The sequence below is a fragment of the Legionella lytica genome (genome assembly GCF_044626755.1).
In the GTDB taxonomy this organism is placed as follows: Bacteria; Pseudomonadota; Gammaproteobacteria; order Legionellales; family Legionellaceae; genus Legionella; species Legionella lytica_A.
The window spans coordinates 57,672-173,014 of record NZ_JBGORX010000004.1 but is presented as its reverse complement, the minus strand read 5'-3'; the positions used below and the strand labels follow the sequence as shown (position 1 = coordinate 173,014).

The window sequence follows — 115,343 nt, the reverse complement described above, 5'->3', positions numbered from 1 at the left end:
TGACAATAGTATTATTAAGAGCCAGATCTTTATCTAAGTGTATCTTTAAAGGCTAGATCCGTCCGTTTTTTTGCATTAGTTGATGTAAATTATGAGGTAGTGGAGTCGTCATTCAGTGACCTGAGTGAATTTTGCACGACAATTTAATATTGGCAAACACATTGTACCTTCATTGTCAGGTCAGACTATTTTTTTGTACAGCAAAATCGACTATTGGACTCTTCTAACAACTCTATTGACACAGAGAATGTTTTAAAAGAAGTTGAGGAAAATTGCAAAGATAGTTATTCCCACAAATTTGCTTAGACCAGGCAAGGGTAATATCTATTTAAATTCGATCACTGAATTGACCTTACCCTTGCCCTAATTGTGGTGCCTTTCCAAGAGAGAAATCGAGAAATAAGCAATAGATGAGGTACTTTAATTACTTGCCGTCCTCAGTTTTCTATACTCCTGAAAGCACAACAAAAGAGGCCATAAGCTCAAAAATAAAACAGGGGGTTGGCATACTTAAAACGAGAACATGCGACATTAGCAGAAGAACATTCTTTTCTAAAAAAGACTGTGTACTCAAGGGAATGACATCAGTAAGGGCATGTTTAAATCCTCTTCAATAAGGAAAATCAGTCATTGCTTCTCAAAGATATTAAAAAAATTATATTTACAAAACGTTAAGCTAAACTCCAAATCGTTGTCAATTTCTTTTAATTTTCCCTTAATAATAAACTGATACAATGTCGTACCTTACAGTCCTTTCTTTCTTTTAATTTTGAAACAATTTATTTACCAAAAAAGTTCTAACTCGCTAAATTTCTTAAAATTACCGGACCAAGAGTTTTTAAAATATATGTCTGGGAATAATATTCAGGTCAATGATTTGTGGGCCGAAGAAAATCCTTTACCCCATGTCATATTAGCTAATGAGTATTTCGACTGTTTTGAGCGCCTATTACGAGAATGCTCTGAACAACTTAATCCCAACTTATGTGATGGAAATAAATTTGGTAATAAATCTTTATTGATCCTCCTAACGTTGTTAGTTTCCAATCAATCATTAATACATGAGTTTCTTGATATTTATAAAGAGTTAATTGATTTGGATTATCAAGATGATGAAGGTAAGACGGCTCTGCACTATGCCATCATTCTTGGTCGTCCTGATTTGGTATCTCGGCTTGTAACTGCTGGTGCATCAAGAATAATTCTGGATAAAAATGATAAATGTGCAGAGGATTATATTTTTTGTGATATATCTACTATTAAACGTATTTTGAAAAAAATAGACATTGAACCTTATCGTGATAGCCATGCATTAAGAAATTCTCTTCGAGATCATCAAGAGCGCCCGCTAATGTTGCAAGGAGAGCAAATGGTGCAAAATCAAATGGTATTAATGCGTATTTTCAGAGCTTCATGCACTCTGTACCTTTACATAAAAGGTCAGGATGGGTTATCTCCCTATATTGGGGATAATACATGGGTTACAGATGAAGAAATGAGGGCTTATGCTCGACGTTGTTCTAAAGACCTGCAGATCCCCGTGTCGGATATATTTATTAAACAAAAATTGGGAATAGAGGAACACCAGCAGTTTCAGGATAAATTGCACACGCTTATTAACAGCTTTTCAGGCGTTACTGTATTAGATCGTTGTTTAGAGGGTCATAAGACTACTCGTCAATATTTATTATCAGATTTATTGTCTAAGCCGAGCAGTAGCTTATCTCCTTAAGGAGTAACAATAGGTTTAGCCAAAAATATGGGGAGGTTGATGCTGTTGAAGCTTCCACCAATAGTATTCTTGGTTTAGGTTAGCTCCTCAACAACTACTAGAAACACAGCGCCTCCTGAACAGATGTTAATGAATCGGGTTATATCTATCTTCCTTATGCTGGAAGAATTTTTTGCGTCCGGAAAAACCGTGCAACAAATAGCGCAGAACATTACAAAATTTTCCAATAAAAGATAAATATATTATTTATAGCGCTAATGAAAGCAGCAATAACTCAATATATATGAGGAGTCGATTCCGATAATAATGGGGTTCAGCAAAAAAGAGAACAGAAGATATACTGACAAAGGATCCGAAGTCTATTTATCAATGGTCAAGTCGGATTATACAGATTGAGATCTGTGCAAAGTTTTGGCTTTTATAAAAAGCATCGTTTTGTAAGTGAATTTACACAGGTTTAGAACCAAATTAAATAATATTTTAATATATCGACAAGGAAACTAGGTAGTTGCTAAATTATAATTTAGAGCAAAATGAAAACTACTGCCTAGGATTACTAAAAGATGGAAGACCTCATGATATCCAAATACGGTAGGAAAAGGATCGGGCCATTTAAATGCATAGATTAGAGCACCAATGGTGTACGTTACGCCACCTAATACTAATAATTGGGTGTCTATTAGGTCTAAAGAAGATTTAATTTCGGGAAAATAGAACACTCCAATCCAACCCATAAAGAGATAAAGAAGAGCTCTAGTCCATTTTGGGGCATGGGTCCATATAGTCGTCATGCATATTCCAGCGAGAGCAACGAGCCAAAAAATGGATAAGAGCTGCAATCCTACGGGGTTTTTTAACTTAAGGAGACATATTGGAGTAGCTGAGCCAGCGATTAATACAAAAATAGAAGCATGATCCAAACGTCTTAATAATAAATATTTCTCCCTGCTCCAGGTTTTAGTATGATAGAAACCACTCACGCCGTACTGCATCATCAGACTACCCGTATATATTAGACTCGCAACAAGTGCGCGAGGCCCATTACTGTCAATTAAGAGTAGTATAGAGGGGTAGAGAATAATAAAAAACGCGGCCAGATGTGTGTATCCACGAGCGATGGGTCTCATTTTAAATACTCTATATTTTCATAAAAAGTTAATGGTCTATTTAGATAGTTTAAATAAACGCTGTTATTTAATATTATCATTCTCCGGTGAAAAAAACTTCATTTATGTGACACGATAATTCAAACTCTAAGGAATTATCCGAACCAATTAACTCGCTTTTTAAATACGCATGTTGCTTCGGAGAAGTAGGGTGCATGAAGTTCAAGTGGTTACAGGTTAGACCATTAGTCCTAGGTGACTTACGGGGACAAGCTTCGCTTTTTGTTTCTGATAGTGACTTTTTAGAAAAAAGAGGAAATCCACTGGGTAGGCCCAATTACTATCAGCCTTTCTCACCCTTTAATAAATGTTCACAATCATTTACAGATAAGGGAGGACTAAAATAATAGCCTTGCACGGCGTCAACGTGCTGGATGCGTAATAAATTCACTTGGGAAATCTCTTCAACTCCCTCTGCAATCACTTTTAGCTGTAGGCGGTGTGCTAATCCAATAATGGCTTCTAAAATAATCTTATCTTGCTCTTTTAACTGATTTTTATTAATAAAAGATCGGTCAATTTTTAATTTACTAAGTGACAAACGTGTCAAATAGGCCAAGCAGGAATATCCTTTACCAAAGTCATCAATGATTAAATTAATGCCTAAATTTTTTAACGCCTCCATTTCTCCTATAATGCTGGCTGATTCGATAAGAATGGATTCAGTTAACTCAAGCTCTAAAAAGACTGGTTCTAGCTGAGTTTCCGTTAGAACGTTGGCAATTAATTGGCTAATAGATTGATTTTCCAATTGTAAGGGGGAAATATTAACCGCTATAGGCACTGTTGGTACGTTTTGATTTTGCCAGCTCTTAACTTGCTGGCAGGCTGTACGCAGTACCCATTCGCCTACGGGCAACATGAATGGCGTTTTTTCGAGCAATTGAATAAACTGATTGGCTTCTAATAATCCCTTTGTTGGATGATGCCAGCGCAGTAATACTTCAAGACTTATAATACGCTCGCTTACTAAATCAAAGATTGGCTGATAAAATAAACAAAATTCCTGATTCGCTAAGGCATTTTCGAATTCAGTTTCAAGATGATGGTTTTGCTGAATGTATTGGGTTAAAGCCACTGAATAAAACTGATACTGGTTTTTCCCCAGTTCTTTAGCTCGATATAGAGCTGTATCCGCTTGCTTTAAAAGGCCTTGAATATCCGTAGCATCTTTTGGAAATAAACTGATGCCAGCACTGGTTGAAATATGGATCATATGGCCTTGTATCATAACTGGAGCAGCTAGCTTCTGATAAATTTTATCGATGATGCCTTTTACCTGCACGCTTTCATCAAAGCTATCCAATAAAATCACAAACTCATCACCTCCAAGGCGTACAGGTAAATCACCAGCTCGCAGACATGATTTAATTTGCTCTGAAAAATAGATAAGTAACTTATCACCGACTTCATGACCCATAGTATCGTTAATCTTTTTAAAATAATCTAAATCCAGGAAAATTATGGCTAATTGTTTGGCTTCACGTGATAAACGCGAGGCGCTTTGCTGAAAAATTTGAAAGAGCAGATTTCGATTGGCAAAACCCGTCAATGGATCATGGGTTGCTTGATAATAAAGGTACGCATTTTCTAATGAAATGGCGGCTTGAGACACTACGATAGTAAGGTCTTGTAAGTGCTGAGCGGTAAAGGAATGCTTAAGCATATTATTTTCAAGATAGAGAATGCGTCGTAGTTGGCCTTGATAGAAGAGAGGAATTATTAATATCGATTTAGATTTAGATTGCTGCAAATAAGGGTCTAAAAATTGGATGTCGTTAGCGACATCCTGTATTAGTACAGCTTCTTCGGTCCGTTGGACGTAGTTAAGAACCGTTAGCGGTAAATCTGAGCGTGTCTCGACGCTTTTTGCATCCACTAACCAAATGCGTTGTTGTTCTAAAGTACCTTCAGCTTCGATAAGCCAGGAGTTATCCTTCTTTATGACCAGTACACTGCGTTGTGCGCCCGCATTTTCAAGCACAATTTTCAGTAGTTTTTTTAATAATTTGTCGAACTGTATTTCACTGGCAATCGTTTGGGTCAATTTGAGAATTGCCATAAAATCTATAGAAAGATCATTGCTTGATGTTGAAGTTTGGGGGTTGGCCATAATCTTTTGCTGTAAGGATGTCTTAGGACTGTCATACTCATAAAAAGATTGGGGATGTTGTTGTTTTAGACGCTGGCAAAGGGCCAGGGCTCCCCAACGCTCATACCCATAATGTGCTTCGCGAAAATAGTGTTTTGCTAGGTGTGGCTTGTTTTCCTGTGAGTAAAATCGAGCAGCACACTCATTAATAACGCCAGTAAGTTGAGGGTGATTATTATCCAATGCAAGTTGAGCTGCCTGGTCATACAAATCACTGGCCTTGCGATAATTTTCCTGAATAGCGAAGATTTCGGCACTAAGCACTAAATAATACGGTTCAAAATTGGTAGGACACCATCCGGTCCAACGTTTAAAGGACTTTTGAATAGCGAGGAGCTTCTTTTTGTAACCGGATTGCTCAGCGAGGGTGGCTGTTTTGTAGCTCGCAGCTAAGCTCAGACCATAATATATTTGTCCTTCGACATAGGTGATGGTTCCTATAGCTGAATCTGCAAATATCTCGGCATCTAACCCCATTTTTACTGCTAAAGAAAATTTACCGGTCACATAGGCGAGTTTTATCGCACAAAAGTAAAAGCAAGCCTGTTCATGCTGCGTTTTGCATTCAACAATAGATTTGAAGGAACGCGCTATTTCTTGATCAAAGTTCTTATTTATTACGGAATGCTGCAAGTTGATTATTGAATATTCCACCAAAATCCAAACCGGATAGAAATAGTCATTGGGGTTGCGTTTTTTTAGCACTTCTCTGAGGATATTTGCAAGGTCAGATAATGGGTAACTTAAAGCATATTGATTTAAAAAATGACTTATAAAACTATAATCAGCGGTTGTTAAATCCCCTGTTTGTTGGGCTAATTGATAACTGTGTAAGGTGTAATTCAAAGATTGAGAGAGTGGATATTTCCAAAAATGGAGAAAATGTCCCATACAAAATTCCACTTTAGCTAACACAGAAGGATCGGGGTAATATTCAGCGAGCCGATAAGCAAGTGCAACGTGCTTAAAACTTGCGTTATAGCGCTTAAATACATGGATTAATACAAATGCATAAGCTGCAAAACAATATGAACTTTCAGGTGTGTATCCGTAGCGTAATGATAGTTTAACAGCATGAAATATGAGTAGAACAAATAATTCTTTGTTCGATGTAATATAGGTAGAGGCATATAACTGGTTTAATATTTTTTGCAGCAAACTGTATTCATTACTCGCTTGTTGAGTTAAATCCAAATTAGTAAATTTTTTACCATACAATCTCCATTCTATAGACAGGTATGCGGTTAAAATATGATAAGATTTAGGGTAGAGAGGGAGATCAAGTCCAAAAAGTCGTAATACTGCTAATCCCTGCCGCAGTGCGTCATTATAGCGATTCGCAAGGCTAAGCCGTATAATATCAAGTTGGTAGACCAGCATTTTATCAAGCGTGGTTTGAGCCTGCTGGAAGAGTATCGCCAAGTGTTGCTGTGCAAGCTGATGATCATCAGTTAATAGTTCACTTTCAGCCAGCCCACAATATAAAGCAAAAGTTAACTCATAATGATGCTTCCAGGCATCTTCTGGTAATAGGGGCATAGCAATACGGAAATAATTTTTTGCAGCTTGGTAGGCGGCAACCGTTTTTGCTTTTTTGCCTGCTTGTAAATTAAATTCGGCCAGCTCCAACCTTTCTGTAGATTGAGTAATTAACGACGAAGCTTCATTTAAATGGTGTACAACTTGGCTAAGATAGGTTTCATCACCCAAATCCTTATTCGCATTGGTTAACAATAAACGACCAATGTTTAAATGCAATTCACGTCTAAGATTGGGTACTATAAGTTGATATGTTGCTTGCAAAATACGGTCGTGTTTAAACTGAAAGATCATCAAGCCTTCTGAACGTTGCGCATCAGTGAGGTTGTCCTCCATCAAGTCGATGGATTTGTAATTGCCTTGAACTAATTGGATGAGGTTGGCGTGTAACGCTTCTTGCAACAAGCTCAGGGTGAGTGATACAGATTGTTGACTGATAACCGATAAGGTGTGCAAATCAAACTGGATACCAATACAGGCGGCTAATTTCAGATTCTCTTGTGCTGGCTGTGATAGCTGCTGGATGTTGTTAATAAGCAGGTCGACTACATTTTCGGTCATCTGTTGCTGCTCGATTTGTATCATATCCCAGTGCCATTGGCCTTTTTTATAATCGAAAGTTAACAGATGGGTATTATGTAGGCTTTTGAGAAACGTGTGGATAAAAAAAGGATTACCCTCGGTTTTTATTTGCAGGATTTCAGCCAAAGGTTTTGCCCGCGCAAGTCCACAGCCCAACGTATCGGCAAGTAGTTGTTGCAGATGAAAATGGGTCAATGGTGGTAATTTAATAGTATTGAGGGCTACGAAGTTGGCCATTAGCTTTTTTTGAAATTCCATTAATGGATGGCCAAAATCCACCTCATTATCTCGATAAGTACCTATCAACATAAAATAACTATTCGCTGTATCCTTTAATAAACGTTGTAGCAGTTGTAACGATGCATTATCTGCCCATTGCAAATCATCCAAAAAGATAACTAACGGATGATTGGCCTGGCAGAAGACTTTTATAAATTGCTGGAATGCAAATGTCAGTTGGTTTTGAGCTTCACCAATAGTATTTTCCAAAAGTAATTGCGGGCCAAGCAGTTGTTTCATCGAAGGAATCAAAGCCAGCAACGCATGCCCTTGATTGCCAATAGACTGTTGTAAGGCCTGTTTTAAGTGTTTTAGTTTTTGCTCAGGCTCTGCCAATACTTGTCTAACCAGGTTTTGCAACGCATCAATGAGCGCACTATAAGGCTTATTCTGCTGTAATTGCTCGTATTTACCTTGAATAAAATATCCTTTACGGCAGGTCAGTGGTTTATAGATTTCCTTAACCAGGGAGGTTTTACCGATCCCGGAGTAACCAGACACTAGAACTACTTCATTTTGTCCTTGACTAACTCGCTCAAAAGCAGAGAGTAGCTCTGCAATGGGCTCTTCACGTCCATACAATTTTTGTGTTTGCTGGAGTTGATCACTGATATCAATAGCGCCCAAGGTAAACTCAGCAATCGTTTTTTTTGATTGCCATTGTTTAGCGCATTCGGCCAAGTCCGCTGCTAAGCCTCTTGCGCTTACGTAACGCTCTTCTGGCATTTTAGCCATTAGTTTGATAATAATCTGGCTAAGCATTGTCGGGATATTTAGAGGAAGTGATGATAAAGGGGCCGGAACTTTTGCAAGATGACAATGCACCAGCTCAAGAATATCCGTTGCATCAAAAGGTAAGTGGCCTGCTAACATTTCATAAAAAGTGACTCCCAGAGCATAAAAGTCGGTGCGATAGTCAATACTTCGGTTCATTCGCCCCGTTTGCTCGGGCGATATGTATGCCAGTGAACCTTCTAAAAGATGAAGATTATTATAGCTTTGTGTTTCTTCCAGTAGCTGTGAAGAAATACTAAAATCTGTCAGTTTGATTAACAGCGTTTGAGGTTCAATAATGATATTTGCAGGTTTAATGTCTTTATGAATAATATGCTGTTGATGTAACTCAGCTAAAGCGTAGACCAACTGTAAGGCGATTGTGAAGAAAACATCCAGTTCTAATGGCTTTTCTTGTAAAAAACTCTTTAAAGTCTGGCCATTGATATCTTCTAAAACTAAAACAGTAAGGTGACCTTGTTGAATGAGTGCATAGGACTTAATAACACCTGGAATATTGAGTTGCTTGAGTAAAAAATATTCGTGGTGCAAGTCTGCGAGAATTTTAAGAGAGGGGTGCTCTGAGTAGGGACATTTGAGCATAACGGGAACATTATCAAGAAGCCGTAACCCGCGGTAAAGTATCGTGTTAGGGGTTTGATAAAGCGTACCCAATATTTTATAGCCTTTAATAATGCCCATATTAAGCGGATATCCAAAACAGGTTTTATCATATAGTTCTTACAAGCCTTGGTGAGCTATGGACTGGGCAGCTCAATGAAGTGAACCAATATGAATAAACTAGTTATATAATTATAATGTTGTTATCAATAAATTATAGTACCCCGTAGTGTCACTTTCATATTAGGTATTTCAAATGCTCTCATTACACTAACCCTTTAAGGGCTTGTTACACTACAGGATGTTGATCACAAAGCAATTTCCTAATGAGCTATATCCCTATCCTACTTAAGATGTTTATCCAACCACTTCTCAAATTGTTCTAAGACGCCCAGCATCGCGTGCATAATCGAAAATGCTCATCAGCCCACGCGTAGAAAAGAAAAGTCTCTTATTCAATTGCAGGCTCAGAATGTCATTGCATTGATGGGTACTATCAGGAATCTCTTTTTTCATTTGATCCTTTGTCATTCCAAGTGTTCATAGCGCATGACAACCATTCATGCCGGCTTAAAGTTTTCTTCAGTATAGGAAAAGTATACTCGCTGAACAACTAACACGATGTAGAGGATCATTATTATGTCATTTACGCTGACTCTATTAGGAACTGATACGCAATTTTCTCCCAATAAAGTAGAAAATTCTTATGATCGAGCTGAGACTTTAAGTTATATTTCCACGATGATTGAAAATAAATCAACTGGTTTTGAGGATGATACAGTTCGGTTTAAGAACAACCAAGTTGCGGTAATTGATGGCCCAACAACCCTTGGAAGTGAGGTCGGGGATCGAATTGCCCGTGGTGTTGCTGCTGCTCTCGAAGCAATAAGCCGTGGGGAAACACACATTAACGTTATTGCTCATAGCCGTGGAGCCGTTGAAGCCATTTTAGTTGCCCATGAGTTAGAGCGAATTCAAACATTGATGGAACAACAATCAGATGATTTTAATGATGAAGTATTAAAGAGCCCATGTCCTCTAACCCAAGGGGCAATGAATACACACCAACAAACATTTGCGAATTTAAACTGGGAACAACTCAAGAATAATATAGCATGTGTTAAATTATCTATATTAAACGTTGATCCAGTGCCTGGTGGGGATTATGTGGGTATCACTCATTTCTCTTCCCTTGCATGGAACGATCCTCGTTTTTACCAACTTCCTAAAATTGTTAAAGAATATGAACAGTATATTTATGAAAATGAGCGCACTCGCTGTTTTAAACCGATTGTCCCTAAACCGGTATCAGCAGAGACACAATTTAAACTAATAAGTTTACCGGGGCATCATGGCACTGGTTCAGGAAATCTTCTTGACCAACAACGTAGAGCCAATGCCTTGGGCGCAAACACCACACATGTTCAGGAACTTACTATTGTAAAATTGATTGAGTTCTTGAGTCGTAATGGGGTTAAGATGACCCCTCGACGCGGTGAAGATGATCCCTTTTGTCATTTAACTAAAAAATTATTTGATGAGCACGGGGAGCCACAAAAAGAACATTTTAAACCTATTTATTTTGCATTATATAATGAAATTCTCGCTAATAAAGACGCTTATAAACAGTACAATAACACCGCTTATGCCTTTCTTGGCCAAGAGCAGAGCATTCTCAAACTCTTCTGGAACATTACTGACCAACGGATAGTGCATTACCATGCACATAACGACACGTACCTTGAAACGATTATACCTCCAGTTCCCGGTGGTCGCTTTCTCAATTATGAACATGCTCATTTGTCTTTAAATCGTGATTTAGGTTTAAGTGGTGATAACATTCCATTAAATCAAACGATAGACAAAGCCGTAACGCGCTTACTTGAGATTGCAAGACATCACCGCAGCCTACGCGCGCTGGATGAGAACAAGGAGTCTCTTTTGATAATGGATTCTTTCATTGAGGATGATCTCGCTTGTGCTCTATACACAACAGAAGGTTTTGAGCTCCTTTTAGACGGAGTGAGTACGATTATTGAGGAAGTAAGACAAACCTATTTACAAGGTAAATTGACTGACACCCAGGAGCGAGCAGATGTATATCATGCAGTTCAGAATACATTTAAACAGTTTGCAGAGTATACGAGTGCAGACCAAGACAATGAAATTGCTCGAACCATTTACGAGACATTCAGATCTAATTTACGCGATATGTTAACGAAAAAGCACGAGGGCTTACAAAAGCATTATCAGGATTTAGTCCATAGGATGCAGCAGAAACAATTTGTTAGCGATTTAAATGAGGCAATGCAGCAACTTAATGAACAACTCGCTGACAACAAGTTAACTACCTATTTTACTCAGTTTATTATGCAGCTTAATGAACTCAATTCAATAAATCCTAACGTGAGTGAAATTAATGAATTTTTACAAAGCAAATTTACACAACTTCAGCAAATAGAATTTGAAGAAACAGAGGATGTATCCAATAGGGATTGTGCTGGTTTACTCATTGTGGAGGCTATTGCAAAGAATCAGCGTTACACCACAGACACTATTATTCGTGAAGTAATTAGTACCTCTAACGAGTTAGATGCCTTTAAAAAAGCGCTTCCAGATTTTCAAAATATCGATAGTACCGTTATTAATTACGAACAGCATGAAGCGCTTTTAGCGGGGCGACATAAACAAGTGGTAGACGCAACAGCTCAGTTTATAGCGGCTCACAATATAGCATTAGAGACACTTAAAGGTTACTTTGACAAAGAAAATGAGGCTCTTTATAAAGAAATTTCAAGTGCAGCAATTTGTTTGGGTGTGGATGATCCATTAGTGCTGGCGAATCAAGAGCAATGTAAACAAATTCAGGAATTAGATGCGAAACAAGAACAACAAAAGAATGAAATCGGAACTCTAACTGCAGAGAAAGAAACGTTAACTCAGGAAGTCAGGGAGCTAACAACTATAATCACTCAACTGAATTCCGAGCAATCAGCGTACAAAAGCACCATCGAAGATGAACACCACAGCCTGACCGAACAGGTGACCCAATTAACAGACGCAATCCATCGATTGCAGTTTGAGAAAAATAATTTTGACATCAAGATCGAATGCAAATTTCAAACTATCGTAGAAGATAGGCTATCCCCTTTGACAAAAGATTATTTATTACATTTGGCCAAAAAAGTAAAACAGCACGTGAATCCTCATCTAGATCTCAATGATGTCGCTAATTTAGCAAACAATGTTGCTGCAATTAACACCTGGCCTGAAGAGCAAAGCGTGCAAGGGTTAAAAGATAAATTTGCTAAGGTTGCTACGCTGTACACTATTCTAGAGTCTACTGAGAAACCCAGTGAAAAGGTTAAGCAATTTTATCAGGAGTTAGATGAAGCCAGAGATACGCTGTTAACACATCGTGATGCGGCTGGGAAACGATTCGCAAAAAATGCGTTAATTGTGTTAAGCATTATCTTAACCGGTGTTATTCCTGGTTTAGCAGTACTGTTTACTCAGAGTACGCCGAAGTTTTGGCAATCAACTGGGCAAACGTTCTTCCAATCCACGAAAGGCGTAGACATCAACGTTGCCAATCATGAGCCGGAATCAGCGCTAGCTGAGGAGAGCAGACCTTATGCGCGACGTTAATTAATCGCTTTTCAGTTAATCTGTAAATGTATCGTTTGGCTCCGGTTATTTCAACGGGGCCATTTCTCGACTGCTTGTTTAAAATTAATTTATTGGACCCTGACTATCCCTTATTCTGATTCGTTAGCATCTAGTCCTATCTTTCCTGCGACGTTCATTTTTTCAAAAGGTTCTTTTTATATACTTTAAACATACAAAGTAAATGAACTCTGGCAGCGTAATCCCCTTCAGAGTCACCCTAATTTACTGAGAGTCAGGCAGAATGTTTCCTGAATCATTTGGAGGAGTCCTTAAAATGAGAACTAAATTAGAGCATGAGGATAGGAAATCAAAGCTAAACTTCTGGAGACCTAAAGACCGCACTCAACAGCCTGCTTCGCATACTGTGCAACAACAAATGTCAGATAAGCAAATAAGAACAAAATCCGTAGATAACTTTGATTTTTCTTCCTCAACCTCTACCGGAGGTGTTACTGGAAGTAGGCGAGTTAAGGAAGGTACGTCATACTATCAATTAAAACCCTCTATCCTTGATAATAGTTATTTAAGACGCATTAAAGCTCATGGTACTGATCGAGAAAATTTAGGTGAATTTATTGCGGCATGTATTGGTCAGGAATTATTAAAAAGTATCACGACTCAAAGTGAAATCCCCGAAGTAAATCTTGTGTATGATCAAAACAGAAATAGAGTTTTGATTGCCTCCAAGTATATCGGTACCAATGCACTAAATTTAGATGATTATATCAAAAAGCAGGTTCCTTTTGATAAAGCGCACGCTAGTTTAATTGCTGGTCAGAATTCAACGGCGGGAAATATTGGCTTTGACAGTGAGCTTATGGCACCATTGAAAAGCAGTTTAGTAGATGCAATAGCAATTTCCGCTATTTTAGGCGACCATGACATTAATCCGGGTAATATGTTAGTAGTTACTGATGAGCACCAACAAACGCCCCGTGTTGCCAGAATTGACTTAGGACATGCATTTAATGACTTATTGAATGCTCCTGTTTTTTTCGGTGGCTCTGTTCTTAATCCGGAACATCCTGTGCTTGATTTCATCAATCGAGAAAAAATTGCCGGAGTTGGTGTTAGCGGTGGGGCTCCATCCAAACTATGGCGAGATTATCCTGGTCTGTGCTCTCTGGATGTAATGCCTGAGCTGGCCACGAGTTTGGCAAAAATTGGCAGGGTGGATGAAGCGGTTATCAAAAAGGGAATTCAACATGCAAAGATTGAATTTTCAAAGTTAATCATGGATATGCAAGAGAATCATTATACTCAAGGTATTGAGCATCTGCAGAAATCGTTAATCGAAATCAATAATAATCTCTCTCCCGAAAAAATAACGTTTAAATCCGATGATTTATTAGCCCAATTAGAGCAGGTATTTGATAAATTAGCTCTTTTTACAATTAAAAATTGCCAGGATGCTCTATACACGGCTAATCTAATAACCCTTCAACATACCATTCGTTCTTTACTCGGAGAGGGCGCATCAATAAGTGATGTTTTAGACCATGTGCAAAGTCTGCCTTGCTTTGAAGCATTGAGAATTAAAGCGGATACTGAACTTAGCTGGATAAAAGATAATCCAGAGGCTCCTGCCTTTCAAGGAAGTGTGTTTCAGTTTACGGTGCGTAGCAAAATACAAAGTTTAAATGAACCATTAAAACCCCCTGTTGCACATGCCATAGCACAGAAAATAATTAATTATATTGATGGATATAAAAACGAGGTGCGTCATCAGTTGATTGGGCATGCCCAGGGACAACAAAAAGCAGAAAAATTAGGACTTGATCTTTACCGGGTTGGTGAAGCCTTGACGAATAATGAGATGAAAAAGGCTATTGAGATAGTTAATCATTCAAGAGACGAATTTATGGAGTTATTGAAAGGAAATAAATTCAACGGCGGGTCATCAATCATAAAATCCCTGAATAATATTGAGTTCGATTTAAAGAAATTACAAATGACCACTTTTCGAGATGTAATGCAGGGGCTTCGTCAATCCATTGTATTACCCAATGAGCAGTCTGAGAATAATGCAAAATTAAGTTAAATATTTATTTATCATCAAGGAGGTTTCCAGTGTTTGAATACACACCCTATCACGTTACTTTATTTACTCCCTCGGCCATCCGAGAAAAATCGTACCTGATCAATGATTTTTACCATAAAACTATAGAGGATATTCTGTTTGCTTTTCAGAGTATCCCCCCTTATACGGAGCGTCTGGATTTAAGTGAAAATGACTTATACCTGTGGATTGATGAAATAATAAAGGCTTTCCATTTAAGTGGGGTAGAGATAACTTCTTTAGATCTGAGTAATAACTGCCTTGGTATCGTAGAAACCAGCCAATTATCTCAGTTGTTTTCACTTCTTTCTGTTGCTGAGATTGATTTAAACGGTAATGAGTTGAGTAAAAACCTTCAGATTGGCCACGCATTTAAAGCATTGGCTACAAATAAAAACCTGATTTCCGTAAATTTGGGAGCCAATCATTTTAATAAGCAACCCATAGACCTATTGTGTCAAATTATTGATGAACTTCCTCCGTCGCTGGAAAAGTTAGTGCTTTCAGAAAATTATCTGGGCGAAAAAAAACTTAACGAATTAGAGACATTTTGCGCTCATTTATCACGGCATAGGAATTTAAAAACACTTGATCTGCATAATAATTTCTTTGATGAGGAACAAATAGAAAAGATAAAAAAATATTTACACCCCTCCGTAAATATTCTCTTTGGAGAAGAGACAAACCATGAGGAAAAGCAGCATGGTTTTTCTATTTAGTATTAATCCTTGCGCGCTATGACAGCACGGTGAGGAGCAAGAGTCACAGGGCCATCAATTAACCACCTGATTACCAGCCAAACTGAAGCTGAACCCCAACATAATTGGAGTTTTTTCCTCCTACGGCGCGAATGGACTCCGCCACTTGATAATGTACTGCTTCAAGAGCACTGGTGAAATGACGCGATATGAGCCAATCAAAACGCAATTGATAATAATGACCTGTAAATCTTCCTCCCTCACCGGCGGTGCCCCCTACGGGGATAATCGGCTGGGTATAGACGGCGTCAGCAATAGTTTCGCGCCACAAAGCGGCTGCGGCAATCATCGCGGTTAATGAGGGATTCGGTTGCAGACTGAAGGAGGGTTTAAGATGAATAAAGTTAGAATAACCCGTATAACCTGAAAGGGTGACATAATAGCCGTTGGGGAAGAGGGGATTAAAGGTGCCAAAGGTTTTCCCATGAGGATTATGGTTACCCGAGGCGGCATCAAGCTGCAAACCAAGGCGGGGAGACCACCGCAATTTATTGAGTTTGTATCCGGAACGTGAGCCCATTGCCCAGGCGCGAATTTGTTTATTGGCAATGCTTCCTTCCTGTCCCATAAACTCTAAATCCCAATCAAAAGCGGTCCCTTTGCCGACAATGCGTGCATCCAAAACATGACGACGTTCATTTCCAGAGACGGAAACGTAATGCACATTATCTTGTTTGAAATGAGCAATATAGGAATTTATCTTACCCAGGCTCTGTACTTTGCGTTCCACCCGAAAGCCACTGAAGGTGTAATGACTGCTGCTGTAATCGTCAAACGCACGAAGATTTAAGGTAAGCACCGGCCGACTGTAAAATGAAATAAAGCGCCAAGCCCCATGCTCATAATCGCCCCAGAGTGCATCAAATGATAAACGCACGTTAGGTCCATCACGGACCGAAACAAAACGTTGTAAATCAAAGGCAAATTGTTGACGACCGGTACGAAACTTAAAAGTGCCTCCGGCAATTGGTTCAACCAACGTGGTAAATGCTTGCTCTAAATCCAAGCGGTTTTGATCAACTGGGGTAATGATGGTTTTCCAGGGTGAAAAATCACTTTGAAATTGCACGAAACTTTGCAGTTTATTCGCAATATGTAAATCAATATGTTGTTCAAAACGGCTAAGAAGGTACGATTGCGGAACGCTATTGCCTACATCAAAATTAACGGCATCATTACTTTCAAAGCGTTCACGCAAATTAATCCCAAAAGAAAGATAGGTTTGTGGGTTGGTTTTGGATAAGGGAATGTATTTCAGCTCATCAAAAGGTTCACGCGGAACCTGCGGATTAGCCAAAACAGACCAGTCCTCTTGCCAGCGATTAAACATAATCTTTGGGCGTTGTGGCGTCTGGGAAACTGAGGTGTCCTGGCTACCGAGTACATCACATGAACTGAACAGCAAGCTATAAAACAGTATGCCTCTGGGGTTCATTTACTGTTTTGTCGTGGGTTTTTGTGAGTCGTCTATGCCCTTTGTTAGTTGGTGAATTTCAGCAATGTAGCCCCCAGGAAATTGAATCATCGCTGAGATACGGCCTCCAGAATTAACTGGCGCTACGAGAATTTTCGCTCCAGCAGCTTGCGCCTTATTTAAGGTTTCTTTGAGGCTGGGTACTTCATAACCGGTCATTTCGTGCCCATAAGGCCAGTTTAAATGGCCATTGGTCACAATTACTAGCATTTTACCAAAGCCTGATTCTATAGACATACGTCGATAAGTAGTTCCCGGTTGCCCAATTTCTATTCCTGAAGCTTTAGGGTCATCCGCAACAATTTTTCCTCGAGCAAAGCTGGAGAAGCGTTGCGCAAATAAATTGGCACGATCTGGAGAAACATAAACTCGATTTTCGGGAATGGTTGCTAAAGGTTCGTAGGAGGGAGGGGTCGTATGCCAATAGATTTGCATGTTCACGCCACCTGGCCACTGAATAATTGCATCTCGACCAATCGGATCAGGAAATGGAGCTACAATCACATCTGCACCCGCGGAACGTGCGGCCAGGATTGCCTTATCAAAATCATTAACCAAATACCCAGTTCGTTCACTGCCAAAGGGATGAGGAACTGGTGTTTTAAAGCCAAAGACAGAAATGGTTCCCGCAGGCGTTAGCGCTAGTTGTGACATTGTTTGGCTGGGGGTAGGCGTTACCTGGAAAACACCTTTCTTCGATGTTTTTCCACCAAAAGTGCTGACAAAACTGGAAACAAAACGGTCAAAATTTTCAGGAGCAACATAAACGTGGGTAGTATCATACTGCGGTCCAACAGCAAAACCTGGGCTTTGCATTGCATGAGCTGTGCAATGGGTCATAATGAATAAAATAAAAGCGCTTATCCCTATTTTCTGCATGAGAGTATCCTTACCAAAATGATTATTAAAGTAAGAGGTTAATGATCTACATCCATTGACCTAGTACTTAGTTCGCTTTTTTTAAAATCGCGTAAAATTATACATTTATTTAAATTTTTTGTAACCATTACCTCTGTTCAGCGTGTAGTGGAAGCCACATAAAATACTGAGCATGAACTATAATTGATCTATTAATAGGGGTGCTCGTTGTGACGCGATAGTTCGGACCAGAAAGAATGCTCTGGATTAAGAAATTACTGGCACCTAAAATTCGGTCTTGCTGCTGATTTATATTAATTCAATTGAGCCTAAGGCTATCTGATTCTTTTATTCCTGCACCTGCGGGAATCTATTTCCTTAAGGCTCCTCATAGGAGAACCTAGAGATGGATACTATTTATTACAATGGTAATTTTAAAGGTTCAGGTATCAGTAAAAAAATTACCGCGGTTGCCATTGAACATCATCGGTTTGTGCAATTTGGTTCAGACGATGAAATCATGAAACTGAAAACCTCATCCACTAAATTAATCGATTTGCATAAGAACACGGTGATTCCTGGTTTAAACGATTCGCATATCCACCTCATTCGTGGCGGTTTAAATTTTAATATGGAACTACGTTGGGATGGGATTCGCAGTCTTAATGAGGCTTTATATCTGCTTAAAGAGCAGGCGGCACGTACCCCAGCTCCGCAATGGGTTCGTGTGGTAGGGGGCTGGACTGAATTTCAATTTAAAGAGCGCAGAATGCCTACCTTAGAGGAAATCAATGCGGTTTCTCACGACACCCCTGTTTTCATTTTACATTTGTACGATCGAGCCCTACTCAATAAAGCTGCATTGAATGCGATTGGTTATGATAAAAATACCCAGGAAATGCCTGGAACCCAAATTCAACGCGATAAATCAGGTAATCCCACCGGAATGCTCATTGCGCATCCTAATGCCATTATTCTTTATTCGGCACTAGCGCAGGGGCCTAAATTGGACCGTAGCGATCAAATTAATTCGACCTTACATTTTATGCGCGAATTAAATCGCCTTGGAATTACCAGTGTCATCGATGCCGGCGGTGGTTTTCAAAATTATCCCGATGACTATGAGGTTGTTCAGCAATTGGATAAAGAAAATAAGCTGACTTTGCGTATTGCCTATAATCTATTCACGCAAAAACCAGGGCATGAATTAGAGGATTTTACGCATTGGACGCAAATCTCAAAATATCAACAAGGAAATGATTATTATCGCCATAATGGTGCGGGAGAAATGCTGGTTTTTTCTGCGGCAGATTTTGAAGATTTTTTGCAACCACGTCCTGATTTACCCGATGTTATGGAAGAGCAGTTAAAACCAGTCGTTGAGGTTTTAGCGCAAAAAAAATGGCCCTTTAGACTACATGCAACCTATGACGAATCCATTGCACGCGCATTAACGGTTTATGAGCAGGTGAACGCTGAATCGTCCATTGACCGATTACACTGGTTTTTTGACCATGCCGAAACCATTTCAGATCAGTCTATTGAGCGTGTGAAAAAGCTTGGCGGTGGGATTGCGATTCAAGACAGAATGGCCTTTCAAGGTGAATACTTCAGTGAGCGTTACGGGAGAGAAAAAACGTTACGCACACCACCAATTACTAAATTGCTAGATGCCGGTATTCCTGTCGGTATGGGCACTGATGCGACTCGGGTTTCAAGTTATAACCCTTGGCTTTGCTTGTATTGGCTCACTACGGGAAAAACGGTGGGTGGGCAATCATTGTATCAAGAAGATAATATTCTTTCGCGCGAAAAAGCATTGGAACTTTATACCAAAGGAAGTGCCTGGTTTTCCAATGACGAAGAGAACAAAGGCTCATTTCTTCCGGATCAATTGGCTGATTTTGCGGTACTGTCAAAAAACTTTTTTGAGATTCCTGATGAGGAAATCAAGGATCTTTATTCCTTGATGACCGTTGTTGGTGGTGATGTTGTGCATGCTTGTGAGCAATTTTCTACATTGAATCCGCCCTTACCGCCAGTAAGTCCTTCCTGGTCTCCAGTAAAGTATTATGGGGGATATAACCACGGTAAACTTTTTACTTCTGCAGCGCGTGTAGTGCACCAACACCATCACTCATCGTCACACTGTGAGCATAAGTCATGGCAATGGAGTGGTTGTTTTTGCTGGGCATTTTAGGTTGCAGGTCAGGGTATTAGTATAAAATTTTATGAGTGATGTAAAAGAAATTAAACGCCCTATACTAACACCTGCCTACTATCATTTGAGCCTCATAACAAAGCTTAGCGGATGCACTACTAATCCCGGAAATTTCTTTTAATCTATTCTAAGGCTTGCATGTCGGACACATACATCTATCAGAATAGCGAATCAAAGGAACAAAGAACATTCTTTGCAGCAAAGCAATAATATTATTTGCGGTGGTGCGTTGAATGCGACCTAGGGACGAATACAAGTCAATATGCCTATTGGTTAACTTAAAAACAGCAATCGAGGTTCTGTGCTTTCGACTGGAACCTTAACCTTTCTTTTTGGAGCTCTGTAAACGAATTCCTTTCTCTTCAATAGTAATTAGACTACGTTTATAAAGTTGACCTATTGCACTTTTAAAATTCTTTTTGCTTTCGGCAAATGCCTGCTGAATTTCTGCAGGTGAACTTTTGTCATGCAAAGCTAAGAAACCACCGGATTGTTCAAGCCTAGTCAGGATACGCTGCGCTAAGTCATTAATGTTGTTTTGTCCTAATTGTCTTAATGTAACATCAATTTTGCCATCGTCACGTATTTTCTTAATGTACCCTTTGATTTTTGTGCCATACATCAAGGGTTGAAAAATATCATCCGAATGGACTAATCCCCAGTGGTGATTATTGATAATTACTTTTCGTCCTAACGGTGTGGTATCGGCAATTAGTAGGTTAACCTCTTCACCAGGTTTAAAACTAGCCTCCGTCTTATCCAAAAAATAATCGATTTTGGAACTGGCAATAATGCGTCCCTGATGATCTTGTTTTAAATAGACAAGGTAGGATTGTCCCTTCTCCATAGGAGAAAGTTGTTCGGGTTTGGGTACCAATAAATCTTTGTCCAAACCCCAATCCAGGAAAGCTCCAACCGCATTGACATCCACTACTTTTAAAAATGCACAGCTACCCAATTTGGCATGAGGTCGTACGGTAGTGGCAATAATTTTGTCCTCTGAATCAAAGTAAACAAAGACATCCAACACATCACCAACTAATGCCCCTTTAGGGATCGATTTATTGGGTAATAGAATTTCGCCCCATTCTCCTCCTTGCAAATACACGCCAAAAGGAACTTCTCGTATCATTTTTAATTTATTAAATTGCCCAATTTTAATCATGAGAAAACTCTTTATTCTAGATTGGTAAAGCTTAACACAGAACCAATAATGTGTTTATTATTTGTTGAGATTGCTACACAATCGCAGCAGATGACGTTTTTTCTAATAAGATTATATCGGTGCCTCGGATGTGCGATATTTTTTTAACTGTTGTTGTTTCCTGGAGGAGTGCCGGTATCTCGGCAAATAAATCAAAACCATGATGTTTTAATGGACGTAATAAAAAATAGGCCTTACCCTTTTCCGAAAGCGAGTTCTCCAAAGCGCGAATATAATTCTGAAATGAGCTATCTAAATAAAATCTACAGCGATTTTTAAATTCAGAAGGAGAAAGTACTCCGTGCCCGACCAGGAAAAAGGGTGGATTGCTGATAATTACATCATATTTACCCTCCCACTCTTTTTCATGTAATTCATCGTAATTGATAAGATGCCAACGGCATTTCAGTTCAGGACGATTGATATGCGCCAGGTTTTGCTGAAAATAGTCGGTATAAATATCTTGGACCTCAATAAAATCAACGTGTCGGATCGCGGGTAGATGCCAGGATAGTTCCATACCAATGACTCCACACCCGGCGCACAGGTCTAAGATGCGTAATGAAGCAAGATCGGCGTAGGACTGTAATTCGGTTGCAACAAATTGCGCGAGCTGAACTGAATCAAGACTAAAATGATATTCGTCAGGTTGTTTGTAATGATAAGTAAAAGGCATTATTGGATTTCTTTTGCATTGGTTAAATCATATGACGGCATAGATGAATTTTTTTTCATTTTAAGTGATTTTCTTGGCCCATTATAGTCTCTAAGCCTCTTTTTCTTCCATCCTGCACGACCTTTTTAATCATTCTGAGAGTAAGTAGACAAAAATAAGCCAGTTTTGTGTCTAATCGCTTTTTTCCCGGAATATCCAAAAACTACTGCCGTGCTATGGGATCGCGACGGGAGAATTTAATCATGTATATTAAGAGATTTTTTTGTGGAAAAAAAGAATAAATTGTTAAGGTTTCCTTAATGTTCCAGCCGTATTATGGGTTTTTATCAACTAAAATGGGTGGAGTCTTGTTATGCCATTTAACATCGATTTATCAATAGGGAAACCTTTTGTTAAGCTGCAAATCACTAAAAATACAATTACACTTTATTTTGCTGGTGCAGAGGTAGAAGTACTTAATTCTGCTATCGAAGCATGGGGATCTTTAGATAGGAATTTTTTAGGCTCTATCCCTGGGTATAATGATGATTGGTTCCGAGGCCCTGACGCTCCTCATATAAAAAGAAATCATACTCATAGAGGTGAAACGGATGTAGATCATTTTCATCTTGAATTTGTCACGGAAGTTACGCCAGAATTGTTGTCTTTGTATCTTAAAAAGTTCTGGGAGCAACAAAGTTCGCATGCAGATGTTAAGTTCCAATTTTTTAGAAAAGGTGAGGTAGAGCATATTTTAGAAATCTTTGAAATTTATTATAAAGAATACAAGGGAAGCTCGGTTGAGGCTTTAGTCGAGGAGCACTCCCGACTCACTGCAGAGGAAAGGGAGAGTTATGATAGGGCGTTGCAAGCTGAGCGAGCTATAGAGGCGCTAAAATTTTTGACTATGTTTACTGTTCCAGGAAGAGCAAAGTCGACATCGATGCATGCTTCTGAGGAAAATTGTCTCATAATGTAAATCATATTTCCTTGTGCTAAAGCTCACTTTGGCACAAGGGGCTGTGCATTTAAATAATGTGCCAGGCTCTAGGGTAACATCAGACGCTATTATCGTACGTTTGTTGCATGTAGGCTCGTGTGTGCTGGTCTGCATGATTTTTATAACCTTGATAATAACAACGAGCAATCAGATTGATTAGCGGATCAGTGACTCCGTTTAAAAATGCATAGTGAGTGTTATCAGAACAATGGTGTGCCTTATGATGTTCTTTGGAAAGCAATATGTGATGATTCTGCAGCCAGAGGATCAATCGATTTTTTTTAGTGGCGTTGTGACACCAATAATGAGACAACTCGGCAATAGATGAAAAAATACCAAAGGCAACCAATCCAGTATTTAAAAAAACGCTTAAATGGACGCTGAATTGAACCCCCACTAAAACTAATAAATACGTCAACAACCAAAATTTAGTTCCCGACTCATCAAAATAAACTCGTAATGGATGCCTTACGGTATAAAAAAATTTCGCATGATGTAGATGAAATGCAGCAATATAAGGCCCGGCTGCAGAGTTATAATAAGTATTATTATCCATATACATATGTACTAAACCATTAATAAAATCAGTAGCGATATAGGCAACAATCAAAACCAGAATTAAATAAAAACAGGAAGTACTTTCATAGGTATCAATTAAATTAAATAAGGTCATTGCCTGCAGCGAAATAACTAAAAATGACACCAGGCGCTCAAAGGATTTGTATCTCCAATGGCTTAAATACTTTTGAATGGCATGCATAAATTCATTAACTTTATTATCACTATAGGAGTTTAAACTGGCCATTTTTTATATCAAGTATGATTAATTTTAGAGAGGCCTTAATGATATCATTAATACACAATATTTCCTTGATGAATTAATGATTTGACGCAGGACATTCTCGAAACTACTTCAGCAGAGCAGCTTGCGTCAAGGAAAACCATATTGGCGTCATCACCAGCTTTAGGCCATTGTTGTTTTCCTTGGTCATTCAATGGCAGAATTTTATTGGTCGCCATTTTCAGTAATCGCGATAAGGCGAACTCTGTTTCCAAGCCGTATAAATCAGCAGCTATATTCGCTTTTTGTAGTAAATTTCCCGAGCCTAAAGTACCCCAGTGGTCTTGGATATTGTCATTTCCGATTACTACCTTAACGCCATGTTTCCACAAAGTGGGGAGGGGCATTACCATATTGTTTCTAAATGGTACGGCGGTGGCGATACCAATTTTCGCTTCTGCCAGTCTGCTGGCAAGGCGTTCAACTTCTTTTTCTGGAAGAAAAGCGAATACATAAGCATGGCTAATATAAACTTTGCCCGCAAGTTGGGGATTTTCTAATGCCTTATCAACCAGGTAATCAATAGTGTTAACGCCCGAATTGCCGGTTTCGTGGAGATGGATATCAATTCCTTTATTATGTTCTAATGCTAGGGCGACAGTAAAATCGATTGGCTTTTCAATGCTTCCATCAATCGAAGTTGGATCGAGCCCTCCAAGAAATCCTACACTTTTAAACTGGGCGACTTCTCTCATTAAGGATTCGGTTTGGGTGTAGTAAATACCATGCTGGGGAAACGCAACTAATTCGGCGCTAAACGAGTCTTTTTTATGTTCTAACGCAATTTCCAGATGCTCTAATGAGTTTAAACCGGAGCTCGGTTCAATGTTAAAATGGGAGCGCGCGTAGCTTATTCCATAGGATTGCAGTAATTCGATTAATTGTTCGCTACGGTGTATCGAGGTGTTCAATAATTCAGGAATAATGTGTTGTTCCAAAGCGATCATATCTTTTATGGTTCTGCTTTTTCCAGGCACGGCTTTCCAGGGTAAACCGTATAAAGTTTTATCAAGGTGTACGTGCATATCTTTAAAGGCTGGAAGCATCAACATGCCTTTGGCATCGAGTGCATGTTCATTCGGAGCATTGGCTAAAACATTAGTAATTTTGCCATTGGCTATTTCTACCAAAAATAAATCAGTTCTAGTGCCTGAGATTTCCCCTTCCTCATAGATAAAACCTGTTTCGAGACGCACATTTTTAAAGACGATGCTTTGTTTTACGGTATTCATAATGGGCCTACGTTGATCTGGTTTACCACTAAGTAATAGCCAATTTTTAGCAACACTGCAAAAGAGCAGGACTCATTGGCACCTTTTGGACTAGCTCAACTTCCTTTATCAAAGGTGAGAAGAATGGGGCAGGGGGCTGATTTAGTGTCTCTACATTCCTTCACCAATTGTGAGAGTGAATCGCGAGCTTCGGTTAATTCTGCAATTTTTAAATTAAGCTTATCAACCCGTTTTTGTGCGAGAGCTCTTACCTGATCCCGATCATTTTGGGCATCTAATTCCAAGAGCTCTTTAATTTCTTTTAGCGTAAACCCAGCTTTTTTGGCTGAAAGGATGAATTTTAAGCGGGCGATATCTTTATTGCCGTAACGCCGTATTTTTCCCTCACCTAGCTCCTTACTCACTGCTGGAATATGAAGGAGCTCTTTACGTTGATAATAACGAATCGTTTCTACCCCCACGTCACAGGATTTAGCAAATTCACTAATGGTTTTATTATCCATCGCTTGACTCCGTACTATGGTACATACCCTATATTTGAATTATGGATCAACGGAGAATGAAAATGAACAACGTAGTCATTAAAAAAGCTACTCTTTACCGTATGGTAATGCCCAAACATATTTGTCCTTATGGTCTTAAGGCAAAAGATTTATTGCAACGCAGAGGGTATGTAGTAGAAGACAATTGGCTTACTACTCGGGAACAAGTAGATACCTTCAAAGAAAAACACCATGTTAAAACTACCCCGCAAACGTTTATCGATGGGGAGCGAATTGGCGGCTATGATGATTTATGTCGGTATTTTGGCAAAAAAGTAAAAGATCCTAAGGAAAAAAGCTATCGTCCAGTCCTGGTGCTGTTTGCAATTACGGCACTTATGGCTATGGCCATGAGCTATGCCGTTTTACATAGTCCTTTTACATTGAACGCCTTAGGCTGGTTTATTTCTTTTAGCATGGTGGTTCTTGCGCTGCTTAAGTTACAGAATATTGAGGGCTTCGCAACTATGTTTCTAAATTACGACCTCTTAGCTAAGCGTTGGGTGCCTTATAGCTATATTTATCCTTTTGCGGAAGCTTTAGCGGGTATTTTGATGATTGCCCATGCGTTAAATTGGATTTCTATTCCAATTGCTTTATTTATCGGTAGCATTGGTGCTTTTTCCGTATTTAAAGCAGTTTATCTGGATAAGCGTGAGTTGAAATGTGCCTGTGTTGGCGGTGACAGCAATGTCCCTCTAGGCTTTATTTCTCTTACGGAAAACCTAATGATGATTGCTATGGCTATAACGATGTGGCTTAGGTAAGTCTTTAAGACTGATTGGATAATAGGTTGATTAATGTATCTGAATAGGGATTGGCAATGAGCTGTTCTTTTTGAGCCTTAGACAGTTTTTTAATATAGCGTTCTATGCGCATGGCAATGGATTTACCCGTCTTAACTTCCCAGTTTTGGACAATGGCGATGGGTTTGAAACTGCGGGTGTACTTACTGCCTTTTCCTGAAAGATGCTGTTGAAAACGCTTTTCAAGATTGTCCGTATAGCCTGTATAATAGCTTTGATTATTACAATGTAAGATATAAACCCAATAACTTTTTTCGGACATGTTTTGCAGTATAGAACATTGATATTCGGTTGATTTAATCTATATGATATGCGGGTTGCGTGTCATGAAGCAAGTTATCACGTCTATCTATATTGATTTTATAAGCGTAATTTAGTATTTTGCCGGCCTTTTAAACAAAGAGGATGTTGAAAAATGGCCATACCAAGTCAAATTCTTGCGGATTTACGTCTATTGGGGGTTCCTACCAATGCAACATCAGTAGATGTCATGCGAGCCTTCAGGGCGGCGGCGAAAAAACATCATCCTGATAAAAATAGTGGAAATGAAGTGGTGGCTGCGGAGAAAATGCGGGAGTTAATTAAGGTTTGCGAGCGTTTAAAAGCTTATTTTGAATTGAATGCACAATTACCTATCTCAGCGAGTCACGAGCAAGATGAGGCGGAACAGCATTACGTAACCGCATCCAAAGCTTATGTTAAGCATGTCTATGCATCCAGTAGTTGCCTTGTTCCCGCTCAGATTGAGCTTGAAGAAGGGATTCCCTTAGACGAAGAATGCACTTTTTATGCTGCTTGTCCTTTTTTAGCGATTTCACTCGATTATGATCCTTATGCATTTGAGGAAAATATGGGCAGTGCCAAGCAGCGATATTTCAAGTTATTTGTCAATTTGGACAAGGCAAAAAGTCACTTAAAAAAGTCACAGAGTTCCATGTCTCTATGTGGAGCAGTGGATTTTCTACGCTATGATCTCAAACGTTATGGTTATATGGCTTCAGGAATTATTTATTCATTCCGGGGGTACCCTCGGGTGATTAGTGAGTGTTTTGCGCGAGGCGGAGTTGAGGCTTTAATTCCCTTAATCACCGCGTATCATGTGGAGCAGTTATTTGCCTTGAGTGGCGAGCAAAAAAAATGCTTTCAGACTATTCAGGAGCTCTCAGGTGCTTCAGTTGAGTTTGGCGTATTGCTGAAAGATTTTCATGAAAAAACAAAGCTCAATGGAGCTACAGTGAATGTACCGTTTATTAGTAAGCAAATTCCCATTGAGATTGTTGAAGCTTATCTCGACGAAAAGCCCGCTCCGCTGGCTATTGCCGCTGGGGCAAACGCTTCAGCAGGTAACTTAGCATTTTTCCATAGAGATGATGTGAGTGAACCTTCTGCATCAGCTCCTGCTGAACTAACGCCAAGAATCCCTTTTAACCAATGTTAAGATACTCGGTGTGGAGGATTGAAATCGGGCGATAAGCCAACTTCACATGGGAATTTGGGTGAAGTTGGCGGCACATTACTTTTTGTGAAGGTTCGTACGAGGCTTCTCTGCTATTGTTTGGCAACAGGTGTACTTTAACCATGAAGTACACCAGTTTTTGCATATACTTATACTAGAGACTGTTCACTCTGCACGTTACGGCAAAACTCTGAATCGAGAACTCTATTCACGGATAAGAGGGCTTGAAAAAATGATTATTACAATAACTAATTGATTTAAAATATATATTTTAAGGGTTGGTGTGATTGTTCCTTTAATTTTATTACTGGCCGCAGCCTGCGTTATTTATCTTTCTTGTGAATTTTTTGTTAACGCTATTGAATGGGTGGGGCATAAATTTAATGTCACCAAAAATGCAACGGGGACCATCCTGGCTGCCTTTGGCACCGCGCTTCCTGAGAGTGTGGTAACTTTTGTCGCAGTAGTTTTTGGTAATACCCCCGAGCAAAAAGATCTTGGGGTCGGGGCGGCCATTGGCGGTCCATTGGTTTTGGCCACGGTTGCTTATGCTGTGGTGGGTTGGGTGTTTATGGCGCAAAAAGACAATCATGGAAAGAAACTTATATCCCAGATTACGGAGCGTCGCCTAGGAAAAGATCAGCGATGGTTCATGAGCATTTTTATTTTTAAAATAGCACTGGGGTTATTTGCTTTCGCATTTAAACCTTGGCTTGGAATCGTCTTTTTGCTGGCTTATGCACTTTATGTGCGACAGGAGATGACAGGAGAAGATGATCCTGAGCATTTGGATTTTATTGAGCCGTTGAAAATAAGACCTCATGATGCAAACCCTTCACAATCCTGGGCATTGTTACAGACGGCGCTGTCCTTAATTGTTATTTTTATCAGTTCACGTGTATTTGTTCATCAACTGGAAATTCTAGGGCCAATCTTTGGATTGCCACCACAAATGGTGGCTTTGTTATTAAGTCCCATCGCGACAGAGCTTCCAGAACTCATGAATGCACTGATCTGGGTGCGTCAGGGAAAGCAAATATTAGCTTTGGCGAATATCAGTGGGGCAATGATGATTCAGGCCACTGTTCCGAGTGCTTTAGGAATATTTTTTACTCCCTGGATTTTAGATAAAGCATCTATATGGGGGGCTGTAATTACCTTATTGTCGATTTTTGGGCTGTATTTATTGTTGCAAAAAAGTGCGTTAAATGCTGTGCGTTTGGCGTATTTTGGATTGTTTTATGCGGTATTCGCTGCGGGGCTCTATTTTATTTAAGCGGTTAAGTTTGCGCGAGCATTTTTGCGAAATGCGCTATTACATTGTTGGTTTCCTGTAAGCGAGTTATTTGATAAGAAAACTTAAGGGTAGGCTCGATTGTTTTATTCAGTATCTTTTGACATCCAGATTTATTAAATAAACTTATTCAAGTTACTCTTCCCTGCACTAGTTTCTCTTGCTATGGTAGTCAGGATTTTTTATAAAATGAATACATAGGAATTTTTAAGGATAAATACATAAGGATATAAAATGCTCAATCCACGTGAAGTGAAGACTGCAGAAGACGCAAAACGCATCGTTGAAGAGAGGCAATTAAGCCATGTCAAAGTGGGTATTTTTGATGTCGATGGTGTAATGCGTGGCAAGTATATGAGTCGCAGTAAGTTTTTTTCCGCTTTGGATAATGGCTTTGCATTTTGTGATGTAGTTTTGGGGTGGGACACAAAAGATAAGCTTTATGATAATGTTCATTATACCGGTTGGCATACAGGTTATCCCGATGCCACTGTACGTGTTATTCCCTCCAGTTGTCGTGAGTTAGTTGTAGAAGATAATCAATTATTATTTCTGGCTGAATTTTCTGAAAAGGCTGAAACAATTTGCCCTCGTGCGGTGTTACGACGCGTCCTCGAAAAAGCAAAAAATATGGGTTTTGATGCTTATGCCGCATTGGAATATGAATTTTTCGTTTTTGATGAAACTGCTGAAAGTGTTCGGGCCAAAGGCTTTCGTGATTTAAAAACGATTACTCCGGATAATTTTGGTTATTCCATCCTACGTAATACTGTTCATGCCGAATTTTATCATCAGATTTTAGACATGAGTGAGGCAATGGATTTTCCTATTGAGGGACTACATACCGAAACAGGTCCAGGGGTCATAGAGGCCGCGATTGCGGTTGATTCAGCAATGAATGCCGGTGATAAGGCCGCGCTATTTAAAACCTTTATGAAAATCCTTGCGCAGCGCAATCAAAAAATGGCGACCTTCATGGCGAAATGGTCCATGGATTACCCTGGGCAAAGTGGTCATATTCATATTTCACTTAAAGACTTGGAAGGGGGTTCCGCATTTTATGATCCCGCTAATGCTTATAATATGAGTCGAATTCAACGCCAGTTCCTGGCAGGACAACAAGCGTTAATGCCAGAGTTACTCGCGATGTTTTCACCTACAATCAATAGTTATTCACGTTTGATCCCAGGCTATTGGGCTCCAACCGATGCAACTTGGGGTGTTGAAAACCGTACTACCGCATTGCGAGTCATTCCTGGTAATGAAAAATCGCAACGTATTGAATATCGTCTGGGATCTGCTGATGCCAACCCCTATCTGGCTTTGGCGGCTGCAATCGGCTCAGGTTTGTATGGCATTGAACAGGAAATGGAACCCAGAGAGGAAATTAAAGGGAATTCATATGCAGAGACACATGATAAAGAATTAGCATTGCCACGAACTTTATGGGATGCCGCACAAAATCTTAAAGCATCCCGAACCGCACATGCTTTATTTGGCTCCGATTTCGTAGCCCATTTTGCCGCAACTCGGGAATGGGAGGAGCGTGAATTCAGAAGACATATTACAGACTGGGAATTAGATCGTTATTTTGAAATTATTTAGGGACCAAAATGAAATTTAAAACATATTCTCCTATTGATAATTCGGTGTATGTAGAGCGTTCTTTTGCCACTCAACAGGATATTGATTTGGCATTGGAAAATGCACGTGCCGCACAAAAATTATGGCGCCGTGCCTCACTTGCAGAACGTGAGGAATATTGCCAGGCGGCAGTGGATGTTGTGGTTGCTAATAAAGACGCGATTGCTTTGGAGTTAAGTTGGCAAATGGGGCGGCCCATTCGCTACACTCAAGGCGAAATTAATGGGTTTGAAGAGCGGGCAAGATATATGATTGTTGCAGCAAAAACCGCTCTGGAGCCGATTGAATTACCTGAAAAAGAAGGCTTTATTCGTTATATTAAGCGAGAGCCTTTAGGGATTAATTTGGTCATTGCCCCCTGGAATTATCCATTCCTCACTACCGTGAATTCGGTGATTCCTGCAATTATGGCCGGAAATGCAGTGTTGTTGAAAAGCTCTGCACAAACCCCTCTGGTTGCCGAGCGATTAGCCCAAGGATTTAAAGAAGCGCGTTTGCCGGAAGGGGTTTTTCAATATTTACATCTGAACCATGCCGACACCGCACAATTAATTCATTCTGCGGATATCAATGCTGTTGCATTCACTGGCTCCGTTGCTGGTGGTGAGATGGTGGAACGTGCTGCAGCAGGTCGTTTTATTCATATAGGCTTAGAGTTAGGGGGAAAAGATCCCGCCTATGTGCGTGCAGACGCTGATCTGCAACACGCAACAGAAACGGTGATGGATGGTGCTTTTTTTAATTCCGGTCAGTCTTGTTGTGGGATTGAGCGTGTTTATGTGCACCAGGATGTTTATGATGAGTTTTTAGCTAAGTCGGTGCAATTGGTAAAGCAGTATCGTTTAGGACGTTCGGATGATCCCGAAACAACCTTAGGCCCAATGGTACGTGCAGAAGCTGCTGATTTTGTGCGCGGACAAATCAATGAGGCTGTAGAGCAGGGTGCCGTAGCACATATAGATAGCCGCGACTTTGCTTTAGACAAACCAGGATCTGCTTATTTAGCTCCACAAATATTAACTGAAGTAACGCATCAGATGCGGGTGATGAATGAGGAAACCTTCGGTCCCTTAGTTGGCATCATGAAGGTGGCGAATGATGAAGAAGCCATTGCCTTAATGAATGACAGTGAGTATGGATTGACTGCTGCAGTGTTTACCCAAGACCTGAACGAAGGTATTGCCATCGGAGAACAATTACAGACGGGTACCTTCTTTATTAACCGCTGTGATTATCTGGATCCCGCTTTGGCATGGACGGGGGTAAAAAACTCGGGAAGAGGTTGTACTTTGTCCTCTGTAGGATATGAGTTCTTGACGCGCCCCAAGTCCTTTCATATTAAAAAAATAGGAATTTAAACAGATGCTGAAAGCTAATTGGAATTACCCCACAAAAATTCGTGTGGGCAGGGGACGACTCAATGAACTACCCGCAGCGTGTGCGGAGTTGGGAATGAAAGCGCCATTATTGGTTACCGATCCTGGCTTAGCCACTTCGGTATTGGTAGAAAACACCTTGGCATTGATGCATGAAGCGGGAGTAAAAACTTCCGTTTTTTGTCAGATTAAAGCCAATCCAACCGGTGAGCAGGTCCTCGATGGTGTTACAGCCTATCGTCAGGGATCTCATGATGGTGTGATTGCTTTTGGCGGTGGTTCAGCACTTGATGCGGGCAAAGCCATTGCGTTGATGGTGGGGCAACAGCGATCTTTATGGGATTTTGAAGATGTGGGTGATAATTGGCTGCGCGTTAATGTGAAAGCAATGGCTCCGGTAATTGCCATCCCCACGACCGCAGGGACTGGCTCTGAAGTCGGTCGAGCTTCGGTCATTACCGATAGTGCACAGCAAATCAAGAAAATAATTTTTCATCCAAATATGCTGCCTGCTTTAGTCATTCTTGATCCAGAGCTCACCGTTGGTTTGCCCAAACCGATTACTGCGGCAACCGGAATGGATGCTTTATCACATTGTTTAGAGGCCTATTGTGCTCCTGGTTATCATCCTATGGCTGAAGGGATTGCTTTAGAGGGAATTCGCTTAATAAAGGAGAATTTGTTACTTGCATACTACGAAGGGACTAATCTTGCTGCACGTACGAATATGTTAGTGGCTTCATCGATGGGAGCCACTGCATTTCAACGTGGTTTAGGAGCCATGCACGCATTAGCACATCCTTTAGGCGCCTTATACGATGCCCATCATGGTCGTCTTAATGCCATTTTAATGCCTTATGTGCTCCGTGCTAATCGTTCGATGATTGAAGAGCGCATAGGCCGTTTGGCAGGTTATTTGTCTCTTAATCGCGGGTTCGATGGGTTTTTAGACTGGATTATCCAAATGCGATTGGAGTTGGGAATTGAGTCTACCTTGGCAGAAATAGGGATTGATACGGCACAAATAGATCGCCTTGCCACGATGGCAACAGAAGACTCTGCGTCAGGTTCGAATCCTATCCTATTTACCCAACAACAATACAAAGACATTCTCTATTCAGCATGTAACGGATATTGAGGTATTTATGAATCTTGGAATTTTAAATTGTGATCGAGTGAGTGAGGTATTTGCAGTACATTACGGACAGTACCCGGATATGCTGTCCGCACTGTTCCAACCCATAGATCCCAAGATGACGTTTACCGTGTTTAATGCAGTCGACGGAGAACTACCAAACAATGTTCATGCCGCAGATGCTTATTTAATTACCGGAAGTAAATACGGTGTGAATGATGGTTTTCCGTGGATTGCTGCACTGGAAGAATTCATACGCATTTTACATGCCACACCCAAAAAAGTGATTGGTATTTGTTTTGGCCATCAAGTTATTGCCAAGGCTCTCGGGGGAACAGTAATTAAATCTCCAAAGGGCTGGGGCATTGGTGTATTACAAAATCAGATCATACAAACTAAAGAGTGGATGCATCCACCAAGACCCCATTTCAATTTACTGGCCAGCCATCAAGACCAAGTGATTACGCTCCCACCGGGGGCCCAATTATTAGCAAGTAGTGAGTTTTGTCCTAATAACATGATGCAAATAGGAGAGACGATGTTAAGTTTACAAAGTCATCCCGAGTTTATTAAGGCTTATGCTAAAGAGGTAATGCAATCACGCCAAAATATTCTTGAAGAGAAAGTTCTAGCTCAAGGCTTACGCTCTTTAGAGCTAGAACATGAACATACATTAATCGCACAATGGTTGGTTAACTTTTTAGCCGCGAGCTAGTGGCAGCACCTTTTGTAATACACCATGATAATTGTTTCTTGTCTCTCGATAGTGGTTGTTAAGATAGCTATCTTACAGTTGATCTAATCGTAAAGACTGTTTCACTAACCAAAAATCATGCCATGGGTCTTCTTTTAATTGAGCTAGCCGCTTGGGCAATGTTTTAATCGTATAGCTATTTTCTTCAATTCGAGTGCCAAGTTCATCCCAGGCTAGAGGCGTGGAAACAGGGGCATGAAGTCTGGCCCGTGTAGAATAGGCCCCTATAGCGGTAGCCGTTCGTTGATTTCTTAAATAATCCACAAATATTTTGCCCTTTCTTTTAGACTTACTCATGGTGCTAATGTATTCGTTCGGTTTTAGTTTTTCTAAAAATTTAACAAAAACCTGAGTGAATTCTTTAATAGTATCCCAATCGTATTCTGGAATAATTGGGATGACCACATGAAGTCCTTTGCCTCCAGTACTTTTGACAAAAGATTTAAGTTGGTATTGAGCCAAATGATCGCGTACCTCAATGGCAGCTGCTACTACTTGTTTCCAAGGGATATCCGGAGCGGGGTCTAAGTCAATCACCAGCGTGTCGGGTTGTTCGATGTGAGTAATACGGCTACCCCATGGATGAATCTCTAAAACGCCCATTTGCACTAAACTCAACAATCCTTCTCGATTGTTCAGGTAAATATAGCGTTCACGATTTTCATTGTCTGGGTCATCAAATGGATTTAATGTTTCGGGAGTGGACTCATTAAAATGTCGTTGGTAAAAGCATTGACTGTAATTAGAAGGGCAGCGCACTAAAGTCAAAGGTCTTAAAGAAATATACGGTAATATGTAGTCACTGATTGTTTCATAATAAGTCAGTAAATCTTTTTTTGTAATTTTATCTTCTGGATAAAGAATTTTATCTGGATGAGTAATCACAAAGGGAGCTTCTGATTTTTGGGATGAGTTTTTTTCCTTTTTTATCTCTTTTAAAGGAGTTTCTACCTCACGTCTCACATTCCTCGCTTTTTTATCTAAACGTATTCCTTTAAAACTTGGATGACGGATGTGCCCCTCTGTTGTCCATTCAGTAAACTCTACTTCACACACCAAGTTGGGTTCAAGCCAATGTGCAGTAGTATAGCCAGGAGGTTTGCTGTTAAACGGGTTTTTTGAGGCTTTATTTTCTTTGAGGAGCTTATTAATTTCATTTAATGATTTTTCAGTAAATCCAGTGCCCACATTTCCGGTAAAGTCTAATGTGCCTTTGGTGTTATAAGTACCTAAAAAAAGTGACCCAAAATGAGAACGCTCTCCTTTAGGCACGGTGTATCCTCCAATGACAAATTCTTGTCGTTTTAAGCATTTAATCTTTAACCAGCCCTTGCTTCGTTTTGACAGATAGGGGGCTGAAGCAAGTTTGGATATCACCCCTTCCAATGCATGCCCACATGAATACTGAAATAGTTTCTTGCCTTCTTTAAGAATGTGCTCGCTGTAATGAAGGGAGGGGATATTTACCGAGAGTAAATTTTTTAAAATCGCTTTACGTTCTATTAAAGGGAGCGATTTTAAGTCATACCCATCCAGGTACAGAATATCAAAGATAAAGTAGATAAATGATGCTTTCAGTGGATTTTTCACTGCATTTTGAAGTAATTGAAAGTCGGAACGTCCTTGTTCGTCTAAAACGACGACCTCACCATCCACCAGTATTTGTTTAAAAGGTAAAAGACTGATTGCTTCTACTATTGAGGGAAATTTATGAGTCCAGGAATTATTATTTCTCGATTTTAGATCTACCTCAGCACCATTTTTATAGGCAAGAATACGATACCCATCCAATTTAATTTCATGAAGCCATTGTTTACCTACTGGCGGTTTATCAACTAAAGTAGCAAGCTGGGGTGGAATAAACCCAGGAAATTCACTTTGTTCTAAATTCTGGGGTAGGGTGATAGTAGGTTTTTTCGGGGTCTTCGGTTTATGTTTAGGTTTTGACTTGGCTTTTTGTTCTCCAGAAGAGCTCCATACACGATCATAGTGGGAAGCAATTTCGTCAATACGGTAATTAGAAATAACGCTTTTATCGAGAGCTTTGGTAATATCATATTTTTCTTGGCTTTGGGCAAATTCATCCTCATGTTTGATTAAAAACCAATGTTTTTCATCTTTAAAACGAATTAAATCCCATCTCCCGTTAAGCTTTTCTGCATGAAGAATAAAACGCAAATGCCCTTTTTCATAGGCATCATAAGGTTTTTCATCTAACGGCTCCCAAGTTCCCTTATCCCATAACATGACTGTACCCCCACCGTACTGCCCCTTGGGAATAATTCCTTCAAAGCTGCCATATTGAATGGGGTGGTCTTCGACATGCATGGCTAAGCGTTTTACTTTGGGATCTAAGGACGGTCCTTTAGGTACGGCCCAACTTTTTAATACTCCGTGGAGTTCAAGGCGAAAATCATAATGAAGATGACTGGCTGCATGTTTTTGAATAATAAAAAGGCGAGGATGCTCTTTGCTTATTTTTCCCTTAGGTTCTGGAGTTTTTGAGAAATCTCTTTTTTTGTAATATTGACTCAGATCCATAATCATTCCTTTGTAATATGAATAGTCCAATTGTTAGTAATTTATTAGGAGCGGGTATATTGATTCCTTTCAACAAGAGATCTTTAATTTAGAAAGTACTGTACAGAATGATGAAGGCCACCTAAGTGGCCTTCCAGCGGCCTAGGCGTTAACTAAAAGAACCTGGTCGCATTTTAATTATAGATATTAAATCAAATTGTGTCAAATTCGAACTATTTTGTATTAAGCTTGAAATGGGTAATTGGTGGTTTGTATTTACATTTACTGATGGTTTAATGCTTAGCATGAAAAAATGAGATATTTTATTCCATGAATTCATGGGCGAAGTAGTTGAACTTGTAGTGTTCGCAAATCAATTAGGTGTTGAGGAGAACATCTAGTTGCCCATTCTATACCGATTAGTAGAGGAGAGGGGGTGTTTTTTAACTAACACGCGGGCGGTCTTAATCAGCAATGGGAGAGCGCCGCATCCTCAATATTCTCGCTTCTTATCTCTATTCGACCAACACCTCGATAAATTAAAGAGCTCAATGACTGGCAGAGTCAATGATTTTGGGATTTGCATCCAAATTAGCAAGAAATCAAAACTGCGGTTTTATTATTTAATGCAGAGAGCAAAATAGATAATCGATCATAATGGGATAATTCGAAAGCAGGTACTACTTTGTTTTCAGAGGGCATTGAGTTTGAATTAAGAATTTCTCCATTCACTACGGTTATTCTTTTTTGGGATGATTGAATCATTAAGTTGGAATTATATAAGCGTGAAATCATTTTGCTTTTCCGCCTCGCTTCCGCGGCGCGTAAAAAAATACGCGCTATTTTTCGTGCCATTCGTTCTTCTAAAGACAAATCCTTTTCGGGGTTTTTTTTCTTTTCATTCGTCCACCATTTTTGAAAAGCACCTTTTTCATAAGTTCGCTCAAACTGTTTTAATAGTGTGTAGCCAATAAATAGGCTCGAGCGTATGCCTAGTTGTTGAATGACGAGATGCTCTAAACGGTGTGTTTTTAAAAAAAGGAGCCAAGCATTTTTTAGTTGCTCCGTGCTCAAGTGCTCCTCTCCATAATCCATTGCTTCATGGTTTTTTAGTGCATGGATTAATTCCATTAACCAGCTTAGTGCATCCTGAGGTTTATGGGGCCATTAATGTAGATGGAGTCTCTGAGTTTGGATAATGCAGTATACTCAGGGTCATAAAAAATCAGGCTTGTGCGCTCTAATGTGAGTAACACATTGTAAGGTGGCGACCATTTTTTTATTTCATCCGATTCAAGTAAGGCTGCTTCCAAGGGGGTATCGCACTCAATGGTTTCAATGTTCCAGACTTGAGCGAGCATTTCTAATTTGCGGCGGTCTCGATTTTTAACCCCGCGAAAATAGGAATTTACGCGTGTTTTTAACGAGGTTGCTTTTCCAATGTATAAAATCGTTGCGTCTTCAGCCAGCATGCGATAAACCCCGGGTTTTTCCGAAATAGTTAACCTGTCGAGCCGCTCAATGTTGTATTCATAACGAATGGGTTTCTTTTCAGAAGGTCTGCGAGCTAACCAGCGTTCAAGACTTGAATAGCAGGATACATTGGCTGCAAGAAGTTTGGGTAAAAGCTGCTGCCACACATATAGGGTCATGGATACATGAGAGAGGATTTCATTTTTTGGGGTATTGGGCCATTTATAATACCCCGCGATTGCTTTTAAATTGTGGCTGGGGAGATGGGGTAAGAGGCGTTTCGCAATTTTTTGTGAGCAGAATAATTTAAAATTTAACTCGTTTGTTTGCGTCTGCTCTAAATAAAACTGCTTTAAAAAACTTTTTTCAAATTGCGCATAATGCGCAATTACTATGGCCTCAGGGCCGAGTTCATTTAATGCCTGCTGCAATTGGTTAAATACTTTTTGAGGTTCCGTGCTGTGTTCTAAGTCTGCTGCAGTAAGATGAAGCATTTTTTTTATTTTGCTCGGAATGAACGCCTCATTTAGTTTGAGGGTCCACTTTTGAATATCAAGAAAATGCAATGAGGTTGGGTTAAAGATACTCCACCCTATTTGCAATAGCTGGCCGGTGCTGGGGTGCATACCCGTTGTTTGGCAATCGAGAATGAGAATTTTTTTATGGGAGAGCTCAGTCATTGGCACTTAATACCGCTGATTGAGTTTCTTTGATTTGCAATTCTAGATGATTATTAGGATAGACTTGATTCCAGAAGGATTGCACATCCTTGATAATTGATGTGGAAATCAGCTCTTGGGGCTTTTCAGAAAACCAATCTTTGGGCATGCATTGGCTGTATGGAGTATGAAGAAAACGATTATCCATTAATACAATTAAGCCTCTGTCTGTTTCACTGCGAATGACCCTTCCTGCTGATTGAATGGCTTTAGCCATGGCAGGATAAGTATAGGCGTATTCTTGCCCCTGCTTATAATAAGTGTCGTAATAGCGTTTCATTTGTTCACGCTCCCAATCAAAAGACGGAAGTGGAGGGCCAATTATAAACGCCCCAATAGCGAGTTCACCAACGTAATCAATTCCTTCGGCAAACATGCCCCCTTGCACGGCAAAAAATAAATGATTCTTATTTTTTTGATGAAGCCGCATGAGAAGCGATTTTGTTTCTGGTGCCTCCATTCGGCGCTCTTGTCGAATTAGCGTAAATAGGGACGTGCTCGGCATTTGCGCATAAATTTGTTCTAAAAATTCGAAGCTTGGGAAAAATACAAAATAGTTGCCTGGCTTTAAGGCGGAGAGCCGAACTATGACCTCAATTATTTTATGACTATTTGATTTTCTATCTCGGTATTTGGTGGATACCTGAGGAATAACGAGCAATTTACGATTATTTGGTGAGAAGGGTGAAGAAAATTCTTCCGTGTACAAACAGGCAGTGTTTAATCCGATAAGCTGGCTGTAGTAATCAAAGGGTTTTAAGGTGGCAGAAAAACCAATAACTTGTTGGAAGTAGGTATAGTGTTCTTTTAAAAAGCTAGACGCATCACAGCAATTAATTTTTAAGGCATGATGTTTGGGGTGGAATGAAATAAAAAACTCATCGCCTCCTTGATTCACAAACTCAAGTGCTGCGGTAAAGTCGGACCAGTAATTAAACAATTTTAAAATTGGATCATCGCTTTCGATGGTTAAATCTGATTCTAAATAATCAGTAAGCAATTGATTTAATTTTTCTTCTTGTTTTTTAAATACTTCTTCTGGGGCTTTGGTGAGGTGGGGTTTATCGACGTTGGGGAGCGCACACTCATCAATAATGGTGATGCATTGGTGGATCATTATTGTAAGTTTTTTCTGAAAGGGGTGTGGGTATCTATCGAGTGCATCTAAATAGCGTTCAAAAAAAGCGACTTCCAATACGGGGGAAAAATAATCCATGCCACGGCTTGGTAAATTGTGCACCTCATCAATGACTAAATTTGGTTTCTCTTGTTCGCCAAGTTTTACGCTGACTACTTGCCCTGGTGTATTCGTTGAAGAAAATACATAGTTGTAATCGCCTATCACTACATCGGAAAAGGCAATACTCTGCATCTGCAACTCGTAAGGACATACTTGGTAGGTTGTTGCGAGCTCTCGAAACACCGCTGCATCCAAGTTCTGGTTTTTTTGAAGCTTCTTTAATACGTTATTATTACTGCATTTTGTGTAATGATTTTCCGCAAACTCACATTGTTTACTCGTACAAATCGGTTCATTTTTCATGCATAATTTTTTTTTAGCGGTAAGCATTAGAGAAGAACACGCAGAGCCTTTTTCTTGAAGCAAGTGAACCGCATTTAAAGCGACATGGTGTTGGCTGTTCTTAGGGGTTAAATAGAGTGTCTTTTGTCCGCGGCTTAAGGATTCCTTGAGTGAGGGATACAAAATAGCCATCGACTTACCTAACCCGGTGGGGGCTTGAATCAGCATGGGCCTTTGGTTCTTCATGGAGGATTTAACAGATTCCATTAATTCTTTTTGATGAGGGCGTGGTTGAGTAAAAGGAAAACTAAGTAGACTACTTTGCTGTTTTCGACGCGTAATGCGTTTTTTTGATTCTTTGATTTCTACTACGAGCTCATCTAGGCGGCGAGTTAACCATTCCTCAAAAGCCTCTTGATTAAATTCTAACACCAAGGGGTAGGTTTTTTTATTGCGTAAGGAAACAATTAATAAATTTAATTTGGGAATGGTCTTGGTTTTTAACCAATGAATGTAGCCATAGATTTGTAATTGCAGCCAATACGGATGGGTGTAATAGTTGTCTGCAAGCACTTCGATTAGTTTTTGAGGGTCAAAAGCAGTTTTAATTTCCTCAATTCGTAGGGGGTCTTCCTGGTAAATGCCATCCATTCGCCCGGAAAGGTTAAAAAAATACTGTTTATAAGAAAGCTGATGAACGACATTTACTTCGGGTGTGTAGTTGTCATGTAATTTAAGTTGTTTGTATTGAAGGCTTTGATGCGCTTTAATGGCGAGTTTGGATGTCAGGTTAAAACCAGAATAGGTATCAATACTTCCTTCTCGGGGAGAGGGAAGCGCTAGCTCTGTAACTGATAAGTTAAATGTTTTCATTACAACAACAATAAGAAGAGGTAGTGCGTCAAGTTAATATGGGTCATTTTTAGTCAAAATTAGGTCTTGCTCATGATAGCATAAAGGCCCTGAAATGGAGAGTAGTTGTCCATTTATAAAACATCCTCGCCCGATTAGGCCTCTTTCTTTTTCTGTGTTTGTTTCGTGCGGCCTGTCGACTTGGTTTTCTTTGCGGCACGGTCGCTCTTTTTTTGCATGCTTTCTTTCAGCAAGGAGATGAAGTCAACAACGGACTCTTTGCTCTGGGTTGCTGTAGAGGGTATTTTCTTGCCTGACTTTTTAAGCTTCTCTGTTTCTTTCTTCAGCCACTTTTCCATAGTCTCTCGGTACTCATTCTGGTATTTTTCAGGATTCCAAGGATGGCTCATGTCTTTAATTAACGCTTGGGCCATTTTAATTTCTTTATCGGTTATCTTATAGGTTTTAAGTTCTTCTTTAGGCACGTTAATTTCATCTTCCTCGCGTATTTCATCTGCAAAATGGATAAGGTAGAGTAATAACGCATGTTCGTGGGGAATGATAAGGCTTAACGATTCTTTGGTTCGGATAATGACCTTGGCGACCCCTACTTTATTGGATTTTTTTAAAGCCTCACGCAACAGAACATACGCTTTTTTATTTTTACTTTCAGGTTGGACATAATAGGGTTTCGAATAATACAGGCTGTCTATTTGGTTGAGGTCCACAAACTCCTCGATATCAATAAGCTTAAATAAGTCTGGGCTTGCTTTTTCGAGTACCTTTTCATCTACTATAAGATAGCTGCCTTTCTCATACTCCCATCCTTTTACAATATCATGCCACGGCACCTCTTTCCCAGTCTCTTCACTGACTCGCTGATAGCGCACGCGAGATTGTGTTTTCGAGTCTAAAAGATGGAATTTGAGTTCATTGTTTTCTTCAACAGACACTAGAGAGACAGGGATGGAAACAAGACCGAAGGAGATTTCACCTTTCCAAATGGATTTAGCCATAATTCTTCCTTTATTATGGATGCTTAGTTAATTCTAGACTATTAAAAACGATAAAGAAGGGGTTTTCTATAAATTGATTAGGTTATCCATCCACCAGGAGAAGCTAGGTTGACCTGTGCGTATAAGTCCGTTGGTTGAGTAAACCAAGTTGAGGAAGGCCGAAAATACGGCGATGCCGCTGAATCTTAAAAATAAGAAATATCTTACATGCAATTAGTCGCTTAGCTGCTGGTTAATCCAAATAGTTTTTCTATAATGAACTCGTTTGGCACAGCGTCAATTGACAGGACGTCAGCCTTAAGGCCTTATTGGCCTCAAGGTGTATTGTCGCTGTGCACAAACACGATCAACAAATCCCTATCTCATTCATGATTCGTTTTTTATTTAGTTCGCTCCATCGCAATGCATCATATCGATTTTTTTATTCCTATCCATTGTCAGAGGGAAATGTGTCAGCTAATTCCAGCAGTATAGTTTATTGCACGCGACATAATGAAGTTAAGGAGTAAGGTTCTCTGAATTATTCAGGCCTCTTCAATGTAAAAGGCTTTTAACCTTCCTCCTAGTTGTGCGCGTATGAGGGTGAGATATTTTGAAGGTTTCTGCAGTATCTATCGTAGTGTGTTTTTTCTTGCTCTTGGAGTCTGTACAAAGTTTTCAGAAAAAGCGCCAAATAACCCATTCAAGAATGGGGAGCCTAGGAACAGGCAATAAATACTTCATTAATCCCCCTTCATGGGCATCCTAAAATAATTGAGGCTTTTTTATTGGCTTTGGATGAATAACCTGTGTTTTCAGAGATCACAAGTCGGGTAGTAAAATTAATTAATGAAAATTCCTTTATATTTTAACTAAGTTAAAGCTGTAAGTGGTTTTATATCTTGCTAGATGTGCAGTGTTAGGCCATAATTTAAAACACTTCATGCATGAAGGAACATTGACAAACAAATTTATAGGGAGATTTATTATGAACAATCACACTAAAAATGATGGAAAAGGTCATAATTTAAACCAAGAGGATCGCATTAAAGGTGGTGAGCATTCTCATAAAGGTACCCCCAAGAAACAAACTAATCTTTCACAAGACGATAAAAGAAAAACAGAAAAGCCTCATAAGTAAAAAAATGCTTGCCTTCTGCAATGGAAGGCAAGCTTAGCCTAAATACTGAGCCCATTAAAATAAATATGCGATTTACCGCTAACAAAGGGGTGCTAAGAAGTACGATAATAAATGCATTCCACTTTTAGGATTAGCAAAATCTTGCCGGTCAGGGAACCAATTATCAGTTGAATTGGGCATTTGTCACTAAGAGACATTCTCTGGTAAAGCTAAGAGTCATTATTCTTCTATTTAATTTCAATTTTGAGCTCGCATTTCTCATTCGCCTCTTCATGCTCAAATCCACCTATATCTGCGGGGACATAAATGCGCTCTTTGTTGAAAACCTTTGTTCTCTTATCCTTTGTTGATGTTGAAACCAGAGCGGTAATCAATAATAAATAGGGCTATCCAGTTTAGGAGTTGAGCCCGCGAGTAGTGAAGGGAATATGCTACCAGTTTGAGAAACTGGTAGCCTAGAGCGATTAGGAGTTACGATATTTTTCCCAACGTGTAGACAAATCCTTCTCAGGTAAAGTTTCGTTGACCCCTAAAATAATACCACCAGATTGAATTTCTGTTTCAATCACCTTCGCCTTATCTTCAGAAATCCCCCAGCCAATAAGTGAACCTACCAAACCACCGGTAATACCTCCTGCGCCTGCGCCGGCTAATCCTGCTGCAATAGGGCCCGCGACAACAAGACCTAATCCAGGTATGAGTAGGCTGGTGCCTAAGGCGGCTAATGCGCCTACAATTCCTCCTAAAGCGGCACCTGTTGTTCCACCAACAGCCAGTCCTTCAGAGGCTTTAGACCCCTCCTTAACGAGAACCGAATTATAGTATTTATTTCTAGAGTCCTCTGACATCAGCACAGTGATATCTTGTGGAGAATAACCGGCATCAAGGGCTTCTTGATATGCTTTTTCGGCAGCCTCAGGGGTCTCAAATACTTCGGTGGTTATATGCATGTCTTTCTGCGCATCCATAACGTACTCCTTTTTTGGTCAATTCCTTGCTTTTGCAGGATGTAATGAACCAGTTTCACACCAGTTCGCATCATAAAACATTAATATGGGTTATATTTCATGTCTCTATGCGAAATTAATCTGCCTTATAGCAATATATTTCCTTATCTCCTGTATTTACGGGTTTTAATACTAAAGGCTCTTCACCACCACCTTCAGTTTTGTTCATAAGACAACGATACCCAGAGAAGGTATAATAATAATTACCCTCGGGCATTAAATAGCCTTTTGAAGTAGTATAGGTTTTGTTATCTTCATCTACTGTAATGGGTACACTTTTCCAGGAGTTGGTTTGAGTATTAATTACATTCTCTGCAAACCCAGGAGAACCACATACAATAAGAAACGTGCCTATCATAAGTTTTTTCATCATAATCTTCCTCTATATAATTAGCTGCGGGGTGAATCTATTAAGCGGTAGCCCAAGAATGAGAAGTCTAATCGTATTGAAAGAGGATCTTATTCTTCGTTTACTAAAATCTACGACTTAAAAGATACCCCCGCCGCATGGTTCTATTTTCATCTGACGGTTAGGGACCACCCCGGGTAAGTAAAACAACGATGAGGACAATGAGTATTATTCCCACTCCGCCACTGGGGTAATATCCCCATCCACTGCTATAAGGCCAAGTAGGTAACACTGCAAGCAGAATAATGATTAACAGAAGTAAACTAAGATTCATTATGAACTCCCTATATTAACCGGCAATAGGTACGCGAGTACCACTCAATATTCCGATTTTCCTAAAGGTGAGAAACCTAAAAATAAAAAAGTAAGCCTCTCACGGTAATTATAGACAACTTGAGATTTATGCAACCCAAAGATCTAAAATGATTAATTAGCTAGTTATGTTTTATAACCTATCGATATTTCTCTGCAGGCTCCAATTATCTTTTACGAGATCAAAGAAGTCTCTAAGGTGGGATGGGCTGCTTAAACGGATATGCTTCGAAATCGAACAGAGTTAATAAAATTGATCTATACTTAAACTCTATAATGCGCTGGGAGGTGTCATGAAATATTTTATTGCCTGGTTACTGGGCGTACCTGTTAGCATTCTTCTTATTGTATGGTTATTTTCCCGCATTTTCTAAATGTAAAGCCAATGAAAATACAGTTAATGCAAGGCTATTTTTTCAACATACAGGAGTTATTATTATGAATAAAGATATCTTTCAAGGAAAATGGGAAGAGGTAAAAGGTAAAATGAAACAGGCTTGGGGAAAGCTGACTGATGATGACTATACTGAAATTGAAGGAAATCATCAGGAAATTTACGGTAAATTACAAAAGCACTATGGGTATACCAAAGAGGAAGCAGAAAAAGTAGTTAAAGATTTTCAGGATAAATAATTTAATTTTAAAAGGATTTAGACATGAAAAAATTAATAATGATTTTGCTGATATTAGGTACTTCTAGTCTCTATGCTGAGACCAAGACGGATTTGACAAAAAATTGGATTTGTACCACCAATGCCAGTAGCAGTGATGTGACTTCTGATAAGGCAGCAGATGAACAAATGGCGAAGCACCAAGATGCAGCGGCATCAAGTTTTGACTTTGCTGCTAAAAATTGTCGGGATTGCACCAAAATAACCTGTGAAGCACAAGACTAACTTAAATTTGAAACGTAGCAAAACACGCTTCGGGTTTGAGAAAATAGGGGCTACTGAGGTAGCCCTAATAAACACTAATTAATTTGGCAGAGCTATTTTAATTACTCCGTTAGGGCGCAGTTAGCTTGATTATTCAATAATGCTTTTCTTTAAGATTTTATAACGAATAGGCTTAAAGGAATAGTTATTAGATTCAGGTGCAGAGCAAGCAGTTAATCCTACCAGAAGATTCATACAGCTTTGAAACATAATTTTATCGCCTGTTTTGCTTAAAGGAGGTCTTACTTTAGTTAATCCTTTGGGGGTAATATGCACATTCATAAAAATATTAAATGTAGTGGAAATATTTTTAGCAGGAAAATTAAAAGGCTTAAATGCTTGCGCTAAATGTTCATAACATCCCGTTCGTTCCTCAGTTTCACCATAGAGAATGTGAAAGGTTTCTCTACTGCATGGGGCAAAGATAAAGTCATGCTTGCCGACATCATCATTAATGATACGCAGCATGGCATTACTCTGATTTGAATATAAAGTATCTCCTGTGCTAAGTATTATTTTACCATTGGTATCAATAGACTTCCCAGAAGAAAGAAACTCAGAGTTATCATCTAATGAGATACAAAATAAGTCGGACACTTGTTCGCCTTCCACATCTTCTACTATTAATAAGTCGCCTTTATTTAATATAAAACTTTTACCAGAACACGGATTAATGAGGTTCCAAGGAATCTCTGATGGGGGGTTCTTAACAAAGGGTACCACATCATGCGCATCACTCAGTCTTCCACTGTATTGTAATGCTTCTGACTCTTTTCCAAAGTCATTAAGCATAGGGTTAACTGAGCCAGAAAAATATAAATCTCGTTCGCGTATTTTATTTTTCATGGGTTCGAACTTACCATTTCTTTTAAGTTGTTCGAATTGTTCATGAAGATTAAAAATCAAAGCGGGTCGGATAAATCGTCTTGATTTACGAGAGCTATGAGGATGAAGGCCAACCACAAAAAAACCATGCTCTCCAATACTTATGCTAAATTGGGCACTATCTAAATTATCACTTACGTTTTTATCCCAACCATAAATTTCTTTATCAAGGTTGTGCAAATTTTGTAAGCGCTCCCATAAAAAGGCTTCAAATTCCCTTTCCGTAATTCCTAAAGAGTGCTCAAAAATTACTCCAAAGGTTTGAAGAACATTTTTCTTTTTTTTCCACCTAGTTAAAAACTGGTAAATACCTACTAGAATTTCAATATCATCGTTGCTTGAGTCTATGCTATTGGCCACTAATATTTCGAGGCAGTTTTTTTTAATAGCTGCTTTTGCACCAATACAAGGAAAAAAGGGATTCTCAATAAAGTTAAAAAAGGATTGTTTTAATTCGTCCATAAAATTCGTAATCCATTTATTATTCAGTGTTTTTTTTCAGTATAGTGTACCTAAAACTTAAAGCAACGATACAAAAGGAGATAGATCACCTACACGGGGCAAACATTGGTAAGTTCATTTAATTATTTACTGGAAGAAGTAAGGCGCTGAAATATTAAAGAAGCGCTCATACCGTGAAAAACAATTGAAACAAGCACGATAAAGATAGTCATACGCCATAACTGTTGCCCGTATTTAAGAAAATAATTAGTTTGATTAAGGGCATATGCCAGATAATAAAAAGAGCCTATACCTCGTATGCCAAAGACAGATATAATAACTCTATGATAAAAAGGTATCTTGGAAGTAATTAATCCAATTAATCCAGTTACAGGTCTTATGAGTAACAAAAAAATTAAAGAGGCGATTATTTCATTTCTTGTAATTTGTTTAAAAAGTCCTTGATAAATTAATACGCTCATAATTACTAAGAGCAATGGAATTATGAGCCGCTCAAGTTGTTCTGTAAAATTGTATAGTGTGTTATGCAAAAGATGATCATGATCATAATGCCGAAACACATGAGCAGCTACAAAGACCCCTAAAAAACCATACCCATTAATTAATTGGGCGCTTCCGTACGCTAGAAAAGTTAAAGCTACTGCAATAAATCCATCCTGGGGCCCAATTACCGTTGTGGGCTTAAGAATTATTTTGGCTGTTAGGTATCCAATTCCGATTCCGGCAATAACACCCGCACTTATTTTCCAAAGCATATTCCATAGCATCCAATGTATTATAGTTTGATTTGTTATTGGAATTACTGTTAAAACTAGAGCCAATTGTACGAATGGGAATGCTAGACCATCATTAAGGCCGTCTTCACTAGTTAATGCAAAGCGAACGTCATGCTCATTACCTTTCCCTGGCGGTCCCACTTGCACATCACTAGCTAATACGGGATCCGTTGGAGCAATAAGTGCACCTAATAAAAAAGACACAATGAAAGGCAGATCTAATAGATACATTAATAATAATGTCATAAATCCAATCGACAGAGGCAACGTGATGCCCAATAGCCGCCAAGTAACATTCCAATTGCTCCATCCCAAAGGACGATCAAGTTTTAAACCTGCACCCAATAAAGAAATGATAAGCGCTAACTCGGTTAGGCGTTCCGTTAATTGGCTATTTTTTAAAGGATTCACATTAGGCAATTTTGTATCTAACATCGATACAAAAATACCTACCATTAACCAAATCATCGGCAGAGATAGGGGGGCTTTCTTTAATTTGGAAGGTAACCATGCGGACGCAAGAAAAGCGGCGCCAAATATAAAAATGAGGGTATCGTAGTATTTCAAGTCAATTATTCCCTTCCTGTATCATTTTATTTATCTAAATGATGTTCTTCCGTTCTGGTTAAATACTCTCATAAATTAAGTGCCCACGCCTTTAACGGGAGCACGGGTACTTCTTTCGACTAGGATGCGAACATTAGTGTGCTTTTCTATTACTTTAACATCTTTAGTTTCTATGAAGAATTCGAAATTACCTTTCAGTTTTTTCATATTCAACTTCGTGGTAGTTAGGCTATCTTGCATCTTATGATGGAGTCCCCGCGATAGCTCTCATTTACCTATAAAGACGGATGCATTTGGAAAAGAGGTAATCAAATTAACCTCTCACTTAATGCGAATTGCTGTGCAGGTAGCTAAATTGTACAGAGTAATAGTTTCATCTGCATGAGTTTGTTCAATGTATTCGCATCCCTTGCCTTCTACTACACATGCGTTTGCGTTTCCATGAATAACATGAGTTTTGCCATGATTTTCTATTTCTATGGTTCTATTTTGCGCAATATAATCATTGATTTTTTTGGATAATGTGCTCATTTTCGCTCCATGAAGAATACATTCTAATTATAGACATTTTAAGTCTGTTTGCTGCCAGTATTACTTGGTTAGCATGAGTATTTATTCGAATGAACTTAAATAATCTATATTTATCTTTATGATGCGTGATATTAAATATGAATAATGGTTTCATTGAGGATATAGCCTACTGAAATTTAACTTCATCCATTAAAAAATGACATCCTTTCACAAGAAGATGGACTTTAAGATTTTCGACATAGATAGCTTCACCTTCTTCAGCTTCTCTAATGTTAGTTTGACCTATTTGTCGGCCATCAATTATCACCGTCATCCCAGAGCCTAAACATTCTGCCTTATTCCCCGGTTTTATCATTAATCCTGTATCTTCGCCTAAGCCTAATCCTAATTGTTCAGGGTTCATGATAATAGCATGGGCAAGCCGCCCAAAACGACCACGCTTTATGAAATGAGTATCGATAATATAGTTAGGAACTAACCCAAAGCCTGATGAGGTGTGTAAATTGTTGTATATCAGTGCTTCTGTTCGTCCTCCTGTTTTCATCATGACCGAAGACATAACCATTGCGCCGGCACTAGTACCAGCTACTAAAAAATCAGCGTCTGTGTGATATCTGTCTTTGATCATATTTATCAATGGAGTGCCACCTAAAATTGTAGATAGACGAAATTGGTTTCCTCCTGTGAAAAAAATCACACCCGCTTCTTGGACTCGTTTTAAATAGGCAGTGGAGTTAGTTTCGGTGCGATCAGCAATAGGTATAAAGTCAATTTTTTCATATCCTAACTTATTAAATACCTTCTGGTAGGTATTTTTTATGCTCTCTTGGATTTTGGAGGCCGAGGTAATGACTTCGATTGTTCGCTCTTTGGCATGTGGAATTAACTCACGTAGTAATTCATAACGAGTAAACTCACTAGTATATTCCATAATATCTGGAGGGGAACCTACTTTATCTTCTCCTCCACCTATTAAAAAAAGTGTACCCTTATTAGACATAAGACAACTCCTTTTGTATCCCTTTTAAAAACTCGATTGCCTCAAAGACATTTTCTGGGGTGTAAAAAATAAAAGTTTCAGAGTGGGCTCGCTTAAGTGCTGTTTTAACTGCGGTATATTCATTTGAAATAACCTCAACACTGGGGACATATCCTGAGTTTCTTATTCCGGTCATTAATTCATTGGTGATATTTTCATTGGTATTTCCACGAGTATCTTCCGGATGGGTGATAATAATTTCATCAAATAACTCAGCTGCGCAGGACCCTACATTTTGCATATCAATAGGCCTTCTGTCACCAGAAACACTAATAATTCCAACACGATGTTTACTCTGCTTGGTATTTAAGTAGGTTTTTAGCTCTAGATACCCTCCCTCATTATGAGCATAATCCAACATGAGTTCAATCGAGTCAAAGGTAAATAGATTCATTCTCCCCGGTAAGTTCTCGGGGGTAGGATGAAAATTATAAAGTCCAGTTTGAATATCTGTTAAAGAAAACTTAGATATAAAAGCTACTAGAACAGCGGGGAGTATATTTTTACTCATCGCGCTGGAGGTTCCTTGAAATGCAAGGGGTATGCGGGAAAGAGGGGCTATAGTATTTTTGGTAATTCCTTTTTGCACAACAATGAAGTCTTTTTCAATATAACACGCTAAGCCCCCATTTAATTCACAATGTTTTTGAATTCTGTCTGTCTTATTTAAAGCAAATAACGCCACAGTGCATGAAAGCTCTGTTTTTAGTGCATACACTAAATCATCCTCGGCATTTAAAATACAATATCCTGTTTTTTTTGTGCTTCTCGCCACTACTGCTTTAACTTGTACTAATTCTTCCAGGGTATTTATTTCTTTTAATCCTAAATGATCTGAGGATACATTTGTAATAACACTTATGTCACATTCATCGAAAGCTAAACCTGAGCGTAATATTCCTCCACGAGCGCACTCTAAAACCGCAAAGTTAATATTAGGTTCTCCCAATACCGCATTTGCGCTTTTAGGCCCACTGCAATCACCGGAAAAAATTAATTTTTCATTTATATAAATGCCTTCTGTGGTGGTGAAACCCACACTAAATTTTGCAGTTTGTGCTAAAAAAGCGGTTAAACGTACCACAGTGGTTTTCCCGTTAGTACCCGTAACTGCTACAATAGGAATAGTGAATTTACTTTCTGGCGGATAGAGCATATCTAAAATGGGTGCAGCTACATTTCTGCTTTTACCTTGTGAGGGCTGTAAATGCATTCGAAGTCCAGGACCCGCATTAACCTCAATAACAGCGCCACCATATTTTTGAATTGGTTGATTGATTCCTTCCGATACGATATCAATGCCGCAGATGTCTAAATTAACAATACGTGCAATACGCTGAGCTAAATGTATATTTGAAAAGTGCACCAAATCGGTAACATCTGTTGCGGTACCTCCGGCGCTTAAATTTGCTGTACTTTTCAAATGGAGTATTTTTGACTCGGGAAGTACGCTATCTAAGGACAGGCCCTTTTCGATCAAAAGAGTATTTGTTTCTTCATCAATCTCAATTGTCGTTAAAACTTTCCCGTGTCCTTTTCCACGTCTAGGGTCAGAATTAATTTTACCAATAAGTTCTTTAATCGTTTGAACACCATCTCCTTCAATACAGGCCGGAGTGCGTTTAGCAACAGCGACTACTTTATAATTAATTACTAAAAAGCGGTAATCATTCCCCCGAATATACTCCTCGATCAGAATTGTTTTCGAGATTTTTTTGGCTAACTCATATCCTAGTAAAGCTTTTGCACGAGAATGAATATTCGTTAATACGCCTCTTCCATGATTGCCATTGTAGGGTTTTATAACTAAAGGAAATGAAAGATTTTCTAACGCATTTTCGAGCTCAGCTAAAGAGCAAACGGTAGTGCCATGAGGCACGGGTATAAAGTGATTTTCTAGGATTTTTTTAGTTAACTCCTTATCACTTACTGTATCCATCCCAATAGCGCTGGTTTCTGATGTAACAGTAGCCCAAATGGACTTCTGATAACAACCTTGACCAAATATAACGAGCGAACTATTGGGAAATGTTTTAAATGGAATGTTTCTTATTTTAGCCTCATTTACTATCGATGCCGTGCTTGGACCTAAACTTGCTTGCCTGGCAATGTATTGAAGTGAGGAAATATCTTCCTCGAGTTCATTATAGTGTTGCCCTGATGCGAGCTGCTTCACTAGATTAAAGGCTGCTTTTCCTGCATAAAGTCCAGCCTCTTCATGCTCATAACTGAATATGACCTGATATACACCAGTTTTGGAGGTCCCATAGGTACGACCAAACCCACAATCCATTCCTGCAAGTGTCTGTAACTCTAAAGCTACATGTTCTATGATATGGCCTAACCAGGTGCCCTCATTTAATCTCATGAGAAACCCCCCAAAGACTCCAGGAGAACATCGATGAGCATTTAAACTCGGGAGTAGCTTTATAAGATTTTCATTAAAATTTTTTATAAGATTACTGGGGCGCTCTTCATACGTATCAATATCAATAGTAAAAACAATTAGCTTTTTTCTGTAATTAGACCAGTAGTTAGGGCCTTTTATTACTTGTTGATTAATAATAAACAATTTGATTAAATCCTTTTAAATAGTAATAGATATTCTCATCGTCCAATAGAGTTTTGAACTAAGGATATGTTTATATAATAATTTATGTTAGGTGTGGATTACCTTAATAGAAGCAACGGATTACTTGATGTATGTAAAGATGGGAAGTAATTAATAAAACATCGTACAATAAATCCCGACCTATTCTTGCAACCTATGGGTTCAAAGTACAATCCCAGCTATTTATCCTTTCAACCGGGAACGATTGTTATTGACGGAATTTCTTATGTGTGATCGAGGTATCCAAAGAATGATTTTCTTGGCTGTGTTGATTAAATAAAGACATAAATTAGAAAATGAAGGTAGTAACCTTTGAACAAATGGGTAGCCATTCCAGTGACAAATAAAGTAGATTCATTCGCAATTAATGTGGATCATATTTTTATAGAAGCAATTAAAGTGGGTCACCGAAGAATTATATTCGCATTTAATTCGGGCCAAATTTGAGCTCTGTTTGTGGGTTGAGTGGTTTATGATTGCGAGCCGCTGCAGATAGTTTCATACTGTTATGCGTATCAGCTCCATAGTATAATGATATCTTTTCGGTTTTTTCTCGCCTCTTGAGCTTCAAAATATTTTACAATCTAGTGCAAATGATGCCTTTTTGCGACACAGGCTGTTTTATTGATATCATAAATTAGTAGCAATATTAACTTCTATTCTGTTGCTTGGCGACTTCTTTAATTATTTAAGAACAACAAATGAAAAACAAAATACCTCAGGAAAAATTACCTCCAGCTAATTTAAAAAGAGCGCTGGAATATGTCACAAGCCTTTGTCCTTTAGGCTCTTCTAACAAATTGGCAGACCAGATACGAACTAATTTTTGGACTCGAACCGCTACTCAGCTTAGAACAAATAAAACTTATTTTATTCCGTCTCATAGAGCAACTAGAGAGGACCAAGAGAAGAATGCTACATACGATCCTAATCAGGGCATTTTTATGTACACCGAAAAAAATTGGCTTTATGGGTATAGAAAAATGGGGGGCTCCTCTTTACAGCTGTGCCCTTTAGAGCTTACTGATCAAAAAATCTCATTAGATGTATTTCATTTAGAGCATGAACACTTATGGGTTTTATTTCTGGCAATGGTCGCCAAAGAATTAGGTGGAGGAACTTGCGATTTTAAGTCAGCACTTGCAGCTAAATATCTCTGGGAACATAGCGAGGAGATTAACCGGATTGAATTAGTTAGCGCGTTAGATTTTCAGCACTGCTATGTTATCATAAATCGAGAGGGAATCCTTGCTGATTATAGAACGTGGGGAGAAAACGCATGGATAATTGATCCTTGGTATGGGGAAAATGGGATAATTTATCCGGCATCCAGCTTTTCAGAAACTATAATGAAAATAAAAGCTTTTGATTTCAACCAGCATATGAATTTAAAAGAGCTGGGTTATGGACAAGGAGCCTACACACTTTCTCTACCTTCAGAAGAACCATGCACCTGCACTTGTGAAATTAACCCTCAAAGCCAGCCCTATCCTAAATATAATGGAAAACCTATAGATCATTATTTCAGTGTTGATATATACCCCCATCGAGAAGAAGAATTAGAAACCCCTTTTGCCTTTGTTATACATTTAAATAAACACAAAGAAAGTATGGCTAAGTGTTTCCCTGAGATAGAAAAGAAGCCTGTCTCCTTGAAAAATTCTAAGTATTCTTTATTCGACCATAAACATAATCAAGAAACTTGTGAACTAAATGAATCGGTTTTGTCGCCAAAACAATTGTAGGCTTAGGATGGAGTAGGTTAATTTTGGCCAGCAAGACCCTAATATCGTTAGATATACTGTTTTTCTGGCTGGAGAGGCTGTATTTTCGGAGTATAGAGTGAAGTGTTGCAAATAATTTTAAAAATGAAGAATCATGAATTTTGGAGGTAGCTCATCTGTAAAACAAATTGCTCATTAATAAAAGAAATTTCATTAGGGTTTCCATACATCCACGGGTTAAACGCCTTTTTAAATATGCGCATCACTTCAAAACCTTTGATGGTAGCATAAGCAGTTTTTATTGAGTGAAATCCTCGCACAGGATTAATAAGACGTTTAAGTTTTCATGGTCTGCTTCTATTCGATTAATCACCTAAAGCTTGAAAATGGATTAAATATTCTATTTAAAAAATTGTTTTTAACTCTTCCAGGGTCACCCAAATACTGTTCCCCTAAACTGGTTGAAATGGTGCGGCGTTTCCGTTCTTTTTGCCGCCCACAATCATGTAATGTTTTCTACTTACTCGATTTTCCAATGATATAGCCAAGTAAAGCAGATATTATTGCCGTAATAATTATACTGGCCCATTCTTTTTCATAGTCTAGGCTTCTAACATTGAAAAATACTAAAACAGAAAAATAAAAAACACCTAAAATCATAATTAACGCAATAGAAAAAAGAAGACAATCTTTTACTCGCCTAATCTTAGCATCTGTTTGGTACTCTTCATTACATGTTTTATCAATCTTTGTATTTTTAAGAGTTTCAGAGGTTAAAACTTTATTTTTTTCTTGCTCGACATCCATAAAAATGCTCCTCTTTAGATACTACAGTTTAAGACTTTTAGCGCAAATTCTTGTGGCAAGCATTTGCCTTATTTAACTAGCAGATATTTCCACTTCCGGTATTAATTATATAATTGATAAAGTAACAACGACTTTAAACAAATGGAAAACGATAGCAAAACAATTCATTGTAGTTGAATTAATTATCTATGTGTTTGTCACCAAAGACCACTCATTCATAGCTATTTGCTAGGATTTCCAAACTAAAAGCGTGCAGTATTTAGAGCCGCGCTGACCTCTAAGTTTAGCCAGGGCGCACAAATTTTTCAAAGCGGTCATCAAAACAGGAAAAGACCAAAGTCCTTATCTGCCCAAGTTTGGACTCTATGCAGCCATAAATCAGGGTGAGCCCCCAGTTGTCCAATAAATCCTTACTCAGTCGAATCACATAATAGCGTAAGTCTTTTTCAAAACACAGTTCGTGGTAGCATCCTTTGACAATAATTCAAAATGGATCAGCCCTAACAAAATGAAGAGAATCTAGATTGTTAGTTTATTAAACTGCATTAAGAGCTACATTGATAATCAATACAATCAAGCCCAACGTGCGTCGAAAGTAGTTTACACCGCTTGTTAGCTCTAACCATGCCCAAGTAAAAATAAAACCAAAGCTAAGCATATGAAAAATATAGGTAATTTGTGAATGCCAGCCGGCCAAAAGCAAGTTTAATATTGTAAAAATAAACCACGCAATTAACGGTCCATTTGGTATCTGTAATATAACTATTCGGCCATTTTTGTCTTTAAAAAAATTTATCAATTTACCCATTTTCTAATTTCCTAAAAATAGAGATAAAACAACCAAATTTCTTTAACCTTTTGAAATTGGACTCTTTCCTGCATGCTGAATTAGGGGCGCGACTCCAATGATTATCATGCCCCAATTTAAATTCTATGAGAGTTGTTTGCTTATTCTTTCCTACCTACCAGTAGAGTGTACTCTATTGATATATTGGCCGAGCCTCACGTTAAGGATGTCCAAAAAAAACAGCGGTTAAGTCGTCTTCAAAATCATTGTTCCATTGAGTTGCATAACCTCCTTGGTAGCATTTTTGTTTCTTGTTTGATAGTCGATCAACGGTTATTTCAAACTGATTGACGTATAGGCCATTAGAATTTGTTTTGGTTGTATCATTTATATCTTTGTCTTTTAAAAGAAAATCATTTTCATCAAATTCATTTCTTCGGATACATTCATGAAAAGCGTCTATTTCACCTTGTCCAATATTCATTTTTGTCTCCTTACCATGTCTCTCTTTTAATTGTAGGCCTTGATGCTGATATATAATAAGCTATCGGCTCAGAGATAGACCCTTCAGAACCTAATACTGATGAAAAGAATTAAATCTCTATTCTCTCTCTAAAAATAATTAAATTTTAGAGATTAGATCTACTTTTTTAAATAGGGCATTTAATAGTTTTCTTTTTGCAAAAGAGCAGTTTATTTAGCGTAAGGTGCATATGAATAATGGATTATAATACAAGCACGGAACAGGAGAAGTCGCCGACACAGTCGGCCTGTTTGGCTACGGCGCCCGGCCGATTATTACGATACATTCTTTGTAAATTTCGCATATCTCCAGCAAGGTCAACCCTTATTTATCGATGCGAACATTTAGTGCTCGATTCATGATGCTCGGCAGGCTCAGACTTTACGGCTAAAAGAAATGCGACTTATCCTTGCTAGTAGTTCGCTGAGCAGAGGACGAAGAGGGCAAAATCATCCCTTAGACGTTATGATTTTGCCAACTTAATATAACTTATGGTGGTGAATAGTTTATTTTTTTTGAATTTGTTGTTGCAGCTGTTGGATTTGTTGCTGGAGTTGGGCGTTTTGAGTTTTAAGTTGGTTTTGAAGATTAGTATTTAATTCTTGTAATTGTTTTTGTATTTGCTCATTTTGTTGTTTTATTTGGTTCTGTAGTTGCGTATTTACACTGCCTAATTGATTTTGTAATTGAGTGTTGTTGTCTTTTATTTGAGTTTGCAAGGTTGAAAATACTTGTTGAATTTGTTGTGAAGAGTCTCCCCGAAGAGCTACTGTATCAGCAATACCCCATAAAGGAATTGTTAATGTGCTAAAAAAAACTAATCCTCTAAGCATGTTTTTCTCCCTCAGTTATTTAATTTTAACTATAGATAGATTTGATTGAAAATACAAAACGAAATCTTTTTCGGCTAAGATCAAAAATAAAGGGTCCAGCTCGATATGTGAACCGGAATAAGTACGCTGAGCTTATGAAAACTGAAATGGAACAATAATATTTTAACGAACGTGGAAAATAGAAGGTGTTATGAATGAGTTAAAAAATTACCATGACTTAAAGAGAGCTCAATATAGGGGTTAGAAAATACACAAATACAAGCGTATTTGGCCGCTATGGTGTTAAATATCAAGAGATTGGTATTTTTTATTTTTTGTACAGTGATACTAATTTTGATCTAAATTCGTTCATATTTTTCAACAGCCCGCCCCGTTTATTTAACTAAATTAAATCTCTATTTGAGTCGAATAATTTTGCTCATAACAAATATGATTTAGCTTACAATCCGTTAGTGATTACAATCAAAATGGAGTTATGCACAAATCAAACTTTACTAAATAGATTAAATCATCTTAATGAACAAGAAATTAAAAATATTGCTTTGAGACTTATTTCTGGCTTGATGGATTATGAAAAGGAAAAAATATTTACGCAATTAAGTCTTGATACTGTAGTTTTTGGGAATAATGATGAAGTAAAAATATTAGATGAATCGCTCATCAATCTTCATTGTCCACAAGATATGACTAAGAGTAATAGGGAAATGTATACTTGGCTAGGTATGGCTCCAGAGTTAACCGAGTACAGTCCTTCCGATCGCCGTGTTCATTTCACTTCGGCCTCAACTGTTTTTTCATTTGGTACCATATTGTTGCAAATGTTTAAAGGTGGAGAGGAGTTTGATTTTTATCTGACTCGTAACAAAACAGAGCAAGCAAAAAACCATGCCTCACATAATGTTCATCCTATTCCTGAACATTGCCCCAATATTTGGAAGGATATCATTGTGCGTTGTTTACATGATAAACCAGAAGCTCGTCCAACCCTGGCAGAGGTACAAAACATGATTATACAAGTAGAAATAGGATTAATCGAACAAAACAATACCTCTGTTCCCAAAAATAGTTATAATGCATTAATTGCATGGAGTTTGTTTCATGTAGGAAAAGAAAGACAAAACGAACCTATAGTGCATGCGAATCAAATAATGCCTTAAAGGTGTTAACTAAACTTTTGAGCTAGACTGTAATTTATTTATAGGAAGCATGTGATGCGGGATTTTGGTATGGAGTTACCATCGATTTAATGACAGTTACCGGGATGTAACGGAGCGTTTTATTTGGATAGTGGAATAGATGACAGCTATGAAACGATACGGAAATGGTTTCTTAAATTTGGCGCCTGTTTTAAGAACATTATTAACAAGCGAGCGCCCAGACCATCGAATAAAGGGCATATAGATGATTAGCAACTACGCATACGGGTGCGTCTTATTATCTATGGTGTGCCGTAGATGACGAGGAGGATGAGCTGAATGTATTTCCGTAAAAGCGAGGTAATAAGAACGCAGTCATCCGTTTATTGAATGCCTATCCAAAGCCTCGGGTGGGTTCAAAGCGTCATTGTACTCATGAGCACCATTAGAAACCTCTCTGCAGTGGCCGTGGGGTTACTACACTCTCCGGAAAATCCAATGTCATAATACCAAGTATGTTTGATTTGAGGCGGCTAACGAAATTCTTTGCACCTAAAATTCGACAAATCTACTTTTTGGCAGAGTCAAAAGTTTAGTTGACCATGCCTAGCTCGTCTACTTTCAGGGGTATTATCCAGATAGCACTGGTTTTTCCAGATTTATCTCTTCATTCCTTATTAAATATGGATGTTGGGTATCGAAACCACCTGTAAAACTCATTAGTAAACAATTGATATTTAATATATTAACATTAGATAGACTGTAACATTTAAATTGATGGCAATGTCTAAGACCTTTATTCTACAAGGGTTTAACAGGTGAATCAGGAGAAACCAGTGCTATCTGGATAAACCCCATGTAATGAGGGGCTAAAGTCATCTAAAGGTTGAAATTGATTTTCAAACTCTTCCCATTTAAAAAAATCAGGAAACTCCAGAGAGAACCCTTCTGGGGTAGCGGAAAATAGCCATTAGATCACATGTCCCTATTTCTTTATATTCAGGCAAATGAATTTTCTTATAACTAAGTATAGAGGTTATTAATAATTCATTAATAGAAGCACTCCCCCGGCTAAAGAGCATAGCTTGTGATAAATGCCAACTTAATTCAGCAAGAGTTTTTATAAATTTTAAAAAATTATCTTTATTTTGGTAGTAATTCTCATCCTGAATAAGTTTATCATAAAGTATAGACATTATTTTTTTTGAATTAATAAACTCCGAAGGCGATGTATGCTGAATTAGTAATCCATCTATGGAAGGAGCATAGGTCAACCGTGAGTAATTAATTGTAAGCTCATTGTCACAAAATTTAATATCAATGTTATTGCCAGATTCATGGAAAGGGGTACTCCCTCTCAATAAATGAAACCTTTCTTGTAAGTCCTTCTTCATGTCTCCATATCGCAGATTATCACCTATCGAAGTGATTGCCTGTGTTGTTCTAGGAGTACCTAGCTCACTTCGTACTAAATGATAATTTAGTTTTTTATATGCGCTAATCCAATTTTCGTAGAAACTTAACTTATTATTTTCTGCTTCAATAGATTCGTACAAATAACTCGGTAATTCTCTTTTTTTTCTAATGAAGTAGATGGCTTTTTTAAAATGTTAGGGTCTAATAGTTTTCTAATAATCCCAATTATACTTAAAAGCTCTTCAAAAGAAGGCCTTTTAGTTATGATTTTAGCGATTACTTGGCTTGCTTTAAAACAATCATGGGCAAACCGACTATTCTCCCAAATAGCATTCAGTAAATGAGACTGAGCTACAAAGGGGTATTTTTCAATTTTTGGAGGTTTCATGACGGTTAAAATAAAAACAATAAGTAAAAGTATAAGCTATAAAGCCAAAAATAACTTAATTTTTATCACTATTTCAGGCTTTGTTGCAAATAACTATAAATATGAAGAAATTTCATTACGGCCTCCATGCATCTAGGTTAAACATCTGGCGCTAATGGCATTCTTGTTTTCACTCCTGAATAGCTTGATTATATATTGGGATTTTTATCTGTATTAATCACACTAATATCACACGTTGGTTCAGTTTCTTCAGAAAGCGTGTGCCTGCAATAGCATTGCGTCGATGAGACAAATAAAAATCAATCGTATTGTCCTGCTCATCAATGGCTCAGTATAAGTACTTCCACTCACCTTTCCCTCGAATCTAAGTCTCATTCAAATGCCAGCGCCTTGCATAACGTTTTTTAAACTAGTCAAGTTCGTTTGTTCGGTTCTGTTGCAAAAACGAAATTAGTTCACACTCAAAAAAATAATTCCCACTTATGTATTAAAATTACTGGTGAAAAGCTTTAAATCTCCATTCTATCTCTAAAAATAATTAAATTATTAGAGATTAGATCTACTTTTTAATAGGACATTTAATAGTTTCCGTTTTTGCAAGAGAGCCATGATCTGTAATTAAACGACCTCAGCTTCCATTAGATCATTTCAATTCATAATAAGATTGACTGATTAATTTACATGTTGGTTTTAAATTAGTATAATACTTATTTAATCTAAAGGTATCGATATGTTTGATTTTTTTAAATTCGGAAATAATAATAGGGGAATGATAAAAGCTGGAGCTCAAGGGGCTCTCATTGGAATAGCTTGCTCTTTAAATCAAATGATTGATTGTGAAGAACATCCTCTTCCGGCAGCAGGAGTGTTAGTTAGTTTAGTAGCTCTTCACTTATATCTTTGTACATTATCGTCTACTCCTAATGTAATCTATAAAGAATCTCAGCCTGGTACAGCAGAGAAAGAGAATGGTTTTTATTTAATTGAAGATAACTCTCAAAAATTAAAAATATAAGTAATTTCGCTCCTCGTGGCAAACCACGGGGTATTTATTGCAACGTAAGTTCTGGGGCTTAGGCCAAATAAGTAAAAAATGCCAGTTAATCCAGAGCTAGATAACAATAAAAACTAGCTCGAGAAGTTTTCAAATGCCCTTGATGCTGAAGAGTCTAATCTCGCTAAAAAATAAAACTAAATTATTTGCTTAACCATTAATGAGCAACGTATGGTCCAATTGATGGGGTACCTTTGTGAGACAACTTCGGGACTCGCAGAGGTATCCATGAAAGAATGACATAGTCAACCAAAATGTTCACCGCAGTTAAGCAGCTTTCATTAAGAAATCACTCTGTTTTTCAAATTGATTTGTAAATATCTTACATAAGAATGCAATCTAGCTCTTTGTTTTTTTGCAAGTCTAGTGATTGGGGTCCCTTAAATTGGTAACATAGTTCAAACCACCCTTTGAATGTCTATACCCCTTCAAAATGCATCAATCTCTTATTTAAATTTCTAATATGCTGAAAACACGTACATCATCGTACGTTCATTTTACAGTTATGTAACGTTTTTGAAGATTCAAAAATATAGTTGACGGTGCCCAGTTAAGATCTGTCTACAACCTATACTTTTTAAGGCGATTTTTTTCAAGAGAACCGTAATTTTTAATACATAAGTAGGAATTTTTTTAGGGTGTGAACTACTTGAAACAGAGCCAATGTTCATAGCTGACGGTGCCGATAACGCCCATTTACTGATTGAAGTAAGACGTATAAAATACATGAATAATATGATAGAGCAGGACTATTGTGGTATTAAAAGTATAACAAAATACATGCTTAGGCTTTAAACCATGTGAGGCGGCTGAGGCAACCATTTCTGGAATTGAGTTGCATCGAATGCTTAAAAAGGCACTTGCACAATAAGGTGTATAGGCCTGTTTGGAAACAATTTTATGAGCCTGCAGAATAACTACGTCCTCAATAAAGCCATCTTGAACTAAATTTTCGACAGAACCAAATTCTATCTCGTCAATAAAGGAGATACTTGCAACATGACACAGATAGACCCATGGAAAAACCTGGAGCAACAGGTATTGAATCGTTTCGTGCAGCATGAAAAAAATCACTTTAAAGCATTATCAAGTGGTACTATTACATTGGAATTTAGCACACAACACATTACACTCAATCTACTCATTCGGCTTGCATTAGAATCCCAACTTGAATTCCTGATGGAAGCTTTATTTTTGGGAGAAGGCTTACAACTTGGACCATTTTTTTGTATTCACGTGGTCAATAAATATGCATTCTTATCCTTATCTTATGATTTTATCTCTGATATTGATTCTAATGCATTTAGTCAAGTCACAAGCAAATTAAATCCTGAAACAACACTTTTTATTGTTTCTTCAACGTCATTCACAATCATGATAGTTCTTTATGAACATAAAATTTATGTTCATAGTGTGATATGGAATATTAACCCATTTAATCAGCCAGCAATTGAAAGTTCCAAACGACTAATGAAGAGAGGGCTCTCCTATGCATAATCAGCATGTCACTATCCTTCTTGCAACTTATAATGGTGAGACCTATTTGAAGGAGCAACTAGAGTCTATTATTCAGCAAACTCATAAGCATTGGCATATATTTGCGTCCGATGATGGCTCAAATGATCGTACAATGACTATACTTAAACACTACAAAATTCAGATTAATAATGGTCCACGTGAGGGATTTGCCACTAACTTTCTATTCCTTATCACTAAAGTAGGCATGAATAGTGATTATTACGCGTTTTCTGATCAAGATGATATTTGGGATCCTAATAAACTAACACGAGCAATTGATTGGCTTAACCTAGTTCCTGAAGACACTCCTGCTCTTTATTGTGGAAGAACACATTTAATCAATGACAAATCAATCAGTATGGGTTATTCACCGCTTTTTTTAAAAAAACCTGCTTTTAAAAATGCATTAGTTCAGAACATTGGTGGCGGCAATACTATGGTGTTTAATAGAGCAGCACTATGTCTTTTACGTCAAACTAAAAAGCATTATAATGTTGTGTCACATGACTGGTGGGCTTATTTATTAATCAGTGGAGCTGGAGGGGAGGTATATTATGACTCGCAACCCAATCTTCACTACCGGCAACATAACGCAAATATTGTGGGAAGTAATTCCAATTGGATGGCACGAATATATCGAGTACGAAGGCTGTTTCAAGGACAATTAAAGCAGTGGATAGACTTAAACAATAAGGTTCTATTTTCGGTATCCCATTTATTAACACCTGAAAACAAGAAAATTCTTGAGCAATTTCAATTGGCTAGAAGAAGCCCTGTGATCTTGAGGCTTATAAAATTGATGCAACTTGGAATCTTTCGGCAAACCCTATTCGGCCAATTAGGTTTGCTTATAGGTACTTTATTTAATAAAATTTAAATGGATAAGGATATATGACAATTCTGGTAACGGGAGGCGCAGGGTTTATTGGAAGTAATTTTGTATTAGATTGGCTTTCTTCTGAAAATGAGCCCGTGGTCAATGTAGATAAATTAACATACGCTGGTAATCTAGCCAATCTTGAAACATTAAAGACGGATTCACGCCATTACTTTATTAATGCTGATATTAATGAACAACACCGAATGAGCTTCCTACTTAAGGAATACAATATTCGAGCGATCATTCATTTTGCGGCTGAAAGTCACGTTGATCGCTCGATTCATGGCCCAGCAGCTTTTATACAAACGAACATTATAGGAACATTTCAATTATTGGAGGCTGCTCGTACTTATTGGAATCAATTAAGCAATACAGATAAGGACGAATTTCGTTTTGTGCATGTTTCCACAGATGAAGTCTACGGCTCGCTGACACCTGATGCTCCTGCTTTTACCGAAACACATCGCTATGAACCTAACAGCCCGTATTCAGCCAGTAAAGCTGCTTCCGATCATTTAGTCCGCGCCTATTACCATACTTATAGATTGCCAGTGCTAACCACCAATTGCTCCAATAATTATGGTCCTTATCAATACCCAGAAAAACTCATTCCACTTTGCATTCAAAACGCATTTTTAGGTAAACCGTTACCCATCTATGGAGATGGTCAACAAATTCGCGATTGGTTGTACGTCAGTGATCATTGTGCGGCTATTCGCTCCGTATTAACACGAGGTACTTTAGGTGAGGTCTATAATATTGGTGGATGTAACGAGAAAGCAAACATTGATGTGGTTAAGATTATTTGTAGGCTATTAGATGAGTTGGCACCACGTAAAGACAAGTTATCCTACGATAGGCAAATCACTTATGTTACTGATAGAGCAGGCCATGATCGACGTTATGCTATAGATGCAACTAAAATAGCCCATGAATTGGATTGGAAGCCACAGGAAACATTTGAATCAGGGATTAAAAAAACGGTTCAATGGTATTTAGGACGCCATTTGGAGCAACAGAGCGTATGAACGTACTTTTGTTAGGTAAAGATGGTCAAGTAGGGCGTGAACTGTGTCGCGTTTTATTACCTTTAGGCCACCTTACGGCATTAGGAAGAGCAGAGCTTGACTTAATGGATCTTAGGGCGCTTAAGCTTAGATTAGAACATGTTAAGCCACAACTTATTGTCAATGCTGCAGCTTACACTGCAGTCGATAAAGCTGAAACGGATAAAACCACCGCTTATCAAATCAATGAACTGGTCGTAGCAATATTAGCGGATTTTGCTCGACAGCAAGACGTGATTTTAATTCACTATTCCACGGATTATGTCTTTGATGGCGCAAAACAAGGGGCGTATCTTGAAACAGACACGGCTAATCCCCTTAATATTTATGGTGCATCCAAATTAGCAGGAGAGCAGGCCATTTTGCGGAGTGATTGTCGTGGATACATATTTAGAACAAGTTGGGTTTATTCATCACACGGACATAATTTTATTAAAACCATTTTAAATTTAGCCAAAAAAAGTGACTCTCTCTCCATCGTTAACGATCAGCACGGCGCACCTACCTCAGCTGAGCTTATTAGTGATGTAACTTTGCTTGCTATCATGGCAATAGCGCATGATCGATTATCGCCAGGTATTTACCATTTAACTGCTAGCGGAATGACCACCTGGTATGACTTGGCATGTTATATCCTCAATTTATCATTGATTCAAGGCATTGACTTCAAACTGGAACCATCTAAAATACATCCCACATTGAGCGAAGCTTATCCGCTTCCAGCTGCACGGACCAAAAATTCAGTGTTAGATAACAGGCTCTTGTCTTCAAATCTAAACATCGTGTTACCAGAATGGGCGATTTATGTGGAGCGTATGATCACACAATTAAGGCAAATAAGTTTTTTAGCATGAAGCGTAAAGGAATAATACTCGCAGGTGGCGCGGGTACACGGTTAAATCCAAGCACTACAGTGATTTCGAAACAACTTCTTCCTGTGTTTGATAAACCTATGGTGTATTATCCATTAAGTACTTTAATGCTTGCTGGAATACGTGATATTTTGGTTATTTCCACTCCCAGGGACCTGGCATTATATCAACAATTATTAGGTACTGGTGAACAATGGGGTATTAACCTTGAGTATGTGATACAGCCAACCCCAGCAGGCTTACCTCAAGCTTTTATTTTGGGCGAATCTTTTATTAACGATGATCCTTGTGTATTAATCCTAGGTGATAATATTTTCTATGGGCACGAGCTATCTCATTTGTATGCCAGTGCAATGCAACAAGCAGTAGGGGCCACCGTTTTTGCCTATCATGTTCATGATCCTGAGCGTTATGGGGTTGCCGAATTTGATGCTATGGGAAAAGTGATTTCTTTGGAGGAGAAACCTAATAAACCAAAATCAAACTATGCTGTGACGGGTCTCTATTTCTATGACCAAAATGTAGTTCGATTAGCCCACGATCTCAAACCCTCTGCACGCGGAGAGTTAGAAATTAGCGATTTAAATCGGTGGTATTTAGAGCACGGTAAATTAAATGTTAAGCTTATTGGAAAAGGACAGGTGTGGTTTGATACAGGCACCTTCCAATCACTCCTTGCAGCCAGCATGTTCGTGAGTGAAATCCAAAGTCGACAAGGTTTAAAAATAGCGTGTTTAGAAGAAATCGCTTATCGAAAAAAATGGATTGATGCAAAACAGCTAGAGCGACTGGCTCAGCCTTTACTTAAAAATGAATATGGGCACTATCTTATAAGCTTATTAAAGGAAGAGGCATTAGTGTTAGCATGAACATAACCCCACTACCTATTGAGGATGTAATTGTATTTGAACCCAAAGTATATGGTGATGACAGAGGCTTTTTTTTAGAAAGTTTCAATCAACGGCATTTTGAAGAAGCAATTGGCCGTTCAGTGCGTTTTGTACAGGACAATCACTCTCGTTCAATGAAAAACGTAGTGCGCGGATTACATTATCAAATCAAAAAAACTCAAGGGAAGCTGGTGCGGGTTGTTTCAGGAGCTGTTTTTGATGTGGCTGTTGATCTACGCCAAAGCTCTCCTACATTTGGTCATTGGGTAGGGGAAATTTTATCCGCTGATAATTTTAAACAACTTTGGATTCCAGAAGGTTTTGCACACGGATTTGTTGTGTTGTCAGATACAGCTGAACTACTTTACAAAACAACCGATTTTTGGTCACCAGATGATGAACAATGCATCATTTGGGATGATCCAGTTTTAGGTATTGATTGGCCAATTAAGGGTTCGCCTTTATTATCATTAAAAGATAAGAAAGGACTGCCCTTTAATCAGGCTAGAGTATTTACATTATGAGGGTTTTTAGTTCTACGCCACACGAGATGATCGCAAGTTTTTGGCGTAATCGCGTATTAATTGCAACATTAATTAAACGAGATGTGAGCAGTCGTTACCGGGGATCCATGTTAGGGCTGCTTTGGTCGTTTTTTCAGCCGGTGTTAATGCTGGCTATCTACACTTTTGTTTTTAGCGTTGTGTTTAAAGCCCGATGGAATGTTGGTAGCGATTCTAAAACAGAATTTGCTCTTGTTTTATTTGCAGGCCTTATTGTCTTTAATTTATTCTCTGAGTGTATTTCCCGCTCGCCAACATTAATCCTATCTCATGCGAATTATGTTAAGAAAGTTGTGTTTCCTTTAGAGATTTTACCATGGGTTTCTCTTGGTACAGCTTTATTTCAAATGCTGATGAGTTTTTCTGTTTGGTTTTTATTTTACATGCTATTGTTTGGTTTACCACATAGCACATTATTGCTTTTTCCTTTAACTATATTACCTATTGTTTTAATCACCATGGGATTGAGTTGGATGTTAGCATCAATTGGTGTTTATCTACGCGATGTAGGTCAAATCATTGGAATCGTTATTACTATACTAATGTTTCTTTCCCCTATTTTTTATCCAGTTACCTCACTTCCCGTAGAGTATCAATCAGTTATAAGACTTAATCCCTTAACGCCAGTAATAGAAAATGTAAGAGACATTTTATTTTGGGGTCATATTCCACAACTTAAGATTTATTTTCTTTACACCTCGTTTTCAATACTATTAGCATGGTCAGGGTTCGCTTGGTTTCAAAAAACACGCAAGGGGTTTGCTGATGTCCTCTAACATTGCGATCAAAGTAGACCAGTTAAGTAAATGCTATCGTATTTATGATAAACCGAGGGATCGTTTACTCCAAATGTTCATGGGTGGCCGTAAACAATATGGTCGTGAATTTTGGGCACTAAAAGATGTATCTTTTGAAATCAAAAAAGGGGAAACGGTTGGGATTATCGGTCGCAATGGCAGCGGAAAATCAACGTTATTGCAAATGATTTGTGGCACACTAAACCCGACTGACGGCAAAATCGCAACACAGGGTCGGATCGCCGCTCTATTAGAGCTAGGCTCAGGGTTCAATCCTGAATTCACCGGGCGAGAAAATGTTTATATGAATGCTGCCGTGCTAGGTTTGACGCAAGATGAAATAAATGACCGCTTTAATGATATTGTTGCCTTCGCTGACATTGGTGAGTTTATCAAGCAACCGGTGAAAACATACTCTAGTGGCATGATGGTTAGATTGGCTTTTGCAGTAATTGCGCATGTAGATGCGGATATTTTGATTATTGATGAGGCTTTAGCGGTAGGGGATGCATTTTTTACGCAAAAATGCATGCGTTTCTTACGGACTTTCATGAAAAAAGGGACAGTACTTTTTGTTAGTCATGATACCAATAGTATTAAAAATCTATGTAGTCATGCTATTTGGCTTGAAAAAGGTCTTATTATCGAAAAAGGAACGCCAAAAGAAGTTTGTGAGCTTTATTTAGAAGCGTTCTATGAAGCACAGCAAGGAAAAAATGCTGCTTTTATGCCTGTGCTAGAGAACTTGCTTGTTACCCGTACATTTACTGATCAACGTTTACAATATATCAATTCCTCTAATCTACGTAATGACTTAAAAATATTTACTTTTGATCCAACAGCCTCCTCTTTTGGAAAAATGGGTGCTCAGATCTATGATGTTAATTTACTTAATGAGGAAAAAATACCTCTCTGCTGGATTGTAGGTGGAGAGCCAGTAATACTTGAAATAAATGTTAAAGCACATAAAGAATTAAGCTCACCAATAATTGGTTTTTTTGTGAAAGATCAACTAGGCCAGGCTCTATTTGGGGATAACACTTTTTTGACATATCAGTTCAATCAGATAACCTGTCAAAAAGGTGGTGAATTGCATGCCCATTTTAATTTTAACATGCCTCTGCTTCCTGTTGGGGAATATAGCATTACCGTTGCAATTGCTAATGGAACTCAAGAGAATCATGAAATACATCATTGGATTCATGATGCTGTGTTATTCAAATCAGAGTCGAGTAGTGTTTCTTCGGGCTTAATTGGGGTACCAATGAGAGAAATAAAATTACACTCTATCAGCTGACCTCTATTATTGATATGGGAAGAACTTATATGAAACCATCAAGAAAAAACGTATTAATTACAGGAGGAGCTGGATTTATAGGTTCTAATCTTGCTGTATTTTTAGCAAATAAAGGGCATGCGGTTACTGTCTTAGACATTTTGTCACCGCAAATCCATGGTGCAGAGCCCGAACGATCTCCTTTATTTAAGTCAATTAAAAATAAAGTGAAATTTATACATGGCAGTGTGGGTGATGCCCAGTTATTAAGTGAAATACTTACTAATCAAGATGAAATATATCATTTAGCAGCCGAGACTGGTACGGGGCAATCTATGTATGAAATTGCTCGATACTTTGAGTCCAATGTTCAGGCAACCGCTATTTTATTAGACTCTTTAGCGAATACCCCAAATTCGGTAAAAAAAATTCTAATTTCATCGTCGCGAGCTGTTTATGGTGAAGGCAAGTACATAAATAACATTGGATCCATTGTTTATCCGAAGGCCAGATTGGAGCATAATATGCGAAAGAAGATATTTAATCCTGTCTGCGACATTGATAAAACTGAGCTTAAGGTACGGCCAACAGACGAAGATTCCGAAAAATATCCTACGTCAGTGTACGGACTAACAAAATTAGTCCAAGAAAATATGATCATGAATATAGCGCCTACTCTTGGCATAGTGCCAGTGGCTGTTAGGTATCAAAATGTTTATGGCCCCGGCCAGTCTTTATCTAATCCCTATACAGGAATTTTAGCTGTTTTTTCTACACGAATTTTGAATGGTAATCCTATTGAAATATTTGAAGACGGCTTGGAAAGTAGAGATTTCATTTATATAGATGATGTTGTAGCTGCCACAGCATTAGTGATGGATAGTGATTTAACGGCTAATCAAGTTTTAAATGTGGGCACAGGTGTTGCCGTGACCGTTAAACACGTCGCTGAAAGTTTGGCCGCTCTTTACAATAAAGAAATAGAAATTAACGTGACCAATCGTTATAGATTAGGTGATATTAGACATAATTTTGCAGATATCGAAAAGCTTAAAAAGTTATTAAATTTTACTCCTAAAGTAAGCTTTGATGAGGGATTAAAAAAATTTTCTGAATGGGTTATAAAGCAAGAGATTCCAGCAGATCAATTTAATGAAAGCTTGGAACAATTAAAGCACAAAGGTTTATTGAAAGATAACGCACTGATAGGCTAATGGAAACACTTGGATAATTGAAAGATGATGGACTATAAAAAAAGAACATTAAGAATTCAAAGTATATTATATAATAATAGTGAAACTAGTATACAAGCATCGTTGAACAGCATAGGTCGCGCAGCCGAATTATTAAAAAAAGCAAACTTGATTGATTTTGTTGAAGTTATTTATGGAGATTGCTCGCAAGCAAAAATTTTTGAAAATGATAATTTAGAGTACTTAATTAATAATAGTTCATCAGGAATTGATAAAGTTATTTGTATCTTCTTTAATGAAAATTTGGGTACGGCTAAAGGCCATAATTTGCTAATGCAAAATGCATGCACTGAGTACTTGGTAATACTTAATCCGGATATTATAGTTGCACCGAATACATTAATAGAGCTAATGAGAGGCTTTTCTTCTAGTTTAATTGGGATTGTTGAAGCAAGACAACTCCCAATTGAGCACCCAAAAGATTATGATAGTCTTACAGGTGAAACTTCTTGGGCGTCCACCGCCTGCATTTTAACTAAAACTGAAATTGCACATCAAATTAATGGTTTTGATCATGAATCATTTTTTCTATATTGTGACGATGTTGATTTTTCATGGCGGGTAAAATTGGCTGGTTTTAAAGTTATTTTTAAAACTTCTGCGATTATCTTTCATGATAAACGTTTAGAGGACGATGGTTCTTTAAGCCCAACTAATGCAGAAAGATACTATTCCGCTGAAGCGGCATTGATGTTAGCTCATAAATATTCCAGGCATGATTTAGTAGAAAAAATTAGTAATGATTTCAGGAATTGTGGAGATAATCACTGTATGCAAGCGCTAAAAGAATATGAAGCAAGACTTGCTAGTGGGAGATTAGTCCCATCAATTGATACTAACCATAAAATTGCACAGTTTATTAATGGTTATTATGCTCACCATCGATTCTAATTGAGATCAATAAATATGACAAATGCACAATATAATAATAAATACTCTGAACAGAACGTTTATGGACACGTAGTGAGCCTTATTAAGGAGCATGGGGTAAGTAACGGAGTGCATTTAGATATTGGTGCTGGATTTGGTGCCATTGCTGAACCTTTAAAAGCATTTGGTTTAACGTATATAGGGGTGGATAATTATTTAGATGGAGCTCACTCTCTACAAGATAGAGGTTTTCCGTTCCATAAAGTTGACTTATTAGACACTGATAATTTGTATAAAAATTTACTAGATATACTGGGTAATCAAAAATTAGCATCTATATCTATCATTGATACGTTAGAACATTTAATTAATAATGTCAGAGTGTTAACTGAAATTCATAAGGTAGCAGAAAAATTTAATTCGATTTTAGTAGTTTCAGTGCCTAATACATCTCACAAAGATATTTCATTAAAATTATTAACAGGCCGCTTTGATTATACTTATACAGGCCTTTTAGATCATACACATGTCTTTTTATATACAAATGATACTTTAAATAAAATAACAAAGCATTGCGGGTGGCGGCAAATAAATCAATATGATGTTAAGATGACCAAAACAGAGCAGTTTATAGAAGACAATATATTGCTGCACGAGCAACCTATTTTTGCACAATATATTAATAATATTAAAGAAAAAATAGATCCATATCATGATACCTACCAATTGGTTAGAGCTTATCTTCCTGCTTATCTTCATGAAATAGATTTTTCGGAGCTCTTTAAAGAACCTCCAGTTGAAAATAAGGTATTTCTTTCAATAATAATTAGAACTCAAGGATTAAGATGTTCTACTCTAAGAGATGCCATTCTCTGTTTATCAGCACAAAGTAACCAAGATTTTGAAATAGTGTTAGTGGGACATAAATTATCCTTACCACAACAGATTAAAATAGAGCAAATCATTTCTGAGCAAAGTGAGGACATGAAAAATAAAATCCGTTTCTTACTAATTAATGATGCCAAGGGAAGAGCTGCTCCATTAAATAGAGCTATTAAAGTAGCAAAAGGCCAATATGTTAGTGTTCTTGATGATGATGATGTAGTTTTTTCTAATTGGGTGGAAAATTTTCAAATACTCGCACGCAAAGATTACGGCCGGGTACTACGAGCGACTTGTGTTGAGCAAGATATTCAAGAAGTTGTTAAACCCAGCAAAAATGAAGATCTTGAGTTTAAAACTATAGGAAAAATTAAAAATATTTATCCCAGTCAATTCAATTTGTTAGATCATTTAGAGAATAACTATTCTCCTTTTATGAGCTGGTCTTTTCCCCGCAGCATATTTCATGATTTTCACTTTGAGTTTGATGAAAGTTTGGCTGTTTGTGAGGACTGGGATTTAGCTATGAGAGCAGGTTTGTTTTGTGGTGTTAGCAGTAATTCAACAATTACAGCCATTTATAGAAAGTGGAAAATTGGTAATAATTCTTTTAACACGCATCCACCAGAACAGTGGCAATCTGACCGCCTTAAAATAATAGCAAAATTTTATAAATATCCCCAAATTATTCCGGCAGATTCAATAAAAGAAATAATCAAAATTAAATCACAAAATGGGGCATTGCAAGCTGAACTTGAAGAAATAAAGATTAAACTTGAAAATAAGCAGCGTGAATATGATGAAAAAAATTTAAATAATGTACGAAACCCTGTATCAAGAGCACTATTTTATTTATATAATAAAATCTTAACTGTTTGTAGAAAATTAAAACGATTTTTTTGGAATAAAAATAATTACTCTGTGATAAAAGGGTAAGTAATATGAGAAATATTAAGATACTTCGCTTTTTTTATCATTTAGGCAGAGGGAATTGGAGTGATATTAATCGAGGTATTAAGCATCTTTTCAAAAAAATTGTCCTTCACTATTCTGTAAGTGAAAATAATAATTCATGGCTTCATAAGTTACTCTCTAAATTATTTATTTTGATTAAAATAAGTCCTCAAAGAAACAAAAATTCTCTCGCTATATCTTCTATTGTGGCGCTAAGAGAGGGCTATATATCCAAAATTACAGACTCAATTCCCTTGAAAATTATAAATAATGAACCTCTACCAGATATTGATATTTCAGTTGTAACATATAACAGTAGCCGTTGGGTGTCGTCATTTATCAATAGTCTATTAACGCTTACCTATCCACCTAAAAAAATATCGCTTTATTTTGTTGATAACAATTCTACGGATGATACAGTAAAACAATTACTCTCCGCGTTTGAAAAACTTCGTTTCTATGGATTTTCAGTAAAATTAATAAGATCGTTAAATAAAGGATACGGTTTTGGACACAATATAGGGGTAAGCGCAGGAAAGTCTCCATATTGTTTAATTACTAATATTGATCTTGTTTTCGCTCCAGACGCATTATTTCATGTGGTATCCCAAGCGTGCATAGACGATCTATTAACAGTAACCTGGGAGCTACGACAAAAACCATACGAACATCCTAAATATTATGATCCTGTAACAGGTTATACCAATTGGAATTCTCATGCCTGCATATTAATGCGCCGGAGTGCTTTTGAGCTTATTGGGGGATATGACGAAAATATATTTATGTATGGGGAAGATGTAGAATTATCTTACAGATTTCGCAGGGCAGGGTTCATGTTACGATACTGCCCGAAGGCAGTGGTAACTCATTACTGTTATGAAGACATTGATGTAATTAAACCATTACAATATACAGGTAGTACATTTGCTAATTTATATATACGTTTAAAATATGGCACAGTCACTGACTTGCTTGCCATTCCCTGGATGTCCTTAAAGTTAATAGCAGCTCCGAAACTATTTCCCAGCGTATGCAAGCAAAACTTATATAATTTATTGCGCTTGATAAAGCTGTTACCAAGCACATTGTATCATCGTCGTCAAAGCAGTGCTTTATTCCCATTTAGAAAATGGGATTATGACATCAGTCGTTATGGTGCTTATTATAAAGTACCTGAAATGCGGAGTCAGACACCATTGGTATCAATTATTACACGGACATATGCGGGACGTGATTTATTTATAAAGCAGGCTATCCTATCTGTCGCAAATCAAACATGGCCGAACATAGAACATATTATTGTTCAAGATGGCGGGGACTGCATGCGAGAAATGGTGGAAAATTTATCACACCGGATACACCATAAAATTGTATTCGTAGGCTCAACCAAAGTAGGTCGCTCTGCGGCAGGAAACATTGGTCTAAAAAATGCAACTGGTAGATGGTGTTTATTTCTGGATGACGATGACTTGTTATTTTCAGAACATATAGAAGTTCTTGCTACATTACTTGAGGACTCTATGGGGGCTCGGGGTGCTTATTCTTTAGCTTGGGAAGTTGTAACTAAAAAAATTAGTGATGATTCAACATATGGATATGAAGAACTAAGTTATAGGGTTTCTGTCGCACATTACCAGCCTTTTGATTATGAGGTATTAAAAAAATATAATTATATGCCAATTCAATCTGTGTTATTTGAGCGTACATTATTTTGTGAGTTAGGAGGTTTTAATGAAGATATGGAGATATTGGAAGATTGGCTCTTATGGCTTAAGTTTTCAAAAAATAATCCATTTATATACGTCGATAAAGTCACCTCTATGTATAGAACCCCGGCAGAACCCGAGTTGATAGCAAAAAGAAATATGGCTTTTAATCATGCTTATCCTCTCGTTGTTATGCAGCAAAAATTTATATCCGAAGTATAGAGAAAATAAAAGATGAACCGAAAAAATAATTTAGATTTTCTTAGATTTATGGCTGCAGCACTTGTGATTTACGGGCATGGTCAAGTACTTCTCGGATTACAACCATCTACTATTATAGGTATTTCTATTCATGTATTAGGGGTTCAAATTTTTTTTGGAATAAGTGGGTATTTGATCTCTGCAAGTTGGCAACGACAGCAGTCAATAACCATATTTCTCGCAAATAGAGCACTTAGAATTTTTCCTGCACTTATTTGCATAGTTATTCTCAGCGCCCTGGTTTTGGGTCCCCTGGTCACTAGTTTATCATTCAGGGAATATACTACAAATATCCATTTTTTTTATTATTTTCGGAATTGTGTTCTATATACATCATATAATCTTCCTGGAGTATTTAACGATAACTTTTATAAATATGCTGTCAATGGTTCTTTGTGGTCGCTTGCCCCCGAATTTTTTTGCTATGTAACCGTGGCTTTTGTTGGCTTAGTAACGCGGGGCAGATCGGCGATTTTTTTATTTATATTACTTTTTTGCATATTCACATTAACTATTTGCTTGCATCCTTATTATATAGAAAAACAGACAGTTATTTATGCTACGGATCTGGTACAAGCATCAAACGTTATAATATATTTCATGCTTGGAGCTATATTTCAACGTATAAGAGTTGTTTTTAAAAAAAGTGTCTCTGTTTTGTTAATTATACTTTGCTTATTTTTACCTTATATAACAACCACCCCTGTTTTAACAATGTGCCTCTATGCTGTAATGGTTACATATGTAGCTCTTAATTTTGGGCTATCAACAACTCCTATACTTAACAACTGGGGTAAATATGGTGATTTTTCATATGGAATGTACCTTTCTTCTTTCCCTATACAGCAGCTTTTAATTTATTTAACTAACAATAAGACTCACTCATTACTATTAATAATTAGTACTCTTATTTTAAGTATTTTATATGGAATAATATCGTGGCATTATGTTGAGCGCATTGCATTGAAAATGAAGCCTCAAAGAGGGGAGTTAGGGAGCAATGGCACAGACAAGGTTTTTTTCGAAAATAGTAACGCTCTGTTAAAAGGCGTTTATTCCGATAGCACTGGTTTGTCCTGACTACCGAGATCGTCAACTAAATTTTTGAATCTTCAATAAGTAGATTTTCCGAATTTTAGGTGCAAAGAAGCTCAGTTGCTGCGTCCTTCCAAATGTCTTTGGATGATTGAAATTGGTTTCTTCGTGGTTGGTCTGGTTTGGTGTATCGGCCCACGGCGACTGCAAAGAGATTCCTGGTGTTTTCCATGAGTGCTTAAGCCCATTTTATTATTTTCAATAAGAGAAAGTTTCTTTTATCTACGGATTATCCAGTTACGGATAGTATTAGCGCCGGGATTTTTGGAGTGGTGTCATTGATTATAGTTTCTGATTTAGCAAGTGGAACGGAGCGATTTAATTTTTTATTGAATGTTCTTAGATTATGCGTAGGTATCACTCATCACAGAGTAACATTCTTGCAGGATTCATAACAAAATTTACGGATTCATGTGGGATTTATTTCACTATCCTTTATTGCCGCAATTGGATGACTTCAAAGCCTTAATAGTGGCGTGGCTGTTTTCATGGACTGAAATCCTCGGATGTTTAAAAAGGACAGTTTTGTAGTGCTCCCCCCTTTAAACCGGTTCACCCAGCTATAATTAACGACTAGTAATAGGACTATATCGACATCATTAGAATGTAATGAAATAATCCACTCAAGTAGTAATCGACGTCGTTGGACTCCCTTAGAGAAACAACAAATAGTCCATGAGAGCTATCATTCAGGAGCAACGGTATCTTACGTTGCGGGAAACAGGGAATACCCCCTAGCCAATTATTTTATTGGCGTAAATTAATGGAGAGCAGTGCATAGACTGGAGTAAAGGCTGAAGAATCCGTTGTACCCCAAAGTGAAGCGGTAAAGCTAGGCCGGGAAAAAACTGATCTCGCGGCAACCCTTGCTTGGTATAAGCGATTTCGAATAAGAGCTATAGCCCGTGCTCTAGAAGTATCTCGTATAAAGCTAATAGAACGGCTTAAAAAAATGGAACCACGAAAGAACCATTACGTTAAAACCGAGGACAATAAACTGCTCCCTTATATTCGCGAAATCACGGACAAACGCAGCAGCTATGGCTATCGAAGAGTCACTGTTTTACTCAACCATCGAGTGCAGTCTGAAGGCAGGTTAAAAGTGAACCACAAACGTGTATATCGCATTATAAAGCTCAATAATTTATTGCTTTTGGCTCCTAAGAAAAAGCCAACACGAGCGCACGACGGTAAGGTGATTACTTTAAAAAGTAATACGGGTGGGTGCTGTGATTGCCTTACCATTCAGTGTGCTAACGAAGCAAGAGTTCATGTTGCTTTTGCTATGGATACCTGTGACCGAGAGGTTATTAGTTACATTTCATCAACTGTCGGCATAGATGGTAGAACGATTAGAGACTTGCTACTTGAAAGTATAGAATATCGTTTGGGCAAAATAGGCGTATTAGCAAAGCCAATACAGTGGCTTAGTGACAATAGATCTTGTTATACAGCTCGCGAAACAGTAGCATTTACTCGGACAATTTGGCTTTGATGTGAGAACCACGCCCGCTTATAGCCCTGAAAGTAATAAAATGGCTGAAGCATTCGTCAAAACGTTTAAGAGAGATTATGTTGCATTTAGCGATCCATTTGATGCGCTGCAGTTACCCAATGGGCTCGATGACGACAATGAACATGCACCCATAAAGAATTAAATATGATGGCACCAAGATAATTTATCAGAAGGGCTTTAGCGGGCTAAGTGCTCAGGTTATATAGGGGAAACTCCAATAGAGAATTCGCCAAGAAAAATAAAATTGATGATTTTATTCAGATGATAATATCCAGTAGAAAAATATTAAAGAGCATCGTATCAATGAAATGGTTGAGGTTTTGGATGGGGGGGAACATTAATAGTCACTGAGTTGAGTCGTTTAGGACAAAGTACGGCAGGAGTAATCGTCTTGGTAAATGAGCTAATAAATAAAGAAATTCCGGTGGTCGCCATAAAACAGAACCTTGATATCAAGCAACGCGTGCAATATCCCATCATTGAGAAAACAATGGTATAATGTGGTTAGTAATCATATTATCGAATAGAACACATGTGTTTCCTAGTGATGAATTGATTATGAGTTTGTAGCAAAAAAAGCATTGCTCCATTATTCCCGCCAAAGTGCAGAATCAAACGAAAACAACGTTAATGTGCGTAAAATAAACTGATTGGTCTATACCCAGCGAAAAAAGCTTACCACAATAATTAGGAAAAAGAATTTGTTATTATGTGAAGGACCATACGAATACAAGCTTATGGATTTACCCAGAACTTTTGAAGCAATAATATACAAAGATAAGTATTATTTAACATCAGGATATCACTCAAATGCAAATACACGAGGAGCGTCATGAAGGGCGAGTGCTTAAAATATCAATAGCTGTTACCTTAATCTTAGCGGTGGTAGGTATTTTATTTGGGTTATTGTCGGGTTCATTGGCTATTGTCTTTGACGGTATGTTTAATATGGTTGATACCGTTATGTCAACCTTGGCTCTTTTTGTTGCCCGTCTTTTAACAAGAACAGGGGACCGGAGATTTCAATACGGTTACTGGCATATTGAACCTATGGTTCTGGTTTTAAATGGTAGTATTCTAATACTACTTTGTGCTTATGCGATGATAAATGCCATAGGTAGTTTAATGTCTGGTGGGCATGAGTTGAATTTTGATTGGGCATTTGTGTTTGCTCTTTTGGTCTTTTTTTTATCCACGGGCATGTATTTTTACTTGATTAAAACAAACCGAAAAATCAAGTCCGAATTCTTACGATTAGACATTCAAAGTTGGCTAATGTCTGGATTGATCTCCTCCTCTCTCCTATTGGCGTTTGGTATCGCCGCGTTATTGGATGGTGGGGTCTACGGATATTTTACCCCCTATATCGATCCCCTTATTTTGGCGAGTCTTACTGCTTGTTTGATTTTTGTGCCTATGGCCACGGTCCGAGATGCACTGCGAGACATATTTCGCATGGCCCCTTTGGAGCTTGATGAAAAAATAAGAGATTTTTTAGAGCAGCTTATAAAACAGCGTAATTTCAAAACCTATACAAGCTACGTTGCAAAAATAGGACGTGCACAGTTTATTGAAATACATATAGTGCTACCCCTGAATTTTCCAATTTCAAGCATTGAAACCTTGGATGAAATTCGTAATGAAATCGCATTGGCTATTGGAGAAGACTCCCCAAGACGTTGGCTAACCATAGCTTTTACTGCAAATAAAAACTGGATTTAATGAAGAAGTACATCCAAAAAAAATATACCAACTCGAAAGAGCCAAGGAATTTGATTTGGGGTGTGACAAAACAATGGAACGAAAAGGTACTTTAAACCTTGGAACTTAAAAGTTATTATCTGGTTAAACTTAAAGTCCCAGAGTTAATTAGACGGGTAGAAGATCCATTGGTGGGTTATTATAAGAGTTATAAAGGATTAGCAACCCCGATGTAAAAAGAAATACCTCGCGAATCTATGTTCTCAACATAAAGTGATGGGAATATATAGAATGGGTAACAGAGTCACATAAGCCCTATCAACTCCCCCTTATAACCCATGATTCCTCTCTTGCTCTGTAATAGAATTAATCGTGGATTGATTGAACTCTTGCCGAGAACCAAACTGGTGAAAAAAGTTGGGGTCTTCATCCTTCAAAAGGCGTAAATGTCGTTCTCGGAGAGTGTTCATTGTCGTAGATTTTGCCCAGGATTTTCCTGTGTTTTCACAATAGAATGCTTCAATCAATATAGGACCGCAGCTGCTGAGGTCCGTTTGGGGTAATACGTTCGTGGAATACTCAATACTCATTCCATCCTCTATTAACTGGGCTTCGTGTAAATCCGTATAAAGCAGAGTAATTTGTTCAAGTTTTTCTTGCTCAGAAAGGAACCCATCAAAATAAATGAGTTTGTTAATTGTAGAGCCAACCCAATTGATTTGCACTCCTGTCCAATGATTTTTTTCGACGTCATTTATAGGAATCAATACGCGAGCTTGAGCGTCCTCTGATAACGCAGCATGTATTTTCCAGCTCTTCAGCGTTTCTCCGATGCGCGCATATTTCGAAGAACTCTCCAGTTGCACTGCACTCAAGCAAATTGTCAACGGCACTCCCTTCATGCGATGTTCCAATATTTTATTAATGTCTTCAGCTTCATAAAAATAATTGTGATTGGAGGGATAATAATTTTTAGGTACCACAAAAATACTAATAGCCGGCATATTCTGGCTTGGAGAACCAGCGAAACTGTTGCTGTGTTCGTGCATTGCCGAGTTATCCCTGAATAAGACACCCTCAGTCTCTAATTGCGGATAATTTGGCTTCTTCCTGGAGGAGGCTTCATGGAAAAAGCCAATTTCTTTACGTTTTTTTGATGAGAGCTTGTTTTTTTCAGATTGAGTTAAAACACTCTTTAAATCCAGATGATCTTTAATATTTTTTAGCTGGCTTTTTAAATTATCGACTACATTCGATGGCAAATTGTGAATGCATTTACTAATGTAGTAGCTAAGAAGCGCATTAATGGCACTTTCTTCTTGTATACATTCCGCAGCTCGTCTTAATAAAACAGATGCTATGTGGGCAATTGATTGAGGCAAGCGATAAATTGCCAACTTGGAAATAAGTATTTGCATCTGCTCCAGATTTAATCTCCTCCATAACTCATCTAAAGTTGCTGACAGAATTAATTGCTCTATTTCCTGACCAGAGCAGGTATTTAATAGCCCAATAAAGTATTTTGCCTCTGAGAGGTTTAAAAGATCGACCAGGAAGATAGCAGGTATATGCTTAAAAAAATCATGTACTAGTAATACTGCGGGAGAGCAGGGAGAAACTCGATTTCCTGGGTCATTAACCTTAACTCTTGGAATTAAATGGTTGCCAACATAGATTTTTATGATATTTTTTAACTCCATACGAAATCTTTCTTCTTGTTGTAGGGCTATGGCATTAAAAAGAGGTATGCAATGTTCTAGAGGCGCTGGGACAGGCGCATGTTTTTTTTGAGGACTGGGCAATTTTTCCTCTTCTCCCGCCATGTCATGAACAGGAAGGCTAAGGTCTTTAATCCAGCAAGTATAGGGAATAATTTTAAGTGTTCTATTTCCTTTGGATGCACGGGTCACGTTTTGACTTTCGCGCAACTCATCTTCGTCGTCCCAATTGTCGGTTACCACACAATGGTTATCCTCATCCAGATGATATTCATATTCATTGGCTAAAAACTCAGGGGTCAGTGAAAGCTGTTTTTTTTGCTGATTCATAAGGGGGGCTATATATTGGTTATGAATGTCTTGAAATGAAAGAACATAACCGATTTTATTACCTGTTTTGCGGATAACGCGCCCTATCATTTGCTCTATATCTTGCTCAGGCTGTATCGAGTTAGGTTTTCGGGCAATAATTTCCCAGGCTAAATCGGGGCAGTCAAAGCCAAAACGCAGTTTTTCTACAGCAATTAGAACACCAGCACTCGAATGGGTCACAAACTCTTTGACTTGTTTATCATAATCCTTTTTATTGCCTTTGCTATGAACGGCGTAGGAGCGAATATTGGCTTTCTGCAAATAAGCACATAATTGTTCGCTTATTTTAATCGATGGCACATAGATAATTCCTTTAGTTTCCGCTAGGGTGAGTCCTTCTCCTTCAATACCTGGATGATATTGATGGTGCAACAAATCGGGCAAACAGCGCAGAAGTATCTTAACATTAGCCTTTGAATAGTCCATATTGAAACTACAAGGTACAATCGACGCATGAAAAGCACCATTAAAAGCATCTTGGATGCTCATCGAATACAATGTATGGGGGATGCTATCCGGTTTGGGAGGGGTGGCACTACTGGCAATTGTGATAGGCTGTGCGTCTTTTTTGGCAAATAAGGTACAGGTCTTGCCGATTTGAGAGGAATAGGCATGGTATTCATCAAAGAGGATCAAAGAAGCGGAGGTTACATAAGCTTCATCTTGACCAATTAATTTGTTGAAACTTTTTTCACAACAAATGATAATCGTTTTCTGTTGTTTAACCCAGCGATTTTTTCCAAACAATTCCAGACAGACGCTCTGGCTATCGCTGGAAATCTTTAAAACAGCCTCATTAGAAATACTTAAGGCATCGCCTTTCTTGGATAGGATGGCATTATAACGGATTAAATCCTCATAAAACTGATTCACCAGATTAATGTGCGGCGTGACAATAAAAATAGGGGCATTCTCCATCGAGGAGTGCCAGGCCATCAAGGCTAAGGTGGATTGAATCACGGTTTTACCACTTCCGGTGGCCATCACTAAGCGAGATGGAAATTGATAACACTGAGCTACTTGTTGAATTGCTTTTTTCTGATAGTCGCGCAATACGCTCTTGGTGTAATCATAATGATTAATTAGATTATAAAAATTAGTTTTAAAATCATTGCCTTTTAATAAAGAAGGTGCGATGGCCACCGAAGGCTTTTCATCAATATGATTAGCAACCGCGTGGCAGCGTAACAAATTAAATTGCTCTAAAAACTTCTCATAATGCGCGTGACGTTGACGATTGACTTCAATAAGGTTATTTAGCGACTTAATAGCATGGCGTACGTGTTGTTGCCAGGATGGTGGCACATTCTTTAAATTCATAGGCTCGTCAAAAGAGCATGCCTTTATTCCACTCGCAGCAAAGGCATTACGGTGCTTTATGGCGCGTACAAGATGAATGTCGCTTACTGGCAGGGTAGAAAACCCACGCTCCTTCTTCCCTTCAAATAAATAATCGAGAACAATTTGAAAATAATAGTCCTCACCCCATTTTTGAGATTGAGTGGCCTCTGGAAATAAGAAAAATAAGTGTTCTTCCTCTGGAATCAACTCACGAATACGTGCCATGTTAATCATAAAAAATTTAGACCCTAAGGCAGTAGAGGCCTTGGGCCGACCTGAGGCCGTCGCCACACTAATGCAGCCTGTTTCGCTTAAGTGGTGTTTCACCATGCCAAATAGTTCATGCCAGGATGGAGGAATTTGTAATGAGGGGCTTACGGCTAAAGTCTTAATGTTGTCATCTAGTAAAATGAATTCATTAAGGGCGTATTTATAAGCAAATAAAAAGGCGGTGAGTCGCCTTACTGTAATGCTACCCAGATGTTCTTGATAATCCCCATTATATTTAGTGTTCATCTTTTTGATGACCAATAGGTCAAAGGAGGTGGATAAATGGGAGCGGAATACTGGTAATTCTTCTTCAGTGCAAATAAGCGCTACTCGACCCTGTGTTAGAGGAGGAATCAAGGCTTTTTCTTTCCTACCCGCACAAACAAAGGTTGTTATTTCGCATGGACGGGCATGCTCCTGTAACGTATATAAATCCATTTCCCAGTGTGGATTTTGAATAGAATGACGATGTGCGGGTTCGGTTGACCTGGATAGACTACTTACAGGAAGAAAGGAGAGCTCCTGGAATTCTGTTTTTTTAGAATCTGATGCAGGAGGAACAGGGCGTTTAGGAAGAGGTATGTCCGTAAGATATTTAGGGGCAATTCCCGTCTCATGATAAAGTTTAATATGAGGGGGCTCCATCGAGCGGAAACCCTGTCTGGAAGAATCGGAGGAAATAAATCGATTTCCATCCTGTACTACGTTATTGGAATTAGTAGGTGCAACTTCAACTATCAGGCCAGGTAGTTCAGAAGGGGAGGCTTCTTTTGAGCGTTTCGAGCCTAAAGAGGTTGCTCTTTCTTTTTTTGAGTTCTTAGGTGGACTATCCCTTTTTCTTTTCCTTAATGTGTCATAGTCAGATTGCGGTGGGAGGGGTTGTTTTTCTTTCAATATTTGGGTTAACAAGTAAGAAACGCTTTGTCCCATTTTAGGGCCTTGGATTGGAGCACTGTCTAAATAGCCGCTGGCAAACAAAGCCTGGTTCTGACTTAGCAATAGCCGTCCTTCCTCAGTGTCAGCAAGCAGCCACAACACTGTTTTTCCCTTATCAGGACCTGAAATTGGACCGGTATTTAAATTTGCATTATGTAATAAGCTAGGATATTTTATTAATAATTGGCGTCCTTTGGGATAAAAAGCAAGTAACCACAAAACAGTTATTCCTGCATGCGGGCCTTCAAATGGACCGTCATTTAATTGTGCATTATTTAGTAAATCAGGATGCTTTATTAATAATTCAGCTCCTTCTGGAGTAAAAGCAAGAAACCACAACACAGTTTTCCCTTTTTCAGGACCCCAAATTGGACCGGTATTTATATTTGCATTATCTAATAACGCAGGATGCTTTATTAATAATAAAAGTCCTTCTTTAGAATAGGAAGCAAGCAACCACAACAGTGTTATGCCCTTGAAAGAGCCTTGCCTTGGTCCCGAATTTATATCACATTGTCTTAATAAACTAGGATTTTGAATTAATAATTGATTTCCTATTGGATCGGCAGCAAGTAACCATAACACCGTTTCTCCCTTGTCAGGACCTGAAATTGGACCCGTATTTAAATTTGCGTTATGTAATAAACTAGGTTTATTTATGAATAATTGACGTCCTTGGGGAGAACTCATAAGATACCATAACACCGTTTTCCCCGTGGCAGGGCCTTCAATCGGCCCGGTATTTAAATTTGTGTTATCTAATAAACCAGAGTGCTTTATTAATATTTCACGTCCTTCTTCAAAGTTTGCAAGCAACCACAATAATGTTATTTCAGAGTCGTGTCTTATCTTGGCATTTAAATTAACTTGACTTAATAAGTCAGAATTTTGAATTAATGATGGATGTTCTATCGGAGTAGCAAGTCCTCCCAAGGCTGTTATCCCTGCTGAAAGATCTTCTGGGTCAGCAGCAAATATCTCCAACGCGATTATTCCTGCTGAGAGATCTTCTTTTAAAAGCTGATTAAGATTTTTTGGGGTAAGCAAACTTCGATTTTCATTTAAAAAATTAATCCCTGATGCTGTTTTTGTCAGAGCCGATAATAGTGTTATATCCATCTCTTCACGATTAATTTCAACTAATAGTGTAGAGTGATATATTAATAAATTAATGCCGTGAATATTAATTGCTAAAAAAATTAAATTGGTGTAATCAGCATATTTACTTTGGTCAGGATTGTAATAAAGTTCATTTAAAAATGATGGGGTTAATAATCGAGGATATTTTTTTAGTATCTCTTCAGGGTCTAATTGTTCTACAATTTTTTTTAAATTATGATCTAGAACCGTTTCTTGATCAAAACAAGGTAACTCATTTTTTTCTTGCATGATTAATATCCTTTAGGCGAGAAAAGAGCCAATTATCTACAATCAAAACCAATAAACAGTTTGACTTACTTTTGCACAAGGAGGCTGCAGTATAGCCTTTCTGGGTGTATTTTGAAAAGCGTTGTTTAAGAAACAAATATTTTCCTGAATGGAAATTTATGTATGGTATTTTTGATCTGAATGAGGCAACTATCGCGATGTATCTAGGTGACCAAAGCTGACTAGCTTATGCGCCAGTTGTTGGTAACGGCAGGGATACAATTCTTAACCTTCTGCCAAACAAGAGTACCCAAGATGTACTTACAAAAATACTTTCCTGTGCATTTGAGAAGGATTTAAACTTTGGAGTTCTCAACAAAAAGAAGTTCCTTTCCATGTAACTAGTGCACACCAGGCCCCGAAGTGGGACGCACTCAATAAAAATGTGCTAGTGAAATTGATTTTGATTTTCTAATTTCGTAGCAACGCCAATGCAGCCAAACGTCCCATATCTTCTTTGGATGTGGTCAACGTTTTGCTTCGAGAAATGCTCAAATACAGTTAAATTCCCCTGCTATTAAATGTCTATTAAGTTGTATTTAATTAGACTCATGAGACTCTTTGGGCACGCGCATGTATCAACCAGTCCACTTCATCTAAGTGAATTAACTGATTTGTTTGACCGTTATTAGATTGGAATTTTACGAAGTAGGGGATTCGTAATTCTAGGTATTTGGATCTGAACAACAAATAATACTATTTAATCAAGATTTAAAGATATAAGAGATTATCCCTTTATAGTTAATTCCTCATTTCATATTTAATGGCTACACGAAGGAGAAAAATGAAATATAAATTGGGTAATAGGGTTCTTTTCAACTGGGAGTTTTGGTGCCTCAAAGTTTGCATTAACTATCCAGGTCTTCTAATAATTATTTTTACCAAATTTATTAGATATTAAAGCGTTATAATCTTCAAAAGGAAGTCTCCACTCAGGCTTACCAAACCAGTTATTATCCCACTGCAATTGAACATTCGTCAGCTGTTCTGGGGTAATCAATACATCGGATACATTAGCATCAGGATGGATTTCAGCAAGACAATTTACAATTGTAAGTGCTGCATGATAAACACCACACAGATTCCGCCTACCTCTACCCCCTTCTAAAGTATCAGGGGCTCTTTTAATCTCTAGCTCAGTATATTGAGGATCTGAATGTTTAAACATCAAAATCTTTCCATCTTGATATTTTCGAAAAGTTAGGTAATGACGTTTATTATCATAACAACTTATAGACTTATCTTCTTCTAAGCTCTGAATGCGTTCCTTATCTGTCATGGAGAGATTATTTAAATGCTTATCCTTTGCTTCACCTATAAAAACAAGAGCATCAAATAGGTCATTAACATCATCCATTTCATCATAATTTTTTAAATAAGCTAAAATAGTGGCTTTTAAAACTTTGTTTCCAGGGTGTGCTACTATATAGCTATTATCTATAGCGGATACTACAGTTTCATCCACTATTGATTTAGCTTTTAAAACTTCCTTCATTACCGTCTGTCGATTTTCCGAATATTTACCATATAGTTTAATACCATAAGGCAAAGATTCTACTGCTTGTTCAAAACTACTTACTGTACCTGAACTAGAAGCAGGCACTTTAAAAATGGAGTTTCTTTTCCAATTAACTCGATTACGCGTTATAATAGAAGGGCACGGCTTTCCAATACATTGAGAAAATTGCTCTGGTGTTAAATGAATTTTATTATTTTTCTGCTGGGTAACTAAATCATTTAATAAAGGTACATCAGCAATAGGAACATTTATTAATATTTGTTTCTTATTAATTTCAGTTAAACAATAAAATTGATTACCAACAATTATCCCTCGATTAATATAGGATAACAATTCATCTTCGCTTGGCATGGTAGGTAAAAGATAAACGTCTATTCCTTGCTCGGTTTTAAGATACTTATTATCAATATCTGAATAAATTCCTCCTTCTTTCAATAAAATTAGAATTCTTAGCCAATCAGTTACCGCAGAATAATTTCTGTTGCCGACCATTTCTTGTCTTATTCGTGCTATTATTTTGGGAGCAACCCCCTCATCCTTAAAAGTTAGGTTAATAAAATCATTTAACTCATTAATTTCTCTTAATTTTAAACGATTATAAAAATTTATATCCATTTTTGCCGCATTTTTATAAAAGCGCATGGGATTATCTACCCAGAGATTTACCGTATAACCTATTTTTTCTGCTTCTGTAACGGCTGCTTTAAGATTCAGAAGATATTTTTCAGGTATATCTCCGCCAACCCAAACAAAATGAAATACTTTAATTAGACGTTCTTGTATATTTTCCTCTTTGCTTTCCATTTTAATGCCACTTTGTATAATCTTTCATCATAATTTAGAGTATTATTGACTATTTTTCAAGGTTATTTGTTGTACCTCTTTTATCATTTGACTTATAACTTCTTTTAATTTAACACTTAAAAAATAGACTCATTTAATTTGATTTCACCGCATTCAAATGGGCTTTGTTGCAAAAATTAATCAATTTTCACCTTTTATTTTGATGCAGGTTTTTATCTAAGTGCCAACGCCTGGCATTAGCATTCTTATGCCATTTCATGCGTTTTTTAAGTTCCCCGCATAATACTAAACCCAGCGATAAACGGGGGTGTGCTCTAGTTTAAGACCTCGCTCTGTCCTCAAAATCCCTATTGCTGATACCGTATTTGCAATACCAACACACACATTGCATAATCATGCCACCATGAAAAGGACCTTTTTAAACCCTATAAGTTTGGTGGAACGTATTTGAATGGTCCTTTATACGAGGACAGTAGAGTAAATTATAAACTACTTTCCGTTTTTGCAACGGAGCCTCTATTAGTATGTGGCCTCGTATTGTGATTGATGACATCATCTTTTGTAAGTTAAAAGAGGTGTTTGGTGGAAACTTGCATCCCATGATTTTTTTTAAATTTTTAGGATAAAATTTTAATAATGCTGGATGTGATATTTGCAATGGAGGTGTATTATGAGCACGGGATTTTTTACACGAAATAAAAGGTTGATGGATGCACTTTTAGAATTGGCCTCTAAAGATTCTCAATTATTAAATATCCCAAGGATTGGTTAAGTCAGTATTTACTTGAAAATATTGCAGAAATTTAACTTTATGCGGTCCAATAGTTGGGGACGTAAATGGCAATCTAATGCTCCTATCGGGGATTACCGCTAAAAAAAGCGGAGATGATTAAGACTCAGAATATTAAGTCACGTATTTAACTAGTTATTGATATGCTGACTACTGATTTAATCGTAAGGAAATTTATTTTATTTCCCGGGCTTAATTAAGTTTGTTAATTAGTAGCTTTAATTTTTTTAAAAAGGATTTTCATGAAAAATATGCTTTTGGCGATTATTTTAATCTCCCCTTTATCTCTATGGTCTGCTGTGGGACAAGCTTTTGAATTACCTAAAAGTGCCACAAATCAGGGCTTGGTGCTCACTATTAATAAAGGTAAATCGTTTGCTTCGTCTTGCTCCAAATCCCTTCAAAATTGTACCCTTCAAATATCTCAAACAGTTTGTTTAAATCCTCCGGCTTTTGTAACGATTACAAATCATTCTAATGTGAAAGCTATGAACATTAAGGCTCGTTCTAATGATGTGAATTTTAACACCTACGTAATACAAAATAATAATTGTCCTGCTGCGTTAGCCCCTGGAGCAAGCTGCTCTATTGCATTTTCTACAAATGCGGGCGTTTCCTTCTCTATAGCTGATGTCATAGTAAAAGGCATTAATACGAATGCTTCTTTTCTTAATTTAAATGCATACCAATGTTATTACAGCGTAGGCGGTACCATTTCTGGTCTTACCATGAGTGGTTTGGTTTTACAAAATAATGGAGGAGATAATCTATCAATAAGCACGGGAAGTACTGCTTTTACATTCCCTACACCTATCCCTTTAGGTGGAAGTTATAATGTCACGATAGCTCAGCAACCAACAGGAAATGTGTGTAATATAACAAATAGTACAGGAAACAATGTGAATAATAATGTTAATTCCGTAGCGGTGGTTTGTTCCTCTGGAGCCTTAACTCCTATTGCGGGAAGTCCTTTTACTGCGGGCTCACAACCCTATGGAATGGCCATTAGCCCGGACAGCCAATTTATTTATGCAGTGAATTTTGTAGATAATAATATTTCAGCTTATAACATTAATGCTTCTACAGGAGTATTAACTTCAATAGCAGGAAGTCCTTTTCCAACAGGGAATGCTTCTCAAGAAATTGCTATAACCCCCAATGGTCAGTTTGCTTATGTTACTAATGGAAATGATAATGCAATTTCAGGTTATAGTCTTAATCAGCTTACAGGTGCTTTAACTCCTCTCTCAACAAGTCCTTTTCCTGCAGGCACTACACCTTCTAATCTTGCTATTTCTCCAAATGGTTTATTTGTCTATGTAGCAAATGCCAATGGAAGTAATGTTTCAGGCTATAGAATTATGAGTGATGGCTCCTTAACCCCCTTAATGGGAAGCCCATTTGCTACGCTTGCTAATCCCGGTGCGCTTACTGTGAGCCCTGATAACAATTTCCTCTACGTAGCCAACAGTAACTCTATTTCAGTTTATAGTATTGCGATAGGCACGGGGGCTTTAACACCCATATCAGGCAGTCCTTTTCCAACCGGCAATACCCCCTTTGATATCACGCTAACCCCGAATGGCTTGTTCGCCTATACCGCGAATTTCAGTGCCAGTAGCATTTCCGCTTTTAGTGTTAATACAGTAACAGGCGCTTTGACACCTATTTCAGGAAGTCCTTTTTCGACCGCCAATACCCCAACAAGTATAGTAATAAGCCCCAATGGACAATTTGCTTATGTCACTAACTCTTCACCAAATTCTATTAGCGCCTATTCAATTAATCAAAGCACAGGATTTTTAACCTCTGTGGCCGGTTCGCCTTTTGCTACAGGTGCAAATCCAAATTACGGTGTCATAACTCCTGATGGCCTATACCTGTATACATCAAGTTTCTTGGGCACTACAGTTTCTGGGTTTAAGATTAACTAGTGGGAGTTAAATTTAGGCTCTTGTAATTTGAAGGTTACATTTGTGACCTTCAATTTCGAGCAAGGGATTAATCCTTTAGCAACTCTTATCCCAGTTAACTTGGCTCAAGCAGAAATGGATCATGATAAAGAGCGGGGGCTAAAGATGCATTCTATTTAGATTATAATCGATGGAAATCTAAATTACAGATACTATTGATGACAATCCAGCTTCGTGAATTTATCGGGTTGCTTCTACAGCTTATTCTAATGTGGAAATTAATAAGCTGATATTGGCAATCTTAAACTACTGCGGTTAGCTCATGAGCATGGAATTCAATTATTTGAGAGGGGAGGGCAAGTTGTTATTGGCGCTGCCTGTAGGTCTGATTAAATTAATTAATCAGACCTACAATTTAAGGTAGATGTACTTTAATGCGGAATTGATCTTAGATAATATTAAATTGTTAATTACTCGCTGAACCTTCATATTAGAAATTCTATTTTTGGAAATAGCTCTAATTGATGGTATTGAGCTTTTGAAATTTTCGCCGATCAGTACGGGAGTCTCTAATAAAACAGAGAGCATAGCCCGGGTATAGCGAGAACGAAAACCCGGGATTTAGGACATAGTAATACCTGATTTATACTAATTGCCACATCCTACATTTTTATCCAAAACTCGCGCTAACTTATGGCGATACAGTCTGCCACTGGCCATTCCTGAAAAAGGGTTGCGTCCATTGCATGCGTACCTGTTCGTTTTTTCCCTTAAGCGCGTTTATTAATTTATTTGTCTTCACAGTAACTGAATGATTCGTAGCGTCCATTTTTTTAATAGAGATTAGATTACTGTTTTGATAATTGATAAATTGCGGCAAGATTATTTCAACGTCAGCATCTTTAGCATCAACCTCAATATCACAATCATTTGGGTTAACTACATAACTTGGATTTTCACTACTATGAATTGTCTTGTGAGAACAATGAGTCGCTGACGAAACTAACAGATCCTTAGCATTGTATTTTTTAGAATTAGCCAGACGATTCAAGAACTCAGCGAGATCACCACTGTAGCCGCATAGGTTAATCCGAATGAAATTATCGTTCTCCCCCATTGAGTTACCATTATCCACGGCGACATTAATATCTTTGAGTAGAACCGTTGCAGCGGCCATCTTTTGGGTATCTGGATTATTGAGTTTGGCAAAAAATGTGGGACTGCCTTCAATACTCATTACTTCAGTTCCAGGATAGCGCTTAAGAAGCTCTTCTTTGACGATCTGATGCCTTTTTACGATAGTATTAAAGGCATCCCTGCGCAGGGCTTGTCCTGCATCAGGAAGTGTTGCAAGAGCAGACATTAGATTTAACGCCTCAGCAACTCCCGGAGTACTCTCCCCTACGGTTAACTTCCATACGTAAGAAAAAAAGTCATGGAAAATACTAGCCGCATACGTATCACTCATAGGAAACCACATATAGCCCAGCCGATATCCGGGTTTTCCCAACGCCTTGGACACCGAATTAAACGCCAATACATGTTTCCCTTCACTCTTAGCCTTGGTGATCCAGGCAATATTCTCTTTAATATATCCTGAACCATCACTACCATAAGAAGGTGAAGCAAAAACAAAATCAGCAATAATGATGTTAGCTTGCGTATAAGGTTTACGAAAGGTTCCATCAGGATTATTGGGTGAGGTTACGAACTCGACGACTGTTTCATCCGGTTTAGGCTTCACCTCGCTTGGATCATTAAAACCCTGAAATCGTGCATTCGGATAAGCACGATAAGTCACTGCATGTTCATGGAATGAGTAAAAAGGAATTTTTTCCACAAAAAGAAAATGCTTTTGAGGCTCTGCCGTAGAAATAGCATAAACAAGAGCAAAAATGATTTGCAATGAACCATTTGAGGGGCAAAAAACATAGTTTTTTTCGTTAGGATCAAGAAATAATCCTTGGTTACCTACTCGCGAATGATAAACGCGAAGAGTTTGATCGACGTCATTAAAAAAAGTTTCGCTGGAAGGTATCAGGAGTTTTTTTTCACCAGGCTGTCCCAAGTAAACTGCACTATCATAAACATGAAGGGCTGGGGGATTGAGCAGTCCATAACGCTGATATAATTCGGTGAACATCGGCGTTTCATTTGGCCGCATGTAAATTAGGGGCTCATAGGCATTAGCAGAAGCCATAACCGGTACGCACAATAAAAAAATCACTCTATTGAACTTAAATACTGTTGCCACTGTCTTTAAAAAAATCGCTTTTAGCATCGCCAATCTCCTATAAAATACTCCTAAGGCTCTGCGCCCAATCTAAAAGCAAAATACAGGGAACAGTCCGCAACGACCTGGGTTTGAAATGATATGAAATTTTTTTATAACGTCTTAGAGTTTATTCAAGAGAAATAATATACCGTGAACATCAAAAATATTATATACCTATTTGAGCTTGTTAATTAATTGATTTATTTTTAACACGAGGTTGCCGCACGAGCTGGTCTGGAACGCGCAATAAACGAAAGAACTCTTTAGATTTACATTGATAAAAAATAACCAATATGGTAGTATATGCGCCAATTTGTATGGCTATATTAGTATTGGTATCTTATGAGTAAAACGCTAAAAAATGAATCTGATTGCAGTGAAATACAAGAATGGATTGTTAAAAAAAGACAAAACCAAACCATTCCTCCTGAATTATTAAAAAAATTTGAATCAGAATCATTCCTAAATGCATTGCATCAGTCAGATGAGCTCTACAAGACGTTTTATAATAAAACAATCTACATTAACCTACATACAGACGGGTTAGTTGGGCATGTTTCGGGCGATCTGCCCGTATTGTCAGATGATGGAAAAACGATCACTTTACATCAAAATATTGGTTTAGATCCAGCTCCCGATGCGCCCCTTTTTAAAAAAATAATTGGGACTCAAGGTTACATTAACTCACAAATACGTTCAGAAGAAAAAAACAGACTATTGAAAGTAGCAGTCCATATCTCCGAAGAACGGTACGAGCAACTGGCTCATCTGATGCGCGAAGCGATTGATAAGCCCCCGCCTTACAATGTAATGGGATTTAATGGTCATAATTGCATCCAGTGGATGCATGGCTTACTGCAATCGATCAATATTACTGATGGATTGAACAATAAATTCTCCTATTCTGATATCAATCAATTGGATTCAAAACCAATACTCACCCAAGCAAGACCCTTTACTGAAGAGTTTAATAATGAATTACTTCAGACTTATACAGCCGACATGGTAGATGAACTGGCAACAACATTACAGACGAAACTTCAAGAAACGCGTCGAAACAAGATGCAAGAATACAACGACTCTCGAATTAAAAAGGATCTGCTTTTCTTTTTAGAGAAATCTCAACCAAGCGAGCAGCAACCGACCCCCGATGCATCCAGCATCGAGCAAGAGCCGAACGTAGATTTTGAACCAAATGATTCGCTAACCCAATTTGCTCTTGATGCGACTGAACTGGATTGTCTCATCAATGACTCCGCTCTTTATACCCTATCCCCAGAGGAGCCTACCCCAACTAAAGCGCAAGAAAGTCCATCAATTGGTAACCCGCTGAAAATAACCCATGTATCTCTAGGCACTGTTCATAACAATCATATGGGTATTGTGGCCTCTCTCGAAAATGGAAGCTCTATAGGTATTGGTCTTCATGCACGAACAGGCTCATCCTCCACGCTTACTTTTAATCTAATAAGTCCTTTGACCACTTCCGCGCTCGCTTCAAGTATGGCTGTCGTAGCCCCAATAACTGCACTTATAGTAACCATTTCCTGGATGTACAATAAACGTCTTAAACGCATTGAAAAACATTTACAACATGATCTCGAGCAAACTCGAAATAATATGGAATCAATAAATAATTCATTGCAACTATGCATCAACGACTTTCAAGATGAGCTCATTGATACAAAGGATTTTATTACGAAGCTAAATGCAACTAATGCTTTAATCACTAGTGAACAAACCGGTTTATTAAATCGCGCACACTATGCCCTTAAAAAGAAAAAATACGAGAATGTGTATCATTATTTTAAAAAGATTTTTGTTATGCAACAAACTCTTTTAGATAATACGCACCGTATGGATAATAATAATTTATTAGAAGAAACGCGCGCGCAGCTGTCTTCTCAACAAAATCATTCTCTTATTAATCTGATATCCTATTTAGAACAGATTACTAATAAACCAACACTCAGCCCGGCTGATTTTTATGAGGCACGGGAACTAAAAAATTTGCTAATCAATAAATTACTATTGAACAATGTCCTTTTATCAAAAGATAATTTATTAAAGCTCCAGGCACTTTCTTTAAAATCTCCATCAGCATTAACTTCAGTGGCCTTACCGCCCATGCCTGGCAGCGCATGCTTCCGTACTACAAAAGAGGAACATACAGCAGAAACCTGCATTAACAGTTTGCATCAAAAATACAATAGATTAAAAAACCTCATAGAAAAAAAAGAAAGCTGTATTGAGGAAGAAAGAAGCCTCTTTGTTGAATCGGTATCTCTTAGTATGAATACCTTAAAACAAATCAAGCTTAAAGGAAAGGGTAATGATTGTAAGAGTTATTTTGCATCGTTTATGGAGCGCTTAACTTCGGAAGTCGAAGCAAATGCATCGACTACACCCTTATTTTCTGCCGATGAAATTAAAAAAATAAAACAACATAACTACACGCTCACGGTACATGGATATAATAAAATAACACTTCGTTTTTTTAATCCAGTAATCAGCTCTACATTACATGTAATGCAAGATCGCATCTCGCGCTGGGAAGAGCGCAGTATTTATTATAAAGGAAGCAAAGCAGTAGAATTAATGGCAGGAGCAAATCAGTTTTTCCCGAGCGTTCTCCCAAACCTCTGTTGCCTTCCTATCGCGTTAATTCAAAATAACTCATCCAATTGGGGTAAGTATTTTAATGAAAATACCCATAATCAACTCGTGCAATACACACAGCCTATGACCTATTTAGTCAAAGCAACTGATATTGCTTATTTAATCTCTAAATTACCTTTCGCATTTAAAAACGAACAGGCAATGAATATTCTAAATGGCATAGCAAAACTTACCGCTTTCTCTACGTTTATTTACTCCTGTTATGACACTTATAAAACGCGCAAAATGAATCCTTTGTGGGTTAGAAATACCGTTGATTCTGCGTTTAAACTGTTAGAGTATTCTAAATCTCCTTTACCCAAAAGGTCTAAAGACTTTTCTTTTTTTGATCATGCTAAGAAAAAATTAGCCGATAAAGGATGGCTACAATTAGGAACTTTACCTACGTCACGAGAGTATTATTTATTCAAGGACTGGCTCCAATCCTTGCTTGCAGTAGGACTTGCCTTAACTCAAAAAGAAGAGAGTTCCTCGCAAAATACGAACCTCTTGATATCACTCTATAATGCATGCAGCGGTGTTTATACAGAACGTAGTTATGAGGCCCTTATGGCCAATGCAACATACCATCGGGCGCACAATAATTTTGAGGCGCTGGAAAACAGCGTCTCCCAGCTACGTAGTGATTTAACAAAATACCATGGGGCATTTTCTCAACAAGATGATAGTATTATTGTTACTAAAGCACGTTGTTTTTTAATTGAAATAGAGCGAGTTCTATTAGAACAACCAGGTTACAGTAAAAGTGTTGGCATTGGATGATTAGCGTATCAGTGGAATTTCAAGTACCAAGGCAAGGCTAAACAACAAGAGCATCTAATACCTTATTATCCGAAATTCAGATTATTCATAATCCAATTTCGAATGGAAATTCTCTCCCTGCACATCGACCCAAAAGTATTGTCCGAAATGGATTTTACTCATTAGCCAGGGAAGGGCGCGGCCTTAGTCTTTAGCGACACGATTTTTCCACCAATGCTACCTATTGGGCGTGCTGCCATCAATCGCAAACACAAATCCACTTGATATTGGCAAGCATATTCAATAACTGCGATGGTAACCGCTGTCGAAGTACTTCGTTGTGGCAGTCCCTGACAAGTCCAAAAGTGAATCCAACATTCCAAAACTTCATTGTTAGTTAAGTAAACCTTCATATCCCATGTTTAGAATTCATCGGAATTAATTTAATAAATAGGAAATTACATGAACGTTGAAAAACTAATGGGTAAGGCGGAATCAACGGTTGCAACTCCATTATTCCCATTTGAGGAGCTGATAAAAAAATACGATCTAGCCAATAATCCTGTTGAATGCTCAAATCAATTCGAGAGTATCTCAGATTTAATACCAAACCGAGCTCATTTTATTTATGTAGTTAATCCCATAAGGGATAAAGATCAATTGGCTTTGATTGCTCAATTTAAAGCACTGAATCCCGATTACGCGACCACTTTATGGATTGATAAGAGTGTTTATTCTGAAGAAGCAATCTCAACTCTTACAGACTGGGCAAAAGAGAAAAGCATCCATTTACTTGATATAGTCACTTCAATAGCTCCTTACTTGACCCCTCTAGACAATTATTATCAATTTGAACTTTTAAGAAAAAAACCCGGAGCTGCCAGTGACATATTAAGAATTCTTATTTTAAAACACTTTGGAGGAATATATTCTGATATAGATGTATTGTGTGTAGCTCCTCTGGGAACCATAAATGATAGTTATGGTATGCAGGTTAATTTTGGCGAACGCACAGTAACAAAAGCAGGCCAACATCCATTAAGAGAACATGATGAAAATAGTGAACAAAACCCTAATAATGATATGTTAATTGCACGGCCATACCACCCCTTTCTTGATGAATATATTGCTAGAATTCAACAAAACTATGAAAAAACTGCCTCAGAACTTTTTCCCAAAGATGGAACCAGGGATTTTCACTATGAGCAAGACTATGAAACAGTTGGAAATGCACTATTTAGAAAGCAATGGACTATTTATGCAACAGGTCCAGGCGCTTTATTAAATACAGTAGACGCGACTGAACAATTAATTTCGAAACAGGTTAGTGTTACCAAAAATTTTATTTTTGGATGTTCACTGAGCTGGATGAATGAAAATAAAACGGAAAATTTATCGGAAGAAGAAGAAATTCAGCGTCTGGTAAATTGCATCTCTGTGGATATACATCATGAGCCTCGGGTATTAAGATTGGCAGGTTATGCTGCTTTATGTCTTGATGATGTAATACTGGATAAAGCTTTTGCCAGGCTTACTAAAGAACATCCGGAGTATTTCACTGAAGTAGAAAGAGTACATAATTTACAGCAGTATGAGGCAGCAGGGTTATATCCGGATGGAGAATTTTTATTTAACAAAAATATTTTCCCCAAGCTAAATCATGAGAAATTATTGAGTCATTATATTGCAAGTGTTCTCACTACCCCTCAAATCAATGAGAACAAAATAGTAGGCATCCTTTCGCTCATAAAAAATAGGGAGATACCAATTTGTGAAGAAGAAGTAATATGGGTTTTTAACCATTTAGCTTACACTTGGGAAAAATCGATAGAAATTCAATCGAAAGCCATGGCCTTGGTAATTGAAGCATTCAATGAGCGATTTGCCAAAGATTTTAGAATAGATGTTATTAAGACCTTTATTGCCCACTCTTTGAATTTAGATTTTATAAATTATCTAATACAGACCACTGATAGAGAAATCCCTCAAGAAAAAGCCCTTATAAAAATAGGGAAATCCATAAATAAATTAAAGCAAGGGATGCGAACATTCTGCGATCCGAACTTAACCAATAAAGAGCAAATTTTAGAAAAACTTGCCGAGAAAACCCAAGAGATTGCACTCAGCTTAAAAGATAAAGCTCAGTACGACGCATTTTATAACTCCAATCTATTAAAAGTTACCTCTGTTTATCTTGCCAATACACGATTTAACAAGGCGCAATTGATGGGAGCTAAGTTTGAGTACTGTCACCTGCAGGGTTGTAGCTTTAAACAAGCAAACTTAACTAATGCCGTATTTAAAGGGGAAACTAATCTCTCGAGGGCTGATTTTTCTCAGGCTATTCTAAATGGCACGGATTTTAGTGAACCCTCATTAAATCTGCAGGATGTTATCTGGGCTGGAGCTACATTTTCTCTGAAAACACCCCCGAAGCTTGACTGGAATAAATATGGTCCTGAGATTCTCTTACAGCAATTAATCTATATAGGAAAATCAGCCCAGCAAATTACTCATCAAAAACAGGAGTTAACAGCGCTAGTTAATTGGATTTTACATGAAATTACGGATATAAGCTCCTTAAAAAGGTTGCCCCAATTAATCGAAAATGAACCTGCTTTGCAAGGAGAAGAGGAAGGACAAGTATCTAGCCTCTTTAGTTATTTTACCTTTTTCCATAGTCAGCCAAGGGGGAATATTGTTTCCCAGGTAAAAAATTGGCTTAGTGAACAGCTTGAGGAGCAATCTCAAGTTAAATTAAAGTTTTAATGTGTTTGTATCCAAAGCCTTGTGCATGTTATTAACGACAGGTAATCCTCTATGGGTAGACGTTATCTTGCGATAAAATAGCAAACGAATGATGCTTTATACTGGGGGTATTGTAATGAAATGGACTCATTTCCTCATCGAGGCAATAATAATGCCTTGTTGAGGAATTTAAAAAGTGGAGCCCTGAATATGAGAACTTTTGGTATTGAACTTGCAAAAAATGTTTCATGTTAAACTAGCCGCAAAAGCTCAAAATAAGGGCGTGCGTGTGCTATTCGAAATGAATTTAAAGCATGCTCATTGAGCATTGCTTCAAGACATCTGTTTTTATGGTAAAATAATGTTAAATATATGGGTATGTGGAAGATTAAAAGAGAGGTAATTATGATTGAAGAAACCCAAAGAGACTTTATAAAAAATAATCAGGAATTAATTCAAAAATTTCTTCAGGAATCTAAACCCTACGATGATGAAATAAGTGCCAGCATTCAAGCAACAATAGCCCAATTTTTATTAAATACCCGCATTGAATTAAATAAACGTACAAGTGGTCGAGATTGGATCAGTACCGATGAAATTGTACAAGCTCAGATAGCCGTACTGCGACGTTGCATAATAGATTTAGATCAGTATTATTTAACTTTGCAAAAGGGTGATTCTTTGCAATAACGGATGGTTTTAATGACGATAAACTCTAGGAGAGTTTTTAGAAATTCTAATGTAACTCCTAGTTCAATCGTCATTCAAAGATAGATGTAACTGCGAGATAATTAAGGCCCAATTGTGCATGAGTTCCATTTCTCATTACTTTGGGCATGCACAGTAAATAAGCTTTTTATTTATTTACGTATTTGGCGCTGAAAGCCTTCAATGATATTGATGGTGTAGAGAATGCGTATTAGCTGTTCTGGATATTTAAACTATTGAGAAAGAGTATCCCAATTGACCTTCAGTATTTAGGGAGCGAGCATATTTTTCCCCCATTTTCATCAAACTCCAAAAAGCCGAGGCTCGGGCAGATCTTTGCTTTTTACTTTGTAACTAGTTTTAAATCGGTCATAAATGCCTTTTAGTCTTTATTGAACACATACTTTAATGAGTTGATGGACGATACAAAGCTGAATTTCTGTTGCTTTCCCCTCGGACTTTAAAATAATACATAGCGTCTAGAAAAACTATGAGATCCAGGTAAGATAATTTAAATATCTCTTGGCCATCCCTGGTTTTTCGAGAATGCTACATTTTCCATTCAGCGATGGTTTTATCTTGGTATTGATAATCTAAATATACCTCTAATAAAGCTGAAAAATCTTTACCATATTTATTCACAAATTGGAGTTGCCATTGACTACCACTTGCATTTTTTGCCACGCGATTTTTAATGATGGTTAAATAAAAATCGATGTCTTCTTTATCAATATGAAGCGCCAAAAGGCCTTCTCGAGCATGTGGAATTAATGCGTTTAATAAGGTTATAGCGTTGATTTTATCTCTATGACTTCCCCAATAAAATGTGGTATTTAAACCATATTTAGCGGCATCAAAAAAGTTTTTTCTCACCTTGAAGAAGGGCAGAGTCTCAATAAACTGTGGGGAGCTAAAATAATAGTGCATTAATCCGTAATAAAATGCGGCATTAGCAACCATATCAGTGACTGTGGGGCCTGAAGAAGGGGCACGGTGTTCAATTCTTAAATGAGGGATTCCTTTGTTGTTAAAATCAATAACTGGTCTATTCCATCGGTAAATAACCCCATTTTGCTGTCTGACATGAACCATTTTTTCGGTGGGTGATTCCTTTGCGTCAGGTATTAGGTGAGGAAAATAAAGATTTTCTTTAAAAAGCTCAAAAAAAGTTGATTTTAAATAATCATTTCCAAATAAGCAGCAATGAAATTCTTTTTGCTGTTGAAATGTATTTAAAGTCATTACTTCATTAAAAATGAAAACCCTACTTTCATGCCATAAAAAATGCCCTAAAAAGAAAGGACTATTACTCGATAAGGCGAGCATGGGGCCTGCAAGGAGTTGGGCAATATTGTAGTAGCGTACCGATTGACTTAAGCCTACTTGTAAATGCATTTGAAACGCTGAAAGCAATCCATTCACCGCTAAGGAATGTGCCTCTAATTGCATAGGCTCAGACCCTCCGACATCTATATTGATAGGTCCGTTATTGTATTCTTTCATCAAAGAATTTAAGACATAATAACGGGATTTATTTGTTAAATAAGTAATGTGGTGGTGTTTGTGAGTGGCGGTAGGTAAGGAACCGATAAGAGCTAAATAATAATTATCCTTTTGAGCATGGGCGGTACATTCGTTTAACGCATTTAAAATAGTTTGGTGTAGTTTTGAAAAACAATTTTTAGTAAGTTCAAAATGAGGGGTATTAATTTCTAAGTGAGAAGCCCCCACTTCCGGCACTAGAAACGCTTTATTTACTTGGGAAATAAATTGAAGGTTATTTGGTGAAGGATTTAACTGGTTATCAAGCAGAAATAATTCTATTTCCGCACCAATTTTCATCCCTTCCTCACTAATAGAGTCGGTGGTAAACCACTCTTCTAACATTGTTGTTTCATCGGTTAGTTTTTGAGCAAAATCACTATTCTCTTTATCAATAGAAATTCGCATTGTTCCTCACAGATTTTGTTGTTGTAACCAATATTCCAGTAATGCAATTTGCCAAAGTTTTGAACCGCCCGTAGGGGTAAAGTGATTAGTTTTTCTCAGCGCCTGGACCGTATGGGAATTAAAAATCCCTCTATTTTCTATGGTTTTTGGAGAAAGCATTTCTTCCATGAGCGAGGCGATTTTTCCTTGAAGATGTTTAATTGCAGGGACGGGAAAATAACCTTTGGGTCTATCAACTATTTCTTTAGGCAAAAGCTGTCTTCCCAATTGTTTTAAAATATATTTTCCGTCGTTGGGTAGTTTAAATTTTAGCGGCATAGAAAAAGCTAATTGAACTAATTGTTCATCTAAAAAAGGGACCCTGGCTTCGAGGCTTGCTGACATCGACATATTATCGACTCTGCTTAATGGGCCATTCGCTAATGCCGTTGTACTTTCATACAGAATGAGTTGTTCAATAGGATTAGAGGAGCCGCTTTCCTTACATAAATTCAGTAAAAACTCATGGCTTAGATTCGGTGCTAAATAATCTTTAGCGATTAATTGTTTGTATTCGTTATAATTTCTATCTGCTATCACCTTAAGCATTAGTTTGGCTGATTGTGAGTCGGTTAAGGGGGTAGTGGGTAGTTTTTGAAACCAATGATAACCGGCGAAAATTTCATCAGCACCTTGGCCGGAAAGAACTACTTTTACATGCTTCGCAACCTCTTGGGACAGTAAATAAAAGGCAATGTTGTCGTGGCTAACCATTGGTTCAGACATTGAAGCAATACAATTGCTCAGGGTGCTTTCAACTTTCTTATTTGGAATCCAGAGTTTATGGTGATTTGTGCCAAATTGTTGAGCTACTTTGTCTGAATAGATAAATTCATCCCCTTTTTCATTGTTAAATGAATCGAATCCTACAGAAAAAGTATGCAGACTATGGCCTTTTAGCTGGGAGGCAAGAGCTACTAATAAAGAGGAATCTAAGCCACCTGATAAAAAAACGCCCACTGGCACATCGGCCACGAATTGTCTTTGAATCGCGAAATTTAATGTTTCTTTTAATTCTGCAATCCACTCTTCTTCTTTGCGAAAATAATTGATGCGATCAGCGTAGTTTAATTTCCAAAAGTAATTAATATCTTTTTTTCCATGTTCATTAAGCGACAATACTGTTCCTGGGGAAAGCTTCTTAATCCCTTGAATAAGAGTCAATGGTTCCGGAGTACTGTGAAAAGTTAGATAATAATGTAATGCAGCTTTATCTATTCTCGTGTCAATGTCTGGGGATTGTAAAAGGGCTGGGAGTGTTGAAGCAAATAGAAAAGTATGAGGCGTTTCGGCGTAATAAAGAGGCTTAATGCCGAGTCTATCCCTGGCCAGGATTAACGTTTTTCTTTTCTCATCCCATAATGCAAAGGCAAACATTCCTTCTATATATTGTAAACAATCCTTTCCCCAAGCATCATAGGCTTTCAGTATTACTTCCGTATCTCCCGAGGATTGGAAATAATAGCCTTTTTGCTGAAGTTTTTTACGAAGCTCAAGAAAATTATAAATTTCTCCGTTAAATACCAAGCTAAGGCCAAGCTCTTTATTTATCATGGGTTGAGCTGCTTGTTCGCTTAAATCAATTATTTTAAGTCGTTTATGGCCTAATATTAATCGTTCATTGAAATAGTACCCTTCACTATCCGGTCCCCGAGAATTTTGTTTTTCGAGTATTTTTCCTATAGAAGGTATAGGGAAATGATTTTTTAGTTGAAAACAACCGGCTATTCCGCACATGAAGAACTCCGTAGCTGAATCGTTAAAAGGGATCGATACCCAGTCTAAAAATAGGTGTGCAATTAATAGCTAGGGGTGTTACCTGAACCACTATTTGGTGTGGTTCCATCAGAATTTCCTGAATTATTGGGATTCGTTGTGGTGTTATTGCCGTTGGGATTGTTATTGTTGTTCGTATTGTTATTGTTTGAATTTGGGCCTGGGGTAGAATCTGTACCCATTGTATTATTGCCTGCGCCCGAATTAGAATTGGTGGTATTTGTTTCTGAACCGGTTAAGGAAGAAGTGGCGTAGACGCTTGAGAAGAATAATGTTGCTAATAAGATAATTATTTTGTTCATAATTCTCTCCTTGGAAAAATGGGGTAGCGATCCATTTATTAAGTGTAGTACCTTTGTCCGATAGAATCAAAGAAAGAGCTTAATGGTTATTTTTTGTATGAGCGTTTTGGTCTTGTTAGGGAGCTGATAATTACATTATTGTTTTATTGCTATTAAGCGGAGGATCGTACCTAAAACAGCGACACGAGTTAACAGTAATTTAAATAAATTGTAAGCTTGGCAACGAACTCCCATACATTTTGGCCTCAAATTTTATGCGCAGATTAACGGTGTGCTCTTCAATCGTTCGATGAGAAATTTTTAACTTTTTTGCGATCTCCATAAGGCGAGGTGAAAGCTTAGAACTCTGAGTAGTGAAAAGCTCTAATCGATATCTTCAACAAATTGAGGCGCGTAAATACTCTTTCACATGTGCTGTATCTGCTTATAAGTTTTTCCTAAGGTTTCTAAATCGCGTTCACCATGATTTTGACGTAAGAATAAGTTAAGCTCCTCATAACGTTGATGAATTAATGCATCACAGGCTAAAGGAAAGGGGCCATAGGTACGGGCAAAGCGGGTTAAAATATCGGTGCACAGTTGCTCTATTATATGGCGTGTTCTTAATGCTAATTGATGTAGCTGCATGAAGTTTAATCCTTGCATTATTTCTTTCCCTGAACCTTCTAAAACACAACGAATCGTCCAAATATTAGATTCCATTGCAGCAATATGAGCCAGGGTATGAGCATCTTGTCGAGAGTTGTTTAGACTATACTCAACGAGTCCCGCAGCGCCTCCCCCCCAGCAAGCAGCTGGGCCTAGAGCTCCTTGCCAAAATCCCTCTCGAGCAAGATACCATCCTTTATTTTTAATAAAGCTTTGTTCACCCAGTGGAAAATTGGTAAATGTCAGGGTGGCAGTATTGGTATCTCTAAACGCAGAAGTAACCCACGACTCATTGTTTACCTCAATATGCTCTTTGGATGAGGGGTGAGTTAAATCTACGTCAAGGAGCCATCCCTCAGAAGTAATTAAGGCTCGGTCTACCATTCCTGCTCCACTACAAAACATCTTAGTGCCGTTTAGAACCCATTGAGTATTTTTTTTATTGAGAGTTAAAGGATGATGAGGAATTTCGGATGCCCATACGGCATATAAGGCATTTGTTTTGATCGGATGATTGGCTTCGTGTAAGATTGATAGCGCATCCCAATGAGCCTCTGCAAGCTTTGCTAAAGATAATCCCATCTGGCCTACATTAAATAAGTGTAATAAACGCTCTATAGGATTTATGTTTTTAGGTAGGAGGTCGGTTTGTTGTACTAGTTTACGTACTTCAATCTCTAAATTATCCATAGTTTCGTCCATTGAATGAGGTGAGTTTTTCCGCAAATCCATGAGGGGCACGTCCTTGTTTGCGACCACTTGTAATTACAAAACAATCAGCATGGGATTTTAAATTCAAACTTAAGGTTTTCAACCTATTCCACAGATCATGATCCTCCGCCGTAACCAGAGGTTTCCAACCTCCGACCCTTTGATAAACATCGGCACGGATACCCAGATTGGCACCATGAATGTGAGGGTGGGAGTCATCCTCATAAATGATGTATTGATTTTGGAACAATTCGGGAACTTGGGATTCATGTTCGGAGTAGGAATCTACTTTGACAACTCCTGCAAGGGCATGAATTCCTTGATTTGCCCATACGAGCTGATTGGCCAGCCAGTTTTTAGGAACTTCGCAATCGGCATCCGTATTGGCTAACCAGCAAACCTCTAATGAACCTTTATAACGACTCAGAGCTTCTTCAGTGGCATATCGCCTTGCAAAGCCTACATTCTCCTCATTAATTTCTAAAACAATGCCCTGAGAACCAATGATGTTTTGTGCTATTTTAAAGGTATTGTCCTTTGAGGAATCAACGCAACAAATTATATCTGTATGAATGGATTTAGGAATTAATTGGATAGCTTTTATAATTGAATAAAGACATCGTGGTAGAAGCTTTTCTTCATTTTTAGCTGGAATGAGAATGGAGAGGTGCTTAATCATTATTTTTTTCCCAGTAGTCTAAGCGAAAATCTTTGGTACGCACACTTCGCTTTAATTGAAAAACGTTTAAAGAGCAAATTATAGAGTGCACTTCATCCGCACTGATGAGGTGATCGGATGATGTTCCTAACCAATGAGAAGCGAGAAGATGAAAGGAGGAGCTTTGGGTGAGAATGATTTTTCTAATAATATTTTCCCATTCCTCCGGATAAAAATAATAACCAATCTCGCTTAGAATAAATAAATCTGTACGTGGGTTGGGTACATAGTTGCTTAGTGAATCACATTGGATTTTAACATTGTTGAATGCATGACACCTTTTTTGGGCAAGTGCTACGGCCGTAGAGGAAATATCAATTGCCTCAACAACGTGAGCTATCTGAGCTAGTTTTTCCGTTAAAATACCGATAGAACATCCCGCCTCAAAAATATAATGAGGGCGTTGATTACGTACAATGTCGCAAATTTTCTGATAACGATTTAATTCGTACGCGCTTGAGGCGAATTGCCAAGGGTCAGAGTTATTTTGATACATCATTTCGAAAAATTCGGCTTTAATATTCATAAGGAAAATACACCTCGAAAGGGCGTTGGGCCGGGATTAATAGATGAGGAGGTAAGATAGCCTTACCATAGTCCTCCGAATATTGAGAAACATAACAATTTAATGCATTTTGTTTTAAATAAAATGACTCATCACTTAATGAGTAGGTGTGGAGGGCAAATTGTTCCAAATCTTTAATCGATGAATGATGCCAAGTCCAAAAAAAATAAAAACTCAACTGTGCTTTTTTTCGCTGCGCTATTTTTAAAGCCACACGACCTACGGCTTCATGATCTGAATGATAATCACCCAACCAGGGGGATAGGATGTGATCTTTTTGATGAATTAACGGTAAAAGCAAGTGTTCTAACTCTTTTTCGGCAAACTTTACCGAGCTGTCCGTTAATTTCAGACGTATAATGTTTTCTTTACTCACACCTAAGAATTGAAGCGCTTGCTCTTGCTCCAACTGCCTTATGGTGCGCATATTTTGGTTTTGCGGACAAGAGTTCTCTCCATCGGTAACCGCAATAATTGAAACATCGATATGTCGTTTGCGCAAATCCGCAATTAAGCCTCCAGCCCCTAATGTTTCATCATCAGGGTGAGGAGTTAAAAGAATGGTTCTTCGTTGGGGCCCCTCCCATTGCGGCTTTTGTTCTAAAAACTCAAGCCATTCTTTCTCCATGGTTATCATAGATAATTCCTCTTGACTGGACGTACATAATTATTATTTCTCGAGGATATTTCATGGTAGAAAATGGTGGTTTTTTTATTTAAAAACACCGGAACAAATTTGTCTTTAATTAAAATTTTAAAATTATTTGTTCTCTGGTTAACTAATTTAACGCTACATCCGGTGTGAAATAATTCAATTTCATATAAATTTTGATGATAAACCAGTTTGAACGTCAATCGTTTTATCCACGATGGAAGTTGAGGATTTAAACTAAAATAATGGGAATAGAAGATAATCCCACTCATATTCTTGGTTAATAAAGAAATAGTTCCTGCCATTACCCCTAGATGAATTCCTTCTTCGGTAGTACCTCCTTGAGTATCTTCAATGTCGCTGTGTAATGCCTCTTGGTATAGTTTTTTGGCTAAAGACATATCTTTAGTCATAAGAATGGCGGCAAGCGTCATTTTACTTAAAGTAGAACCATGAGAAGTTCGTGATAAATAATAGTCGATGGTGCGACGAGTAGTATCCTCAGAATAATCATATCCTAATTGATGAAACAGACGAGTAAGTTCTTTGTCTTCCAAAAGGTAATAGAGCATCAAGGTATCGGGTTGTTTGGCGATTTGGTATTCGTTAGAATTTTTATCTTCTGCTTTAAGAATTCTGTCTAATCGCTCACATAACGTGTATTTTTTTTGATAGGTGTCCCAATCAAAGGGTTTGAGATTTTCATAGCCTTCGAATTGACTTAAAACCTTTTCATGGAAGGGAATAAACATATTTTTTATAATGCTTTTCCAGCGTTCAGTCTCTGATTCCTGGATATCTAAAAGAGCAACCAAATAGTGATATTGGTTTTGATTTAAAATATTTTTTAGCTCAAGAGCCTTTTCTAACACCCAGACCGCCATGACATTGGTATAGGTGTTATTTTTTAATCCGATTGCATTAGGCTCTATTCCTTGCTCATGATATTCATCAGGGCCCATCACCCCATGAATTTCAAATTTATTCCTTTCAGGATTAAAAATTGTCATACTATTAATAAACTTGGCTATTTCAAGAATGATTTCCGCGCCATATTCCTGTAAAAACTCCTCATCTTTGGTAATTACATAGTAATTCCAAATGTTATAGGCAATTGCCATATTTACATGCCTCTGGCGAGAACTTTGATCCGGCCCCCATTTCCCTGATTTAGGATTTAAATGAACTTTCTGTGTTTCTTCCTCGCCATTACTGGCGCTTTGCCAGGGAAACATGGCTCCTCGAAAGCCATTCTCGTGGGCCAATAAGCGTGCTGCATTTAAACGATGATAACGGTACATCAGTAGGGAGCGAGCAATTTCGGGAAAATTGAAAAAAAAGAAGGGCAAAATAAAGAGTTCATCCCAAAACACATGGCCGCGATAAGCTTCACCATGCAATCCTCGAGCAGGCGCTCCACAATCGATATGCATGCTGTGTTTTGATAAAGATTGCAGGGTATGAAAAATATGAAAGCGAACCAATTGTTGTACTTGGGGGGCACCTTCTATTTTAACATCCGCTCTATCCCATAGTGAAGACCAGGCAAGAATATGTTGTTTTAATAGATGATTATAATTGTTATTAGCAGTAAGCAGCTTGATTGCATCATACAAATTTTCAGAAATCCCCCAATCTTTTGAATGAAAAATACTTACTAATTTATAAACGGTTATTTTTTGATAGGGTTCTACAACAAGTTCAAATTCCTCATGGATGTTATTTGTTTCTTCTTTTATTTGAGAGGGGCAATTAATTAACTGACTTTTTTTATATATTTTGGTTGTTATTGCTTCTGAAATTTCAAGGTGTGATTGCAGCATTCTTGCCTGGAGATAAAGATATTTTTCTTTACTAACTCCCTTATTCATTATTTCAAGGTGTTGAGAGTTTAATTCTTGATAGCGAGGGACACCATTATTTGTTACTTCACCATAAAGAGAGGAACGAAGGGTTATTTTTCCAGACCAGTTTTCAGCAGTAATACTGTAGCGAATACCCCCTAAATGGGGATTATGTTGACTTAAAAAACGTAAGCTATTGATGACAAAAATACGCCCTTTATGGTCTTGTATTCGGTATGAACGCTTTAGCAGTCCTTTTTTGAAGTGGAGCATTTCCTTAAAAGATAACAAAGTAACATTCGATATTTCGAACCAATCCTCTTCCTCAACCTTAAAGGTTAGGGGTAGCCAATTAGGGCAATTAACTAAATCTTCATTAATTAAATGTTGATTAGCGATTTGGCTTATATTTCGATTGTATACCCCACCCAAATAAGTTCCTGCATAATGAATGGGGTCTTTGCTATCCTCAAATGTTCCGCGAGTAGCCACATAACCATTCCCTAAGGTAAAAAGAGTTTCTTTTAAGCGAACGGAGGAATCATTAAAGCTGCGATAGCTTATTATCCATGGATTCATATTAAATTTCCTTTAAAAAAGATAGTTGGGTTAGAAACCTTTGTACTTCTAAAGGTGAATTTAAAAAATAATTTGCTTTAGTATCTAAGGGATTTTGCTCTACTTTAATGGTAATACCTTTTGTTTGAAAAACTTCAAAGGCATCTTCATCAGACACATCATCACCAATATATATAGGGATTAAATGAGGATTATTTAATTTAAATTTTTCTAAAATAGCATTCGATGCAATGCCTTTATTCCATAATATATTGGGTCTGATTTCATATACTTTTTTGCCGTAATGCTTTTTTAATCGGGGGTAATTTAATAAGACAGCATCAATTTGCTTTTCGATTAAATCTAGGTTTTCTTTATCTACTAAACGATAATGAACAGAGAGCGAAAAGGTCTTATTTTCGATAAGACAACCCGAAATGCCGTTAAACTTTTTGGATAGGCAGCAGTCGAGCTCTTCTATTTCTTCTTTAAACGCCGCACCTATTTGATAATAAGAGCGAGGCCCCATGAATTCAAGTCCATGATTTCCTGAATAAAAAAGGGTGGAAATATTAATATGTTCTTTTAAATCATTAAGCGCTCGTCCACTTATAATCACGGTTAGATATTCTTGGGAAAGACTGCTCAGGCAATCATGCATCGCGGCAGATAAAATCGCCTGCTCCGGTCTATCTACAATTGGGGTAAGGGTGCCGTCATAATCTAAAAAAATAATAAATTGATAACAATGTTTCATCAGTTGATGAATAGATGGTAGAACGGCCAATCCTGATATTGGCTGTTTATTATCGGAATTGTCATTATTAAAAAGTTGTGGCGCTTTGGACAAATCAGGAAGAATGTAATCAGGTTCTAATTCAAGAAATTGAGAATATAATTTTTGCTTTCTATCAAGTGCGATTACTTTCCCAAATTGACCTTTTTTGGCAGCTTTTACTCCAGAAAGAGCATCTTCAATAACTAAACATTCTTGAGGCTGTAATTTTAATCGCTTCGCGGCCTCAAGAAAAATATCGGGTTCTGGCTTTCCGGCAATATTTAATCGTTCCGAGATAATTCCGTCTACATATATAGGAAAAAGGTGCTCAATCTGAGCACTTTTCAAAATAGGAATGCAGTTTTTGCTGGAAGATATGAGTGCAATTTGATACTGATTTAATAATAGAAACTCAATAAATTGCAGCGTATCCGGAAAATAATTTACAGGGTGTTTTTTTAATAGTGTTTGAAAATAGTCATTTTTTTTGTCCGCCAAATGACTGATCCATTTCTCTTGATGAGCATCAGATGTAATTTTACGAGAAGTTAAGAAATTAGAGAGGCCTTCATTTCGCGGCATGCCATCTAAGTAATAAAAATAATCGTTCTCAGTAAACAGCTCATCCTCTGTAGGATTTAGTTCGAGTAAAAATGCATCTAAGGTGTTTTTCCATGCTTCAAAATGAAGAGTTGCGGTCTGAGTAACCACTCCATCCATGTCAAATATTATCCCTTTAATATTATTCATTTGCACTCCTTGCAAAAAAATGCTCATTAAAAAGACAGGTTCTTCATTGAGAATAGCTGCTTTAAATTATATTGCAAGAATTTAATAGGTCATTCTTTTCTTCATTAAGGCAAAAAAAATGCTGAAAGTCCCTAATTACACAGAAGATAATTTTCTTAACGTATAATGAAAAGCGAGGAAGTGAGGTGAGTTTTCTCCATTGAATATTCCATAACAGTATAAAATGATTTTTAGTTGTTCGGTAATAATCCACAAAGGTGGTATTTCATACTATAGTTTATGTGGAAGTTTACCGAGTAGTTAAACAGGATTTTATCGTTCAAGGGAGATTGTAATGAAAAAAACTATTCTAGGTGCGCTATTGACCTTATTTGTCTCGTCTGCTTTTGCGGAAAATATAATTAATACCCAAACCAATACATGGAAAAGCATTCCTATAACCGTAGATGAAGACAGTAAAACTTATACCACCCCTAAAGGATATTTAATGCCCGAGGGTAATTATTATTATACGTTCTCTGGTTACCGTTGTCTTATGAATAAGACGGAAGGTGGTGGGGATGAGCCTTTAGTATTAAAGCCCGTAAATACTGGCGACAAGGAAATTTATTGCTATAAAGATAATTAATTCGACTTCTGAATGACAGGGTTTAAATCCTGTCATTTAAGATTTAAGACCCATTTATCTTCTGTTGTTATTCAATATTTTTTTGTTGGGTAGAGTTAAAGAATCTATTTTGTAACGCAAAAGGTTTTGGTGTGATGGTATTTTGGTCTATAATTTACCATTGTGTACAGTAAAAAAGGAAGGATAAATAATCAATCAATCAAGGAGCAAACAATGAACGAACACAAAGACATGCATATTACCACCGAAGTATTTAATACCCCTGAAGCCGCTGAAAAGGCATATCAAGATGCCATTGATGCCGGCTACTCACCTCAAGACATCACTGTGATGATGTCCGAAGACTCAAGGAAGAAATATTACAATTCGGTCTTAGTTAAAGAAGGCTCTAAAGCATCTGAAGGATTGGCCGTAGGAGGAACAACAGGTGCTGCGGTAGGCGGAATTGTCGGAGCATTAGCGGCTCTTGGAACCAGTCTTCTTATTCCAGGTTTAGGCTTAGTGATAGCAGGTCCTATTGCGGCTGGTCTTGCTGGAGCTGGCGCAGGTGGCATTACCGGTGGCTTAGTCGGCTCTCTCATTGGTTGGGGTATCTCTGAAGATAAAGCCAAGGTGATTGAAACAGAAATTCAATCAGGTGGTATTGCTTTAGGGGTCAATGAAACGTTACCCGATAGTAATTTGACTTCAAAATGGGAAAAATACCGTGATTATTAATTAAGGAAGCTACCAGTTTCTGCTCGTCAGAGACTGGTACCTAAACATTTACCTCATTAAATTAGGTTAAAAATATAAATCATACAAAGCAAGGAGGCTGGTCATGACTCATAAGCCAAAACCCCCATTCCCTCCACAACCCATTACTCCCCCTGGAATCGAAGCTAATATGAATCCTAAGCCACAGTATCAGGCTGACTCTTATAAAGCTGCTGGAAAATTAAAAAATAAAGTGGCATTGATCACGGGCGGGGACTCAGGGATAGGCCGCTCAGTCGCTTTACTCTATGCACGCGAAGGGGCAGATATATCCTTGGTCTTTTTGCCAGAAGAAAAAGAGGATGCTGAGAAAGTTCAACAGGAAATTCAAACCTTAGGCCGAGAAGTTTTGCTTATTCCAGGAGATTTAAAGAACGCTGAATTTTGCCAAAATGTAGTGGCGAACACTATGGAGCATTTTAAAAAAATTGACATTCTTGTAAATAATGCGGCTTTTCAAAAACATCAACCTAATCTTGATGAGCTGAGTATAGAACAATGGAATCAAACATTTATGAGTAATATTTATGCCTATTATTATCTCTGTAAATTTGCGGTGCCCCATATGAAAGAGGGAAGTGCTATTATCAACACCGGTTCCATTACCGGATTAGAGGGAAGCAAGGAATTATTGGACTACTCATCAACAAAGGGAGCTATCCATGCTTTTACCAAATCTCTTGCTAAAAATATTGTAGAAAAGGGGATTCGGGTTAATTGTGTTGCGCCAGGGCCGGTTTGGACGCCTTTAAACCCTGCGGAAAGAAACGATAAGGACATAGAAAATTTTGGTGCGGATACGCCCATGGGCAGACCCGCACAGCCAGAAGAAATTGCTCCGGCATACGTATTTCTTGCGTCTAATGCAGACTCAGGATACATCAGCGGATTAATTATTCCTATTTTAGGAGGTGACACTATTGCAGGTTAACTAACAGTAAAGCTATTCCACATTGCTATAATCTCACTTAGGTTGTTTGTTATTACTAACTAAGGTCTTTTAGCGAAATGTTAAAGTCAGAATCAACTAACAAGCCCGTATTGCGTGGGATAGCTATCCATTTCATTTCTTTAGAAGACAGTTTTTCTGAGGTTATAATTACATGCTTTGTAATCGCATCCTCACAGAAATACATTGTTTCAGGTTTAGCTTGAGCAGAGGTGCAATAACGAAAAGCAACGGTATGTTTTCCATTAGTAATACAAATATTAAAATAGCACACCCCATTTTTATAATGCGTGTTCACTATGTTATTAATAACATGCAATGTCTCGAATAAAGCTGCATGGATATCACTTACATTTCTAATTTTTATTTTTTTTGCCAATTGCAAAAATAAAGCAAAAATTAACTCCGAATCGGTTGTTCCTTTTATCCAATTATAAATATCATCATCTAGTAAATTTTGAATTTGGCGTCTTACTTTTTCAAAATGAGGAATCCATCCATTATGCATAAACAGCCAATTTTTATAAATAAAGGGATGGCAATTAAATTGAGAAATGCCGCCTGTACTCGCAGCTCTTATGTGACCAAAAAAAATGGAGGCTCGGGTATTTTTTGCAAGATATTTTAAATTTTGGTCATTCCATGCAGGAAATAATGAGGTAAAGAGGGCGGGTGTTTTGCTATAGGAAGTATACCATCCTAAACCAAATCCATCCCCATTAGTCACCGTCCTTGATTCTCTGGAAATAAGGCTTTGTTTGACCAGAGAATTGCTGGGCTTAATTAAAAGCTCGGATAATAATATGTCTTCTTTCCCAATATAGGCTACGAATCGGCACATATGCTTCTCGCTTCTATTTTGTGATACATCAAAAACATAGCATTCTTATATTATAGTCCAGATATAAATGTTAGCTTTTTGATTTTTTTTATTCATTATTCTTCTACACTTTAATAAAACCTAATGGATAAAGGCTAGACTTTGTCATTATAAAAAGCCCCCAGAAGGGGATAGGAACACTGTAAATCAATACAAAATCGCACTCAGGTAATGTTTTGTTTTTCCTCATGTTCAAAAGGGACGTAACTTGAGATAAGGATATACGATGAAAGAATTACTCTTTAAAGAATCTTCAAATTTCTCAATTGGCATGGAATTGGAGTTTCAAATTATTAATCCGAAATCATTTTCGTTAATTTCGCGTGCCAGTGAAGTTTTGGAGAGTATCCAGGGAAGTCCCTATCAACAACAAATTAAGCCTGAGCTGGCTGAAAGCATGATTGAGATTAACTCTTCAATTCATTCAAATGTCGCTGATTTAGATGTAGAGTTTCAAAAACTATATAGTTTTTTATCCGCTCAAGCATCAGCGTTAAATATTTCGTTCTGCGGAGGCGGGGTGCATCCTTTCGATCAGTGGAGCACGCAAGACCTTTATGTTAAAAATAAAAAAATTGCTTCCTTTGGTAAAAAATATAAATTTCTAGCACAACAGGCAACTGTATTTGGTCAACATGTGCACATCGGCTGTAATAATGCTGAGGAGGCATTGTATCTCATACATGCACTTTCCCGTTTTGTGCCTCATTTTATTGCCATTGCAGCCTCGTCCCCTTTTTACCAAGGAGTGGATACGGGGTTTGCCTCCTCAAGATCAACTCTTTTTAAGGCATTTCCTTTTAGCGGAGTCATTCCTTTTTTTAAAACCTGGTCGGATTTTTCTAACTATTTTTATAAAATGCGCGATTTAGGGGCAGTAAAAGAGTTTGGGGATTTTTTATGGGATGTTAGACCGCAACCCTTGTATGGCACCGTAGAAGTTAGAGTTTGTGATACTCCATTAACATTAAACACGGCAATTTTAATCGCTGCGTATGTGCAAACCTTGGCTTTTTATCTTTTAGAGGAAAAGCCTATAGAAATTTGTCCCAGTTTATATTCCTTTTATGGCTACAATTACTTTCAGGCGAGTCGATATGGATTTAATGGGGATATTATTGATGTTGCTAGTGAGCAACACTATTTAATTGATCAAGACATACTGGATACCTTAAAAAAAATAAAAAAATATGCTCCTAAACTACAAACAGAGAAATCGCTTCTTTTATTAGAAGAAGAAATAAAAAAT

At 37.8% G+C, this 115,343-nt stretch carries 83 protein-coding genes and 5 pseudogenes (1 of these 88 only partly in view); 45 read left to right on the top strand and 43 right to left on the bottom strand.

What is annotated here, in order from left to right:
• Positions 1-847 precede the first annotated feature (847 nt).
• Positions 848-1,732, top strand: coding sequence for an ankyrin repeat domain-containing protein (locus ACD661_RS11600; protein ID WP_400188025.1), 885 nt, complete (start codon positions 848-850; stop codon positions 1,730-1,732).
• A 500-nt stretch (positions 1,733-2,232) separates the two neighbouring features.
• On the opposite strand, the gene trhA is transcribed toward ACD661_RS11600, so the two are convergent.
• On the bottom strand, positions 2,233-2,859 hold the full coding sequence (trhA, locus tag ACD661_RS11595) for a PAQR family membrane homeostasis protein TrhA (RefSeq protein ID WP_400188024.1): 627 nt from the start codon (positions 2,857-2,859) through the stop codon (positions 2,233-2,235).
• Positions 2,860-3,181: 322 nt separating this feature from the next.
• Positions 3,182-8,926 carry an EAL domain-containing protein gene (locus ACD661_RS11590; protein ID WP_400188023.1) on the bottom strand — a complete coding sequence of 1,915 codons (5,745 nt, stop codon included), beginning with the start codon at positions 8,924-8,926 and terminating at the stop codon, positions 3,182-3,184.
• Positions 8,927-9,484: 558 nt separating this feature from the next.
• On the opposite strand from ACD661_RS11590, the gene ACD661_RS11585 reads away from it, so the two are divergent.
• The 3 genes from ACD661_RS11585 (at position 9,485) to ACD661_RS11575 (ending at position 15,292) form a co-directional block, all read left to right on the top strand.
• Positions 9,485-12,493: a hypothetical protein gene (locus ACD661_RS11585; protein ID WP_400188022.1), complete on the top strand. Its 3,009-nt coding sequence runs from the start codon at positions 9,485-9,487 to the stop codon at positions 12,491-12,493.
• 295 nt (positions 12,494-12,788) lie between these two features.
• Positions 12,789-14,555: a hypothetical protein gene (locus tag ACD661_RS11580; RefSeq protein WP_400188021.1), complete on the top strand. Its 1,767-nt coding sequence runs from the start codon at positions 12,789-12,791 to the stop codon at positions 14,553-14,555.
• A 29-nt stretch (positions 14,556-14,584) separates the two neighbouring features.
• Positions 14,585-15,292, top strand: coding sequence for a leucine-rich repeat domain-containing protein (locus tag ACD661_RS11575; protein WP_400188020.1), 708 nt, complete (start codon positions 14,585-14,587; stop codon positions 15,290-15,292).
• Between the two features lie 70 nt (positions 15,293-15,362).
• On the opposite strand, the gene ACD661_RS11570 is transcribed toward ACD661_RS11575, so the two are convergent.
• Together ACD661_RS11570 and ACD661_RS11565 are read right to left on the bottom strand one after the other, a co-directional pair.
• Positions 15,363-16,661 carry an alginate export family protein gene (locus ACD661_RS11570; protein ID WP_400188019.1) on the bottom strand — a complete coding sequence of 433 codons (1,299 nt, stop codon included), beginning with the start codon at positions 16,659-16,661 and terminating at the stop codon, positions 15,363-15,365.
• 105 nt (positions 16,662-16,766) lie between these two features.
• Positions 16,767-17,684, bottom strand: a complete 918-nt coding sequence (locus ACD661_RS11565) for a glyoxalase (protein WP_400188018.1) — start codon at positions 17,682-17,684, stop codon at positions 16,767-16,769.
• 385 nt (positions 17,685-18,069) lie between these two features.
• On the opposite strand from ACD661_RS11565, the gene ACD661_RS11560 reads away from it, so the two are divergent.
• The gene (locus ACD661_RS11560) at positions 18,070-19,863 is read left to right on the top strand and encodes an amidohydrolase (RefSeq protein WP_400188017.1); all 1,794 of its coding nucleotides are present in this window, start codon (positions 18,070-18,072) and stop codon (positions 19,861-19,863) included.
• Positions 19,864-20,203: 340 nt separating this feature from the next.
• On the opposite strand, the gene ACD661_RS11555 is transcribed toward ACD661_RS11560, so the two are convergent.
• Together ACD661_RS11555 and ACD661_RS11550 are read right to left on the bottom strand one after the other, a co-directional pair.
• Positions 20,204-21,049 carry a CvfB family protein gene (locus tag ACD661_RS11555; protein WP_400188016.1) on the bottom strand — a complete coding sequence of 282 codons (846 nt, stop codon included), beginning with the start codon at positions 21,047-21,049 and terminating at the stop codon, positions 20,204-20,206.
• Between the two features lie 73 nt (positions 21,050-21,122).
• Positions 21,123-21,764 (bottom strand): methyltransferase, encoded by a 642-nt coding sequence (locus tag ACD661_RS11550; protein WP_400188015.1) that lies wholly within the window; start codon positions 21,762-21,764, stop codon positions 21,123-21,125.
• A 352-nt stretch (positions 21,765-22,116) separates the two neighbouring features.
• Between ACD661_RS11550 and ACD661_RS11545 the strand changes: the two genes are divergently transcribed.
• A complete protein-coding gene (locus tag ACD661_RS11545; RefSeq protein WP_400188014.1) occupies positions 22,117-22,722 on the top strand; it encodes a hypothetical protein in 606 nt (201 codons plus the stop codon).
• Between the two features lie 79 nt (positions 22,723-22,801).
• Here the strand turns inward: ACD661_RS11545 and ACD661_RS11540 are convergent, their stop codons facing one another.
• From ACD661_RS11540 to ACD661_RS11530, 3 genes are all read right to left on the bottom strand, one after another.
• The gene (locus ACD661_RS11540) at positions 22,802-23,548 is read right to left on the bottom strand and encodes a fatty acid desaturase CarF family protein (RefSeq protein ID WP_400188013.1); all 747 of its coding nucleotides are present in this window, start codon (positions 23,546-23,548) and stop codon (positions 22,802-22,804) included.
• A gap of 47 nt (positions 23,549-23,595) precedes the next feature.
• Positions 23,596-24,816, bottom strand: coding sequence for an amidohydrolase (locus ACD661_RS11535; protein WP_400188012.1), 1,221 nt, complete (start codon positions 24,814-24,816; stop codon positions 23,596-23,598).
• A 95-nt stretch (positions 24,817-24,911) separates the two neighbouring features.
• Positions 24,912-25,319: a MerR family DNA-binding protein gene (locus tag ACD661_RS11530; RefSeq protein ID WP_400188011.1), complete on the bottom strand. Its 408-nt coding sequence runs from the start codon at positions 25,317-25,319 to the stop codon at positions 24,912-24,914.
• A gap of 62 nt (positions 25,320-25,381) precedes the next feature.
• On the opposite strand from ACD661_RS11530, the gene ACD661_RS11525 reads away from it, so the two are divergent.
• On the top strand, positions 25,382-26,125 hold the full coding sequence (locus ACD661_RS11525; RefSeq protein ID WP_400188010.1) for a MauE/DoxX family redox-associated membrane protein: 744 nt from the start codon (positions 25,382-25,384) through the stop codon (positions 26,123-26,125).
• Positions 26,126-26,129: 4 nt separating this feature from the next.
• Here the strand turns inward: ACD661_RS11525 and ACD661_RS11520 are convergent, their stop codons facing one another.
• Positions 26,130-26,426: a GIY-YIG nuclease family protein gene (locus ACD661_RS11520; protein WP_400188009.1), complete on the bottom strand. Its 297-nt coding sequence runs from the start codon at positions 26,424-26,426 to the stop codon at positions 26,130-26,132.
• A 153-nt stretch (positions 26,427-26,579) separates the two neighbouring features.
• Between ACD661_RS11520 and ACD661_RS11515 the strand changes: the two genes are divergently transcribed.
• From ACD661_RS11515 to ACD661_RS11490, 6 genes are all read left to right on the top strand, one after another.
• Entirely contained in the window at positions 26,580-27,602 is a 1,023-nt protein-coding gene (locus ACD661_RS11515) for a J domain-containing protein (RefSeq protein WP_400188008.1), read from the top strand.
• Positions 27,603-27,903: 301 nt separating this feature from the next.
• Positions 27,904-28,896 carry a sodium:calcium antiporter gene (locus tag ACD661_RS11510; RefSeq protein ID WP_400188007.1) on the top strand — a complete coding sequence of 331 codons (993 nt, stop codon included), beginning with the start codon at positions 27,904-27,906 and terminating at the stop codon, positions 28,894-28,896.
• Between the two features lie 252 nt (positions 28,897-29,148).
• Positions 29,149-30,519 carry a glutamine synthetase family protein gene (locus tag ACD661_RS11505; protein ID WP_400188006.1) on the top strand — a complete coding sequence of 457 codons (1,371 nt, stop codon included), beginning with the start codon at positions 29,149-29,151 and terminating at the stop codon, positions 30,517-30,519.
• A gap of 8 nt (positions 30,520-30,527) precedes the next feature.
• Positions 30,528-31,916: an aldehyde dehydrogenase family protein gene (locus ACD661_RS11500; RefSeq protein ID WP_400188005.1), complete on the top strand. Its 1,389-nt coding sequence runs from the start codon at positions 30,528-30,530 to the stop codon at positions 31,914-31,916.
• A 4-nt stretch (positions 31,917-31,920) separates the two neighbouring features.
• The gene (locus ACD661_RS11495; RefSeq protein ID WP_400188004.1) at positions 31,921-33,072 is read left to right on the top strand and encodes an iron-containing alcohol dehydrogenase; all 1,152 of its coding nucleotides are present in this window, start codon (positions 31,921-31,923) and stop codon (positions 33,070-33,072) included.
• Between the two features lie 7 nt (positions 33,073-33,079).
• The gene (locus tag ACD661_RS11490; RefSeq protein ID WP_400188003.1) at positions 33,080-33,784 is read left to right on the top strand and encodes a glutamine amidotransferase-related protein; all 705 of its coding nucleotides are present in this window, start codon (positions 33,080-33,082) and stop codon (positions 33,782-33,784) included.
• A 72-nt stretch (positions 33,785-33,856) separates the two neighbouring features.
• Here the strand turns inward: ACD661_RS11490 and ligD are convergent, their stop codons facing one another.
• From ligD to ku, 5 genes are all read right to left on the bottom strand, one after another.
• Positions 33,857-36,364, bottom strand: a complete 2,508-nt coding sequence (ligD, locus tag ACD661_RS11485) for a DNA ligase D (protein WP_400188002.1) — start codon at positions 36,362-36,364, stop codon at positions 33,857-33,859.
• A gap of 570 nt (positions 36,365-36,934) precedes the next feature.
• Complete coding sequence (locus ACD661_RS11480) at positions 36,935-37,474, bottom strand: hypothetical protein (protein WP_400188001.1); 540 nt, start codon at positions 37,472-37,474, stop codon at positions 36,935-36,937.
• A gap of 8 nt (positions 37,475-37,482) precedes the next feature.
• Entirely contained in the window at positions 37,483-38,496 is a 1,014-nt protein-coding gene (locus ACD661_RS11475) for a GIY-YIG nuclease family protein (protein ID WP_400188000.1), read from the bottom strand.
• On the bottom strand, positions 38,489-40,930 hold the full coding sequence (locus ACD661_RS11470; protein ID WP_400187999.1) for an ATP-dependent DNA helicase: 2,442 nt from the start codon (positions 40,928-40,930) through the stop codon (positions 38,489-38,491). The genes ACD661_RS11475 and ACD661_RS11470 overlap by 8 nt, the downstream gene beginning before the upstream one ends.
• Positions 40,931-41,064: 134 nt before the next feature.
• On the bottom strand, positions 41,065-41,925 hold the full coding sequence (gene ku, locus ACD661_RS11465; RefSeq protein ID WP_400187998.1) for a non-homologous end joining protein Ku: 861 nt from the start codon (positions 41,923-41,925) through the stop codon (positions 41,065-41,067).
• A 967-nt stretch (positions 41,926-42,892) separates the two neighbouring features.
• On the opposite strand from ku, the gene ACD661_RS11460 reads away from it, so the two are divergent.
• The gene (locus ACD661_RS11460; protein WP_400187997.1) at positions 42,893-43,045 is read left to right on the top strand and encodes a hypothetical protein; all 153 of its coding nucleotides are present in this window, start codon (positions 42,893-42,895) and stop codon (positions 43,043-43,045) included.
• 464 nt (positions 43,046-43,509) lie between these two features.
• Here the strand turns inward: ACD661_RS11460 and ACD661_RS11455 are convergent, their stop codons facing one another.
• From ACD661_RS11455 to ACD661_RS11445, 3 genes are all read right to left on the bottom strand, one after another.
• A complete protein-coding gene (locus ACD661_RS11455; protein ID WP_400187996.1) occupies positions 43,510-44,013 on the bottom strand; it encodes a hypothetical protein in 504 nt (167 codons plus the stop codon).
• A gap of 115 nt (positions 44,014-44,128) precedes the next feature.
• Positions 44,129-44,425, bottom strand: a complete 297-nt coding sequence (locus ACD661_RS11450; protein WP_400187995.1) for a hypothetical protein — start codon at positions 44,423-44,425, stop codon at positions 44,129-44,131.
• Between the two features lie 157 nt (positions 44,426-44,582).
• The gene (locus ACD661_RS11445; RefSeq protein WP_400187994.1) at positions 44,583-44,735 is read right to left on the bottom strand and encodes a DUF3309 family protein; all 153 of its coding nucleotides are present in this window, start codon (positions 44,733-44,735) and stop codon (positions 44,583-44,585) included.
• A gap of 476 nt (positions 44,736-45,211) precedes the next feature.
• On the opposite strand from ACD661_RS11445, the gene ACD661_RS11440 reads away from it, so the two are divergent.
• Both ACD661_RS11440 and ACD661_RS11435 read left to right on the top strand, forming a co-directional pair.
• Complete coding sequence (locus ACD661_RS11440; RefSeq protein ID WP_400187993.1) at positions 45,212-45,406, top strand: CsbD family protein; 195 nt, start codon at positions 45,212-45,214, stop codon at positions 45,404-45,406.
• Between the two features lie 23 nt (positions 45,407-45,429).
• Complete coding sequence (locus tag ACD661_RS11435) at positions 45,430-45,669, top strand: hypothetical protein (protein ID WP_400187992.1); 240 nt, start codon at positions 45,430-45,432, stop codon at positions 45,667-45,669.
• Positions 45,670-45,798: 129 nt separating this feature from the next.
• Here the strand turns inward: ACD661_RS11435 and gntA are convergent, their stop codons facing one another.
• The 5 genes from gntA to cphA form a co-directional block, all read right to left on the bottom strand.
• On the bottom strand, positions 45,799-47,067 hold the full coding sequence (gene gntA / locus ACD661_RS11430; protein WP_400188058.1) for a guanitoxin biosynthesis heme-dependent pre-guanitoxin N-hydroxylase GntA: 1,269 nt from the start codon (positions 47,065-47,067) through the stop codon (positions 45,799-45,801).
• Between the two features lie 110 nt (positions 47,068-47,177).
• Positions 47,178-48,398 (bottom strand): cation:proton antiporter, encoded by a 1,221-nt coding sequence (locus ACD661_RS11425; protein WP_400187991.1) that lies wholly within the window; start codon positions 48,396-48,398, stop codon positions 47,178-47,180.
• A gap of 321 nt (positions 48,399-48,719) precedes the next feature.
• Positions 48,720-48,929, bottom strand: a complete 210-nt coding sequence (locus ACD661_RS11420; protein ID WP_400187990.1) for a hypothetical protein — start codon at positions 48,927-48,929, stop codon at positions 48,720-48,722.
• Between the two features lie 166 nt (positions 48,930-49,095).
• The gene (locus tag ACD661_RS11415) at positions 49,096-49,929 is read right to left on the bottom strand and encodes a cyanophycinase (protein WP_400187989.1); all 834 of its coding nucleotides are present in this window, start codon (positions 49,927-49,929) and stop codon (positions 49,096-49,098) included.
• Entirely contained in the window at positions 49,922-52,540 is a 2,619-nt protein-coding gene (gene cphA / locus ACD661_RS11410; protein ID WP_400187988.1) for a cyanophycin synthetase, read from the bottom strand. The genes ACD661_RS11415 and cphA overlap by 8 nt, the downstream gene beginning before the upstream one ends.
• Positions 52,541-53,280: 740 nt before the next feature.
• Between cphA and ACD661_RS11405 the strand changes: the two genes are divergently transcribed.
• A complete protein-coding gene (locus tag ACD661_RS11405) occupies positions 53,281-54,324 on the top strand; it encodes a hypothetical protein (RefSeq protein WP_400187987.1) in 1,044 nt (347 codons plus the stop codon).
• Between the two features lie 131 nt (positions 54,325-54,455).
• On the opposite strand, the pseudogene ACD661_RS11400 reads toward ACD661_RS11405, so the two are convergent.
• From ACD661_RS11400 to ACD661_RS11380, 5 genes and pseudogenes are all read right to left on the bottom strand, one after another.
• Positions 54,456-54,647, bottom strand: a pseudogene (locus ACD661_RS11400) (hypothetical protein); the annotation flags it as partial.
• A gap of 172 nt (positions 54,648-54,819) precedes the next feature.
• The gene (locus ACD661_RS11395; RefSeq protein WP_400187986.1) at positions 54,820-55,110 is read right to left on the bottom strand and encodes a hypothetical protein; all 291 of its coding nucleotides are present in this window, start codon (positions 55,108-55,110) and stop codon (positions 54,820-54,822) included.
• Between the two features lie 535 nt (positions 55,111-55,645).
• Positions 55,646-55,918, bottom strand: coding sequence for a hypothetical protein (locus tag ACD661_RS11390; protein ID WP_400187985.1), 273 nt, complete (start codon positions 55,916-55,918; stop codon positions 55,646-55,648).
• 199 nt (positions 55,919-56,117) lie between these two features.
• On the bottom strand, positions 56,118-56,381 hold the full coding sequence (locus tag ACD661_RS11385) for a hypothetical protein (RefSeq protein WP_400187984.1): 264 nt from the start codon (positions 56,379-56,381) through the stop codon (positions 56,118-56,120).
• Positions 56,382-56,926: 545 nt separating this feature from the next.
• On the bottom strand, positions 56,927-57,253 hold the full coding sequence (locus ACD661_RS11380) for a hypothetical protein (RefSeq protein ID WP_400187983.1): 327 nt from the start codon (positions 57,251-57,253) through the stop codon (positions 56,927-56,929).
• Between the two features lie 166 nt (positions 57,254-57,419).
• Here ACD661_RS11380 and ACD661_RS11375 point away from each other — a divergent pair.
• Both ACD661_RS11375 and ACD661_RS11370 read left to right on the top strand, forming a co-directional pair.
• Positions 57,420-57,595: pseudogene (locus ACD661_RS11375) on the top strand (transposase); the annotation flags it as partial.
• 44 nt (positions 57,596-57,639) lie between these two features.
• Positions 57,640-58,410, top strand: coding sequence for a protein kinase (locus ACD661_RS11370; protein WP_400188057.1), 771 nt, complete (start codon positions 57,640-57,642; stop codon positions 58,408-58,410).
• A gap of 902 nt (positions 58,411-59,312) precedes the next feature.
• Here ACD661_RS11370 and ACD661_RS11365 read toward each other — a convergent pair.
• Positions 59,313-59,783 carry a hypothetical protein gene (locus ACD661_RS11365; protein WP_400187982.1) on the bottom strand — a complete coding sequence of 157 codons (471 nt, stop codon included), beginning with the start codon at positions 59,781-59,783 and terminating at the stop codon, positions 59,313-59,315.
• Between the two features lie 1,140 nt (positions 59,784-60,923).
• Between ACD661_RS11365 and ACD661_RS11360 the strand changes: the two genes are divergently transcribed.
• From ACD661_RS11360 to ACD661_RS11275, 18 genes and pseudogenes are all read left to right on the top strand, one after another.
• Positions 60,924-61,208, top strand: coding sequence for a hypothetical protein (locus ACD661_RS11360; protein ID WP_400187981.1), 285 nt, complete (start codon positions 60,924-60,926; stop codon positions 61,206-61,208).
• Positions 61,209-62,246: 1,038 nt separating this feature from the next.
• A pseudogene (locus tag ACD661_RS11355) lies at positions 62,247-62,606 on the top strand (hypothetical protein); the annotation flags it as partial.
• Positions 62,607-62,627: 21 nt separating this feature from the next.
• Positions 62,628-62,744 (top strand): annotated as a pseudogene (locus ACD661_RS11350) (hypothetical protein); the annotation flags it as partial.
• On the top strand, positions 62,737-63,642 hold the full coding sequence (locus tag ACD661_RS11345; RefSeq protein WP_400187980.1) for a glycosyltransferase family 2 protein: 906 nt from the start codon (positions 62,737-62,739) through the stop codon (positions 63,640-63,642). The pseudogene ACD661_RS11350 and the gene ACD661_RS11345, both read left to right, overlap by 8 nt.
• Positions 63,643-63,656: 14 nt before the next feature.
• Entirely contained in the window at positions 63,657-64,673 is a 1,017-nt protein-coding gene (gene rfbB / locus ACD661_RS11340; protein WP_400187979.1) for a dTDP-glucose 4,6-dehydratase, read from the top strand.
• Positions 64,670-65,566 (top strand): dTDP-4-dehydrorhamnose reductase, encoded by an 897-nt coding sequence (gene rfbD / locus ACD661_RS11335; protein WP_400187978.1) that lies wholly within the window; start codon positions 64,670-64,672, stop codon positions 65,564-65,566. Before rfbB ends, rfbD begins: the two co-directional genes overlap by 4 nt.
• Complete coding sequence (gene rfbA / locus ACD661_RS11330) at positions 65,563-66,453, top strand: glucose-1-phosphate thymidylyltransferase RfbA (protein ID WP_400187977.1); 891 nt, start codon at positions 65,563-65,565, stop codon at positions 66,451-66,453. Before rfbD ends, rfbA begins: the two co-directional genes overlap by 4 nt.
• Complete coding sequence (rfbC, locus tag ACD661_RS11325; protein WP_400187976.1) at positions 66,450-66,998, top strand: dTDP-4-dehydrorhamnose 3,5-epimerase; 549 nt, start codon at positions 66,450-66,452, stop codon at positions 66,996-66,998. Before rfbA ends, rfbC begins: the two co-directional genes overlap by 4 nt.
• On the top strand, positions 66,995-67,813 hold the full coding sequence (locus tag ACD661_RS11320; protein WP_400187975.1) for an ABC transporter permease: 819 nt from the start codon (positions 66,995-66,997) through the stop codon (positions 67,811-67,813). The genes rfbC and ACD661_RS11320 overlap by 4 nt, the downstream gene beginning before the upstream one ends.
• A gap of 73 nt (positions 67,814-67,886) precedes the next feature.
• Positions 67,887-69,131, top strand: a complete 1,245-nt coding sequence (locus ACD661_RS11315; protein ID WP_400187974.1) for an ABC transporter ATP-binding protein — start codon at positions 67,887-67,889, stop codon at positions 69,129-69,131.
• 29 nt (positions 69,132-69,160) lie between these two features.
• Positions 69,161-70,324 (top strand): NAD-dependent epimerase/dehydratase family protein, encoded by a 1,164-nt coding sequence (locus ACD661_RS11310; RefSeq protein ID WP_400187973.1) that lies wholly within the window; start codon positions 69,161-69,163, stop codon positions 70,322-70,324.
• Between the two features lie 24 nt (positions 70,325-70,348).
• Positions 70,349-71,254: a glycosyltransferase family protein gene (locus ACD661_RS11305; protein WP_400187972.1), complete on the top strand. Its 906-nt coding sequence runs from the start codon at positions 70,349-70,351 to the stop codon at positions 71,252-71,254.
• A 15-nt stretch (positions 71,255-71,269) separates the two neighbouring features.
• The gene (locus ACD661_RS11300; protein ID WP_400187971.1) at positions 71,270-73,051 is read left to right on the top strand and encodes a class I SAM-dependent methyltransferase; all 1,782 of its coding nucleotides are present in this window, start codon (positions 71,270-71,272) and stop codon (positions 73,049-73,051) included.
• A 5-nt stretch (positions 73,052-73,056) separates the two neighbouring features.
• A complete protein-coding gene (locus ACD661_RS11295; protein ID WP_400187970.1) occupies positions 73,057-74,997 on the top strand; it encodes a glycosyltransferase family 2 protein in 1,941 nt (646 codons plus the stop codon).
• Between the two features lie 12 nt (positions 74,998-75,009).
• Positions 75,010-76,116, top strand: a complete 1,107-nt coding sequence (locus ACD661_RS11290; RefSeq protein WP_400187969.1) for an acyltransferase family protein — start codon at positions 75,010-75,012, stop codon at positions 76,114-76,116.
• Positions 76,117-76,718: 602 nt separating this feature from the next.
• Positions 76,719-77,809: pseudogene (locus ACD661_RS11285) on the top strand (transposase).
• Positions 77,810-77,999: 190 nt separating this feature from the next.
• On the top strand, positions 78,000-78,146 hold the full coding sequence (locus ACD661_RS11280; RefSeq protein ID WP_400187968.1) for a hypothetical protein: 147 nt from the start codon (positions 78,000-78,002) through the stop codon (positions 78,144-78,146).
• 311 nt (positions 78,147-78,457) lie between these two features.
• A complete protein-coding gene (locus ACD661_RS11275) occupies positions 78,458-79,369 on the top strand; it encodes a cation diffusion facilitator family transporter (RefSeq protein WP_400187967.1) in 912 nt (303 codons plus the stop codon).
• Positions 79,370-79,677: 308 nt separating this feature from the next.
• Here ACD661_RS11275 and ACD661_RS11270 read toward each other — a convergent pair whose 3' ends face one another.
• The gene (locus ACD661_RS11270) at positions 79,678-85,374 is read right to left on the bottom strand and encodes a DEAD/DEAH box helicase (protein WP_400187966.1); all 5,697 of its coding nucleotides are present in this window, start codon (positions 85,372-85,374) and stop codon (positions 79,678-79,680) included.
• A 904-nt stretch (positions 85,375-86,278) separates the two neighbouring features.
• A complete protein-coding gene (locus ACD661_RS11265; protein WP_400187965.1) occupies positions 86,279-87,736 on the bottom strand; it encodes a glycosyltransferase in 1,458 nt (485 codons plus the stop codon).
• A 1,032-nt stretch (positions 87,737-88,768) separates the two neighbouring features.
• Here ACD661_RS11265 and ACD661_RS11260 point away from each other — a divergent pair.
• Positions 88,769-90,460, top strand: coding sequence for a lactonase family protein (locus tag ACD661_RS11260; RefSeq protein ID WP_400187964.1), 1,692 nt, complete (start codon positions 88,769-88,771; stop codon positions 90,458-90,460).
• 670 nt (positions 90,461-91,130) lie between these two features.
• Here the strand turns inward: ACD661_RS11260 and ACD661_RS11255 are convergent.
• Positions 91,131-92,720 (bottom strand): pyridoxal phosphate-dependent aminotransferase, encoded by a 1,590-nt coding sequence (locus ACD661_RS11255; RefSeq protein WP_400187963.1) that lies wholly within the window; start codon positions 92,718-92,720, stop codon positions 91,131-91,133.
• A 336-nt stretch (positions 92,721-93,056) separates the two neighbouring features.
• Here ACD661_RS11255 and ACD661_RS11250 point away from each other — a divergent pair, with 336 nt between their 5' ends.
• A complete protein-coding gene (locus ACD661_RS11250; protein WP_400187962.1) occupies positions 93,057-96,155 on the top strand; it encodes a hypothetical protein in 3,099 nt (1,032 codons plus the stop codon).
• 161 nt (positions 96,156-96,316) lie between these two features.
• On the opposite strand, the gene ACD661_RS11245 is transcribed toward ACD661_RS11250, so the two are convergent.
• A complete protein-coding gene (locus ACD661_RS11245) occupies positions 96,317-96,547 on the bottom strand; it encodes a hypothetical protein (protein ID WP_400187961.1) in 231 nt (76 codons plus the stop codon).
• Positions 96,548-96,596: 49 nt separating this feature from the next.
• On the opposite strand from ACD661_RS11245, the gene ACD661_RS11240 reads away from it, so the two are divergent.
• Together ACD661_RS11240 and ACD661_RS11235 are read left to right on the top strand one after the other, a co-directional pair.
• A complete protein-coding gene (locus tag ACD661_RS11240) occupies positions 96,597-98,903 on the top strand; it encodes a pentapeptide repeat-containing protein (protein WP_400187960.1) in 2,307 nt (768 codons plus the stop codon).
• A 384-nt stretch (positions 98,904-99,287) separates the two neighbouring features.
• Positions 99,288-99,572, top strand: coding sequence for a hypothetical protein (locus tag ACD661_RS11235; protein ID WP_400187959.1), 285 nt, complete (start codon positions 99,288-99,290; stop codon positions 99,570-99,572).
• 567 nt (positions 99,573-100,139) lie between these two features.
• Here the strand turns inward: ACD661_RS11235 and ACD661_RS11230 are convergent.
• The 9 genes from ACD661_RS11230 to otsB form a co-directional block, all read right to left on the bottom strand.
• A complete protein-coding gene (locus ACD661_RS11230) occupies positions 100,140-101,540 on the bottom strand; it encodes a glutamate-cysteine ligase family protein (protein WP_400187958.1) in 1,401 nt (466 codons plus the stop codon).
• 6 nt (positions 101,541-101,546) lie between these two features.
• Entirely contained in the window at positions 101,547-103,316 is a 1,770-nt protein-coding gene (locus ACD661_RS11225; RefSeq protein WP_400187957.1) for an N-acetylglutaminylglutamine amidotransferase, read from the bottom strand.
• A gap of 62 nt (positions 103,317-103,378) precedes the next feature.
• On the bottom strand, positions 103,379-103,657 hold the full coding sequence (locus tag ACD661_RS11220; protein ID WP_400187956.1) for a hypothetical protein: 279 nt from the start codon (positions 103,655-103,657) through the stop codon (positions 103,379-103,381).
• A gap of 405 nt (positions 103,658-104,062) precedes the next feature.
• Positions 104,063-105,037, bottom strand: coding sequence for an acyl-CoA dehydrogenase family protein (locus tag ACD661_RS11215; protein ID WP_400187955.1), 975 nt, complete (start codon positions 105,035-105,037; stop codon positions 104,063-104,065).
• A complete protein-coding gene (locus tag ACD661_RS11210; RefSeq protein WP_400187954.1) occupies positions 104,988-105,695 on the bottom strand; it encodes a glycosyltransferase family 2 protein in 708 nt (235 codons plus the stop codon). The genes ACD661_RS11215 and ACD661_RS11210 overlap by 50 nt, the downstream gene beginning before the upstream one ends.
• Positions 105,688-106,260 carry an SAM-dependent methyltransferase gene (locus tag ACD661_RS11205; protein WP_400187953.1) on the bottom strand — a complete coding sequence of 191 codons (573 nt, stop codon included), beginning with the start codon at positions 106,258-106,260 and terminating at the stop codon, positions 105,688-105,690. The genes ACD661_RS11210 and ACD661_RS11205 overlap by 8 nt, the downstream gene beginning before the upstream one ends.
• Positions 106,250-106,936 (bottom strand): PIG-L deacetylase family protein, encoded by a 687-nt coding sequence (locus tag ACD661_RS11200; protein ID WP_400187952.1) that lies wholly within the window; start codon positions 106,934-106,936, stop codon positions 106,250-106,252. Before ACD661_RS11200 ends, ACD661_RS11205 begins: the two co-directional genes overlap by 11 nt.
• The gene (locus tag ACD661_RS11195; protein ID WP_400187951.1) at positions 106,933-109,374 is read right to left on the bottom strand and encodes a glycoside hydrolase family 65 protein; all 2,442 of its coding nucleotides are present in this window, start codon (positions 109,372-109,374) and stop codon (positions 106,933-106,935) included. The genes ACD661_RS11200 and ACD661_RS11195 overlap by 4 nt, the downstream gene beginning before the upstream one ends.
• 1 nt (position 109,375) lies before the next feature.
• On the bottom strand, positions 109,376-110,881 hold the full coding sequence (gene otsB / locus ACD661_RS11190) for a trehalose-phosphatase (protein WP_400187950.1): 1,506 nt from the start codon (positions 110,879-110,881) through the stop codon (positions 109,376-109,378).
• A gap of 334 nt (positions 110,882-111,215) precedes the next feature.
• Between otsB and ACD661_RS11185 the strand changes: the two genes are divergently transcribed.
• The 3 genes from ACD661_RS11185 to ACD661_RS11175 all read left to right on the top strand — a co-directional run bounded on the left by ACD661_RS11185 (position 111,216) and on the right by ACD661_RS11175 (position 113,196).
• A complete protein-coding gene (locus ACD661_RS11185) occupies positions 111,216-111,509 on the top strand; it encodes a hypothetical protein (protein WP_400187949.1) in 294 nt (97 codons plus the stop codon).
• Between the two features lie 213 nt (positions 111,510-111,722).
• Positions 111,723-112,226 (top strand): hypothetical protein, encoded by a 504-nt coding sequence (locus ACD661_RS11180; RefSeq protein ID WP_400187948.1) that lies wholly within the window; start codon positions 111,723-111,725, stop codon positions 112,224-112,226.
• 103 nt (positions 112,227-112,329) lie between these two features.
• Positions 112,330-113,196, top strand: coding sequence for an SDR family oxidoreductase (locus tag ACD661_RS11175; protein WP_400187947.1), 867 nt, complete (start codon positions 112,330-112,332; stop codon positions 113,194-113,196).
• Positions 113,197-113,251: 55 nt separating this feature from the next.
• Here the strand turns inward: ACD661_RS11175 and ACD661_RS11170 are convergent, their stop codons facing one another.
• Positions 113,252-114,055 (bottom strand): class II glutamine amidotransferase, encoded by an 804-nt coding sequence (locus ACD661_RS11170; RefSeq protein WP_400187946.1) that lies wholly within the window; start codon positions 114,053-114,055, stop codon positions 113,252-113,254.
• A 265-nt stretch (positions 114,056-114,320) separates the two neighbouring features.
• On the opposite strand from ACD661_RS11170, the gene ACD661_RS11165 reads away from it, so the two are divergent.
• Positions 114,321-115,343: the 5' portion of a YbdK family carboxylate-amine ligase gene (locus ACD661_RS11165; RefSeq protein WP_400187945.1), read on the top strand. It continues 105 nt past the right edge of the window; 1,023 of the gene's 1,128 nt are visible here — the first part of the coding sequence; it begins with the start codon at positions 114,321-114,323; its stop codon lies off the right edge, out of view.

Bases quoted from the DNA above. Each gene is read 5' to 3' on its own strand.
- ACD661_RS11515 (WP_400188008.1), top strand. From the start codon at position 26,580: ATGGCCATACCAAGTCAAATTCTTGCGGATTTACGTCTATTGGGGGTT.
- ACD661_RS11545 (WP_400188014.1), top strand. From the start codon at position 22,117: ATGCCATTTAACATCGATTTATCAATAGGGAAACCTTTTGTTAAGCTG.
- ACD661_RS11495 (WP_400188004.1), top strand. From the start codon at position 31,921: ATGCTGAAAGCTAATTGGAATTACCCCACAAAAATTCGTGTGGGCAGG.
- ACD661_RS11255 (WP_400187963.1), bottom strand. From the start codon at position 92,720: ATGCTAAAAGCGATTTTTTTAAAGACAGTGGCAACAGTATTTAAGTTC.
- ACD661_RS11230 (WP_400187958.1), bottom strand. From the start codon at position 101,540: ATGCGAATTTCTATTGATAAAGAGAATAGTGATTTTGCTCAAAAACTA.
- ACD661_RS11450 (WP_400187995.1), bottom strand. From the start codon at position 44,425: ATGATGAAAAAACTTATGATAGGCACGTTTCTTATTGTATGTGGTTCT.
- ACD661_RS11235 (WP_400187959.1), top strand. From the start codon at position 99,288: ATGATTGAAGAAACCCAAAGAGACTTTATAAAAAATAATCAGGAATTA.
- ACD661_RS11265 (WP_400187965.1), bottom strand. From the start codon at position 87,736: ATGGAAAGCAAAGAGGAAAATATACAAGAACGTCTAATTAAAGTATTT.
- ACD661_RS11210 (WP_400187954.1), bottom strand. From the start codon at position 105,695: ATGATTAAGCACCTCTCCATTCTCATTCCAGCTAAAAATGAAGAAAAG.
- ACD661_RS11185 (WP_400187949.1), top strand. From the start codon at position 111,216: ATGAAAAAAACTATTCTAGGTGCGCTATTGACCTTATTTGTCTCGTCT.
- ACD661_RS11295 (WP_400187970.1), top strand. From the start codon at position 73,057: ATGAGAAATATTAAGATACTTCGCTTTTTTTATCATTTAGGCAGAGGG.
- ACD661_RS11460 (WP_400187997.1), top strand. From the start codon at position 42,893: ATGAACAATCACACTAAAAATGATGGAAAAGGTCATAATTTAAACCAA.
- ACD661_RS11520 (WP_400188009.1), bottom strand. From the start codon at position 26,426: ATGTCCGAAAAAAGTTATTGGGTTTATATCTTACATTGTAATAATCAA.
- ACD661_RS11205 (WP_400187953.1), bottom strand. From the start codon at position 106,260: ATGAATATTAAAGCCGAATTTTTCGAAATGATGTATCAAAATAACTCT.
- ACD661_RS11470 (WP_400187999.1), bottom strand. From the start codon at position 40,930: ATGAAAACATTTAACTTATCAGTTACAGAGCTAGCGCTTCCCTCTCCC.
- ACD661_RS11455 (WP_400187996.1), bottom strand. From the start codon at position 44,013: ATGGATGCGCAGAAAGACATGCATATAACCACCGAAGTATTTGAGACC.
- ACD661_RS11435 (WP_400187992.1), top strand. From the start codon at position 45,430: ATGAAAAAATTAATAATGATTTTGCTGATATTAGGTACTTCTAGTCTC.
- rfbD (WP_400187978.1), top strand. From the start codon at position 64,670: ATGAACGTACTTTTGTTAGGTAAAGATGGTCAAGTAGGGCGTGAACTG.
- ACD661_RS11220 (WP_400187956.1), bottom strand. From the start codon at position 103,657: ATGAACAAAATAATTATCTTATTAGCAACATTATTCTTCTCAAGCGTC.
- ACD661_RS11390 (WP_400187985.1), bottom strand. From the start codon at position 55,918: ATGGGTAAATTGATAAATTTTTTTAAAGACAAAAATGGCCGAATAGTT.
- ACD661_RS11305 (WP_400187972.1), top strand. From the start codon at position 70,349: ATGATGGACTATAAAAAAAGAACATTAAGAATTCAAAGTATATTATAT.
- ACD661_RS11500 (WP_400188005.1), top strand. From the start codon at position 30,528: ATGAAATTTAAAACATATTCTCCTATTGATAATTCGGTGTATGTAGAG.
- ACD661_RS11405 (WP_400187987.1), top strand. From the start codon at position 53,281: ATGAAAAACAAAATACCTCAGGAAAAATTACCTCCAGCTAATTTAAAA.
- ACD661_RS11445 (WP_400187994.1), bottom strand. From the start codon at position 44,735: ATGAATCTTAGTTTACTTCTGTTAATCATTATTCTGCTTGCAGTGTTA.
- ACD661_RS11490 (WP_400188003.1), top strand. From the start codon at position 33,080: ATGAATCTTGGAATTTTAAATTGTGATCGAGTGAGTGAGGTATTTGCA.
- ACD661_RS11480 (WP_400188001.1), bottom strand. From the start codon at position 37,474: ATGGAATTAATCCATGCACTAAAAAACCATGAAGCAATGGATTATGGA.
- ACD661_RS11550 (WP_400188015.1), bottom strand. From the start codon at position 21,764: ATGCCTTTTACTTATCATTACAAACAACCTGACGAATATCATTTTAGT.
- ACD661_RS11225 (WP_400187957.1), bottom strand. From the start codon at position 103,316: ATGTGCGGAATAGCCGGTTGTTTTCAACTAAAAAATCATTTCCCTATA.
- ACD661_RS11440 (WP_400187993.1), top strand. From the start codon at position 45,212: ATGAATAAAGATATCTTTCAAGGAAAATGGGAAGAGGTAAAAGGTAAA.
- ACD661_RS11310 (WP_400187973.1), top strand. From the start codon at position 69,161: ATGAAACCATCAAGAAAAAACGTATTAATTACAGGAGGAGCTGGATTT.
- ACD661_RS11365 (WP_400187982.1), bottom strand. From the start codon at position 59,783: ATGAAGAAGGACTTACAAGAAAGGTTTCATTTATTGAGAGGGAGTACC.
- ACD661_RS11415 (WP_400187989.1), bottom strand. From the start codon at position 49,929: ATGTCTAATAAGGGTACACTTTTTTTAATAGGTGGAGGAGAAGATAAA.
- ku (WP_400187998.1), bottom strand. From the start codon at position 41,925: ATGGCTAAATCCATTTGGAAAGGTGAAATCTCCTTCGGTCTTGTTTCC.
- ACD661_RS11260 (WP_400187964.1), top strand. From the start codon at position 88,769: ATGAAAAATATGCTTTTGGCGATTATTTTAATCTCCCCTTTATCTCTA.
- ACD661_RS11345 (WP_400187980.1), top strand. From the start codon at position 62,737: ATGCATAATCAGCATGTCACTATCCTTCTTGCAACTTATAATGGTGAG.
- ACD661_RS11385 (WP_400187984.1), bottom strand. From the start codon at position 56,381: ATGAATATTGGACAAGGTGAAATAGACGCTTTTCATGAATGTATCCGA.
- ACD661_RS11530 (WP_400188011.1), bottom strand. From the start codon at position 25,319: ATGGATAATAAAACCATTAGTGAATTTGCTAAATCCTGTGACGTGGGG.
- ACD661_RS11180 (WP_400187948.1), top strand. From the start codon at position 111,723: ATGAACGAACACAAAGACATGCATATTACCACCGAAGTATTTAATACC.
- ACD661_RS11525 (WP_400188010.1), top strand. From the start codon at position 25,382: ATGAACAACGTAGTCATTAAAAAAGCTACTCTTTACCGTATGGTAATG.
- ACD661_RS11585 (WP_400188022.1), top strand. From the start codon at position 9,485: ATGTCATTTACGCTGACTCTATTAGGAACTGATACGCAATTTTCTCCC.
- rfbC (WP_400187976.1), top strand. From the start codon at position 66,450: ATGAACATAACCCCACTACCTATTGAGGATGTAATTGTATTTGAACCC.
- rfbA (WP_400187977.1), top strand. From the start codon at position 65,563: ATGAAGCGTAAAGGAATAATACTCGCAGGTGGCGCGGGTACACGGTTA.
- ACD661_RS11300 (WP_400187971.1), top strand. From the start codon at position 71,270: ATGACAAATGCACAATATAATAATAAATACTCTGAACAGAACGTTTAT.
- ACD661_RS11270 (WP_400187966.1), bottom strand. From the start codon at position 85,374: ATGCAAGAAAAAAATGAGTTACCTTGTTTTGATCAAGAAACGGTTCTA.
- ACD661_RS11590 (WP_400188023.1), bottom strand. From the start codon at position 8,926: ATGGGCATTATTAAAGGCTATAAAATATTGGGTACGCTTTATCAAACC.
- ACD661_RS11250 (WP_400187962.1), top strand. From the start codon at position 93,057: ATGAGTAAAACGCTAAAAAATGAATCTGATTGCAGTGAAATACAAGAA.
- ACD661_RS11535 (WP_400188012.1), bottom strand. From the start codon at position 24,816: ATGAATACCGTAAAACAAAGCATCGTCTTTAAAAATGTGCGTCTCGAA.
- ligD (WP_400188002.1), bottom strand. From the start codon at position 36,364: ATGGATCTGAGTCAATATTACAAAAAAAGAGATTTCTCAAAAACTCCA.
- ACD661_RS11240 (WP_400187960.1), top strand. From the start codon at position 96,597: ATGAACGTTGAAAAACTAATGGGTAAGGCGGAATCAACGGTTGCAACT.
- ACD661_RS11215 (WP_400187955.1), bottom strand. From the start codon at position 105,037: ATGGATTTGCGGAAAAACTCACCTCATTCAATGGACGAAACTATGGAT.
- ACD661_RS11420 (WP_400187990.1), bottom strand. From the start codon at position 48,929: ATGAGCACATTATCCAAAAAAATCAATGATTATATTGCGCAAAATAGA.
- ACD661_RS11380 (WP_400187983.1), bottom strand. From the start codon at position 57,253: ATGCTTAGAGGATTAGTTTTTTTTAGCACATTAACAATTCCTTTATGG.
- ACD661_RS11560 (WP_400188017.1), top strand. From the start codon at position 18,070: ATGGATACTATTTATTACAATGGTAATTTTAAAGGTTCAGGTATCAGT.
- trhA (WP_400188024.1), bottom strand. From the start codon at position 2,859: ATGAGACCCATCGCTCGTGGATACACACATCTGGCCGCGTTTTTTATT.
- ACD661_RS11360 (WP_400187981.1), top strand. From the start codon at position 60,924: ATGTTTGATTTTTTTAAATTCGGAAATAATAATAGGGGAATGATAAAA.
- ACD661_RS11200 (WP_400187952.1), bottom strand. From the start codon at position 106,936: ATGATAACCATGGAGAAAGAATGGCTTGAGTTTTTAGAACAAAAGCCG.
- ACD661_RS11195 (WP_400187951.1), bottom strand. From the start codon at position 109,374: ATGAATCCATGGATAATAAGCTATCGCAGCTTTAATGATTCCTCCGTT.
- ACD661_RS11570 (WP_400188019.1), bottom strand. From the start codon at position 16,661: ATGTTTAATCGCTGGCAAGAGGACTGGTCTGTTTTGGCTAATCCGCAG.
- ACD661_RS11175 (WP_400187947.1), top strand. From the start codon at position 112,330: ATGACTCATAAGCCAAAACCCCCATTCCCTCCACAACCCATTACTCCC.
- ACD661_RS11320 (WP_400187975.1), top strand. From the start codon at position 66,995: ATGAGGGTTTTTAGTTCTACGCCACACGAGATGATCGCAAGTTTTTGG.
- ACD661_RS11540 (WP_400188013.1), bottom strand. From the start codon at position 23,548: ATGGCCAGTTTAAACTCCTATAGTGATAATAAAGTTAATGAATTTATG.
- ACD661_RS11275 (WP_400187967.1), top strand. From the start codon at position 78,458: ATGCAAATACACGAGGAGCGTCATGAAGGGCGAGTGCTTAAAATATCA.
- ACD661_RS11565 (WP_400188018.1), bottom strand. From the start codon at position 17,684: ATGCAGAAAATAGGGATAAGCGCTTTTATTTTATTCATTATGACCCAT.
- ACD661_RS11290 (WP_400187969.1), top strand. From the start codon at position 75,010: ATGAACCGAAAAAATAATTTAGATTTTCTTAGATTTATGGCTGCAGCA.
- ACD661_RS11555 (WP_400188016.1), bottom strand. From the start codon at position 21,049: ATGATTAAAATTGGGCAATTTAATAAATTAAAAATGATACGAGAAGTT.
- ACD661_RS11315 (WP_400187974.1), top strand. From the start codon at position 67,887: ATGTTCATGGGTGGCCGTAAACAATATGGTCGTGAATTTTGGGCACTA.
- ACD661_RS11580 (WP_400188021.1), top strand. From the start codon at position 12,789: ATGAGAACTAAATTAGAGCATGAGGATAGGAAATCAAAGCTAAACTTC.
- ACD661_RS11395 (WP_400187986.1), bottom strand. From the start codon at position 55,110: ATGGATGTCGAGCAAGAAAAAAATAAAGTTTTAACCTCTGAAACTCTT.
- ACD661_RS11475 (WP_400188000.1), bottom strand. From the start codon at position 38,496: ATGACTGAGCTCTCCCATAAAAAAATTCTCATTCTCGATTGCCAAACA.
- ACD661_RS11505 (WP_400188006.1), top strand. From the start codon at position 29,149: ATGCTCAATCCACGTGAAGTGAAGACTGCAGAAGACGCAAAACGCATC.
- ACD661_RS11245 (WP_400187961.1), bottom strand. From the start codon at position 96,547: ATGAAGGTTTACTTAACTAACAATGAAGTTTTGGAATGTTGGATTCAC.
- ACD661_RS11170 (WP_400187946.1), bottom strand. From the start codon at position 114,055: ATGTGCCGATTCGTAGCCTATATTGGGAAAGAAGACATATTATTATCC.
- otsB (WP_400187950.1), bottom strand. From the start codon at position 110,881: ATGAATAATATTAAAGGGATAATATTTGACATGGATGGAGTGGTTACT.
- ACD661_RS11600 (WP_400188025.1), top strand. From the start codon at position 848: ATGTCTGGGAATAATATTCAGGTCAATGATTTGTGGGCCGAAGAAAAT.
- rfbB (WP_400187979.1), top strand. From the start codon at position 63,657: ATGACAATTCTGGTAACGGGAGGCGCAGGGTTTATTGGAAGTAATTTT.